The organism is Rubripirellula reticaptiva, assembly GCF_007860175.1.
Lineage (GTDB): Bacteria > Planctomycetota > Planctomycetia > Pirellulales > Pirellulaceae > Rubripirellula > Rubripirellula reticaptiva.
Map to the genome: position 1 here is coordinate 807401 of NZ_SJPX01000001.1, position 115343 is coordinate 922743.

General features: G+C 55.3%; 86 protein-coding genes and 1 tRNA gene (2 of these 87 running past the window's edge). 52 read left to right on the forward strand and 35 right to left on the reverse strand.

Annotated elements, in window-relative coordinates; all coding sequences use genetic code 11:
- From Poly59_RS03050 to Poly59_RS03065, 4 genes are all read left to right on the forward strand, one after another.
- Window positions 1-1259, forward strand: partial view of a hypothetical protein gene (locus Poly59_RS03050; protein ID WP_146532571.1) — the 3' portion only. It extends 82 nt beyond the left edge of the window; only the last 1259 of its 1341 coding nucleotides appear in the window; its start codon lies off the left edge, out of view; the stop codon is at window positions 1257-1259.
- Window positions 1256-2410 carry a hypothetical protein gene (locus Poly59_RS03055; RefSeq protein ID WP_146532572.1) on the forward strand — a complete coding sequence of 385 codons (1155 nt, stop codon included), beginning with the start codon at window positions 1256-1258 and terminating at the stop codon, window positions 2408-2410. Before Poly59_RS03050 ends, Poly59_RS03055 begins: the two co-directional genes overlap by 4 nt.
- Window positions 2411-2577: 167 nt before the next feature.
- The gene (locus Poly59_RS03060; RefSeq protein WP_186775985.1) at window positions 2578-3165 is read left to right on the forward strand and encodes an RNA polymerase sigma factor; all 588 of its coding nucleotides are present in this window, start codon (window positions 2578-2580) and stop codon (window positions 3163-3165) included.
- A 135-nt stretch (window positions 3166-3300) separates the two neighbouring features.
- A complete protein-coding gene (locus Poly59_RS03065; RefSeq protein ID WP_146532574.1) occupies window positions 3301-5841 on the forward strand; it encodes a serine/threonine protein kinase in 2541 nt (846 codons plus the stop codon).
- 18 nt (window positions 5842-5859) lie between these two features.
- Here the strand turns inward: Poly59_RS03065 and Poly59_RS03070 are convergent, their stop codons facing one another.
- Window positions 5860-11898 (reverse strand): alpha-2-macroglobulin family protein, encoded by a 6039-nt coding sequence (locus tag Poly59_RS03070; RefSeq protein ID WP_146532575.1) that lies wholly within the window; start codon window positions 11896-11898, stop codon window positions 5860-5862.
- A 255-nt stretch (window positions 11899-12153) separates the two neighbouring features.
- On the opposite strand from Poly59_RS03070, the gene Poly59_RS03075 reads away from it, so the two are divergent.
- From Poly59_RS03075 to Poly59_RS03110, 9 genes are all read left to right on the forward strand, one after another.
- Complete coding sequence (locus Poly59_RS03075) at window positions 12154-12939, forward strand: phosphatidylinositol-specific phospholipase C/glycerophosphodiester phosphodiesterase family protein (RefSeq protein ID WP_146533225.1); 786 nt, start codon at window positions 12154-12156, stop codon at window positions 12937-12939.
- A 56-nt stretch (window positions 12940-12995) separates the two neighbouring features.
- A complete protein-coding gene (locus tag Poly59_RS03080) occupies window positions 12996-13544 on the forward strand; it encodes a PH domain-containing protein (RefSeq protein ID WP_146532576.1) in 549 nt (182 codons plus the stop codon).
- A 47-nt stretch (window positions 13545-13591) separates the two neighbouring features.
- Entirely contained in the window at window positions 13592-13951 is a 360-nt protein-coding gene (locus Poly59_RS03085) for a hypothetical protein (RefSeq protein ID WP_186775987.1), read from the forward strand.
- 358 nt (window positions 13952-14309) lie between these two features.
- Window positions 14310-14459, forward strand: coding sequence for a hypothetical protein (locus Poly59_RS29220; RefSeq protein WP_186775988.1), 150 nt, complete (start codon window positions 14310-14312; stop codon window positions 14457-14459).
- Window positions 14460-14710: 251 nt separating this feature from the next.
- Window positions 14711-15400, forward strand: a complete 690-nt coding sequence (locus tag Poly59_RS03090; RefSeq protein WP_146532578.1) for an alpha/beta hydrolase — start codon at window positions 14711-14713, stop codon at window positions 15398-15400.
- Between the two features lie 655 nt (window positions 15401-16055).
- Window positions 16056-16141 (forward strand) — tRNA-Leu (locus Poly59_RS03095).
- A gap of 440 nt (window positions 16142-16581) precedes the next feature.
- Complete coding sequence (locus Poly59_RS03100; protein ID WP_246151335.1) at window positions 16582-17205, forward strand: sigma-70 family RNA polymerase sigma factor; 624 nt, start codon at window positions 16582-16584, stop codon at window positions 17203-17205.
- Entirely contained in the window at window positions 17205-19532 is a 2328-nt protein-coding gene (locus tag Poly59_RS03105; RefSeq protein WP_146532579.1) for a serine/threonine protein kinase, read from the forward strand. The genes Poly59_RS03100 and Poly59_RS03105 overlap by 1 nt, the downstream gene beginning before the upstream one ends.
- Before the next feature lie 210 nt (window positions 19533-19742).
- The gene (locus Poly59_RS03110) at window positions 19743-21347 is read left to right on the forward strand and encodes a TolC family protein (protein ID WP_146532580.1); all 1605 of its coding nucleotides are present in this window, start codon (window positions 19743-19745) and stop codon (window positions 21345-21347) included.
- Window positions 21348-21367: 20 nt separating this feature from the next.
- Here the strand turns inward: Poly59_RS03110 and Poly59_RS03115 are convergent, their stop codons facing one another.
- From Poly59_RS03115 to Poly59_RS03125, 3 genes are all read right to left on the reverse strand, one after another.
- Window positions 21368-23038 carry an FAD-dependent oxidoreductase gene (locus Poly59_RS03115; RefSeq protein ID WP_146532581.1) on the reverse strand — a complete coding sequence of 557 codons (1671 nt, stop codon included), beginning with the start codon at window positions 23036-23038 and terminating at the stop codon, window positions 21368-21370.
- A gap of 66 nt (window positions 23039-23104) precedes the next feature.
- Entirely contained in the window at window positions 23105-23653 is a 549-nt protein-coding gene (locus Poly59_RS03120; RefSeq protein ID WP_146533227.1) for a rhodanese-like domain-containing protein, read from the reverse strand.
- A 213-nt stretch (window positions 23654-23866) separates the two neighbouring features.
- Window positions 23867-25384 (reverse strand): type II secretion system protein GspD, encoded by a 1518-nt coding sequence (locus Poly59_RS03125; RefSeq protein WP_186775989.1) that lies wholly within the window; start codon window positions 25382-25384, stop codon window positions 23867-23869.
- 352 nt (window positions 25385-25736) lie between these two features.
- Here Poly59_RS03125 and Poly59_RS03130 point away from each other — a divergent pair, with 352 nt between their 5' ends.
- Together Poly59_RS03130 and Poly59_RS03135 are read left to right on the forward strand one after the other, a co-directional pair.
- Window positions 25737-27848, forward strand: coding sequence for an FAD-dependent oxidoreductase (locus tag Poly59_RS03130; protein WP_246151336.1), 2112 nt, complete (start codon window positions 25737-25739; stop codon window positions 27846-27848).
- Between the two features lie 164 nt (window positions 27849-28012).
- On the forward strand, window positions 28013-29452 hold the full coding sequence (locus Poly59_RS03135) for a Gfo/Idh/MocA family protein (protein WP_146532583.1): 1440 nt from the start codon (window positions 28013-28015) through the stop codon (window positions 29450-29452).
- 114 nt (window positions 29453-29566) lie between these two features.
- Here the strand turns inward: Poly59_RS03135 and Poly59_RS03140 are convergent, their stop codons facing one another.
- From Poly59_RS03140 to Poly59_RS03155, 4 genes are all read right to left on the reverse strand, one after another.
- The gene (locus Poly59_RS03140) at window positions 29567-31105 is read right to left on the reverse strand and encodes a hypothetical protein (RefSeq protein WP_146532584.1); all 1539 of its coding nucleotides are present in this window, start codon (window positions 31103-31105) and stop codon (window positions 29567-29569) included.
- A 176-nt stretch (window positions 31106-31281) separates the two neighbouring features.
- On the reverse strand, window positions 31282-32322 hold the full coding sequence (locus Poly59_RS03145) for an agmatine deiminase family protein (RefSeq protein ID WP_146532585.1): 1041 nt from the start codon (window positions 32320-32322) through the stop codon (window positions 31282-31284).
- Window positions 32323-32394: 72 nt separating this feature from the next.
- Window positions 32395-33255, reverse strand: coding sequence for a carboxylesterase family protein (locus tag Poly59_RS03150; protein WP_146532586.1), 861 nt, complete (start codon window positions 33253-33255; stop codon window positions 32395-32397).
- A complete protein-coding gene (locus Poly59_RS03155; protein ID WP_146532587.1) occupies window positions 33252-33542 on the reverse strand; it encodes a hypothetical protein in 291 nt (96 codons plus the stop codon). The genes Poly59_RS03150 and Poly59_RS03155 overlap by 4 nt, the downstream gene beginning before the upstream one ends.
- A gap of 232 nt (window positions 33543-33774) precedes the next feature.
- Between Poly59_RS03155 and hpf the strand changes: the two genes are divergently transcribed.
- From hpf to Poly59_RS03200, 9 genes are all read left to right on the forward strand, one after another.
- Window positions 33775-34197, forward strand: coding sequence for a ribosome hibernation-promoting factor, HPF/YfiA family (hpf, locus tag Poly59_RS03160; RefSeq protein WP_246151337.1), 423 nt, complete (start codon window positions 33775-33777; stop codon window positions 34195-34197).
- A 134-nt stretch (window positions 34198-34331) separates the two neighbouring features.
- Window positions 34332-34811 (forward strand): PTS sugar transporter subunit IIA, encoded by a 480-nt coding sequence (locus Poly59_RS03165; RefSeq protein WP_146532588.1) that lies wholly within the window; start codon window positions 34332-34334, stop codon window positions 34809-34811.
- Window positions 34811-35101: an HPr family phosphocarrier protein gene (locus tag Poly59_RS03170; RefSeq protein WP_146532589.1), complete on the forward strand. Its 291-nt coding sequence runs from the start codon at window positions 34811-34813 to the stop codon at window positions 35099-35101. Before Poly59_RS03165 ends, Poly59_RS03170 begins: the two co-directional genes overlap by 1 nt.
- A gap of 229 nt (window positions 35102-35330) precedes the next feature.
- Entirely contained in the window at window positions 35331-37076 is a 1746-nt protein-coding gene (gene ptsP, locus Poly59_RS03175; RefSeq protein ID WP_146532590.1) for a phosphoenolpyruvate--protein phosphotransferase, read from the forward strand.
- Between the two features lie 27 nt (window positions 37077-37103).
- On the forward strand, window positions 37104-38039 hold the full coding sequence (locus Poly59_RS03180) for a TIGR03936 family radical SAM-associated protein (RefSeq protein ID WP_246151338.1): 936 nt from the start codon (window positions 37104-37106) through the stop codon (window positions 38037-38039).
- Between the two features lie 2 nt (window positions 38040-38041).
- Window positions 38042-39646, forward strand: coding sequence for an Rne/Rng family ribonuclease (locus tag Poly59_RS03185; RefSeq protein WP_146532591.1), 1605 nt, complete (start codon window positions 38042-38044; stop codon window positions 39644-39646).
- A gap of 109 nt (window positions 39647-39755) precedes the next feature.
- Complete coding sequence (locus Poly59_RS03190) at window positions 39756-40478, forward strand: pyridoxine 5'-phosphate synthase (protein WP_146532592.1); 723 nt, start codon at window positions 39756-39758, stop codon at window positions 40476-40478.
- 72 nt (window positions 40479-40550) lie between these two features.
- On the forward strand, window positions 40551-41504 hold the full coding sequence (locus Poly59_RS03195; protein WP_146532593.1) for a cytochrome c: 954 nt from the start codon (window positions 40551-40553) through the stop codon (window positions 41502-41504).
- Between the two features lie 66 nt (window positions 41505-41570).
- Window positions 41571-42401: an ABC transporter permease gene (locus Poly59_RS03200; protein ID WP_186775990.1), complete on the forward strand. Its 831-nt coding sequence runs from the start codon at window positions 41571-41573 to the stop codon at window positions 42399-42401.
- Window positions 42402-42457: 56 nt separating this feature from the next.
- On the opposite strand, the gene Poly59_RS03205 is transcribed toward Poly59_RS03200, so the two are convergent.
- Window positions 42458-43192 carry a hypothetical protein gene (locus tag Poly59_RS03205; RefSeq protein ID WP_146532595.1) on the reverse strand — a complete coding sequence of 245 codons (735 nt, stop codon included), beginning with the start codon at window positions 43190-43192 and terminating at the stop codon, window positions 42458-42460.
- A 256-nt stretch (window positions 43193-43448) separates the two neighbouring features.
- A complete protein-coding gene (locus tag Poly59_RS03210; RefSeq protein WP_146532596.1) occupies window positions 43449-47108 on the reverse strand; it encodes a secretin N-terminal domain-containing protein in 3660 nt (1219 codons plus the stop codon).
- A gap of 244 nt (window positions 47109-47352) precedes the next feature.
- Between Poly59_RS03210 and Poly59_RS03215 the strand changes: the two genes are divergently transcribed.
- Window positions 47353-48714 (forward strand): BBP7 family outer membrane beta-barrel protein, encoded by a 1362-nt coding sequence (locus Poly59_RS03215; protein WP_146532597.1) that lies wholly within the window; start codon window positions 47353-47355, stop codon window positions 48712-48714.
- A 219-nt stretch (window positions 48715-48933) separates the two neighbouring features.
- On the forward strand, window positions 48934-54660 hold the full coding sequence (locus Poly59_RS03220) for a DUF11 domain-containing protein (protein WP_146532598.1): 5727 nt from the start codon (window positions 48934-48936) through the stop codon (window positions 54658-54660).
- Window positions 54661-54686: 26 nt separating this feature from the next.
- On the opposite strand, the gene Poly59_RS03225 is transcribed toward Poly59_RS03220, so the two are convergent.
- Entirely contained in the window at window positions 54687-55829 is a 1143-nt protein-coding gene (locus tag Poly59_RS03225; protein ID WP_146532599.1) for a GGDEF domain-containing protein, read from the reverse strand.
- Window positions 55830-56129: 300 nt separating this feature from the next.
- Between Poly59_RS03225 and Poly59_RS03230 the strand changes: the two genes are divergently transcribed.
- From Poly59_RS03230 to Poly59_RS03245, 4 genes are read left to right on the forward strand one after another with little or no spacing between them, the layout of a single operon-like run.
- Complete coding sequence (locus Poly59_RS03230) at window positions 56130-56576, forward strand: response regulator (RefSeq protein WP_146532600.1); 447 nt, start codon at window positions 56130-56132, stop codon at window positions 56574-56576.
- A complete protein-coding gene (locus tag Poly59_RS03235) occupies window positions 56573-58324 on the forward strand; it encodes a GspE/PulE family protein (protein ID WP_146532601.1) in 1752 nt (583 codons plus the stop codon). Before Poly59_RS03230 ends, Poly59_RS03235 begins: the two co-directional genes overlap by 4 nt.
- Before the next feature lie 41 nt (window positions 58325-58365).
- Window positions 58366-59526 (forward strand): type II secretion system F family protein, encoded by a 1161-nt coding sequence (locus tag Poly59_RS03240; protein WP_146532602.1) that lies wholly within the window; start codon window positions 58366-58368, stop codon window positions 59524-59526.
- On the forward strand, window positions 59526-59855 hold the full coding sequence (locus Poly59_RS03245; protein ID WP_146532603.1) for a type II secretion system protein: 330 nt from the start codon (window positions 59526-59528) through the stop codon (window positions 59853-59855). The genes Poly59_RS03240 and Poly59_RS03245 overlap by 1 nt, the downstream gene beginning before the upstream one ends.
- Window positions 59856-59891: 36 nt before the next feature.
- On the opposite strand, the gene Poly59_RS03250 is transcribed toward Poly59_RS03245, so the two are convergent.
- The 3 genes from Poly59_RS03250 to Poly59_RS03260 all read right to left on the reverse strand — a co-directional run bounded on the left by Poly59_RS03250 (window position 59892) and on the right by Poly59_RS03260 (window position 63731).
- Window positions 59892-60929 carry an arginine N-succinyltransferase gene (locus Poly59_RS03250; RefSeq protein WP_146532604.1) on the reverse strand — a complete coding sequence of 346 codons (1038 nt, stop codon included), beginning with the start codon at window positions 60927-60929 and terminating at the stop codon, window positions 59892-59894.
- Window positions 60930-60959: 30 nt separating this feature from the next.
- On the reverse strand, window positions 60960-62372 hold the full coding sequence (locus Poly59_RS03255) for an aminotransferase class III-fold pyridoxal phosphate-dependent enzyme (RefSeq protein ID WP_246151339.1): 1413 nt from the start codon (window positions 62370-62372) through the stop codon (window positions 60960-60962).
- A 120-nt stretch (window positions 62373-62492) separates the two neighbouring features.
- The gene (locus Poly59_RS03260; RefSeq protein WP_146532605.1) at window positions 62493-63731 is read right to left on the reverse strand and encodes a hydrolase; all 1239 of its coding nucleotides are present in this window, start codon (window positions 63729-63731) and stop codon (window positions 62493-62495) included.
- Window positions 63732-63870: 139 nt separating this feature from the next.
- Between Poly59_RS03260 and Poly59_RS03265 the strand changes: the two genes are divergently transcribed.
- Together Poly59_RS03265 and Poly59_RS03270 are read left to right on the forward strand one after the other, a co-directional pair.
- Window positions 63871-65439: a glycosyltransferase family 87 protein gene (locus Poly59_RS03265; protein WP_246151340.1), complete on the forward strand. Its 1569-nt coding sequence runs from the start codon at window positions 63871-63873 to the stop codon at window positions 65437-65439.
- 153 nt (window positions 65440-65592) lie between these two features.
- On the forward strand, window positions 65593-67587 hold the full coding sequence (locus tag Poly59_RS03270) for a MutS family DNA mismatch repair protein (RefSeq protein WP_146532606.1): 1995 nt from the start codon (window positions 65593-65595) through the stop codon (window positions 67585-67587).
- Window positions 67588-67638: 51 nt separating this feature from the next.
- Here the strand turns inward: Poly59_RS03270 and Poly59_RS03275 are convergent, their stop codons facing one another.
- The 4 genes from Poly59_RS03275 to Poly59_RS03290 form a co-directional block, all read right to left on the reverse strand.
- Window positions 67639-68697 (reverse strand): LOG family protein, encoded by a 1059-nt coding sequence (locus Poly59_RS03275; RefSeq protein ID WP_146532607.1) that lies wholly within the window; start codon window positions 68695-68697, stop codon window positions 67639-67641.
- A gap of 52 nt (window positions 68698-68749) precedes the next feature.
- Entirely contained in the window at window positions 68750-70141 is a 1392-nt protein-coding gene (locus Poly59_RS03280) for a Na+/H+ antiporter NhaA (RefSeq protein ID WP_146532608.1), read from the reverse strand.
- A gap of 276 nt (window positions 70142-70417) precedes the next feature.
- A complete protein-coding gene (locus tag Poly59_RS03285) occupies window positions 70418-71899 on the reverse strand; it encodes a GMC family oxidoreductase (protein WP_186775992.1) in 1482 nt (493 codons plus the stop codon).
- A 28-nt stretch (window positions 71900-71927) separates the two neighbouring features.
- Window positions 71928-72626 carry a low molecular weight phosphatase family protein gene (locus Poly59_RS03290; RefSeq protein ID WP_246151341.1) on the reverse strand — a complete coding sequence of 233 codons (699 nt, stop codon included), beginning with the start codon at window positions 72624-72626 and terminating at the stop codon, window positions 71928-71930.
- 214 nt (window positions 72627-72840) lie between these two features.
- On the opposite strand from Poly59_RS03290, the gene Poly59_RS03295 reads away from it, so the two are divergent.
- Window positions 72841-74058 (forward strand): amino acid aminotransferase, encoded by a 1218-nt coding sequence (locus Poly59_RS03295; RefSeq protein WP_146532610.1) that lies wholly within the window; start codon window positions 72841-72843, stop codon window positions 74056-74058.
- 265 nt (window positions 74059-74323) lie between these two features.
- Here Poly59_RS03295 and Poly59_RS03300 read toward each other — a convergent pair whose 3' ends face one another.
- Window positions 74324-75919: an ATP-binding response regulator gene (locus tag Poly59_RS03300; RefSeq protein WP_146532611.1), complete on the reverse strand. Its 1596-nt coding sequence runs from the start codon at window positions 75917-75919 to the stop codon at window positions 74324-74326.
- Complete coding sequence (locus Poly59_RS03305; RefSeq protein ID WP_146532612.1) at window positions 75916-76749, reverse strand: response regulator; 834 nt, start codon at window positions 76747-76749, stop codon at window positions 75916-75918. Before Poly59_RS03305 ends, Poly59_RS03300 begins: the two co-directional genes overlap by 4 nt.
- Window positions 76750-77325: 576 nt before the next feature.
- On the opposite strand from Poly59_RS03305, the gene Poly59_RS30580 reads away from it, so the two are divergent.
- From Poly59_RS30580 to Poly59_RS03315, 3 genes are all read left to right on the forward strand, one after another.
- Window positions 77326-77478 (forward strand): transposase, encoded by a 153-nt coding sequence (locus tag Poly59_RS30580; protein ID WP_186775993.1) that lies wholly within the window; start codon window positions 77326-77328, stop codon window positions 77476-77478.
- A gap of 37 nt (window positions 77479-77515) precedes the next feature.
- Complete coding sequence (locus Poly59_RS03310) at window positions 77516-77920, forward strand: IS3 family transposase (protein ID WP_146532613.1); 405 nt, start codon at window positions 77516-77518, stop codon at window positions 77918-77920.
- 72 nt (window positions 77921-77992) lie between these two features.
- Window positions 77993-78343 (forward strand): integrase core domain-containing protein, encoded by a 351-nt coding sequence (locus Poly59_RS03315; protein ID WP_146532614.1) that lies wholly within the window; start codon window positions 77993-77995, stop codon window positions 78341-78343.
- Between the two features lie 278 nt (window positions 78344-78621).
- Here the strand turns inward: Poly59_RS03315 and Poly59_RS03320 are convergent, their stop codons facing one another.
- From Poly59_RS03320 to ribA, 3 genes are all read right to left on the reverse strand, one after another.
- Window positions 78622-79728 carry an HD domain-containing protein gene (locus tag Poly59_RS03320; protein WP_315852560.1) on the reverse strand — a complete coding sequence of 369 codons (1107 nt, stop codon included), beginning with the start codon at window positions 79726-79728 and terminating at the stop codon, window positions 78622-78624.
- 172 nt (window positions 79729-79900) lie between these two features.
- Entirely contained in the window at window positions 79901-80845 is a 945-nt protein-coding gene (locus Poly59_RS03325) for a hypothetical protein (protein ID WP_146532616.1), read from the reverse strand.
- Window positions 80846-81132: 287 nt separating this feature from the next.
- On the reverse strand, window positions 81133-82359 hold the full coding sequence (ribA, locus tag Poly59_RS03330) for a GTP cyclohydrolase II (RefSeq protein ID WP_315852561.1): 1227 nt from the start codon (window positions 82357-82359) through the stop codon (window positions 81133-81135).
- Between the two features lie 190 nt (window positions 82360-82549).
- Between ribA and Poly59_RS03335 the strand changes: the two genes are divergently transcribed.
- The gene (locus Poly59_RS03335; RefSeq protein ID WP_186775994.1) at window positions 82550-83464 is read left to right on the forward strand and encodes an alpha/beta hydrolase; all 915 of its coding nucleotides are present in this window, start codon (window positions 82550-82552) and stop codon (window positions 83462-83464) included.
- A gap of 42 nt (window positions 83465-83506) precedes the next feature.
- Here the strand turns inward: Poly59_RS03335 and ilvB are convergent, their stop codons facing one another.
- A complete protein-coding gene (gene ilvB / locus Poly59_RS03340) occupies window positions 83507-85282 on the reverse strand; it encodes a biosynthetic-type acetolactate synthase large subunit (protein WP_146532618.1) in 1776 nt (591 codons plus the stop codon).
- Window positions 85283-85511: 229 nt separating this feature from the next.
- On the opposite strand from ilvB, the gene Poly59_RS03345 reads away from it, so the two are divergent.
- Together Poly59_RS03345 and Poly59_RS03350 are read left to right on the forward strand one after the other, a co-directional pair.
- Window positions 85512-85901 (forward strand): fluoride efflux transporter FluC, encoded by a 390-nt coding sequence (locus Poly59_RS03345; RefSeq protein ID WP_146532619.1) that lies wholly within the window; start codon window positions 85512-85514, stop codon window positions 85899-85901.
- Window positions 85898-88609 (forward strand): YCF48-related protein, encoded by a 2712-nt coding sequence (locus tag Poly59_RS03350; protein ID WP_186775995.1) that lies wholly within the window; start codon window positions 85898-85900, stop codon window positions 88607-88609. Before Poly59_RS03345 ends, Poly59_RS03350 begins: the two co-directional genes overlap by 4 nt.
- Here the strand turns inward: Poly59_RS03350 and Poly59_RS03355 are convergent.
- From Poly59_RS03355 to Poly59_RS03365, 3 genes are all read right to left on the reverse strand, one after another.
- Complete coding sequence (locus Poly59_RS03355; RefSeq protein WP_146532621.1) at window positions 88549-89505, reverse strand: hypothetical protein; 957 nt, start codon at window positions 89503-89505, stop codon at window positions 88549-88551. The genes Poly59_RS03350 and Poly59_RS03355 overlap by 61 nt on opposite strands.
- Window positions 89506-89584: 79 nt before the next feature.
- Window positions 89585-91117, reverse strand: a complete 1533-nt coding sequence (locus Poly59_RS03360; RefSeq protein WP_146532622.1) for a sulfatase family protein — start codon at window positions 91115-91117, stop codon at window positions 89585-89587.
- A 63-nt stretch (window positions 91118-91180) separates the two neighbouring features.
- Complete coding sequence (locus Poly59_RS03365; protein ID WP_246151343.1) at window positions 91181-92209, reverse strand: aminoglycoside phosphotransferase family protein; 1029 nt, start codon at window positions 92207-92209, stop codon at window positions 91181-91183.
- 82 nt (window positions 92210-92291) lie between these two features.
- Between Poly59_RS03365 and Poly59_RS03370 the strand changes: the two genes are divergently transcribed.
- From Poly59_RS03370 to Poly59_RS03385, 4 genes are all read left to right on the forward strand, one after another.
- Window positions 92292-93848, forward strand: a complete 1557-nt coding sequence (locus tag Poly59_RS03370; protein ID WP_186775996.1) for a DUF1549 domain-containing protein — start codon at window positions 92292-92294, stop codon at window positions 93846-93848.
- Window positions 93849-93897: 49 nt separating this feature from the next.
- Window positions 93898-95217: a DUF1501 domain-containing protein gene (locus Poly59_RS03375; RefSeq protein ID WP_146532625.1), complete on the forward strand. Its 1320-nt coding sequence runs from the start codon at window positions 93898-93900 to the stop codon at window positions 95215-95217.
- 2 nt (window positions 95218-95219) lie between these two features.
- Window positions 95220-96866, forward strand: coding sequence for a hypothetical protein (locus tag Poly59_RS03380; RefSeq protein ID WP_146532626.1), 1647 nt, complete (start codon window positions 95220-95222; stop codon window positions 96864-96866).
- Between the two features lie 173 nt (window positions 96867-97039).
- Window positions 97040-97627, forward strand: coding sequence for a hypothetical protein (locus tag Poly59_RS03385; protein ID WP_246151344.1), 588 nt, complete (start codon window positions 97040-97042; stop codon window positions 97625-97627).
- A gap of 33 nt (window positions 97628-97660) precedes the next feature.
- Here the strand turns inward: Poly59_RS03385 and Poly59_RS03390 are convergent, their stop codons facing one another.
- Entirely contained in the window at window positions 97661-98635 is a 975-nt protein-coding gene (locus Poly59_RS03390) for an NAD-dependent epimerase/dehydratase family protein (protein ID WP_146532627.1), read from the reverse strand.
- Window positions 98636-98729: 94 nt separating this feature from the next.
- Entirely contained in the window at window positions 98730-99509 is a 780-nt protein-coding gene (locus tag Poly59_RS03395; RefSeq protein ID WP_146532628.1) for an NRDE family protein, read from the reverse strand.
- 420 nt (window positions 99510-99929) lie between these two features.
- Here Poly59_RS03395 and Poly59_RS03400 point away from each other — a divergent pair, with 420 nt between their 5' ends.
- The gene (locus Poly59_RS03400; RefSeq protein WP_146532629.1) at window positions 99930-100193 is read left to right on the forward strand and encodes a FliM/FliN family flagellar motor C-terminal domain-containing protein; all 264 of its coding nucleotides are present in this window, start codon (window positions 99930-99932) and stop codon (window positions 100191-100193) included.
- A gap of 3 nt (window positions 100194-100196) precedes the next feature.
- On the opposite strand, the gene Poly59_RS03405 is transcribed toward Poly59_RS03400, so the two are convergent.
- The gene (locus tag Poly59_RS03405) at window positions 100197-100877 is read right to left on the reverse strand and encodes a DUF3299 domain-containing protein (RefSeq protein WP_146532630.1); all 681 of its coding nucleotides are present in this window, start codon (window positions 100875-100877) and stop codon (window positions 100197-100199) included.
- A 32-nt stretch (window positions 100878-100909) separates the two neighbouring features.
- On the reverse strand, window positions 100910-102397 hold the full coding sequence (locus Poly59_RS03410; RefSeq protein ID WP_246151345.1) for a hypothetical protein: 1488 nt from the start codon (window positions 102395-102397) through the stop codon (window positions 100910-100912).
- A gap of 326 nt (window positions 102398-102723) precedes the next feature.
- On the opposite strand from Poly59_RS03410, the gene Poly59_RS03415 reads away from it, so the two are divergent.
- From Poly59_RS03415 to Poly59_RS03430, 4 genes are all read left to right on the forward strand, one after another.
- Window positions 102724-103047, forward strand: a complete 324-nt coding sequence (locus Poly59_RS03415) for a calmodulin-binding protein (protein WP_146532631.1) — start codon at window positions 102724-102726, stop codon at window positions 103045-103047.
- Window positions 103048-103071: 24 nt separating this feature from the next.
- Window positions 103072-104547 (forward strand): AAA-type ATPase lid domain-containing protein, encoded by a 1476-nt coding sequence (locus Poly59_RS03420; protein ID WP_146532632.1) that lies wholly within the window; start codon window positions 103072-103074, stop codon window positions 104545-104547.
- Window positions 104544-105011, forward strand: coding sequence for a hypothetical protein (locus Poly59_RS03425; protein ID WP_146532633.1), 468 nt, complete (start codon window positions 104544-104546; stop codon window positions 105009-105011). The genes Poly59_RS03420 and Poly59_RS03425 overlap by 4 nt, the downstream gene beginning before the upstream one ends.
- A 119-nt stretch (window positions 105012-105130) precedes the next feature.
- The gene (locus tag Poly59_RS03430; RefSeq protein ID WP_146532634.1) at window positions 105131-106207 is read left to right on the forward strand and encodes an Mrp/NBP35 family ATP-binding protein; all 1077 of its coding nucleotides are present in this window, start codon (window positions 105131-105133) and stop codon (window positions 106205-106207) included.
- 348 nt (window positions 106208-106555) lie between these two features.
- On the opposite strand, the gene Poly59_RS29235 is transcribed toward Poly59_RS03430, so the two are convergent.
- Both Poly59_RS29235 and Poly59_RS03440 read right to left on the reverse strand, forming a co-directional pair.
- On the reverse strand, window positions 106556-106837 hold the full coding sequence (locus tag Poly59_RS29235; protein ID WP_186775997.1) for a hypothetical protein: 282 nt from the start codon (window positions 106835-106837) through the stop codon (window positions 106556-106558).
- Between the two features lie 387 nt (window positions 106838-107224).
- On the reverse strand, window positions 107225-108016 hold the full coding sequence (locus Poly59_RS03440) for a site-2 protease family protein (RefSeq protein ID WP_146532636.1): 792 nt from the start codon (window positions 108014-108016) through the stop codon (window positions 107225-107227).
- Window positions 108017-108232: 216 nt separating this feature from the next.
- Between Poly59_RS03440 and Poly59_RS03445 the strand changes: the two genes are divergently transcribed.
- Window positions 108233-110389 (forward strand): VIT and vWA domain-containing protein, encoded by a 2157-nt coding sequence (locus Poly59_RS03445; RefSeq protein WP_146532637.1) that lies wholly within the window; start codon window positions 108233-108235, stop codon window positions 110387-110389.
- Window positions 110390-110416: 27 nt separating this feature from the next.
- A complete protein-coding gene (gene rrtA / locus Poly59_RS03450; protein WP_146532638.1) occupies window positions 110417-111061 on the forward strand; it encodes a rhombosortase in 645 nt (214 codons plus the stop codon).
- A 77-nt stretch (window positions 111062-111138) separates the two neighbouring features.
- Here the strand turns inward: rrtA and Poly59_RS03455 are convergent, their stop codons facing one another.
- Window positions 111139-112047 (reverse strand): N-acetylglucosamine-6-phosphate deacetylase, encoded by a 909-nt coding sequence (locus Poly59_RS03455; protein WP_146532639.1) that lies wholly within the window; start codon window positions 112045-112047, stop codon window positions 111139-111141.
- Complete coding sequence (locus tag Poly59_RS03460; protein WP_246151346.1) at window positions 112044-112808, reverse strand: glucosamine-6-phosphate deaminase; 765 nt, start codon at window positions 112806-112808, stop codon at window positions 112044-112046. Before Poly59_RS03460 ends, Poly59_RS03455 begins: the two co-directional genes overlap by 4 nt.
- A gap of 45 nt (window positions 112809-112853) precedes the next feature.
- Between Poly59_RS03460 and Poly59_RS03465 the strand changes: the two genes are divergently transcribed.
- The gene (locus tag Poly59_RS03465) at window positions 112854-115079 is read left to right on the forward strand and encodes a glucuronyl esterase domain-containing protein (protein WP_146532640.1); all 2226 of its coding nucleotides are present in this window, start codon (window positions 112854-112856) and stop codon (window positions 115077-115079) included.
- A 74-nt stretch (window positions 115080-115153) separates the two neighbouring features.
- Window positions 115154-115343 carry the beginning of a PVC-type heme-binding CxxCH protein gene (locus Poly59_RS03470; RefSeq protein WP_146532641.1) on the forward strand. 2897 nt of this gene lie beyond the right edge of the window, so 190 of the gene's 3087 nt are visible here — the first part of the coding sequence; it begins with the start codon at window positions 115154-115156; its stop codon lies beyond the right edge, outside the window.

Here is a 115343-nt window from a genome sequence, read left to right on the forward strand (position 1 = left end):
CCGTTGTTCTGATCGTGGTGCAGTTCACTTTTCCACCTGTCGATCGATTTCACGAAGACGAAGTCTACTGGGTTGGATCGGCATACTACTATGACTTGGCCTTCGTCGAGCGCGACTTTGGACACAAAGATTGGCAATTACTGCCCGCACGCGAAAACCCGGCATTAGGAAAGTATTTGATCGGGGCAACCCTGCACGCCACCGGACGACGGATTGCGACCCCAGATATCCTCGGTTCGTTCTATCTGATGTTCGCTAATATGCCGGGTGCATGGGGAACCAACGAAGCCTTCGAAAAGCGTCGCCAAGTTGCCATTCGCGTCGACCCAACCATTGCTGAACAAGTACTGCGTGGCGAACAACTGCCCATCGAAGACTCAGACTTACGAACGGTTCGTCGTCTGATGTGTCTGATCGGTATCTTGGCTGCTATCGGAATCATAGTGATCGGCTGGCAATGCGATCGTGTCATCAGCGGCCTCGTTGCTTCGACGCTGTTTGCCGTGCACCCGATCGTCGTCGACGCTTACTCACATGCCATGATCGATATCGTGGCGGTCTGCTTTTCGATTTGGTTTATCATCGGGTTGATCGCACTGGTGGATGCAAAAAACCGGTCAATCAGCCGCCTATCACTGGTAGGTGCTGCGACCACAGCGGCACTCACTTTGGCATGCGGTTCGAAGATGAATTCGTTGGTGGTAGTCGGCGTTGCTGGTTTGGTCGTGATTGGACTAGCCGTGCCATGGAAGTGGCCTGATCCGCAAACGCGATGGAAAAGTGCGCTAGCAATTTTCGCAACCTGCTCGCTCGCGGCGATTCTGTGCATCGTGTCAAATCCATCGCTCTATCACGATACCGTCGACGGCGTCATGGCGCTGTCAAACGAACACAGGCTGACCGCCGACATTCAAGAACAAATTCTGGGCGGACGACTTCATGATGTCGGCTCACGTGTCAGCGCCGTGGCAACGCTGGTTTGTGGCAGCCGTTTTGCAATGCTCGTTCTGATCGCTTTACTGGGCAATCAGATCAGGCTGATCCTGTGGCATGGTCCGAATGACCGAGGCTGGACATTGATGCTGATCGCACTTTGGTGGCTGGTCGCTTTTGTCATGTTGATTTCTTGGATACCCTTTGCATGGGATCGATACGCTCTGCCAATGGTCGCCCCTAGCGTATTGATAGTGGGTATCTCGATCGAACACTTGGTTCATTTTATTTTATCGCAACGAACGCCAGGCAAATCGTCTCCATGAACACTCTTGTCGAAGGTCGTTATTGGGTTCTGAAGAGCTGGTTATTCGTGGTCGCCATGGCGGGCTTATTCAGTTGCTCGCCAGCAGTGATTTTTTACCTTCCCTCCTCGTTGCCACCCGCCTATCAACTGAAGTCAGTCTCTCCTCTCGCTGATACAGCACCGCTAACGACCCCAGATGATCCAGGCGAACGAAGTCACGGCGCGAAACTGACGCCACGTTTGACCGGTTCGATTCTGCTGTTTGCAAGTACGAAGCTAGGTTTCCATCCCTACATCCCCGCGACGCTGGGTGGGCTGATTTATCTGCTTGGTGGAATCACGGTGGCCTATCGATTGACGGACGACCGCGTCACCGCAATTGCGATGGGCACATTGTTGGCGGGACTCTATGCATCAAACGCGTGTTTTTCAATGAACTTTGCACCCAAACCGTTCGATGGTGTAGCCCTCGGTATGATCGCGCTGACGATCATGATGATGGACCGACCATGGTTGCTGGGGCTGGCGGCTTTTTTGGCAATTTGGTCCGACGAACGGGCGATTGTTTCGCTCGGTTTGATTGGATTGTTGATTCTGGCGGTTAACCAATTCGACTGGGCAAAAAGCGTTCGTCGCTGGGGAGTCTTACTTGTGGCGTTGATCGCTTATGCGATTAGTCGCTCGACCATATCCGCATCCATGAATTGGACCTCCGCAGACACATCGATGTTGGGCGAAAATCTGGTTGGCTCGCTGACGCTTGCTCAAATGGCCGCCTGGTCGTGTTTCGAGGGCGGTTGGATCGCAATCTTGTTAGCGATTTGGGCAGGCTATCGATCAGGCAATTGGATGCGGGCCGGATTGATCACTGCTGCGGCTGTGGCTTCGATCGCATCCTGTTTGATCGTGCTCGACATCACGCGTGCTTCTGCGTTCGCCTTTCCGCTGATCTTCGTCGCGCTCGTTTGTCTCACAAAAGACAACGTGGTAACCGAAAAGACGACAATCGATTCGGTCAACGCCGAACGCTTCGGGACGATTCGACATGCGACCATTCTTAGTGCTGCGGTCTCGATCATCGCAGCCAACTTCGAAATCATTGCCTGGACTGCGGTAGTTCCCTTGCCGTCCACGCTGATGTCACTGTTTTCACTACTTGTAACCGTGTGACCGTGTTTTCTTCCTGGACGCCAATGCATTAGTCTAAACGGCATCTGTCAGCGGACGTTCGGCGGTCGATGAATTAAGATAAGAGGTTGTGCGGTGCCAATTGCTGCCCCCCTACGATCGATAAACCGCATGGCAATACCTGCTCGACTCTCACCCCACGACCTAGCTTGAATGCTCTGATCGAACCATCGACGCCACATTCGCTGCTGGTTGCCGCACGGCAAGGGAACCCCGATGCTTGGAGTCGCTTTGTGCACTTGTATGGACCACTGGTCTATCGCTGGATCCGTCGCTCGGGATTGCAGTCCAGTGATGCAGCCGACGTGACTCAGGATGTGTTGATGTCGGTGTCCAAAGATCTAGCCAACTTTGATCCCTCGCGCGCCGACGCAAAATTCCGGGGCTGGCTTTGGACCATCACGCGACGACGGATCGCTGATTCTCGCCGCAACCGGCCACAGGAGCATGAGCTTGGATCGGCTGCCGAGCAGTTGGCTCTCCCCGAGCAACTTGATGAACCACCGACGGATGCAAATTTAGATCGCCACACTTTGCTGACCCAAGCGGTCGCGATCTACCGTGACCGCTTCGATCATAAAACATGGCAAGCGTTCTGGGCCACCGTCGTGGACGGCCGAAATCCCGACGAAGTAGCCGAGTCTTTGGGCGTAACCCGGTGGACCGTTTATAAGGCACGAGCACGGATTTTGCAGAGACTGCGCACCGAACTTGCCGGTTTGATCGACGAAGTTTGAGCCGAATTCTTTGCTTTGCTGACGATACGTTAGGCGCGAAGATGTAAATACCGAAATAATTCCGCTGGTGTGTCCAATCGTTCTCGAAGGACTTGATAGACAGAATTCGTTTTCACCATTGCCGGAGACCAAGACATGATTGCCACTGCAAGCCTGGAACATCCGTCCGATCAAGAACTCGTTGACTTTGGATTTGGCCGAGTTCCGGCCGATCGATTTGAGCAACTGCTAGGACATATCGAAGCCTGCGATCGTTGCCAAAACCAAATCAATTCGCCCGCCAGCGACGATTCATTCGGTGCCATCCTGTCCCGCAGCAACGTTCCGGAACCCGATCCAGTCGTGGCCGAACCGGACTGCCAAGCGGCAATCTTTCACGCCGCCGGGTCACCCGTCATGCGACTTGACAGCGTCATGCCGCCCATCGAAACATTGGGACCGTACCGGCTGATCCGGCCACTCGGTCGAGGTGGCATGGGGGCCGTCTATTTGGCTCAGCATCAGCGGCTAAAGAAAACGTGCGCGATCAAATTGCTGCCCCGCGGACGCGGCTTCGATTCGGTGTGGGTCAACCGATTCGAACGCGAAACACAAGCGGTCGCGGCTCTATCGCATCCCGGCATCGTGACCGCGACCGACGCCGGCGACCAACAAGGTTGGCACTATTTGGTGATGGAGTACCTGGACGGCCTGGATTTGTCTGCGATCATCCGCCGGATCGGGCCCATAGATATCGCACCGGCTTGCGCGATCATGCGAGACGTCTGCTCGGCTCTTTCCGCCGTTCACGACGCAGGTTTGGTTCACCGTGACATCAAACCATCCAACATCATGTTGACGTGCGGTGGCGACGTAAAGCTCTTGGATCTGGGATTGGTCCTCGATCAAAGCAAGCCAATCGCCGACATGCGATTGACAACGGTGGGCCACGTGATCGGAACTCTTGCTTTCGCTGCCCCCGAACAGTTGACCGATAGTGAAGCTGTCGACGGACGGGCCGATTTGTATGGTGTCGGTGCTACGCTGTTTCAATTAATTAGCGGACAAACCGCCCACGATTGGCAGCGTGGTATCGCGCCACTGGTTTTGGAAAAGTCAACGCGTCCAGCCAAACCCATCCGAGAAATCCGTGCGGATGTTCCGGTCGAACTTGCTGACTTGGTCGCTGACCTGTTGCAGCGTGACCCGAACCAGCGGCCGAATTCGGCCAGCGAAGTCGCCGATCGATTGCAAACCTTTGCGCCGACTTCGTCACTCAAATCGATCATCAACAAGGCCATAGGAGCTGCCGATCCCGATCCGATGTTGACGCAGTCCCTGCCCTCGCTAGCTCCATCCCTATCCAGTGATCCGCCTCGCCAGCGTCATTGGCTGCGATGGCTTGCCGCTGGCGCCGGGGCCGCTGCGATTCTAGCCACCGTGATCATCACGATTGAATCTGGACGATCAACCGTCCGCATCGAAACCGAAGACTCGAGCGTCAACGTTCAAGTGGCCGAACTCGATTCCAATCTACTGACTGCACCTGAGAAACTGTTCAAGGGAAAACCGCTTTCGTACTGGACTGAACTGTTGGTGATCGAACGTGACGTCGACACGCTTGGCGACGCCATCAACGCTGTCGTCAGTTTGGCTGATGCGGACGACGTTGATGCAGCCGAAGCGATCCTGGTTTCTGCCCGACGATTCGGTGGATGGAGTTCAAGTGGTGACACATCGGATCCATCGCAGTGGTACATGACTCAGTTCAACGCTAACGTTGGCCGGATCATGCCCGACCCAGGCATCGCGGCGATCACCCGCGAACTTTCCAATGGCAACGAACAAAGCCGATCGGCATGTTTGTGGTCGATCACGCGTTTCAAGTACGGCGAGTGGGCGGCGAACCCCGAAAACCGTGACACAGCACTCAAGCTTCACCAAACTCTCTGCTCCATTGTCAGCAGTGACCAACTCTCCGATATGAGCCTTCAATACGCGAAAGAGATCAGTCTGAAGATCGCGATTTCGACGAACCTGCCACTCGAAGATGAACCCGGCCTGCGCGAGGACATTCGTGATGGGATCGCTAAGTCACGCGAATTTCGCATTCTAAAAGATCGATTGAACGAACCGTGGCTCGATGAGTTCGCCGATTTCCCAAATACCAACGTGATCAGTTTGGATCAATTCGTCGCTGCACATCGCTTGGGAATCACGTTGCCAACGATCCTGGAAGCGAGAATGTCGCTGGATTTTGATTCGCACGATCAAGTTCAGCGCAACGATTGGTTCGTCCGGAATCTAGAACAAGATCCAGAGGCTTTCGCCGATGAAGCGGTACTGTTTCTGCATACCGCGGTTGGACCGGGGTGGGAATACGCCAAGCCGGATCCGGCGACGACCATTCACCAGAACGAGTCACTGTGGATTGAAACTCTTCCCACGATTGCCGCCCAAACAACCCGCCCCGACATTCTGATAAAAGAATTGCATTCGGTGATCAGATCGCAGCCCTACCTCGAGCGGATACGCGCCGGCATCGACGATGAAATGACCAAGGTCATCGTCAGCACGTTGGAAAAACTTGAACCACGCGTTCAAGCACTCTTCCGCGAAACACCATCGCTCGATCCCACGAGCGATACGTTCACAAACCCAACGAAACCAGCGCCCGGTGGCGGCGGAATGTTTTGAATGTTGCAAAACGGAGAATCACTTCACCACAATTGGCAAACTCTCGCTGTGTGTGTCGAACTCCGGCGCGTACATGCACTGGATGTTTGCGAACCCGGTTTGATATTCGCCTCGCAACTGGACTCGCGTTGAATATTCGAACACGTACATTCCCTTGGGCAGGTAATCGATAAAGAAGTGACTGGCAGTGTCTCGAGTTGATTCATAGTACCCAAGACCGTCCTGAAACTTGTATCGCGATAACACGTTGACCGGTTCGGTGCCGCTGCCGCGATAGTCCTTCAAGTGCAGGTATTCCATATCACGATCCGATTGCAGCACGATTCGCACAACCAGCTCGTCGCCCACGCCGACTGGGCCATCGACTGCGACCAAGGTCGGCCCGTCATTCGTGTTCTTTTTGACGTAAAGCTGTTTGGTCAACTTCAGCGGTGTGCCCGCGTGCGGCGTCACTTTGGCAATGTCTTCGAAATACTGCCAATGAACACTGCCCCACGCGACACCATCATCGACCTTCGTCACGGTAATTTCGCCTAACTCTGGCGATACCTGTGGCCCGACAAATCGTTGTTCATAAAATCCAGTTCCAGCTTCGACAGCAGACGGCTTTACTGTTTTGCCGCCCATCGAAAGTGTGACCAGCGAATCGGATGCGAGCGTGTCGCTGCCACGAAGCAGCAACGAATACACGGCGTCTGCGGTTGCCTTGGTCGTCGTCCAATTCTGAGTTTGTTTCTGTTTCAAGAGCCACACTTTGCAGTCTTCGACTGCCTTGGCATCGTCCATCACTTCGTCAAACGCTTCGATCATCATCGCTTGCGTCTCGATCGGCGCTGCGTGCCACCACCAACCATTCTCAGTGTCTCGCCAGAACATTCCCATCTCGTCGCTACTAACCGATCGCTCTTTGATCGACTTCATAACCCCTTCGGCCGCTGCGGTTTGTCCCAGTCGCTTCATCGCGACGGCGACGTGAGCTTGCGATTGCCGACTAGCAAGACCTAACCAGAACGTTTGGGCTTGCGACATCCAATAATCGAATGCGATCTGGTGCTGGGGGGCGATCGGATGTTCCTTGATGAAGAAACTGCGCCCGTACAGATACAGTGCAATCGTCGATGACAAATGATCCTTTGAACGATCGGATGCCATAATTTTGTCGTATCGCTGGGTCATCCACGCATCCAGCCGATCAAGCGATTTCACAGCGATTGAAACATCAACATCGATACCGAGATGACGCATCCGGCCGAATCCGGTCGCGATGTACAAGGTGATGTACTCGTTTGCCCCGCCACCGGGGAACCACGACCACATGCCGTCTTCACGCTGAAGATCCGACAACTGCATCATTGCTCGCGACATCTCGTTATCCAGCCGATTGGCATCAAACAAGATTCCGACGTTACGGCGAGCCTGACTTTCGGAATCCGATTGCCGTACCCATGGTGTTTCCGCAAGCAAGATCGACTTCAGGTCTTCGTTTTGCGCCAGTGGGCTATCCAGTGCCGGTGTCGCTCGCCACTGCTCAAAGACCCGTTGGATCTTGGGATCACTGCTGGCGATATGCCGTGCGACCGCATTGGCGTACAAGCGGTTGAACGTCTGCTCGCTGCACTGGTGGGGATATTCCATCAAGTACGGCAGCGCCATCACGGCGTACCATGACGGATTCGACACCATTTGCGCCGTCACCGATTGATGCCCAATCGAATCCGACGTACCTGACTTCATCAGCTTTTCAAACTCGAATGACTTCGATTGTTTCCCTCGAATTGGCAGCGTGATCGACTCGGTCACCAAGACTCGCCGCGACAGCACCGGCAGGTACCCTTCTTCACCATCCGACAGTCGCCCCGTCGATCCAATGGCTTTGAAAGTCAAAACGCCAAGCCCGTCGGCAACCTTGATCCGCCAGGCAACGGTTTGTGACTGACCAGCCGGGATTTCGAACGGTTTATCGACATCCACGTTTGACAGTTTGTCGTCAACGGAATTGCCTGTGCGAGCATCAGCAAACGTCAAGCGGAGCGATCCGGCTTGGCGGGTCGGCGATTGATTGACCACCTTGACCGTAAACTCGATTTCATCGCCCTCGCGAACAAAACGGGGCGGGTTGGGAACCACCATCAAGTCCTTAGCCGTGACGACGGTGTCAGCAAGCGATCCGCTGCGAAGATCAGAATCATGCGAAAAGCTCATAAACTTCCACTTCGTCAGAGCCTCTGGCATCGTGAACTCCATCCGCACCGAACCATCCGTCCCGGCAATCAATTGGGGAAAGAAGAACGCCGTTTCGTTCAAGTTCGTGCGAACCGAAACGTTGTCAAAGTCGGCCTTCGCAACCGCGTCCGCCGCGGGCGGCGAATCTTCACCCGATGCGGCACCAGCCGGCGCAGCCGCGAACGCGGCGGATTCGTTGGCACCGTCCATCATCATTGACGATGCCATCGGCGCGGCCATCGCATCGTCCATGACTCCCAGCCCCATCGCTCCCTTTCGCATCATCTGGCCACGAGCAAATCGGCCGCCGAACATGGGCCGAGCCAACTGATCCGGCAACCTTGGGTAGACCAATGACTCGTCTTGATGATCAACTCGCCAACCGTTGAAGATCGCTTGCAAGTACTTTGGCGTATTGGCGAACGACGGCGACACTTGCGTGTATTCCCGACGGAACACATTGAAGCGATCCAGCCATTGATGCGGCAGAAACGCATCCAGCGACGCGTCATAAAGCGTTGCCACCATCTCGGCAGCAACCAGTTTGGCGTCAGGGCCCTCGACCACGGCCGTCCATGTCTCTTTCGCGCCGGGTTTCAGTTTCGAAACAAAGTGTTCCCACCGCACCGTTAGGTTCTTGTTCGACCATGGCACCTCGACCGTTCGTTGTTCAAGATGCGCCCTGTTTTCGCGAACCATCGTTACGCGAACCGTGAATCCGCCACGCATCGATTCCTTAACCGGCTGCCGAATTTCAACTTGAGTCGAATTCGCGTCCGTCCAAAAACTTTGATCGATCTTTCCACGATGTCCGATCTCGATGAACGCACGAGCCGATGGATAGCCACTGCCCCAAATGACCGAGTAACTTTGACCAGGCTCAACTGAATTTTTCTCTGCCGTTAACAAAAACGGCACCTTCAGTTCCAACTTTTTGGCATCCGGATCAAGCACACGAATGGGCAATTCCGCACGAACCGCCTTGCCGGACATATCGGTCGTTTCCAAAACCGCACGATAGAGTCCCGCCGTCAGATCAACGCTAACGTCGACCGAACCGGAACCGTCAGTGGCAAATTCCTGCTGCGAAACAACATCATCCAGCGGCCATGAATCAGGGTTCGTCCAATCGGGATCCGGCTTTTCACCATCGCTCGGCCCAGCGAATTCAGGGCGACGATACTGCTGAAACAAACGCGGCCGCGACACCTTGGCTGGCGATTTCAACCGATAAACTTTCAACGTCCCACTGGCAGCGCGTGCTTGGCCGTCAAGTGATTCAGTACGAATCGCGATCTCGGTCGGCGACTCATCCGTCAACCAATCGTCGGTCGTCATCGACGCCGAAAGCGATGTGTATCCGACACGAACCGAGCGCTGATCCGAACGAGTTTCGCCGCTAGGATCAGTCACGTCGGCATAGACCATGTAGTCAAACGACGGCTGCGAGTCTTCGGCAACTGACAGGTCCGGTTTCGCGACGAACGGAACTTCAAATCGACCCAAGCCGTCTGTCGTCGTAATGCCATGATCAATTTCTTGGCTGGCACCTTGAACCGGGGGCATCCACCAACATGACCTCAGCCACCACACCGGATATCGGACACTTCGAACGACTCGCCACGACACACTTGCCCCATCGATCGCAGCACCGGTGTAAGCAGTTGCTTCGCCTGCCACGACAACGCTGCCACCTAGCTTGACGTCCGCCTTGGGTGAGGCAAGTTCGACCTGAAACTTGGGTCGCTTGTATTCTTCGACCGTGACCGCAGTCTGCCCCGATGGCACTCCTTGGACCGCCAAAGTCATCCGCCCCATCAACCGATCACGAGGTGCGGTAACGCTCGCAGTGAAACTGCCATAGTCGTTCGTCCGCAGATTCAGCGATTCAATCGCTTTACCGTTTGGATCCGAAAACACCACCGCGACGTTCTCTCGCGACATCGTTTCGTAGCGATTGCTCGTTGGATCCGACAGTAAACAAATGCCCTTGAACTGAATCGTTTGACCAGGTCGATAGATCGAGCGATCGGTGAAGAAAATCGTCTGACGAACCGTCGTGTTTTGTTTCCTCGGTGCATACAAGTGATAGGAGCTTTCAGTGGACAAAGTCTGATCTTTATGAGACGCGTGCAAAACAATCTGCCGCTGGTTTCGCCCCGTGAAACGGAACATCCCATTCGCGTCGGTCCGCACGGCAGTCATCGGGCCGCGGCGCTGCGTATTCTGCTCCATCGCCCACCCCTCGACCTTGGCACCGACGATCGGTTCGCCTGATCGAGCATCTAGCACGAACCCGTCAAGCAAACTCTCGCCCCCGTGGTTGCGAACCACGATCGACAGATCGCTGACCCAAACTTCGCAAATCGAAAGCTGATTTTGCTCTAGGCCAAAGTTCGCATCGTGACTGACGATCAAATAGTACGAACCCGGCTTATCAATTTTCGGCGGCGAAAGAGTCTCAACATGCTCTTGATAGTCATCGGTCACCGGCAGATCGACCGACCATGACGCGACGGGTGGCTTCGCCAACAACTCAGATCGCTTACCAGTCTCGATCTGTTCGACCCGCCATCGACTACTGTTTGCAAAATCACGAAAGTCGAACTCAACCAAACGAAAATGGACTTGCGTAACGTTTCGATAACGAACCTCGACAACAGGATTGTCGTCAACATCGCTCGTCGTTTGATTTGACCAATTCCAAACTCGCTCGGTGACCGCGCTTGACGAAGGCGCTTCGATCGACTGAATCAGGTTGTAACAAGCTCGGCCGCCAACCGAATCAGGAAAACGACTTAGGCCATCTGCCGCGATCGAATGAGCCTGGACCAAATCGCCCGCTTCCCGAAGCGACTCCGCTAACCGGTGCAGCACCCGGGCCGCGATCGGGCTAACCCCACACTCACTAGCGCAGCGCCGTAGCGATACTTGAAATCGCTCGCGTTTGGAATCGCCAAAGGCAAAGTTCTCGCCAAACTTCAACCGCAGAAAGTCGGCATCGAAGAATGCCGACCGATCAGAATCGCCCTGGTGAAACTGCAGCAATGACTGGAACAACTTCACCGCATTGAGCGTCAACGACTCGTCATCGGTGGTTTCCGGCAACCAAGCTATGAATGCATTAGCATCGCCAAAGATCGGCGACTCGCTCGAGATTTCGAACGAGTCTTTTTTCGCTGCACCTGCTTGTTCCCCCGATGCGTAAAATTCGATTGCATTGTGAGCAATCACATCGTAGAGCGTCGGACGCAGCTCGGTTGCAGACTCGGTCCCATCAAGCAATCCGCGATAGTCGGCTACCGAAGTCGACTTCAATAGCGAATCCGAAGACAGAGCGACTTGAAATTGCTCGCGAATTTTGTTCAAAATGCGAGGCAAATCCCATGTCGTAAAATCCTCGCCCACAGTTTCCATCGCAGAATCGCTGGTTTGCGTTCGCTGCAAAAAACGCCAACGGTTCTGTTGAAAGTAATGCCAATACCAATTCGCTAGCACCGCTTCCATCACGGGCTTCATCGGTTCGGGCACTTGATCAATCTCGGCCCTCAGACGCTTGATTCGTTCTTCCGGCAAACCGCCCTGAATCTCGGCCTCGAGTGCCACTTTCCAGCACACCGCTTTGATTGCAACGTCATACTTCTTGTTGGCTTGCGCATCGCGAAGAATTGGTACCAATTGCTCAACTGCCGTCTTGGGCAAGCCTTTTTCGATCGCAGCATCAACGGATTTCCATGGCACGTCAGCCGTCTCCTGAGCAAGTGAAACACGCCCGATTGATAGCCACATCAACGCGACCATCAATCCAACGATCGAAGAAACAAGAACACGCACGCGCCGATGACCAATCACAGTAGAATCCTTTGAGCAAGCCAGTGAACTTCTACTTGCATTGTCCCCCGAGTGCTTCACAGTTACACCGGGGCAGGCCACTAAATTACAATTTTACTGAAAGCCTTTCACCACCACACCGTGATTGGCAAGGTTACCGAGAACGACATGACACTCCCAATCAAATCAGTGCAGTCCCATCGCTCGCTGCAATTTTCCGAGACAGCCTTTTCCAACTGGCTTTACTGTGCTGCTGCCATGATCACCCTACTTGGCTGTACTGAACTGAATCCCGTCGGGGCTGCCGAGACAGCACCCAGTGTCGTGCCGCTCAAGCAAGCTCACGCACACAACGACTACCTGCACGAGCGACCACTGTTGGACGCTCTCGACCACGGATTCTGTAGTGTCGAGGCGGACATCTTCCTGGTCGACGGCGAGTTGCTGGTAGCTCACTCGCGAGCGGAATTGGCAAAGTCGAGGACGCTAAAAAAACTCTACCTTGATCCACTAAGCGAAAGAGTGAAACAAAACGGTGGACGTGTTTACCGAGGTGGCCCAGTCATCACCCTATTGATTGACTTCAAAAATGAGGGCACAGCCACCTACCACGCGTTAGACAATCTGCTCGGCGAGTATCCGGATGTGTTTTCCGTCACCAAAGGCGGCGAGCGAACAGAGAAAGCCGTGAATGTCGTCATCAGTGGCGACCGGCCGTTCGCAACCGTCGAGGCTGACATGGAACGTTTTGCTGGACTGGATGGGCGGCTATCCGACTTGGACAGCGATATGCCGGTCTACTTGATGCCAATGATCAGTGATCGCTGGGGCAGCCATTTCAAATGGCAAGGCAAAGGGGAAATGACGACCGAAGAAAAGCAAAAGCTTGACACGATTGTCAAACAAGCTCACGCGAAAGGCCGCATCCTTCGGTTCTGGGCGATTCCCGACAACCCGACCAGCTGGAAAGCGTTGCAAGAAGCTGGCGTTGACCTGATCAACACGGACAATCTGGATGGGCTTAGCAAGACACTGAAAGAGTGATTCGCCCTCGCACTAATCCGATACACCATCGAGAAAAATGGGAAAGACCACAGACGATGAGCGAAGAAAACAGCATCCGAACGGCTCAGTTCAACCCGAAGGTTTGTACCTATTGGTTGCTTTCTGGGGCCGTTGCGATGATTGCGACCATTGTTGGAATTCCCCTTCTGTTGCTCTGGTTCCCGATTGGGTTGGTGGTTACGAAACGCTACTTGGACAAGATGGAATGCGTGCTGACCGACAAAGCACTGAAGGTCAAAAAAGGCATCCTTGTCCGAGTCGAGAAAACGATCCCGCTTGAAAAAATCACGGACATGGGAATGGTCCAAGGACCGATCATGCGTCTGTTCGACCTCCACACACTTACGGTCGAAACGGCAGGCCAATCCGGACAAGGTTCCTTGGTCTCGCTGACAGGTATCGTCGATGCAAAACAGTTTCGCGAAGCTGTCTTGAACCAACGAGATACGGTTTCGTCTCGCTCGTCTCGTCCAGCTCTCGAGGCAGTGAGTCAGGATCCGAGTGATGCAAATTCGTTGCTCGCGGAAATCCGCGACTCGCTGCTTCGTATCGAATCGACGCTACAACAAAAACACGACCGATAGCAACGCAGCGAACAAAAGGCTCCGGTCTCCTCTCTTTTTGCAACTGATTGGCTGAGTTGAATCCGTACAAGCCACCACACTCCAGCGATGGCACCGCGACACCTCAAGGCAGTCGATCGACATGGTTATTGCTGCTTGCGAGTGGGCTTGGGATCGCATGCTCGACGCTTGCCATGATGATCATTGCTGAAACATTGGAGATGAGCGCTCGCCAGCGATACTGGACCCCCGAACTTACCAAGGGTATGACAGCCGCAGCCGCGATACTCACTTTTAGCGTCGGCTGGGGATGCTCGGCACTGCTCTACTGGATGAGAAAAACGAGGACTGCAACGATCGTCAACCTTGGCACCGCAGCATCCGTTGGCCTGTTCCTGGTGCTCGCAAAACTCGGCGTCATCCTCTGACGCGGCGACTAGAAAAGCGAACGAGTAAATCGAACGAACGAGAGTGGAATCTCCTGTATTGAATCTTGCTAAAGATATCGAAGCTTTAAGTCGACAGCGACGACGTGAAAACATTCGACTTTGGACTGATCGTGCCCCGGGAACGATTGACAAACAGGGGTACATCATAGGCATCTGGTACACCGATTCGCCGTGGATGCCGGATACGTTGTTGGCTTGCCCGTGCTGGTTTGAGTCTTGCACAAGACGAAGCGTCAAGGTGTTCGCAGGCGATTCGCGTGGACGGGTTTCCTAGTCTTTGCACTGCTGATTGTTGGATACGCACACATTGCATTTCTAGACGAAGTTGCCGCCAGTCGTGGCGATTGGTATTTCGATGTGTCTGCTCGTTGCCACAGTTGTTCCTGCCCTTTTAAAGCGAGAAACGATCGACTGGTGGAGTGCGTTGACGCTGATTCCGGTTATCACGGTGTGGTGCGTCGGAATCACCATGAAGTACTTGGCTTAGCCAACCGACAGATAGCCAACCAATCTGGCGAAACCCAGGAATCTCGGGCAGACTCGCCAACTTACGTTTGGTGGTGGGAATGGCAAAGCCTTGGCACCAAAGAGTAAACTGACACCGAGCGGCCAAGCTCGTCCTTAGGCTGCCCTCGGTGACTTCAACCGTATAGCAAGGCACTTTCCATTTTGACTCGGTCGATAACAAAGCGCGCCCTACGGTTATTTGCCATTGCAATTGCTCCGTACATCGCAATCGTGACGGTTGTCTTTTTTTACCAACGGTCGCTGATCTTCTTTCCATCACATCTCGATGTGGCCACGCGTTTAACCCCATGGACAGACGCTGATCGCACGATCGGCTATTGCCGCGAAGTCGACGACGCGCGCACCATTTGGTTGATGACGCATGGAAACGCGGGCCAGGCTGCCGATCGAGACTACGCTCTCAGCCGAATGTCGGACCAAGACTCTTTTTACGTCGTTGAATATCCAGGGTACGGCGCGCGTGATGGGAAACCTTGCCTTGAATCATTCAACCAGGCGACAGCCGAGGCATATCGCATTTTACGGTCGCGATATCCCAACACACCGATCTGTGTCCTCGGCGAATCGATTGGCAGTGGGCCTGCTTGCTCACTTGCAAGACAAGAGACTCCGCCAGACAAAATCGTCTTGGTGGTTCCCTTTGATTCGCTGCTAAGCGTGGCCTCGAAGCGGTTCTACTTTCTTCCCGTACGTCCGCTACTGCTCGACAACTGGGACAATGCGGCGGCACTGAGGAATTACGCTGGACCGGTCGATATTTTCGGCGCCATCGGCGACAAGATCATTCCCATTGAACATGCCAAAACGTTGGCCGATCAAATTCCCAGTGCTCGCTTGATACGATTTTCAGGCGGTCACAACGATTGGTCTTACAGCAGAGACGTCGAGATCAAGCAATAAGATCCAAATCACACAAAACAAACCAACCGATGCCTCCGAGTGTCTGTTCTCAATTTCATTGCCCGCCATCGGTGCACTGAACCATGTCGATCAAATAATAAAAAACACAAGAGACTCAGCTTGGAATTGTGCTTGGGATTGTTGTCATCGCGGGTTTTGCTTGGACCGTCGTCAATTTGCGGCTTGGCATCAAGTCCGCCTACTACGAATGGGGCGTCACTTGCATCATCGCCTCCTAAGCCGAAGATCACAACGGAGTTGGTCCGGTGGAATGGGACGATCTGGCCGGTAGCGATACTTCCGCGATGGTGAGCGTCCACACGGTTCGTTAGACGGTGAATATGCAGACCAACGACGCTGCCGTGCTGAGAGTGAGAATTAGTAAGGTCGGGCGATCAAGGCAGCCCATCGACAGTGCTGACATCCTCGATCGCTACGCCGTGCCGAACAAAGTACGGCAACAATTGGGCCTCAAAGGGAGACATCCGAGCCGAACAATGACGTACAGTTTTGACGTTTATCGTGGATACCCGCCCAGAGACGATCACGTTAGAATGGCGTCTGATGAGCGTTGGACATTCAAAAAAGTCCCGCCAGCGACCCCGACGCCAATCGGGGATCGCCGGAAACATCAAAAAACCGTAATTTACGGCATGCCCTGGTGGTGGAATTGGCAGACACAGCAGATTTAAAATCTGCCGGGCGGTTACGCCCTTGCGGGTTCGAGTCCCGCCCTGGGTACTGGTAAGGGTTTTGCTTGGTGGTCGCCAGCGCTTAAAACCCCGTTCTTGACGGTCTTTGGACCGTCGCCGATTCCGGCTGATTGCTTCTGAACGCCATGGGGCACTTCTGCTGCAGCCCTGGTCGGCGGCTGTGATTTTCTTGACTGCTTGATGATGAAGTCGTGAAGCTACTGGGCGACTGGGTTATCGTCGCCGAATATGGTGGCCGCGGTATGATGTCGATTCTTGGTCTGCGAAGCGCAGCAATGTGGTCCCAAACCAAGCGATTACGGAGTCTCTTCAAAAATCGACTTTCCCGGTGGCGGAATTTGCGGTTGGTGGCAACTTTGTTTTTAAGGGGGTGCTGCGAATGGCGAATTTTGCGGCTACACGATTTTTTTCGACGTGAATCCTGTCAAAATGGATCATCGGGTTCCCCTAACTTACTTCGAATGAACTGTGTCGAACGCATCAACCCCAGACCGTGAATCGATCGAACAATTGTTGGCGTCAGCTCGCGATGGTAACGCCGACGCGCTTGGCGAATTGTTGCTGAGCTATCGCAAATACTTGGTGTTCCTGGCGCGGACGGGGCTACACAATCACATGCAAGGTAAAGCCGATCCATCGGATCTGGCGCAAGAGGTTTGTTTAGCGGCACATGGCAGCATCGAAGAATTTCGTGGTGAATCGGCAGAAGAGTTTGCAGGTTGGTTGCGTGGAATTCTGTCGAACATTTTGTCGATGCATGTCCGCCGATATCTGGGGACTCAAAAGCGAGATCCGCGGATGGAACAGAGTCTGAATCAAAGTCTGGCGAGCGCATCGGGCTTCCTGCATTCAAAAATCGCAGGTGACGTGACGTCGCCGAGCCAACATTTCGCACGTAACGAAGCGTTCTTACAACTTGCCGAAGCTCTGGAGTCGCTGCCGGCGGACTACCGACAAGTGATCACGCTTCGTCATGTCGAAGGACTTCCGTTCGCAGAGGTTGCACAAATGATGGAACGCAGTGTCAACAGCGTTGAAAAACTTTGGGTACGTGGCTTGGCAAAATTGAAAACGACCATGGGAGGATCCTAATGCCCAACGATGACTTGACGGAAGACTCACCAGTCACGCCGCAATCCGACGGCGAGGACGATAAAGTTGTCATCGCCGTCAAGCGTTACATGAGGATGCTGGACCACGGCAACGCGCCATCGCTGGACGAGTACCTATCCAAGCACGCGGATATCGCGGGCGAACTTCGGCCATCGCTTGAAGGGTTAGCGATGATCCATGCGATGGGCCCGCCCAAACCAGCCGCGATGGTCGTGCCAGATGCCGAATTCACGGCCAAGCCAATCGGCGATTTTCAAATCGTCGGCGAATTAGGACGCGGCGGCATGGGAGTCGTTTACGAGGCGATTCAGTTGTCGCTGGGGCGACGGGTGGCGCTGAAAGTATTGCCGTTTGCCAGCGGGCTGGACGAAGTTCGGTTGCAGCGGTTTCGCAACGAAGCCCATGCCGCGGCAGCGCTTCACCACACCAACATCGTGCCCGTGTATGCGGTCGGAAGCGACCGTGGTGTGCACTATTATGCGATGCAGTTGATCGACGGCAAGACGCTGGCAGATTTGATTGGGAATGTTCGCGATTCGAACTCGCCAAATCACAACCCGAGTGAAAAAACCAGCGTGAAGACCAACGTCGCGGACGCCAGTGAAACGGTGACGGGACGCCAGATCGAGTCAACGGCATTGAACACGAATGCGGATCGGCGACGTTACTTTCATTCGATGGTGCGAATGGCTGTCCAAGCCGCGCACGCACTGGACCATGCACACGGATATGGTGTCATCCACCGTGACATCAAACCGGCGAACTTGTTGCTGGATTCGGTCGGCAAACTGTGGGTCACCGACTTTGGCCTTGCCCAAGTTCAAGACACAACTTCATCGCTGACTCGTACAGGCGACCCGATGGGAACGCTGCGATACATGAGCCCTGAACAAGCGTCGGGGAACCGCGCGGTACTGGATCATCGCACCGACATTTATTCGTTGGGCGTAACGCTGTACGAAATGCTGACGTTGCAACCGGCGATTCGCGGCGATGGCTATCGCGAAATGTTGAACGAGATTGCCGATCAAGAACCTTTGTCGCCAAGATCGATCGAGGCCTCACTGCCCCTTGAATTGGATACGATCGTTCGCAAAGCGATCGCGAAACTGCCCGCCGAACGCTATGCGACTGCAGGCGACTTTGCGGATGACCTGCAAAGTTGGCTCGATGACAAACCGATCAAAGCCAAACCGCCAACGACTTTAGAACGAGTCGCAAAATGGCGCCGACGCAACAACGGAGTCGTTGCGGTTGCCAGCGGATTGTTACTGATTTCGACATTGTCATTGTCAGCAACAACATTGATCATTTGGCGAGAACAACAAGCTACGCGAGGCGCACTCGATCGTGAGACTGAACAGCGACGACTGGCCGAACAAAGTTTCCTGCAGGCTCGGTCTGCCGTGGACACGTTTAGCAGTTTGAGCGAAAGCGAACTCGCGTATCGGCCAGACTTGCAAGATCTTCGCCGCAGCTTTTTGGAGACGTCGCTTGAATTCTATCGTGACTTCATGGACGTTCGATCCGACGACCAAGCATTGGCAAGTGAATTGGAAGCGACCTCGGACCGAGTGTCTAAAATGGTTAACGAACTGACGATTTTGGACAACGTTTCGCTGTTGATGCACCTGGGTGACCGTGCGGTGCAGACCGAACTGGCGATGGATCCTGCGAAGGCGGAAGTGATTGAAAATGCGATCGACGAATTTTACTCGCAACGTCAATCGATGGTGAATCAGTACCTGGGCGGACTGAGCACTGGCAACGACGAGATGACTGACTTGTTGACCGAGTTCGATGTTTCTGTATCCGGATATCTCAGCAAAGACCAGCTGACACGATTGCGACAGATTGCTCGGCAAAGGCGATTGCCGTTCACGTTCAAAACATCGGAAGTCGTCGCGGCTCTTGAGTTGTCACGCCAGCAGCGAATCGACATCAACCGAATCATCAACCAGACTCGGCCCAACCGCGGCAACGGTCCACTCGGTATCGATGATCCATCACGTGGGCGTGACGGCGGACGACGTGGCCCCCCTGATCATGATCCATCGCGCCGGTTTGGGATGGGCCAAGGCGGCCCACCACTGGGTGGATTCGGCGGGGGCGACGGACCACCGCCGGATGAATTCGGTGATGGCGATGGACCACCGCGCCGGTTTGATCGCGAAGAACGCCGGCCGCCCTATGACATGTGGCGATCGGCGGTGACTTTAAACACGGTGAACCACATCATGGACATTCTGACGCCGGAACAGAAACAGAAATGGGACGAACTGATTGGCAAACCATTCACGGGCTAGCGTTTGACCGAGCCCCGGCGAGTCGGTTGTACCGATTGCACGGATTCACCGGCGTTTGGACGCATCGATTTTGGCAATTGCCGGTCATCGCATCACCCTAAACCGCGGTCTTTGCCGATGCACACGAGCATGGGCAACGGTGCCGATTCATTGTGCATGGATGTGCAAAAGGATTGACAACCAGCAAACGTGTTTCAAAGACAGGATGTCATGAAAACCCTCTCGATCGCTTCGCAGCTACTCATCACCTTTGCCGTTAGCGGGTGTGCGACCATCGGCGGCACTCCGACCGGATCGACCATTTCCCCAATTACGCCGGTCGCTCAGGCCACCCCGATCGCGGCTAGCCCAGCCCCAGCGGTCTCGGACTCTGCCGCAACAGAACGAACACCAACCGCCAGTGGCGTGTCGCTTGTCGGCTACAACGCAGACGCGAATGTGGCGCCGAGCTATTCAGACGCGACGGTGTCCAGCAGTGATATCGCAATCGACACGATAGATCTAGAACCCGTGGTGATCCCGTCGGACGAATCGGAAACGATGTCCATCCCGACGCCCGATCAGGCTGCGGTACCGATCGCTGCCGAAGCCCAATTTGGATCGAGCTACACACTCGCCGAGGTTGAACAGGCTGCGATTTCGAATAATCCAGCGTTGTCGGCTGCTAGCGCGACGCTTAGCAAAGCGGCAGGCCTGCGCAGCCAAGTCGGCGTCCGCCCCAATCCGACGCTCGGTTACTTTGGACAGCAGATCGCCGATCGAAACACCGACCAACACGGATTGTTCATCGAGCAAGAATTTGTTCGCGGCAACAAGCTAGCGCTCAACCGCGAAGTACTGGCACATACCACGTCGGCACAACGCAACGAGATCGAAACCCAACGTTATCGCATTCTGACCGATGTGCGAGTGCGTTTTTACGAAACTCTTGCGGCCCAAAAACAGCTCGATGCAACGCTCGAGTTTGCAAAGCTGGCCGAGCGAGGCGTCGAAGTCGCGATCGAACGTCAGAACGCCGAAGAAGGCACTCTGATCGAAGTCTTGCAGTCGAAGACGTTACTAAGCGAGGTGACTTTGGCCAGCGAACAGTTGGCGATCAACTACCGCGCCGCATGGCAAGACTTGGCCGCAATCGCAGGCCTCTCGTCATTGGCACCTTCACGATTGGTCGCCGAACTCGACACGCAATCCCACTCGCCGTCTTGGGACGCCGCCTATGGCGAAATCATTGCGACCAGCCCCGAACTTGCGGTCGCCAATGCACTGGTGTGTGAGAAGTCAGCACTGCTAAAACGTCAACAAGTGCAGATGATCCCCAATGTCACCGCACAGTTTGGAGCCGGGTACGACAATGGGACCGACTCGGGGATGATCAACCTACAAGTGTCGGCGCCTATTCCCGTCTGGAACAAGAACAGCGGCAACATTTCAGCAGCTTACGCAGACTACACCCGTGCAATCGAAAACGTGAAGCGGATCGAACAGTCGATCAAGTCACGCCTCGCTCGCGTGGCTCAAGAATATGACGCTTCGATCGCAACGGTGCTGAAGTACGACCAAGAGATCATTCCGCAAGCGAGGAAGAGCTTGGATCTTTCCGAAGAAGCCTACCGGGCCGGCGAACTGGACTTTTTGCAAGTGTTGATTGTCCGCCGCAGTTACTACGAATCATCGATCCGGTTGATCGCTGCCCGCGGCAAACTGGCGCAAGCCAGTGCAAACGTGGACGGCTTGCTGTTAACCGACGGGCTGGACGCACCAATGGACTACACCGATGGTGACGGCATCCGCGGAGCATCGTTTGGCGGACAATAAGCTCTCAGTGATGCTGCGATTCAACAAGCAATTGAATCGTCCACATTCCTGCTTTCAGATGACCGGCACCAACTGAGATAGCCGCCACTGAGATTCGACACATCGAACCCGTTTTGCATCAGCACGCGGGTTGCCAAATATCCACGTTGACCGACTTTGCAGTAGGCGATGATTTTCTGGTCGCGTGGCAACTCGTCAAGTCGATCGCGAAGCTCTTCGATCGAGATATTCGTCGCGCCGGCGATATGACCATCCGCGAACTCCGCCGCCGATCGAACATCCAACACAAACGCGTTGCTTGGCAATCCGGATTCGAGAACGGTTTCATGCACGATCGGTTGGTCACCTCGCACGACACCCGACGCCACAAACCCGGCCATGTTGACGGCATCTTTGGCGTGACCGTACTGAGGTGCATAGCATAACTCGACCTCTTCTAAGTCATATACTGTCATGTCGCCCTGGATCGCCATCGCGATCACATCGATGCGTTTGTCGACGCCATTGGTGCCAATGCACTGGGCACCCAGCACTCGCCCAGTGGTTGGATCAAACAACAACTTCAACGTCATCTGCTTCGCACCGGGATAGTATCCGGCGTGATCGGTCGGGTGGATGTAGACCGATTCAAATTCAGTTTCGCTGCGCCGCAACAGCTTTTCACTCTGGCCGGTCATCGCGGCTGTCATTCCAAATACGCCGACCACCGCGGTACCTTGCGTCCCACGAAACGTCGATGACCGACCAAAGATATGATCGGCGGCGATGCGTCCTTGGCGGTTTGCCGGTCCGGCTAGTGGAATTTGCACGGGTTGCTTGGTGACAAAGTCGACTACCTGGGCAACATCACCAACAGCGTAAATATCAGGGTCGCAGGTCAACATATTTTCGCTAGTCACAATGCCACCGCGATCACCACAGGTAATCGATGCGTCGACTGCAAGTTTATTTTCCGGACGCACGCCGATGCAGACTACGGCGAAATCAGCGTCGATGACCGCGCCAGACTTCAATTGGATTTGCAGCCCTGAATCGGATTCGACGAAACCGGCGGCGGCGTCTTGCAGGCGCAGGTTGACGCCTTGTGCTTGCAAGTGGTCTTCGATCGGAGCCATCATTTCGTGGTCCCAGGGCGGAAGCACTTGATCGGCTAATTCGACGATCGTCACTTCGATACCACGACGGTGCAGATTTTCGGCGACTTCGATCCCGATAAAACCGGCACCCACAATGACTGCATGCTTGGCGTCTGAGGTTGCCAACGAGTGCATTCGATCGGCATCCTTCAAATCCCGCAGCTCTAACACTAGCGACGAGTCGATGCCGGGGATCGGTGGTCGCAGTGGCGATGCGCCAGTCGCGATGATTAATTTGTCGTACGATTCACTGTAGGTTTTGTCGGATTCCAGATCGTGCACCGTGACTTCCTTTGCCGCACGATCGATCGACTTTACCTCACATCGCACGCGAACATCCAAACGATGGCGAGTACGAAGCATCGCGATAGGTGCAACGAGCAACTTTTCGCGAGACTGGATCTCGCCGCCAACGTAGTACGGCAATCCGCAGTTGGCGAACGAAGGGTATGCACCTCGTTCAAGTACGATGATTTCGGCGTCGTCCGACAAACGCCTCGCTCGCGCTGCCGCTGATGCCCCGCCCGCAACTCCACCGATAATGACGATTTTCATCGCTTCGTTTTCCTAAGTTGTTGATTCTCGTGAACGCTTTGCTGCCACTGAATTTTGAAACGTGATCTACCCAACCTGGCAAGCGCCTGCATCGCCAACCTTGTTCCAAGGCATCTTGGCCAACATCATTCCCATTCCACAGGTGTCCGTGATTCCGGCGAACATCAATCCCGCGCCGATGAATGCCGAAAGCCCAACGAAAGCAGGATGCACAAAGTATCCAAGCATGGCGCCAACGAGCGTAAGTAGCCCCGCCAAAATTCGGACTTGACGTTCCAAGGATACCGCCTTCTTTCCTCGCTGGATTGGCAATCCCGCCTGTGCCCAGGCTGATGTACCACCATCAACTGACACAACGTTCATGAATCCAGCGTCAATGCACTTCTGGGCAGCCTTTGCGGACCGGCCACCGCTTTTGCAAATCAGATAGAGCGGTTCATTGGCACGGTCACCGCGCGACTGCAACAGTTCTGCAGGGACCAAGCCATCGAGTGGTACGTTCAACGCGCCATCAGCGTGAAGTTCGCGAAACTCCACCGGCGTGCGGACATCAATGAGGTCGATGGGCGAGTTACGCATCTTGCCGGCGAGTTGTCGAACGTCAATCGTTTGCATGGAAATGCCATTATTCAAGAAGAGTGGTTCGTCACAGCGGGTCCAATTGCCCCGACTGAACATGTCGTTATATCGGAACGTGACGACATAGCAACAGGGACATCTTCGGCGTTTCGCGGTAAAGGCATCTGCGTCACGTGCTTATACGAAAGGATCGGACAAAGCAGAGTGCCGAACGAAACAGGCTGGCAGCCTGTGCGACAGAAGGGAGAGCTATTGCTCGATGACGACCGAAGAAAAGCGACCGTCAATCAGTTCGGTGCTTTCATAGAATGGCGCAGCCTGTTGCAGATCCATGACTTCCTGCTGGCGCGGGCCGACACCGTCATGAATCACATGCGCAACGAGTGCGACGATGACTTCGGTGCGTCGCGTTTCGTCAGCTTTGCGCCGAAACAAAGCTCCTAACATCGGCACCCTGCCCAACCACGGCACGAAAGAACGCGATTTCAGGCTCTCTTCGCGAATCAGTCCGCCGATCACGACACCGCCGCCGTCGGGGATCATGATGGTCGTCTGAACCTCGGTGGTTTCTTCTTCGGGAAAACCACTTTGCAGAATCTTACCGCCCGAGACTTTGGGCAGCACCGTCATCAACACGTTGCCATCATCCGTGATGACGGGCAGAACGGTCAGCACCACCCCGACGTCCAAAAACTCGACCGACTGAACCGTCGTTGTTTGAGTGGTAGTCGACACCGAATAAGGAAGACGCTGACCGATTTGGATCTTGGCTTCCTGTTGATTGACGACTGACAACTTCGGCGACGCAAGAGTCCGCGAGTTCGTGCATTCTTCGATCAACTCAATCAGGCTGGTCATGTCTTTGCCCTTCACGCTGAGCGCGACGGACGGTCCCGAATCGGTCGATCCTGTGAAACCAGAACCCTTCAATTCGATATTGCTATTCTCAATTCTTGCCAACGACTGCAAGTCGACACCGTGCCGTTGATCGTTCGTCAGTGTGACTTGCAGCACATGCGCTTCGATCAGGACTTGCTTGGGCGGCACATCAATTTGTGCAATGTACGATGCAATGCGCTGGTGGCTCGCAGCGGTATCTTCGACGACCAAGATTTCTCGCGTTCGCAGATGATCAGTCGGATCGGACTCGGTCACGAAGGCATTGCCCACTTGTGACAGCAGACTGTTGGCGACACCTTCGACGTCGTTGGCGGCAACATAATCGAGCGGATAGACCTGCAGGTAACGCCCTTGGACTCGCGGATCCATTCCCTCGTTGGGAGCGCCGGTCACGTACAGTAAGTTTCCAACACGGTGCCAAGAAAAACCGGCCACGCCCAAGATCGCATCCAGAACTTCATCCAACGTGGCGCCGCGAATGCTGACCGTCACCGGTCCCTCAACATCGGGCGCAAGGACCAAGTTGAAATGGTGGTGGTCTGCGATCATTCGCAGCACCGCCGACAACTCGGCTCTGGTTGCCACCAACGTGACTTGGTCATCCGCCGTCGACAAATCCACGCCGTCGACTGGCTCGGGAGCATCAATCGGAATCAGTTCATCTGTTTGGAAGTCCTGCGCCAACTGGACTTCTCCGGCAACCTGCAGCACAGCGTCCGACTCTATCGCCATATCCAACCAATCAAGCGTCTTCTTCTGACCGGTGAACGGTGATTTGAGACCTTGTTGCCTTAAAAGCTGGTGGTTCAATGCCAACGAAACCGTCTCGTCCTGAACCGAGCCAAAGGCGCCTTCTGGGATCGGCATCCGAATCAGCTTGCTGTTTTTCGGCTCATCAGCGACCGCAACGGCGCAGCAGACGACGCAAAGCATCGTTGCGAAGCAGTCTCGGATTGCTTGAATCGACCGCATATCCCGCCAAACTTTGAATCGTGCACCTTTACCGGACCGGAAGAATCCGACTCACCATCATCTTGGTTATCGGCAGCGACTATGCACCAGTCGCGACAAAGTTGAGCGGCAATTTGGCAATTGAGTTTCACGCGTGCTAATCTGGGCGTCCCGCACGGCGAGACCCTGTACGATCGCCTGAGATCTAGCCTGAACAGATCACACCTGAACACTCACACCTATACCGTCCCCACCGAAAATCTGCCTTATGAATCCTATGCAGTATCCCAGCAACCAATGCGCCATCTTTGCCGCCTGTCTGATGGCCATTGCGATTGGCCTCTGCCCGTCGTTTTGCATCGGCGAAGATCACCCGCCCTATGACGTTGTCATCTATGGCGGAACGAGCGCAGCGATCACGACGGCTGTTCAAACGGTGCGAATGGGCAAGACAGCGATCATCGTGTGTCCCGAAACCCACTTGGGCGGTTTGACCTCGGGCGGATTGGGATGGACCGACACGGGCAAGAAAGACGCCATCGGTGGTCTAAGCCGACAATTTTATCATCGGGTTTGGAAACACTACCAACGCCCGGAAGCTTGGAAACAGCAATCGCAATCTGAATTCGGTGACCGCAACCAAAGTCCGCCCGGCCCGGCGGGCGACGGTTCAACGATGTGGGTGTTTGAACCGCACGTCGCCGAACAAATTTTCGAAGACTGGATAGCCGAATACTCCATTCCTGTCCAACGGAATCAGTGGCTTGATCGAAGCGATGCAGGCGTGACGAAAAAAGAAGGCCGCATCGAATCGTTTCGAACCACCGACGGGCGAACGTATCGTGGCAAGATGTTCGTCGACGCGACGTATGAAGGCGACTTGATGGCAGCCGCCGGTGTCGAATTTCACGTCGGACGCGAATCGAACGCGACTTACAACGAAACGTACAACGGAATCCAAACTGGAGTACTGCATCATGCACACTACTTTAAAGAAGCGACCGATCCGTACGTCGTTCCTGGCGATCCCAACAGTGGATTACTGCCGCGAATCCAAGCGGCTCCACCGGGTAAGCGAGGTGATGGCGATGATCGAATTCAAGCCTACTGCTTCCGCATGTGCTTGACGAACATTGCCGAAAACCGAATTCCGTTACCCAAACCAGACGGCTACGACGCGTCTCAATATGAATTGCTGCTGCGTGTCTTTGACAATGGCTGGCGAGATCAATTCAATAAATTTGATCCGATGCCCAACCACAAAACGGACACCAACAATCATGGTCCGTTTAGCACCGACAACATCGGCATGAACTATGACTACCCGAACGCCGATTACGATCGACGGAAAGCAATCATTGCCGAGCACGAGCAATATCAAAAGGGACTGATGTACTTCATGGCGAACGACCCTCGCGTTCCCGACGAGGTTCGCGAGCCGGTTGCGAAATGGGGGCTGCCCAAAGACGAATTCCGCGACACGGGTGGATGGCCACACCAACTTTACGTTCGCGAAGCACGACGCATGATTGGCGACTACGTGATGACCGAACACGACTGCTTGGATCGCGTCGACACACCCTCTTCGGTCGGCATGGGTTCGTACACCCTCGATTCCCACAACGTCCAACGCTACGTCACGCCAGACGGTCACGTGCAAAACGAGGGTGACATTGGTGTCAAAACACCGCGTCCTTACGAAATCGCCTACGGTTCGATTGTTCCTAAGAAATCACAGTGCGAAAATCTGTTGGTTCCCGTTTGTGTTTCATCCAGCCATATCGCGTTCGGATCGATCCGTATGGAACCGGTCTTCATGGTCTTGGGCCAGTCGGCTGCCACAGCGGCATGCCTTTCGATCGATCAAGCCAAAGCCATTCAAGACTTGGATTACGACTCGCTACAAACCCAGCTAGTCGAAGACGGGCAAGTGCTAAAACTAGACTCAGTCTATCGCAACAATTCAAAGAAGATCGATGGCACCGTCATCGACGACACGTCGGCCGTTTTCACCGGCGACTGGAATCTATCAGATGTCAATTCTCCGTTTGTAGACAGCGGATATCACCACAACCAAGACGACCGAGACACGGCAAAGTCTGCCACATTCAAGGCAGATTTAAAGCCCGGCCGTTATGAAGTGCGTTTGTCTTATCCACCGAACAACAATCGCGCATCCAACGTGCCAGTCACCGTCACTCACTTGGGCGGCACCACAAAATCAACCGTCAATCAACGCGAAAAACCACCGATCAAGGGCCTCTTCCACAAACTGGGAATTTACGATTTTGGCGACAGCGGCTTGGTTCGAATTGAAACCGATCATGCAGACGGCTACGTCGTCGTCGATGCGGTGCAGTTTCTGCCAGTTGGCGAATAAATTTCGGCCAGAAAAGCCAATTCAGCGCCTGCACGGCCAGGCGTCATCAGCGACAATGAAAGCCCCCAACGGGTTTTCCGATTGAGTTACTTAGGCACTGTCGGCCCCCACTCACTCCATCACCCTCTACACCTTCTTTCACACCATCCTTGGAATTTTTCGATATGACCCGCTTGAATCGTCGTCACTTCCTCGCCACCTCGGTCGCCGCTGGCACCGCCACAGCTTTGTCACCTCGCGTTTCCCGCGCGGCCAATGCCACCAGCGAAATCAACATCGGATTCATCAGTTGCGGTAGCCGTGCAGGCCAATTGATGGGCAGCTTTGACAAGATTGACGGAGTCAACATCGCCGCTTTGTGCGATGTCGACGAATCTCGTTTGGGAGCTGCGAAAAAACGCTTTCCCAAAGCCAAGACTTACACCGATTTACGTGAACTGATTGCATCCGATGGCATCGATGCCGTCGTGGTTGCAACCTGCAATCACTGGCACTGCTTGGCAGCCATCTGGGCGATGGAAGCGGGCAAGGACGTTTACGTCGAAAAGCCTCTCTCGCATTCACAGTGGGAAGGCCGACAAACCGTTGCGGCAGCTCGCAAGTACAACCGAATTTGCCAAATCGGAACGCAACAACGATCCGATCCGATGCAAGCCGAAATCAAAAAGTTCTTACACGAAGAAAAAGCTCTTGGTGAAATTCAAGCAGCCCGAGTGAATCGCTATGGCATCCGTGGGCCAATCGGAAAGCGGGATACGCCGCTCGAAATCGACAAGAGCGTAGCTTATGACCTGTGGCTTGGCCCAGCTCAAGATCAACCGATCTATCGTGACAATCTGCAATACGATTGGCACTGGGATTGGAACACCGGCAGTGGTGAGATGGGCAACTGGGGCGTTCACGTTTTGGATGACGTTCGCAACACGGTCTTCCAAGATTCGGTCGCATTGCCGAAACAGATTCTCGGCGGCGGCGGGCGGATTGCGTACAACGATGCAGGCCAAACCCCCAACGTTCACTTCGCATACTTTGACACTGGTGCGATTCCGGTTGTGATCGGACTGTCAAATCTGCCAGCGGCTCCGGGCAGCAAGAAGAGCCCGGCGCAACCAGGGCCACCAAGCGGCTATGTCGCATACTGCGAAGGCGGTCGCTACGAAGGCCAGCGAGGTCGTGGCACTGCTTTCGACAAAGACGGCAAAAAGATTCGTTCGTTCAGCGGCAACGGCGACGACAAACACCAAGCCAACTTCATCGAGGCCGTTCGCACCCAGGACCGATCGATCTTGAATGCGGAAATCGAAGTCGGAAATGACAGTACCGGTTGGTGCAATTTGGCCAACATCGCGTTCCGCGCCGGCGAAGCGGCAAGTGGCGATCGTGTTGGACAAGTTGATCTTACCCAGTGGGAAACCCTGATCGGTGAAATGAAAGATCACCTGAAAGCCTATGAATTGACGATGAACAGTGACCAAGTCCACATCAGCCCGATGTTGACGATGGACACCAAGACGGAACAGTTCACCGGCGAAGGTAGCGAAGCGGCTAACAAGCTGCTTCGCCGCGAGTATCGCAAGGGCTACGAAGTCCCGGAAATCGTTTAGCACGACGCGCGAATCGATCCCCCCCATTCCCAGGTCGCACCGGTGGCCTGGGAGCCTGGGAGCCTGGGAGCCTGGTTTCAGGTCATTCTCAATAGCCAGCAAGCCGCAAACTTGTCACTTTGTTGATGTGGCCCATTCCGACACGGCTTTCAGTTTTGGTGACGCACTGGGATCGTCATCGGCATACTGAGTCAGCCCCCAACTACCATACTTGGACCAAGACCCGGTCGACGAAAACAGACACATCAGTGAGCCACCGTTTTCCGACCAGGCCTCAAGATATTTACGATACAAAACGCCCATTTGCTGGTCGGCGTTGACATCATGAAGCAGCTTGGTCAGGGCATCGTTGTTCATCGCCGGACCGATGCCAACAAAGTGTTGGCCAGCTTCGTAAGCAACCAATGCCAAGCCGTTCTTTTTGGCAACCAGTAAATTGTCCTGGATGTGACGAATCGTTTCGGGCAAGATTTCATCATTCGCTTTCTTGAAGATTCCTTCGACGCCAAGCGTCAGGATCTCGGCAACCTTTTCGGGCTGAACGTTCATGCCCATGTAGGGTGCAATCGCAAGCGCGTCGGCAGAACCATCTTTCATCGCCGCTTCGACGATCTTACCTGCGACGTAGGCGTTCGCCGATTGAGATGGCAACGTGCGGATCAAGCGGTCCGTGCCGCCGAACACGTCTTCGAAAATCTTGAAGACTTCGATTGAACGTTTGCCGGTGTAGCTCCAACCGGCTTCCCACGGTTTATCGCCAAGCTTCAGCTCGACACCGCGCTGTTGAACGTATTGGCACTGCATGAATTGGCCGTTCCAAACTTCGTTGGAATACTCGACAATCACACACGCGTCTTTGTCCAGCGAGTCGTTGATGACCATTGCCATGTGACGAACCGCTTCATCGGTTGCTAAGTGAGGCACGCAAACCCAAGGCGTTTGACGGGTGCGGTTGGCAAAGTCACAGATCACTTCTAGCGGCAATCCTCGCTCTGTCCAGTTCGCATCTTCCATCGACGGAAAGTCATCTGCGTTCTTGATGGTCGAGTTGTTGGTATGTTGCCAGTCCATGCTGCGGAAAGCTTTCATCGACGACCACAGCTTCATGAATCCAGGACGCCATGGATTGTCTTGGTAGGTATCCAGGAAACCGGGCATGATCAATCGAATGTTGCGGACATGATTTTCGGGATCGATACGGCGAACACGAACCCAGATCGGACCGCGACTTGCGTCGACCATGACGCTGTAGTTGCCGGCACTATTTCGCTTGGTAACTTTTCCTGCACCGCCGATTTCAATTTCACCCTCACCGTCATAGATCAACGTGTAGACACCACTTGGATAGTGGCCACCTTCAATGTTGCAGACGGGTGTTTCGACCCACGAACCGGGCTGAAGCTTCGTGACATAACCGTGGGGATCCAGTTCCAACTCGGGGCCCTTGCCCCAGGCTGCACCCTCGGTTTGCGAGATCCATTTCCGCGACGTGCGAAAGACATCAACCAACGGCAATTCCGACGAATAATCGACCGGCGACGTAAAGTTGATCCCGGCGGCCGGCTGCTTCAAGAGCGCGTCGCGATCAGCGGCCAAAGCCCATGAGGCGACAAGCAAAAACAAACCAGCAAGACATCCACGCAAACACAACATCGCATCACTTCAAAATACGGGGAGCGAATTCAGTGCCTTGAACTATAGCCTGACGGTTTCACCGATGGATAGGATCCGGACTGGAACCCAGGCAAATGCCGGGGCCGGTCAACGTGTACCGAGCAACGAAATTCGGACGCACGGAGTTGCTGCAATACCAGACTTTGAGCCTGAATTTACGACCTGTGTGCCGCAGGCTGTTCGCGACTTGCACAGTGCAACGCCCCCAGACCCCAAACTAAGTTTCGGCAATCGACCGGCTCGGGACAAACGCCGGACACCTCGCCAAGAATCGCGATCGCCTGGCCATCGGTTCCAGCGCCAAAGGTGGGCACCAACAAACGATCAGGCCCTAATCGCAGAAAATTACAATAGCTCTCGGGCACCCGCTGTCCGCCGATTTTGCGTTCGGGCGGAATCGGCAATCGATGAACATTCACTCGTGGTTTGGTCGCGTCAGCCCACAGGTGCAGTTGCCGAAAGTTTTCTTCTAACCCGGGATAGTTCGGGTCGTCTTCATCGTCAGCAACCGCGACGACGACATTTTTCGTGTCAACGAAGCGAGCGAGTTGGTCAATGTGCCCGTCGGTATCGTCGCCGATGAGACCGCCACCATCCAACCAGACAATTTCAGTGACCCCCAGTCGCCGGTGCAGTTCTTGCGAAACCTGAGCTTTCGTCCAGTTCGGATTTCGCGTGTCGGTGATCAAGCACTCGGGCGTCGTCAACAGCCGGCCGCGACCATCGAATTCCAATGCACCGCCTTCGACACACAGAGGGCTGGACTGGACCGCAATCTTTTCATGAGCAGCGATCAGTTTGGCGGCCGCATCGTCCGCGTCCCAGGGCGGATACTTGCCGCCCCAAGCATTGTATTTCCAGTCGACCGCATGGATCCGTCCATCGCTTTGATTGGCGACAAACGTCGGGCCGTAGTCGCGGACCCAAGCATCATTGGTCGCGACATCAACAATGTCGACATTGGCGATTGACCCGACCCATTTTTCACATGACTTAGCGACATCACCGCCAGCCAAAATCCGGACGGGCGTCGACTCGGCAATCAGGCGAACCCAGTCGGCATAGAAGCCAGGGATGGCGTCGAACAGTCCGGGCCAAGTGTCCAGTGAGTGCGGCCATGCGAGCCAGACACATTCGATCGGTTCCCATTCGGCCGGAACTCGTAAGTCAGACAATTGAAGCGACGAACTTGGCATGGTGGGAATGTGCCAGAGAGAGTGCGGACGCGGGAAATTTCGCAGGCCGACCAACCATCAACACGCACACGATCAGCGTTTGGAAGTCTGCTTGGACTGGGAAAATAGCCACTCGAAAACATCGTCACGCGAGTACGTCTGAGTCCAACTGTCGTGTCCGACACCCGGATATTCGGTAAAGCGTAGTTCGGGGTGATGTCCGCCTAGAGTGAGCGCTGCGATCATCTCGCGACCGCGTCCGATTGGCACCACCTTGTCGGCTTGCCCGTGGAAACCCCAGATCGGAATGCCGGCGTAATCTTGGGCCCACGTAGGGTCGCCACCGCCACACACTTCGAGCATCGCAGCGAAGCGGTTTGGTTTCGTGGCCGCCGCGAACCAGGTTCCCTGACCGCCCATCGACAAACCAGTGACGTAGACGCGATCAGGATCGACAGACTCGTTCGCGATCAAGTGATCGACCAGTTCGAGCGCCACTTTCATGGGTGTCGAAGGGGCGCGAGCGAACTCGCCACGACCAGAGGTAAGATCCCACGGCGACTCGACCCACCGAGAGCCCACAGGGCACTGGGGAAAGACGACGAAGGCAGGAAATTGATCACGCCGATCGCGACGGGCGAACTCTTTCGCGCCATGTTTTAACTGGACCTGGTTGTCATCACCTCGTTCGCCGGCGCCGTGCAGGAACAGCACTAGCGGATACTTGGTGGCGACGCTAGCCGCTGGATCCCGCTTGGCGGTTGGTTCTTGCAGCGGTTTGGGGACGAGCATTCGGTACGGCAAACCATTGAAGACTCCACTGGTGAAATCCTCAACCTTTGCCGCCGGTGAATCGCCCCAGGTGAATCGCCCCATCAACATCCCGCCCATCAGAGCAAAGGAAAGTGGCCAAATGCCCAGCAAAAAACCGATGCGTCTAACTGCCGTATTCACTCCAGCTTGATCTCTTCTTTGACCTTCTGGATGAAGTGAGGCGACTTGCCACCCTTGCTGAGCTCTTCGGCTCGCTGTTGAGCCTCTTTTCGCTGGTCAAATTCGAAGACCGCAACGCGTTTCAGGTTCTGGCTGAAGACGCCCCAATAAAGCCTCAATCGAACGTCAGCAGCGGCTTTTTTCGTCCGCTTAGACGACTTTTTCTTAGCTTTTTGATCGGTGATGAGCTTTTCGGCAGCTTCGGCCTCGGCGGCTTTTGCCTTGCGACTGACGACCTTGCGGGCCATGGATCAAGCGGGGGGTTCGAGGAAAGCGGATCCACAGAAATGGAATCGGAAGCTGCCAAGTTTAACACGATGCCACCAATATTGTCATGGGGCGTCAGCTATACACGCAGATAAGTCGAAAGGATCGCTATTCTTGAGCGACGATGTCGCTTATGCTTTGGGATAGTTAGGCAGAAGTTTCGTGGGCCGGGCACAGATGTTCGAATCGACGACGTCGGCGCTGATGGAAACCATGATTCCAGATCCAATTTGTTGCGATGGAAACTCATGGCCGAAACTTCCCGTTCACATCACTGAGAGAAAGAGTGGCAACATGCAGGTCAACGTTTCGGCGCGTCATGGTAATTTGCAACCCGGAGACCAACCGTTGGTCGTCGAAAAGGTTGAAAAACTCCGTCGTTTATACGATCGAATCAACGCCATCGAAGTGACGATCGACCTGAAGCAACTCGACAAGCCTAGCGTCGAGATCAAAGTTTCGGCCGAGCACGCAGAAGACTGCGTGGCGACCGCTGAAAGCACAACCGTGATCGCAGCACTTGATGCGGTCATTCCAAAGGTTGAGCAGCAGCTACGCCGACTGAAAGAAAAAAAGACCGGCCACCGAGCCACCGGAATCAAACACATCGACCCGGTCGTCGCTGACGAAGATTGAGCGTCGACTACCGCATCGGAACATTTGACTTTCGCGGCATGAGATCACCGACAATGATCTTCGCAGGCGGCGGTCATTACGTGTGATGCGGAATACCTCACAACCAAGAATTCCAGACGAGGAATCGCAACCCAATGAAGTTCGCAGATTTTATTACGACGAAGGCCATTCGGGCCGAACTAACGTCGTTGACCAAAGAGACCGTGATCGAAGAACTGGTTCAAGCGTTGCTTGATGCCGGTGAAATCAACGCGGACCAGCGCGACGACATCATTTCGTCAATCATGAAGCGTGAAGAACTCGGCAGCACCGGCATCGGCCGCGGCGTCGCCGTTCCTCACACCAAACACCCCAGCGTTCAAAAGCTGGTTGGAACCGTTGGCGTTAGCGAAAGCGGCGTTGACTTTGATTCGCTCGACGGCGAACGTGTTCAGTTGTTCTTTCTGCTGATCAGCCCGCCCGAACGCCCAGGCGACCACCTGCGCGCTCTCGAAAATATCTCGCGACAACTTCGGGACGATACGTTTTGCCGCTTCTTGAAGCAAAGCAAGACGCCCGAGGATATTCAACAACTACTGCAAGAAGCCGACGACAATCAATTTGTGTCTGGCTAATGAGCACCGACGCCTCCCTGACCCGAACCGTGGTCGTCCGAAACGCCGAAGGCTTGCATGCACGCCCGGCGGACTTATTGGTCCGAATGGCCAGCAAGTATCAGGCAGAAATCCGGATCGGGAAAAACAGTGAATGGGTTGATTGTAAAAGCATTTTGTCGCTTTTGACACTCGGTGCTGCGCAGGGGACCGAGCTTTCGGTCACTGCCGACGGCATCGATGCGGCTGATGCAATCGACTCAATCACCGCCCTCTTCGAGGCGGGCTTTGACGATACCAGCGAGAAGTAAAGGATCGAATCTGCCGTCAACTCGTAAAACCGAGTCGCTGGCCGCCCTCCCCACCTCCCCGCTGCCCCATCCCACAACTTATCAAACCGAACAATTTGATGGATCGCGTCACGAAAGTGGTGCTGCTGGAGCGGCCCCCAACGCATACCGATTTCTCGTCCGTAGCGGTTCGGCCGCTACAACACGAGAGAGATCGCGATGCGCGTGAGTCTCGATCTGTCCCACGACGATGGTCGAACTGCAAGGCATCCCTGTCTCGCCAGGAGTCGCTATCGGTCCGGCGCTAGTGCTGGATGCGGATGGTTATCAAATTCCTCGCTCTGTAGTCCCCGCCGATCAGGCGGACCAGGAGTACGCGCGCCTGCAGTCAGCCGTCGACGCAGTCTCGGCACGTCTTGAAACCAGCCGCTTGGAAACAGCTGCGGTTGCTGGTGAACACACCGGCGACATCTTTGCCGCGCAATTGCAAATGCTGCATGATCCGCGACTGCACGCGGAACTGCGTCGCCGGATCAACACGGAATACCTGACGGCTGCGTATTCGGTCAATCGCGTGCTGCACAACTATGCAGCGGCGTTGCGGCAGTTATCCAATCCGTTTCTAGCGGATCGTGCCGAAGATGTGCTGGACATCGAAAAGCAACTTTTGCGTGAACTCGGCGCTGTCAAGCGCGGGCCGATGTCTGATTTGAGCGAGCCCGTGATCGTGCTGTCACATGTGCTAACGCCAAGCGAAACAGCCAATCTGGATCGCCGGTACGTTCGCGGTTTTGCGACCGAAACCGGTGGCGCGGGCGGCCATACGGCCATCGTTGCCAAAGGATTGGAATTGCCAGCCGTCGTCGGCATCGGACCGTTTTTGGACAGCGTCGGTGCGGGCGACCAAGTCATTGTCGATGGTGATCGCGGCCGAGTGATCATCAACCCCGATGCGACGACGCTAAAACACTATGAACAGCGAATCAAGCAACGCAACTCGCTCAGCGCAAGGCTAGCCGAGCTTCGCGACTTGCCCGCTGAAACGGCCGATGGCGTCCGCATTCGATTGAATGCGAACATCGAGTTCCCGCATGAAACGAGCGCGGCGATCGAGCGCGGTGCCGATGGCATCGGTTTGTACCGGACCGAGTTTCTGTATTTGTCCAGCGAACAGGAACCCAGCGAAGAAGATCACTACCAAGCGTACAGCCAAGTGGTTCGCGAAATGTGCGGGCGTCCTGTCGTGATTCGCACGCTTGATCTGGGTGCCGATAAGATGGGCCATCGTCCACTTGTCGAACAAGAACACAATCCGTTTTTGGGGCTGCGCAGTATCCGTTTGTCGCTGCGAAATTTGGACTTGTTCCGACCACAATTGCGTGCTGTCTTGCGAGCCGCCGTTCACGGCGATGTTCGCGTCATGTTTCCGCTGATCACGACCATCGCTGAACTTCGCCAAGCTCGAATGCTGTTGAACCTGGTGGCCGAAGACTTGAAGGACGAAGGCATTCCCTACCGCGGCGACATCCCCGTCGGCATGATGGTCGAAGTTCCGGCAGCTGTCGTGATGCTGGAAAACTTCGTTCGCGAAGTTGACTTCCTTTCGATCGGTACGAACGATTTGGCCCAGTACACCTTGGCCGTCGACCGCAGCAACGAATACGTCGCCGATCTGTACCAATCCAGCGACCCAGCTGTACTGCGTTTGATCGCCCGATGCGTCGAAGTCGCTGACAACGCACACACGTCGCTGGCGGTTTGCGGAGAGATGAGCAGCATGCCAGCGAGAGCTCTGCTGCTGCTAGGGATGGGCGTGCGAAACTTAAGCGTCCCACCGTCCAGTTTGCCACGAGTCAAAAAGGCAATCCGCAGCGTGTCGATCAATCAGTGCCAAGAAATTGCGGCGCGGGTGATGAAACTCGAAGCGGCGCGAGACGTTGACATGTACCTGCTAGATCGACTGGGTGATCTGGTACCCGAGTTGGTTGTGACCTAATCCACCTTTTCCATTACTACTGCTTTTGTGACTGCTAAATCCAACACCGACGAGCCACGCACAAGCGATCCTAACGGATCGGCGGCATCGGCATCGGTGGTCCAATCGTCACTAGCTGCACTGCGAATTCGTTACCGAATCCGTTTTGCAAAAACCGGTCTGTTGCGATGGATCGGTCACCAGGATCTGGTTCGATTGTGGGAGCGGATGGCGCGCCGAGCCGACTTAAAACTGTCGATGACCGAAGGCTTCACACCGAAACCGCGATTCGTTTTTCCATCGGCGATGGCACTCGGAATGGAAGGATTGAATGAAGTCATCGAGATTGAACTTGCCAACTCGATCACTCCTGCTGAGCTGATGGATCGATTGGTCAGTGACAATCAACCGGGGATGTCGATCGTTTCGGTCAAGCGCCTTCCCGAGGGTTTCGGCAAAGCCCAACTGGCGCGCACGGACTATCGAATCTCGAGCCCCTGCTTTTCCAGTTCCAACCCTTCAAGTCGTAGTCATTCAAATCTTGATGGCTCAAACGAGCAACCAACCAACTCGCCAGTTGATTGGAACCAGATCGGCGAATCGATCCAGCGGTTGCTTGCGTCCGAGTCCGTTTCAATCCAGCGCAAAAAGAAAACGGTGAACTTGCAAGTCGCCCAGCAGATCCACGAATTGCGGATCGATGTAGAAGACAACGAATCCGAACGCAACTCGATCGTTCTGTCGCTGATCGCCACCAACGCCGCGTCGTTACGTCCCGATGACGTTCTAGAACTGCTTGGCCTTGATGACTGGATCGATCGCGGCGCCACGATCACACGAACCAACGTCCATTTGGACAACGAATTTGAAACCGACGATCTCGACGAGATCGCAATCCATACACAATCACCGCCGGCGTCCATGCGATTGACGCAATCTATGCAATCGCATCAAGCCAGCCCAACACCCGTAAGAGGTGCTTAACGATGAAAAAAGAAATGCTGATCAATGTGCTGCAACCGGAAGAATGCCGCATTGCTGTGCTGGAGAACGACCGACTGGAAGAGCTTTACATGGAACGCAAGAGCGTAGAAGCTTTTGCCGGAAACATTTACCGTGGCAAAATCGTCAATTTGGAACCCAGCATTCAAGCTGCGTTTGTGGACTTCGGTGTCGGTCGCAACGGATTCCTGCACATCAGCGATGTCGAGCCTCAGTATTTTCGCCAAGGCGGATACGATCCGGCCGAGGTAATGCGAGAATCGGACGAGATGGCCGAAGCCGCCGCCAAACGGGCACGTGACACGGGGCACGGATCCAAGCACGCCTTCAAAGGTGGACGACCGCGAAACAAACCACCGATCCAAGAAATCTTTCGCCGCGGCGACGAGGTCCTGGTGCAAGTGATCAAGGAAGGCATCGGCACAAAAGGCCCTACCCTTAGTACTTACATTTCGATCCCCGGTCGTTACTTGGTCTTGATGCCCTCGCTCGCACGCGTCGGGGTCAGCCGCAAGATCGAAGACGAAGACGATCGCAAGCGACTGAAGCGTTGCTTGCTTGCGCTCAATCCACCCAAGGGACTCGGGTTCATCGTTCGCACAGCCGGCGCGGGTCGCAAAGAAAACGAACTTGAAAATGACCTCGAGTACCTGCTACGGCTTTGGAAATCGATCGTCAAACGCATCGCGGACACCAAAGAACCCGGTGTCATCTATGAAGAAAGCGATCTGATCATCCGAACGATTCGGGACATCTACAGCGACGACATCGACCAAATTTTGGTCGACGAAAAAGAGTCTTATGAAAAGGCTCGCGACTTCCTCAACATGTGCATGCCGCGAGTCGTCGACCGATTGAAGTACTACGACAGCGACGTTCCACTGTTCCACAAGTACAAGCTGGAACAAGAAATCGTGAAGATCAACACTCGCCAAGTTCAATTGAAAGACGGTGGCTCGATCGTTATCGACCCCACCGAAGCCTTGGTTGCGATCGACGTCAACAGCGGCAATTTCCGCGGCAATGATTCAGCCGAAGAAAACGCATTCCGCTTGAACATGGCCGCCGCCAAAGAGATCGCACGTCAACTGCGACTGCGTGACTTGGGTGGCGTGATCGTCAACGACTTCATCGACATGCGAAAGGAAAGCCATCGACGCAAGTTGGAACGAACCCTTCGTGATGCAATGGCGAATGACCGCGCCCGAACAAAGATTTTGCGGACGAGCCCATTCGGTTTGATCGAGATGACGCGTCAACGGATTCGTCCGAGCTTGAAACGTAGCATCTACAACGACTGTCCGTGTTGCGAAGGCCGTGGTTTGGTCAAGACAGCGGAAAGCATGTCGATCGAGGTAATCCGAACGTTGGCGCTGGCAGCAAAGAACACGCACATCGAACGAGTGACGATCCGAGTCAACGATCATGTCGCAGCACACCTGAACAACCGCAAACGTCGGGACGTGATGTTGTTGGAAGACACTGGGAAAATGTCAGTTCAAATCCTGGGCAGCGAAGCGCTGTACCCAGAACACCTTGAACTCGATTGCCGCGATAAGAACGGCGAACGAGTCGAAATCGATAGCTAAGGGAATAGGTATTCGGTCTTCGGTGATAGGCATTAGGAAACTTGTCGATCACCCAAGACCAATGTGCTTTCCTAAAATTTGAATCCTAACACCTAAACCCCACTGCCCCATGATTGAACTTGGCGTCAACATTGACCATATCGCGACGGTACGTCAGGCGCGGCGGACATACGAACCCGATCCGGTGATTGCTGCGGCGCTCGCCGAACAGGGCGGCGCTGACGGGATCACGTTTCATTTGCGTGAAGACCGACGTCACATCCAAGACCGCGACGTCGAGTTGCTCAAGCGAACCGTGACGGTCAAAACAAACATGGAATTGGCGTGTGCCGACGAAGTCGTCGACATTTGTTGTCGGACTCAGCCGGACTGGGGCTTGTTGGTTCCCGAAAGCCGCCAAGAAGTCACGACCGAAGGTGGTTTGGACGTCGCCGGCGATTCGGGCCGAGTCAAATCGGCGGTACAGCGATTGAAGGATGCCGGCATCCTGGTGAGTTTGTTCATTGATCCCGATATGGATCAAATTCGTGCGGCGTCCGAGCTTGGAGTCGATGCAGTTGAACTGCACACCGGGCCGTATGCGATTGCTCGTCGCGATGACCAAAAACGTGAACTCGATCGACTCGCTAGCGCCGGCGAAGCGGTCACGACCGGGGGCATGCGTTTGCATGCCGGACATGGGCTGAACTACACCAATGTTCGGAATGTCGCCCAAATCCCTGACATGATCGAACTGAATATCGGCCACTCGATCGTCAGCCGCGCGGTCATGGTCGGCATGAAAGAAGCCGTCGCGGAAATGCGGCGGATTTTGGATTTATACGCGCCGTAAAGTAAACTTGAACGACCCGCGGCACACTACATCAAGCCGTCTTCAAACCGACGCGAACCTTCACGAGCACTCATGTCGCGACACTCATCGATTATCGGTATTTCGATCGCCGGATGCGTCGTCGCCGGTTCGTTGGTTTGGGGCGACGACAATCCACGCGGTGAGCGTCGTGCACCGGCGCCCAAAGTTTCCACCGAGCAGCTTCGAGGGATCTTCTTTGACGACCTAGACGAGGCGATCCGCGGCCAGCGTCCTTCGTTGTCTTCACTTCGCAAGGCGAGCGAAGCGAAAGCCAACGAGCCGACTAAAACTCAACAGCCCGATCAATCATCAGCGGACTCGTGGGCCGGCTTGATTTCGCCGGTTTCGTTAGAAGATGAAATCAAGCGAGTGCGTTTGCATTTCGATTCTATCATCACGACCCCCGGTGCATTCAATAGCGGCGGATACCAGGACGCTCGTTTGGACCTGTCGGTTTTGGCGATGCTATTCGCGGTGATCCAGCAACACAGCGGTGATGTACGATGGAAAGACGAAGCCGGTGCGGCCCGCGACTTGTTGGCTCGAACTGCATTCAACTGCAAAGCCGGATCGACCCAGGTCTATAACGAAGCCAAGCTGAGAAAAGCGGACTTGCAAGACTTGGTCTCGGGCACAGGGCTAGCTTCTCGCGAGGCCGAACCGGAAAACGTTTGGTCCGAAATTGCTGACCGATCACCGTTGATGGAGTACGCCGAGCGATTGGTCGACTCGCTGGAAGGAAACAGCCGCGACGCAGCCTCGATTGAATCGAACATCGATGCAGTCAAACGCGACGCCGAACTGATCGCAATGTTAGGCGAAGTGCTGACGAAGGAAGGCATGGACGAAGCAGACGACGACGATTACGTAAAACTCAGCCGCAACATGACCGCCGATTCAAAGAAAGTCGTCGCGGCGATCGAACGGGCCGATTTCGAAGGGGCTCGCGCCGGGGTCAGCCAGATCCGTGGACGCTGCGACGCTTGTCACGAGCAGTATCGATAAGGTCTCGATTGGGAAGTAGAATGATGGTCAACCGACGGTTTCCCAACTCTCCTTCGTTCGTTCAATATGCCGATTCAAGTCAAATGCCAGTGCGGTAAAGCACTTAAAATCCCCGATACCATGGCTGGGAAAGCCGTCAAGTGTCCGGGGTGTGCGACCGTTCTTCGCGTTCCGGGTGGTGCAGCCCCGACCGGCCAGAAGGCAGCCGGTGGCCAGCAAGTCCCTGGCGGTCAACGAGCTGCAGCTGGCAAACCGGCATCTCCGGCTCCCACCGCCGTCAAGCCTGGCCGCATGGACGACCTGTTTGACGAAGAAGGGTTTTCCGCTCACGTTGCCCAGGTTTGCCCGGCGTGTCGCGCCGAAATGGCGGCTGGGTCAGTGTTTTGCACCAAGTGCGGTTATCACAAAGAGTCCGGCGTACGAATGGAGTCTCACAAGACCGCTGGCGTCGATATCAGCCATGGAACGCTAGCGCTTGAAAAAGCAAAAGCCGACATGATCAAAGCCAAGAAGCTTGACGACGCCGTCTTAGCTGGCGCCGGTATGCCGTGGTGGATGCTGGCGCTAGTGTTGTTCATGTTGATGAGCGGTCTTTGTATCGCCGTTCTTGCGGTCAATGCGTCTCGTCGCGTGGACGAAACGATCACCTTCAATCCAATGGGCACGTTCTTGATCTTGTCAGGCTCGGCATTCACGACCTTTGGAGTCGGTGCCTTCGGCATGATCGTCATCCACGCGTTCAAACAGCAAATGTCGAAAGGGTTCCTTGCGATCTTGCCACCCTACACGATCTATTACGTGTTCAAGAATCCACGCGAAACGTGGAAGTACTTGCTCGGATGCATCGTGCTGCTAGGCATTGGCATCTCGCTAATTGTCGCGGGTGGAAACGCTTAGCAACAACAACACTGTCAAAATTTCATTGCCAATGTCCTCAACGATGGCCAAAGCTATTACTGCGATGGCATCGTTGCGCTAGCTGGCCGGATCGTTGTTCCGATCGAACGCTTCATCGAGGGAATGTCGACCGAAGGCGTGTTGCCACCGGTCGCAATCATCCGTGACGGTGATCCGATTTCCGAAGGAACATTCAGGCCCGGCACTCCGGTGCGTCCGATGGGAACCTGCCGCCGCGCGATTGTTGTGGTGGTCAGTCCCGACTTGGGCGCGTTGCCGTCCGCTGCGTCTCGGAATTGCCGATACTGAGGCGACAAACTTGCCAGTTCTTGCTCAGCCGTCTTTGCCGTTTTCACACCCGGCAACTGAACCGTCGCAGGAATTCCCTGAATGGTATGTCCTTCGGCGGTCTTGAATGAAGCCACCAATGACACGCGTCGCTGGGCACCACCAATTGCGTCCCAAGGAATCCACACGCTGTACGAAGCACCAAGGTCCGTTTGGCTGAAGTGACGCTTAAATTGTTCGGGCGTGAATTCGAAACGCTTTGCGTCCTTTTCAGCGGCTTCCACGGTGTCGTCAAACCCGTGCACGACCAACGTCCCATCGACGGGCACAGGACGTGATTTTTCATCATAGAAGAACACACGACCGCCAAAGCCACGTGTTGGCGTTCGTCCGGTTTGGACCAACGTATCCGGCGCCCAAGTCGCGGCCATCTTGACCGGATTAGGGTACGGATCCGGAGTCTTGTCTGACTTGTCGCCTACAAAAGGCAAACGATCAAACATCGACTTGCTCGCCTTGCTCGTTTTGTCGGATTTTTTTTGGAACGTCGAACAACCAACCGAGCTGACCGAGATCATCAAGGCGATTGATGTAGCGAAATGTCGTCGTGATATACGCATCACAGAGTCCGTTTATGATGGGGTCAAAATAGAGGCTTCGCACGACGGTGTCCGTCGTGATTGCCGGTTGCGAAAGCCGTGCTACCTAAAGACGGGCAAATCATTGCCCGTCCATATTGATTGATCGCTGCGGGGCAAATCAATCGCTTCCTAACATTCCACTTTGGCCGAAACCAATCCGATTAGGCCGAGGACGATTCGCTGCACCAGAGTCTTGCGACTTCGTATTCTGAGCACGCGTCACCTCATCGATCCAACTAACTTGGTTGGCACCGCCCGGCAGGAACTGGCTGGATGCCTGAGGCACGCTACCGTCTTGCGGTGCTGGCAAACTTGGCATGGCCGGTGCTACAGGTGCGGCAGGTGTCGGAAAGTTGCCGCCCGGTTGAACATAGGGTTCGGTGTAGATCGGCGTCTGCATGCGAGGTGCTTCGTTGACCGGTGACGAGAATCCCTGGTTAGGCATTCCCTGACCTTGCAGTTCCATCACACTGTTCGCATCAATTGTCGTTGAGTCATAGTAGGGCGACGAACCATCAACTGGATACGAATCTTGGATGATGACTTGGTCGATGGTCGGCTGCAGGTCGGGATAGATCACGGCACCTGTTGCTGGTCCCCATAATCCATAGCCACCGCTTAGTCCGACGTCACCATGGGCTTCGACGACGTCGGCCAAACACCAACTCATCCGGCTGGTTTCAGTTTGCTTGACGTATTCGAGATCTTCTTCGCCGGTGACCAGCATCGGTGTCATGACGACGAGGGTTTCCTTGCGACTTTCGATTTCTTGCTCGTACTTAAAGAAGTACCCAAGCAATGGAATATCGGCCAAGTAAGGCACTCGACGACTAAACTGCGACCGGCTCTTTTGGATCAAGCCGCCGAACACCACTGTCTGCCCACTGTAGGCCGCGACGACCGACTGGGCAGTTGTCCGAATGATGTCGTCGATGATGACCACAGATCCGTCACCTGCCGGAATTGGCGTTCCGTTGACTCCGTCGCGTGCCGAACGTGTGGCATCGACTTCCATGACGATCAATCCGTCGCTGCCAACGCGTGGTCGAATCCGCAGAATCAAGCCGACTTCAATGTCTTCGGTCGATACCAACGAACCGCTGACGTTTTGAGTCACGTCACGGATCCGAGCGATTTGGCGACCGACTTGTACGTAGCCTTCGGTGTTGTCAACGGTCATAATTTGAGGCCGACTGATGATTTGCAGTCGGTCCGCATCTTGCAGTGTGCGAAGCAACAAGCTGACCGAATCGCTAGCCGCACTCAACACAAAGCCACCGTATCCGAGCGCCGAGTTGGATGTGCCGACACCAAAGCTCGACACACCACGACTTGCGACGGTTCCCTTATTAACCTGGTTTAGGTTAGGTTGGCCCGATGCGTTAAAGTTGAACCCTGGCACGCTGGCAATTCCAAGGGCATCCGAGGCAACACCACGGTCATAGACCAACGAATCTTGCAGACCGACTTCACCACCGATTTCAAACGCATCGTCGAGCGACACTTCGGCAATCAGCACCTTGATCAGCACCATAGGTGGCCGACGATCCAGTCGATCGATCATACGACGGACGTCTTCGTAAAGCCGCGGTGACACGCTCAACAGGACGCTGTTGGTAACCGGTTCCGCAACCACAATTAAATCGCGATCAGGCAAGTCATAAGGACCAAGCCCTTGTTGAAACTGCTGGATCGAGTTGACCGATTGAGTCCGTTGTTGAACGTAGCTCGTCAATGCGGTTGCCACGTCAGCGGCCGCTTGGTGACGCAACCAAATCACTTCGGTAATACGTTCGGCAAAGCCTTCGCTGTCCAAACGCAATAGGATGCTTTCGACGACATCCAAGTCGTTGGACGAACCGCTCGCGATAATCGCATTGGTCCGTTGATCGGTGCTAAATCGCAGCGGCACCAACGAGTTGTCACCACCTGCACTGGTCGGTGGAAGACCGCCAAGATTACCGGCACCAACACTGGTTCCGCTGGTCGCAGCGTCATCACCAAACAAGTCTTGTAGCGCGGTCGTCAACTTCACAGCGTCACCATTTTCGATGGTGAATACTTTTACAAGTGACTCGACGCCAGGAGCCCGGTCGAGCTGACGAATCAATTCGCCGATCAACGACATACTGGCAGCCGGTGCACGAACAACGATCGAGTTGGCTCCGGTATCGGCCGTGATCACGGTCCCGGCAAGGATACCCGAGTCGAGAAGCTGATTGTTCTCAGAATCGATACTGACGATCGAAAGTGTAGTTGATGGACGAGTGATATTGTCGTCGGTTCCGCCTTCGCCCTCGCCATTGATCGCAGACTGCAGCACGGGTGCTAGATCTTCGGCAACGGCATTGGACAATGGGAATATCTTGATCTGGCTTTGTGCCGTGATTTGATGGACATCCAAGTCATTGACCAAGCGGGTGACTTCTTCCAAATCACGCGGCGCGGCACTGACGATCAACGAATTGGTTCGGTAGTCGGCCAGCACGCGGACCCTTGGCCCCAGTGCAGGACGCAAATCGTCACCGGCACCCGGACGATCCGCAAAGAACGCCTGGATCGATTGCTCGGCGTCGACTGCTGACGCATGCTGTAATCGAAACACTCGCAAGCGACTCGATTCAGCAACTGGCGTATCGATCTTGGCGATCAATTCCTTCAAGCTCTTGATCGCTTCGGTGCGGCCGATCAGCAACAGTGCGTTCGGCGAGTCCAACGAAGTGATGCTGACTTCGCCTTGGCGAGCCGACAAAACATCCGTGTAAAGTTGTTGCAACAGCGCGGCGACGGCATTGCTATCGGCGTGCAGCAGTTGAGCGACTTCGATATCTGGCTTGGTGACTTCGCTTTGATCTTCGATTTGCTTGATCACGTCCATGACACGCTGGACGTCCCGTTTAGCACCACGAATGATGATCGTTCCAAGTTCCGGAACAAACTGAATTTGGGTGTCGCCGATCACACCGGCGCCGCCTTCGTCGGACGGCATATCGGCGGGAACGTCTGCCGTCGCGGCGCCTTGGCCGTCACCGATTTGACCGCCCGCAGGTTGTTGGAAAACGGCGTTGCGAAACGGCGACAAATTGCCAACCTGTGCCGCAGCCATCGTTTGCCCGGGCCGACTTTCTAAGTCCTTCAGCAATCGAATCGCACGTTGCACCGGCGCGGGCTCTGCATTTTTGAGCCGCAGCACGCTGGTCGTATCATCTGTTCCGCTGCGACCTTGGTCCAAAGTCGTGATCATCTTTTCCCAACCAGGAATCGACGGCGTCGGGGCGATGACGGTGACCGAGTTGTTACGACGATCGACTTCGACTGTCGTTCCACCGATCGGAACAGCCACCAATTGGAAGGCAGCCCGTTCACCGTTGCGACTGGTCGTAACCGAAAGTGGCGTGTCGGACAGATTTTGCAGGTCGTCTTCAAATTCACGCCATGTGATTTGCTTGAGGGCAACGCTAAGCGGCGATCGTCCTTCAAGCGACGTGCTCGCTTGAACGTGTGATGCCAACATCGACTGCACTTCGCGTGCAATGTTTTGCTGCATGCCTTCGGGGGCCATCACGACAAGCTGCTTGTTCTTCTCGTCGGGAGCAATACGAACGCCGGGGATCTCACGAAACTGAAGACTCAGTTTCGTTGCGATCGACTTGGCGTGCTCCGCAGGAACAGCCAGCTTCCGCAATTGAGGACTGCCGGCTTGCTGGGCCGAAACCGCAGGCACAAAACAGACTGCGATGACAGCAACCGAAAAGTAGAAAGCTATGAAGCGGCGCATTCGCGACCACCCTTATACCGAGAGTAATTCGGACTCAAACACGGGCCTCCGTAGAGCGCTCACCCGCTTATCCGGAGTGATCGTCCAATGCGGCACAATCCCTACAGCCAAAATGGCTGGTAAGGTCCGATGAATCGGTTTTCGTCTTGACGCGAGGGCACGGTATTGGCGACCGTCCGGTTCAAACGTCGAGATTCTTGAACGAAAGTCGGCGAAATTGCAAGAAAGTCAGAGGAGAATCCGCTTGAGTCCTCGTCAATCCATTGTCGCCGCTGTTTTGTTCATGAGCGCCATCGCGCTTATGGCGACGCATGCCTTGGCACAGTCGAACTATCCGAGTCTTGGCCCCGGCCCGGTTGTCGTAAACAACTCGTACGCGCCGGCTGGGTATGGTGGTGGCGATCCCTATGCCAGCAACCTAGCTCAGGCCGGTGGATGGTTCTCCAACGGGATTCCGACACTCGGAAACGGTTTCGGTGGGAACGGCGGTTTAGGCAATATCATGCCAGGCCCAATGACCATCGCTGACCGGTTGTGGGTGCGAGCGGACTACTTGCATTGGTGGACCGAAGGCATGAATGTGCCTTCATTGGTGACAACCAGCCCAAGTAGCACGCCCCAAACTCGCGCCGGCGTTCTCGGACAGCCGGGTACGAGTACTTTGTTCGGTGGCGGTGAAATCAACAATGATTCAGCAAGCGGGATTCGACTTCGCTCGGGTTTTTGGCTGACACCGCAGGGAACGGTCGCGATCGAAGGCGAGTTCTTTCAGCTCTTGGGGGACCAAAATGACGGATTTCGAGCATCCGGCAATGGCAGTCAGATCTTGGCACGACCGTTCTTTGACATCAGCCGTGGATTTGAAACGGCTCAATTGATCTCGTTCCCCAATTCGGTTTCGGGTTCGGTCGGCGTGACATCCAACAGTGACTTCAAGTCATTCTTGATCAACGGCCGAGCCGGGCTGTGTCCGATTGGAATTTGCAACGCGAACGGCGAATCCGACCGCATCGATTGGATCGTGGGCTACCGGTATCTGAGGTTGGATGACAGCCTTGGATTCACCGAGAACCTAACGTCTACTCTTACTAGCGCGCCGGGCACGATCGCGATCAACGAAAGGTTCCGAACCCAAAACGAATTCAATGGCTTGCAACTAGGCGTCGTCCACCAAGCGAACTTCAAACGCGCTTGGCTCGAATCCCTACTGCGTGTCGCGGTCGGCAATAACAGCCAATCCATCGATATCCGCGGTAACACGGCAATCACCGAAAACGGCGTTACTGAAAACTACGCCGGCGGCTTGTATGCCCAACGCACCAACATTGGCAAGTTCGAACGCGACGAGTTCACCATGATCCCCGAAGTCGGCTTTACGCTGGGCATTCGCGTGACCGATTGGTTAGACGCGACCGCAGGCTACACGATGGTGTACTTCCCCAACGTCGTCCGCGCCGGCGACCAAATCGACACCGACGTGAACAGCAATCTGCTGCCACCCGAAGGCACGCCCGCGGTCACCGACGGCCTGCGTCCCCTGTTTACCCCCGTCGAAAACCAATATTGGGCGCACGGTCTGAACCTCGGTGCTGAACTGCGGTTCTAACCGAACAACTGTGCTCAAAGTGATCAACAAATAAATCTACTCATGGACCTATGCAACGCTGTCGTCCATGAATCACGCGGCGCAAAATCGCCAAAAAACTCTTCCCGTTCCCCCTTTCCCTCCTAGGGTGCTTGTTTTACCGAGCCAGTTGTGACAAACCAATGAGTCTTGAGCCGCGTTTCTGCGGCGTTCAACAAGGCTTTTTGGGAAAAACCGGTCATGAAACGGCGTTTACGGCTGCTTCGCGAGTCTCTCTTTCGTCAAATCTGTTCAACAAGCCACGCGTCCAGCGCTCGGTTCCGTCCGAGAATCGAATCGCTCGAGGATCGTCGTCTGTTGGTTGCTGCGACGGATTTGGCGGACATCACCGGGCGAGTGTTCGATGACTTTTCCGGCAACGGGTTCGATGTAGGCGAGGAAGTGGCCAGCGTCTCACTTTCCGTTTACCGCGACGACGGCGACGGATTGTTCGAACCTGGAACAGGCGACACGGAAGTCAAAACGGCGACGACCGATGCCAACGGCGACTACACCTTCACGCGGCTGACCGCAGGCAACTATTTCGTTCTGCAGCCCGCGCAAACCGTTTCGGGGCACACACTTCAGCGATCGGTTTCGACACTGATCACAATCACCGACGACGACGTCAAAGGTCGGATCACGACCAACATCGATTCGTTTGACCAAACCGCCCAAGAAGCTAGAGACGAGACAAGCGGTGATGGTCCCGTCATTGTGATTGCCGCGACACCCGTCACCGAAGCCATCGGGGGCGAGCGAGAATTGATCGTAGAAAAGACCAGCGTCAATGGCGCGGTCCAACTGAGCGTCGATGATCCACTGTTGCCCAATCAGTTAAGCTTTGATTCAGTGGCGACAGGCCAAGGTCCGCGGCGGGTCGTTTGGGACGGACCAGACAATGACGCCACGTTGATCGACGACAATGGACTAAGCGGCGTCAACTTGGCCGCCAGCGCGGCGGGTGTTCAGCTTCAAATTCGCGCCGACTTGGCTGGCGGAACAGCGACGCTGCGGATCTACAGCAACGACAATGTGGCCGGAACCGCCACGCGGTTCAGCACCACAACGCTGCCAATCCCAGCCACATCGGGCGGATTTCTGTCGGCCGAGTTCATTCCGTTTTCTCAGTTCACTGCCGCAGCCGGTGGCGGCGCCGACTTTACAAACGTCGGCGCGATCGAATTGGAAATCAACGGAGCAGCCGACGTCAACGGAGCAGCCGAGGTTATAGGTGCAGTCGGCACGGTCATCAAGACAGCGCCTGACTTTGCCAACTTTGAACAAGCCGATTTGAGTCTGACAAAAACCGTCGATGATGCGACGCCAAACTTAAATCAGGAAGTCATCTACACCATCACCGTCAATAATGCTGGTCCTGCGACCGCAACCGGCGTGGTCGTGACCGACGTGTTGCCGACCGGCGTCACGTTCGTCCGATCATCGACGGCAACTGGCAGCTACAACGATACCAATGGTATTTGGACCGTCGGATCCATCGTCGCCGGAACGCCTGTCACTCTAGCCATCACTGGTCAAGTCACCAGCGTCGGCCCGAAAACCAACACAGCGCAAATTACCGCATCGGATGTTTTTGATCCTGACAGCACGCCCAACAACAACATCGACGCAGAAGACGACCAAGCATCGGTTGCGGTATCAGCCGAAACGATCGACCTGTCGCTAACCAAGACGGTCAGCAACGCGTCACCCAACGTCGGTGACACAATTACCTTCACAGTCGAAGTGACCAACGCCGGTCCCAGCACAGCCACGGGCGTTTCGATTCGCGACGTGCTGCCAGCCGGACTGACGCTGGCGACGGCCACTCCCCAGCGTGGAAACTACAACACGACGAGCGGCATTTGGACGATCCCTAGCATTGCCAACAACGAAACCTTGACGCTGACGCTATCCGCAGTCGTTAACCAAACCGGTTCAGTCACCAACACGGCCGAAGTCACTGCCGCCGACCAAACCGACATCGACAGCGCGCCGGACAACAACGTCGCCACCGAAGACGATCAGGCGTCCGTCGCGATCACGACACCGGTTGCTGACTTAAGTCTGACCAAGACTGTTGATAACGCCCGCCCCAACGTCAATGACGAAGTCCTGTTCACCGTCGCCGTCACGAACGTCGGGCCCGACACGGCAACGGGCGTCGTGGTCACCGATCTGTTGCCTGCCGGATTGACGGTGATCAGTTCAACCGTGAATGCTGGCACCTACGTTGACGCCACCGGTCGATGGACGATTGGCAATGTTGCGATCGGCGAGACGCCAACGCTGACCATCCGCGCCCAGGTGAACTCGTTTGCGGCCACAACCAACACTGCGGAAATCACTGCGGTCGATCAGTTCGACCCCGACAGTTCGCCTGGAAATAACATCGCCACCGAAGACGACCAAGCATCCGTCACCGTCGATCCGCCATCGATCGACTTGGCGCTGACCAAGACGATCGACGTGCAACGGCCCAACATTGGCGATGAAGTCGTTTATACCGTCACGATTACCAACTCCGGCGACGACCAGGCCACCGGCGTGATTGTACGAGATGCGTTGCCTGCTGGTCTGACATTGATCAGTGCGATCGAGAGCAGCGGCATTTACACTCCCGCCAACGGCAACTGGACGATCGCGACGCTCGACCGGAACGCGCCGGCAACGTTGACGTTGCGAGCTCGTGTGGATGCCGTCGCCGCAACCAACACGGCGGAAGTGATCGCAGCCAACGAGTTTGATGCCGACAGCACGCCGGGCAACAATGTGCCCACCGAAGACGACCAAGCCTCGGTGGCGTTCACGTTGGCGAGCGCGGACCTGTCACTGACCAAAACCGTCAATAACTCATCACCAAACGTCGGCGAGAATGTCACGTTCACGGTTGCCGTCGCCAACGCAGGCCCCGACACCGCAACCGGCGTGCAAATCCGTGACAGCCTGCCAACCGGAACCACCTTTGTTTCGTCAATCCCGAGCACTGGCAACTACGACCAAGCGACAGGCATTTGGACAATCCCGTCGATCGCACTGGGAACATCAGAAACATTGACGATCACGGCAACGACCAACACAAACAGCTTGACGACCAACACCGCAGAAGTCATTGCTTCGGATCAAGTCGACCCCGACTCGACACCCGCCAACGGCGCCCCGCAAGAAGACGACATCGCGTCAGCGTCAATCCAAGGGCAACAAATCGATCTCTCGTTGACCCAAACGATCAGCAATTCGACTCCGAACGTTGGTGATGAAGTCTCGTTCGTGATCACAGTTTCAAACGCCGGTCCGAACGATGCGACAGGAGTGAACGTGACAGACCGCTTGCCGGCCGGGTTAACATTCCTTCGTGCGACGCCAAGCCAAGGAAGTTTCAATACGACCAATCGAGTTTGGACCGTCGGAACAGTCAACACGACGGTATCGCCAACGATCGAGCTTTTTGCGCGAGTCGACCAAGTCCTGACCAATGCGATCAACGTTGCTGAAATTACGTCGGCAGATCAGCCCGACACCGACTCGACGCCTGCCAATGACGCCGCAACTGAAGACGACCAAGCGTCGGTTTCGTTCAGCACACCAGTCGCTGACTTATCGCTGACCAAGACGGTCAGCAACGATTCGCCCAACGTCGGCGACGTCATCACGTTCCAGATCCAAGTCACCAACGACGGACCGCAAGCGGCCAGCGGTGTGGAAGTCACCGACTTGCTGCCAAACGGGTTGCAGTTCAACTCGACGACTCTTAGCGCAGGCAGCTATGACTCCACGACTGGAATCTGGACAATTGGCCAAATCCCAATTGGGGGCACCGTCACGCTAAGCATCAACGCGTCGGTCACGACTCAGGGCATCAAGACCAACACCGCGCGTATTACCGCGGCAGGACAGTTTGATCCCGACTCGACACCAGGCAACAACGTCGAAACCGAAGACGACCAGGCCTCCGTCACCGTCACGCCGCCAGTCGTTGACCTTTCGCTGGAAAAAACCGTTTCCGAAAGCCGCCCACGACTCGGCGACGCCGTGACCTTCACCATCACAACACGCAACGGCGGTCCGTCCGACGCAACCGGCGTGGTCGTGACAGACTTGCTTCCCGACGGATTCACATTCGTCGACAGCACTCCGTCGAGGGGCAATTACAACGCCGCCACCGGGCGGTGGAACGTCGGCGACTTGGCATCGGGCAGCGTAGCGACGCTGCAACTAGTCGCCACCGTCAACCGATTTGACACATTGGCCAACGTGGCCGAAATCACCGCCGCCGGCCAGTTCGATTCTGACAGTACCCCTGATAACAACATCGACACGGAAGACGATTATGCCGCGGTATCCATCACACCGGCCAGCGCCGATCTATCGCTGACTAAGTCAGTCGATACCGCAGCCCCGAATGTTGGTGACGTTGTGACGTTCACTTTAACACTTGCCAATGCAGGCCCCGATACAACCACCGGAGTCACCGTTCGCGACGTCTTGCCAGCCGGACTGACGCTCGTTTCGTCGACGCCGAGCGCCGGGAACTATAACTCGGCGACTGGAATCTGGTCCGTCGACTCGATCGCCTCCGGCGCAGACGCTCGTTTAGAAATCCGAGCGACCGTCGTGGCACAAACCGAACGAACCAACTCGGCTGAAATCATCACCAGCAATCAATTCGATCCCGACAGCACGCCTGGCAATGGCGTGGCCGGCGAAGACGATCAAGCCAGCGTCACGTTGACACCACAATTGGTAGACTTGGCACTTACCAAAACGATCAGCGATTCGACGCCCAACATTGGCGACTCGATCGCCTACACGCTGACTCTTTCCAACGATGGGCCAACCGATGCGACTGGCGTTGCAGTCACTGACCGAATCCTTGAAGGACTCGTGTTCGAAAACTTTGTCGCTAGCCAGGGCAGTTACAACTCGGCAAGTGGTGTTTGGAACGTCGGTTCGGTTGCGACCGGCGTAACGCCAACTCTGATCATCAACGCGACGGTTGGCAATACACTTGGTGTGACCAACACGGCCGAAATCACTGCTGCCGACCAAGTCGACCGTGACAGCACGCCGGGCAATCAAATAGCGGGTGAAGACGACCAAGCCAGCACGACCTTCACAACGCAAATCGCCGATCTATCGCTGACAAAAACTGTCAACAATGCGTCACCAACCCAAGATGAAGTGATTAGCTTTGTTTTGACGCTGACAAATGCAGGGCCGAACATCGCAACCAACGCCAGTGTCCTTGATTTGTTGCCGACCGGATTGACCTTTGTTTCGGCCAATCCATCGGCGGGAACCTATGATTCAGTCACTGGCACGTGGGAAGTCCCAAGCTTGCCGTCCGGTTCGGCCGTCACGCTGCAAATCGACGCCCGCGCTACCTCACCGATGCCGCAAACCAACGTTGCCGAAGTGACCTCGGTTCGGCAGTTTGACCCCGACAGCACGCCGGGCAATGGGATCGACGGCGAAGACGACATCGCTCGCGTGCAGGTCACGCCCGTCGTCATCGACTTGGAAGTTCGCGCAACCGTCGACAACGAAGAACCCGTCGAGGGCGACGAAATTGTACTGTCGTTTTTCACCGACAACACAGGCAATACCGTGGCAACAGGTGTGGTCACGTCGGTTGTCATTCCCGATGGGCTTTCAATCGTCTCGGCAACGCCAAGTACCGGCACCTATGACGCCGCCACCGGCCGATGGGAAATTGGTTCGGTGGGCGTCGGACAAACCGCATCGCTTGTCGTTCGGGCCATCGTCGACACGCGTGGATTCAAGACTATTCCTGTTAGCGTGATCCAGGCGGACCAGTTCGACATCGATAGCACCCCTGGCAACGACGTGGCCAGCGAAGACGATCAAATCGAACTGATCATCCGCGGACCTCGATTACTGTCGAAACGTTTGTTCTTGGCGCGATAGCAAAGTTCAGACACACGTGGCCGTCATTACGATTCGAACGCGATCACTTGATTGCGTCCTCCGTCCTTGGCTCGATACAGACACTCGTCAGCCTGCGCAATCAGGGCCTGAGGTGAAGCGGCACCATAGCACGACTCGGACACACCGATGCTGGCGGTCAAACGTAGCTCAGGCACTGCGGCCAATTGAACGGCTTCGATAGACGACCGCACCTGTTCGGCTTGCTCGATCGCCGCTTCGATACTTGTGTCGGGCATCACAATACAGAATTCTTCGCCTCCGTAACGGCAAACCAATGTTGGTGGCGAAAATTGGTCGTTCAAGATACTGGCCACTTGACGCAGCACCTCGTCACCGACGGGATGCCCGAAGGTATCGTTCACGTTCTTGAAATGGTCGTTGTCGATCATCAAGCATGATACCGCCTGACCGGTCGACTGCATCGTTTTCCAAATTTCGTCAAAGGCTTCCGAAAAAGCTCGGCGATTCAAGCACCCCGTCAACGCGTCTTTCGAAGCCAGAATCTGCAGTTCACGATTCCTGTTGCTGATCTCATCACGGCTGGTTCGAAGCATCGCGAGCGAATGTTCGCGTTGAGCCCGATACTCTTCCGATGCCGTGACATCACGAAACGTGGACAGTGCACCGCGGGTCTTTCGGTCCTCGCCCGACACGGGAGACGCGTTGACTGAAAAGAATCTCATTTTGCCATCGTGACGTTTGAATCGTAGCAGTTGCTCGATCTGAGGCTCGTGGTGCTCGATCGCCCGCATCCACGGATAGTTCTTATCGCCTGCGATCGCACTGCAATCCCACGCCAACGAACCAGGTCGACGTCCAATCAAATGTTCTTGGTCGATCCCCACCATTCGGCTGAACGATTCATTGGCCAAAACAATTCGGTCACGTTCGTCGATAACAAGCAGTCCTTCGGACAGCGTATCGAGTGCCTCGCGAATTCGATCGGGAACGACTTGCGCGACTTCGAAACTGCGCATCACGCCAAGAATAAAGACCCAGTAAACCGCGACACCAGAAACAGTAAAGAATGCCACCATTCGTAGTGGCCGCTCAAACAGATCGAGCCACAGACCAGCCAAGACCAGACTGAGTCCGATGCAAACGATGGCAACTGCCAGCCTTAGCGACGCGAAAAGGGCTTTGAACAATTTTGAAACCAATCCGGCGATTTTGGCTGTTGTACCGAAAACTCTAGGTACTGAAGTGTGCGTTATCAACTGCGCCGGCGGTGTCCGATCTACTGAACTAGGCTGCGCGACGGTGGCGATCCGCGCCGGCAACACCGTTTGTTCCGGCAACAACGATTATGCCGAGGCGATGTGCCACTTGATCGGTAAATTTGCGACGGTTCTGACCTGGTTTGAGTCTACGGATCCGCTTTGCAAGCTCGCATCGTGACCTACAGTTCAGTACTGACATTATCGTCTTCACCGCCAAAGGTGCCCCACATGTTCAATTCATCCGGAATCAAACTGCTATTGGTCTTGGCCGAACCGGTCTTGGCGGATCTGACGTCATTCCGTCTCGAATTGCTGGGCTACCAAGTTGAAACGGTCGCAACCGGATCGGAAGCCAATGCGTCGATCAGCATCGCGACACCAGATCTGATCATCATTGATACACAGCTACGAGACGGTGACGGACTGGAGTGGATCGCTCGTGCGCGCAATGACCAAACGATCGCCAATACGCCAGTTTTGGTCATCTCTCTTGACACAAGTTTAGAAACGGTCGAGCGAGCTCATCATGCAAGCGCACAGGATTACCTGATCAGCCCCTTCGATCCGACCGTGATGGAAGAAAAGATTGAGCAGTTGTTGGCAACTCGGTTCGCAAACACCGGACGCAAACAAGCCAAAAACCAAGCCACGAAGCCTCAAGGATTGAAGCGATGAAGCGACTCGGTGATGTGCTTATCGAACAGGGAACGCTGACCGCCGAACAAATGGAAGCGGCGTTCACCTCGAAACCTCGCGGTGCCATGATTGGCGACTGGTTAGTCCACGAGCGGCTACTGTCGACGGCAGAACTTGGGCATGCGCTGGCCGAACAGTTTGAAGTTCCCTATATCGACATCGATCCATCAAACGTCAACCCGCAAATCGCGAGACTGATCCCCGAGGACTTCGCACGAACTCAGCAAGCTGGCGCCATCGATATCAAGGGCAAAACGATGACCTTGGCGATGGTCGCGCCCGATGACATCGAAACGATCGCCGAAGTCGAACTGATGACCGGATATCAAATCCACCCCATTGTCGCGATGGCAGATGACATCGTTGCTTTGATCAGCCGAGTGTACGACGATCGCAGCGTGGCTCGGCAAACGATTGTCGACCTGAAGTTGACGGAACTGCAAGAAACAGTTTCTGATGCCAGCGACGGCGGCACATCGATCATGCTTGCCGAACAAGAAGATGCACCCGTGGTCCGATTGGTTCAAGCCATCCTGTCCGGTGCAGTCACAGCCGGTGCCAGCGACGTGCACCTTGAACCCTACAAGCCGGAAATGCGAGTGCGATATCGCGTTGACGGTGAACTGCAACAAGTGATGACGATCCCCAATCACATCGAAGACTCTGTCATCAGCCGGATCAAAGTCATGGCAGATATGGATACTACGGAAAATCGCCGTCCTCAAGACGGACACCTGAATGTTTTTGAAAACGGCAAACGAGTCGGTTTTCGAGTCAGCGGAATCCCGACCGTTGACGGCCAAAAGCTCGTCCTCCGGTTGCTCGACGAAGGTGGCAAAACCTTCCAATTGGACAACATTGGGATGATGCGCCGCGACTATGAAATGTTGCGAGAAATGATCGACAAACCACACGGCATGTTCGTGGTGACCGGGCCAACAGGCAGTGGCAAAAGCACTACGTTGTATGCTGCGCTTCAGTACCTAAACCGAGTCGATCGCAATATCGTCACGGTCGAGGACCCAGTGGAGTTTCGATTGCCGGGCATCAACCAAGTGCAAAGCGACAACGAGTTCGGCATGGGCTTTGCAAACGCTCTTAAGTTCATCATGCGACAAGACCCCGACGTGATCATGTTGGGTGAAATCCGCGACTCGGAAACGGCAACAACTGCGATCCAAGCGGCCCTAACCGGTCACCTACTGATCAGCACGCTGCACACCAATGACGCCGTCGGTGCCGTCCAGCGACTAAGTGATTTGGGCGTCGACAATTTCAAGATCGCCGGATCGCTACTTGGCAGTGTCGCGCAGCGGTTGCTCCGATGCGTTTGCGACAATTGCAAAGTCGCCGTGCCGGCAAACTCAAAATTACTAGATGCGATCGACCCTGATCGCGAGGTCCCGCGTGACGCCAAGTTTTATCGCGGTGAAGGTTGCAAAAAGTGTCTTGGAAGTGGTTTTTCGGGTCGAATTCCGATCTTTGAAATCATGCCCATTACACCGGAAATCACGATGGCGATCGAGGCCGGCGTGCCTCACTCGAAACTGCATCAATTGGCGATCGAAGCGGGAATGGTAGAGCTATCTCGCGCAGGGCTGGAACAAGCACTCGCCGGTCGCACGTCGATCGAAGAGGTTTACTTCAAGACAAGCGGCGATCGCCGCACGACGGACTCGACAAGTGTTGCCAATGGACGGCGTGACAACGATATGACTGCTGGTTAATCAGCCCGTCGCCTCAAACGATCCACCGCAAGACGAAAACGATGTACGCCAAGTCCACTTCTTATGCATCCCAAAATACCGCCCAGTCCGCTGGCGGCATCTTTGGATTTTTGCGCAAGCTGAATTCGATTCAGGTCGGTCCAAAAACGACAGGTGATGCGACGCGGGTTCCACCCGCGGCGCTTGCGGATTTATTGCGGATGATCCTGATGTTGCTCGAAAATGGGCTATCGCTACCAAAGGCACTTTCGTCGTTGGCAGCCGACCGATCGACTCGCAAATATCGTCATGTGCTAACCAAACTGCGTATGACGATTGAAGCTGGCGATTTGCTAAGCACCGGCATGGAACGCTATCCACGAACATTCAACAAAATGCAGATTCAACAGATTCGCATCGGCGAACGAAGTGGCTCGCTCGAAAAAGCACTTGCACGAGTTTGCGAACAGATGGAGCGGAAGGTTGCTTTGAAAAAACGCATCATCAAAAAGGTGAGCTATCCGATTCTGATTTCGATGGCTGGCGCGGGACTGATGATCTTTATGTGTGTCGTTGTGGTGCCTGAATTTGAAACGGTCTACAGCAGTAGTGGTGTCGACTTGCCGGTCGTAACTCAAGTCGTGACCGCGATGAGCCGCACAGTGCTGAACTACTATTGGGTTGTGTTTCCCGCCGTTGCCGCAGTCGTCGCGATATGGATGTTCATGCGGTCGCGACCGAAACTGTCTCGCATGATGGACAACTCTTTCCTCTACCTACCGTTCATCGGACCATGGCTACGCGACATCGCAGTTCTGCAATTTAGTGAAGGCATTTCGTCCATGGTCGAGTGTGGATACACACCAGTTGACGCCGTCCAAATTGCCGTCGACTGCATTGGTAATCGTGAAGTCAAAGCTGCTGGCGAACAGATCCGACAAAGCGTTCAACGCGGCGAAAAGCTGAGTTCGGAACTAGAAAAGAACGAACGATTCTTTCCCGCGACACTTTGCCAACTGATCGGTGTCGGCGAGCAATCCGGCAACTTTCCCAAGGCCATGCAAGGCACATGCGAACACCTTCGTGAACGATTGGAAACACGGATCGACGCGACCGTCGGTTTGCTGGAACCGATGTTGACGATCGGACTTGCTATCGCAATTGGCGGCATCGTGCTTTCGATTTACACACCCATGTTCCATATGTTTGAGGTGCTCGAATAATGCCTAGATTCAATAACAATCGCCGAGCGTTCTCGTTGATCGAAATTCTGGCAGCGGTCATGATCGCTGCCACGGTCGCTACGATCGCGGTCACCCAGTTTCGAACACCGGGTGATACCGCGCACTGGCGAAGCTGCCAGTTGAGCCGCCAAACCGTTCAAAACGAAGCCAACCGTTACATCGACATTACCGGGTCACTACCGTCGTCGGATCTTCGACAATTGTCGTCATCACAGTACTGGGACGGCCCGCTGCCAACATGCCCGGTTACCGGTACCGCCTTCACACTGGATCGTTCCGGCAACATCAATTGCAAGTCGCATCCCTAAACGAACAAGCACGCGATGAACATCGCGATGCCAAACTTAGGGACGGGCTGCCATGATCCAGCACATCGAATCGGGTTCGATGCCGAGTGCATTGGCGTCGGGTGCAAGGACGTCGACTTGATTGCCCTGTACCGCAACACGGGTTAGGACACTGGCGAAGCCGCCTTGCTTGCTGGCCAAGATGACCTCTTGGGCTGTCGTGTCCAGCGTATCCAGTATTCGGCCGACAGACATTTCACCACAGCGACGGACCGCCTCGATTCGATTGGTCTCGCACTGGATCACCGGCCCGGCGTCGAAGATGTCGACCAAATCCGTTTCGTGGAAACCTTCCGCCTTCAACATTTTGAGCGCCGGCTGCGTCTCGTCGTGAACCTGCCCTAGGCCATTGCGAATCTCGGGGGGTAATAGATCCAGATAGATCGGATGCTGTGGCATCATCTCTTCGATAAAGTCTTTCGACATCGTCGACATGGCATCCGCAGTCGCAAACTCGACCGGAATGAATCGGCCGGTCACAGCATCCCAGAACGGAACGCTGCCATCGGATGACGCACGGCCTCGCATTTCAGCAATCACGGAATCGGCGAAACGGTGAGGCTGCATCGCGATCAACATGAATCGAGCGAGCGAAAGCCATCGGCCCCGTCCGCCACCGCGAAATCGGCTGCGCAGGAACAGGCTGCCAATTTCGGTGGGTCCGTCGTGAGTACGATACAACGACAGACGCTCGCGATGATGACGCACACCAAGTTGGTCGCTGTGATGATCGGAAACGATCCGCTGATAGGCATAGAACGGTTGGTGACCGCCGGTCTTGGTGTAGATCGTGGACGTACCGATAATCTCACCTACTTCGTTATCGATCACATTGGAATCATCGACCATCACCAACACGAACGGTTCGTCTCGCGTTGACGCTCCGATGCGACTCATTGCAAACACCGACTGCTCGATTCGATCGAGCAGTTGCTCACCATTCAACTGCAGCGACGTCAGACCTCGCGTCGCCGATCGGACCAACTTTAAGAGATCGTCGAAGTCATCAATACGAACGGCGCGTACCATCATCATCGCGATACTCTCCCAGAGAAGCGTGAACGCCTAACCCAGCTTCTTTGCAAACGCTTCGAGCGACTTGTCGAGCAATCCGATCGCCGCATCGATGTGATCGTGAGTCGTCGTGACCGGCGGAGGCAAAAACCGGATACGCGTGGGATCGCCACCACAAAGAAAACAGAGCAGGCCGAGATCAAACATCGTATCCATCAACAGTTTCGCTTGGTCGTAACTGCCATCGCCGGGCGTGAAGGCAATCATCATGCCTTCGCCGAATGGACCATTTACCAACTTGGGATACTTCTGGTGAAGCTTTTCCAGTGCGGCGGCAAAATAAGCGTGGCGAGTCATATTCTTGCCCGTTTTGCCAAAGCATCCTTCCGCATCTAGCAATTCCAAGATTTTTATGCCGGACGCGATCGACGAAGATGCCCCTGTGAACGTTTGGCTTAGCAGAGGCCCCTTGGGCACAAAGTCTTTTCCGTAAAGCGTCGCACACACCTGCGTGATCTTGCCGAGCGTGACGATGTCAGCAAATTCGTCCAAACCGTAATGCTGGAAAGCGAAGGGCATCGAGGTGCGCGAGAAGGATTGAACTTCATCAAAGATGATCGGAACGCCGGCATCGCGAAGCGGCTTGGAAATCGCAGCGAAAAATTCGTGGCTGCCCGGATAATATCCGCCTTCCCCAGCGACCGGTTCGGCCCAAAAAGCTGCATAACGACCGGGATGACGTTTGAGCAATCGATGGAGTTCATCGACGGCCCATTTTTGGCTTCGCTTGGGATTGGCTTGATCGCGAAACGGCAAGTAGTCGACGTTCACGACCAGCGGCAATCCCATACGGTACTTTGCCTTGTCCGTCAAAGCAGCCATCGCTAGCGATCGACCGGCAAATGCATTGTCAAACGCGATCACTCGATCGGCCGGCGAGTTGTGATGCATCGCAATCTTCAGCGCGTTTTCGTTCGCCATCGCGCCACTTGTCGAAAGCAAACAGTGATCCATGCGAGCGCCATTCTTTTTGGCTAACTCGATCAACCGTTCGCTCATCTTGATGCTTGGCGGATGCTGTTGCAGGTTCCCCTGCATGACCGTGTCTTCTAGAGCGCCGTCGATGGCCGCGTCGATCATGGCCGGATGGCTATGCCCACAACCATGCACGCCGATGCCGCCGATGAAGTCCATCTTAATGCTGCCGTCGGCCAACTCGACCATCGGGCCGTTACCCAAGCCTGACGAAAGATACGGTAAGAAAGGCGGACCACCACGGGTCGCCCCCAATCGTTCAAGCAATGCTTGATACGACGTCACCAGTGCCGGATCAGGATCCTTGGGCGCGGTCATCGTGGCGGAGTGGTCGGCAACAGCTTCGGCGATCAAGCGACGGGCTTCGGCGATTCGCGGGTCCGCTCGCAGCGATTCTGCATTCAACGACTTTTTGACCGATGATTCCACGACAACTGACTCCGGGACCGACAACGATGGGGATTGAAAAGAACGATTCGCGATTCACAACGCAGGAACATAGTAACGCTTGCGGCCGAAAAGGTTCAGGCGCCGCCGATTTCGTGGCTATCACGTTTCCTGACTAGCGTGTTCTTGACCAGCGAAGCTGGCAATCAGGGCGGCAACCGTCAACGCGGCCGGTGCGATCGAGTCGACTTCGCAGAACTCGGTCGGACTGTGCAGCCCATCGCCAGAAACGCCCATTGTGTCGACATTTTTCAGTCCCCAGGCGGCCAGCTTTGATCCATCACAAGCACCGCCCGTATCGGACCAGCGAACTGACCGTCCCGCAAACTTCGCGGCTTGTTCGACGGCCTGCTGCATTTCTCGACCGACGGCGTCGACACGCTTTGGTGGCGAGTGAAATTCACCCTGCAAGGCGACGCGAAAATCGTCCTGGCAAAACTGCTGTGCCAGGTCCGTTAGCGACTGCTGCACCCGCACCATCGCATCGGCGTCGGTGACTCGCACGTTCAACTGAACTGCCGCATGGTCGGGCACACGATTTAGCGGGCCGCCGCCGGTGATGCGACCGACATTGACCAGAACTCCAACGTCTGGATCGTGCAAAGATGTGATTTCGGGGACTAGCTTGGCCAAATGAACGATTGCGTTTCGACCGTCTTGCGGATTGCGACCTGCGTGAGCCGATCGGCCGCGGACGACAAACACAAAGTTGCCGGATCCTTTGCGATTAGCGACCAGCGACCGGTCCGGCAACGTCGGTTCGAAGACAAGTGCTTGATCAAACTGACCAACCATCGCGTGAATGGCTTCGCTCGATGCGGTGGTGCCAATTTCTTCGTCCGGATTCAACAAAATTGAGACGCCAACGCCATCTGCCAAGCCGAACTTCAAAACCGCTTCCATTGCCAGCTTGATGACCGCGATGCCGCCCTTGGCATCGGCCGTTCCGGGCCCCACCAGACGGTTCCCCATCCGCACACATCGATTGGGCTCGATGCCTGGGGGATAGACGGTATCATAGTGAATCATCATCAAGATTCGTCGCTTGGAAGACACATTGTGGTGCCAGACCAACAGTGGGCCTGTCGGTTTGCGAAGCAATTCTTCGGAATCTCCGATCAGTTTCAATTCGGGCAGTTCAACGGAATCGAACTGGACTCCGACTCGACCAAAGTCTTCGATCAGCATCGCAGCCATTGATCGCAGGCTGGTCGAGTCCATGGACCACGAATTTTGATCGCACCAGCGAACCAATTCGGCGACCGACGACTCGGTTCGCCCGCCAATCCACTGGGCCGCTGCGTTGATTCGTTCGGTAAGCTTGGCGGACGACGATTCCACAAGATTGGACTTTCAAAAAGACGATTTGCCATAAAAACGGCGAACCAGCCCAGGCTGGGCCGCGAACGGCATGGTTCTCTTCACCGCAAGATCCGTTATTCTGCTAAGCTTCGAGATTGGAGATTCATCGAGTAATTTTATGGGCGAAATACTGCTCTATTACAGACGGCCCGACCCGACGACTTGGGTTTACTTGTCGTCGTTCTTGGCCATTGGATTGTACTTCGTTTTCCATCGGTTCTGGAGCATCCGGAATCTCGACATTCTGCTGATCATCTTGTTGGCCCCTGGATTGTTGATCGTCCACGAGGGATACCGGCGACAATTGGTTCAGTCCGAGGCGATAGTGCGGTCGGAGTCTAGCGGAGAAGTCCCAGAGAAGCCTAAATCGGACATCAGTCCAGTAAAGTCGCTAGCGTCATCGCTGCCGATTTTCGCGTTGTTCCAGATCGACACCGATCCTGTGGCCGATGCGGCTGAAACGCAGAATACGGCTGAAGCAGAAAATTCTGCTGAAACACTCGATGCACCCGACCAGACGCCGGTGGCCGAGCCGATTCCGCTAGGTCCACGGGACATCCAACGATGGGGATTCATCTACCTGTTCATCGTCGAAGCGTTTCTGCTGCTGCGGTTGATGCTGGATCCGTTGATGGTTCGACGGCCACTGCTTGACCCCAACCTGACCAGTGGCGGATTGACCTTTATCGGAATTTCGTTGTTCATTTTCATGATGGCGAATGTCGTGACGAGCGATTCACGGATCCAGGTCACTCAGGGGCCAGCCCTTGGACCGGGCTATGCGATGATGAACATGTTGCCAGCGATTCCGACGCGTCCGATCAGTGACGAGATCGGCGGCGCCTCGTTGCAAGAGATGCCGACGGCGACAGATACGTCAAACTCGCAGTCTCGATTGGCGACCGTTGCCAAGGCACTCGCTATAGCTGCCCATTTGGCGATCGTGACGGGAATCGTATTGATCGGCAATCGTCACTTTGCCAACATTCGCGCCGGCGTTGGCTGCGCGACGCTGTACCTGATGCTGCCTTACACCGCTCAAATGACCGGCCGTGTTGACCATGCTTTGCCAGCCGCGCTTTTATTATGGGCGGTGCTGTCGTATCGACGTCCGTTAGTCGCCGGCATCTTCCTTGGACTCGCCGGGGGTTTGGTGTATTACCCGCTGTTCTTGCTGCCGCTTTGGTTTAGTTTCTACTGGCAACGGGGCGCTCGGCAATTTGCAATCGGTGTGGTTGGAATGTTGGCGTTGCTGATGATCGCGCTTTCGTTCGACGACACGGCATCGCTGACCGAACATTTTCGGCGGATGTTTGGGCTGCTCAATCCGAACCGCGATTCGATTGGGCTTCGTGGATTTTGGAGTCTGGGCCCCGAACCGATTTGGCGACTGCCTGTGATTGTTGCGTTCGTCATCCTGTGCGCGTTCTTCGCAGCGTGGCCGGCTCAAAAGAATTTGGGCACCCTGATCAGCGGATCGGCCGCGGTGATGGTGGCGTCTCAGTTCTGGCATGGCTATGGCGGCGGACTCTACATCGCATGGTTCCTGCCGCTATTGCTGCTGGCCGTCTTTCGTCCCAATCTGCAGGACCGCATCGCGACCAAGGTAGTGATAACGGGCAAACGATCGATGGGCGGAAAATCCAATTTAGCCATCGCAGGTTTCGCCGCTGGAACTCAGTCCTGAACTCAGCTTTAAACTCGGTCTTGAACTCTGGCTTGAATTGGGCCACGGAACTCGCGGGCCTCGCCGCCTGAGACTTTGCCGCCCGCGTTTCCTGGATCCGATAACCATTAGCGCCGTGCACTCACCAGTGCCAAAATATCCATCGAGAATGCCTTGAACGAATCCGTCCCCGCCCCTGAATCGGCTCCCGACCTTGACCCGCACGACGCCAGCGATGCGGTCGCGCGGTACCAATCACAACTAGAAACCATCAACGCCAAAAGCAACGAGTTGGTGGCCAAGGATCGGTTGATTGGTAAGTTCCGAGTCGTGTTGTTCTTTGCCGCGATCGTGTTTTGGGTCGTTGGCTATTCAAGCGACAACTTGTCAGGTGCCGTCTATTTGGGATGGTTTATGTTGTTGGCATTCTTTGTTGCCGCAACACTGAATGAACCGATCCGTGATTCGATCGACGAACTGAAACGACACCGCAGTGTGTTCGAACGACTGATCGCAAGACTGCAGCGAAACTGGGACACGTTGGCAACGAAACGACTGACCCGCCAACTGGCGTCGATCGAATTGGCCGGCCATCGCCGCGAAGTGGCAGGCGACTTGGACCTGCTCGGCCGAGCCTCGCTGTTCCATCTCGTTTCGATGGCTGCGACCACGCCTGGAATCAAGACGCTCGCCCATTGGTTGTCCGGCCCCGCCGTTGCGAAAGTTGCGATCGAGCGAGCCGCAGCCGTCGATGCGCTCGCCCCGATGCGTGAACAGCGACTGCGTTTCTATACGTTGGCTCGCGAAGTCGGCGACAGCACGGGCGACCCCGAGCATTTTACCGAATGGGCCACGGGCGATGCATGGTTGAAGCACCGCGGTTGGCTGTCGACATGGGCAAAACTATCGGTGGTAATCGCCTGCCTGCTATTTGCTGGCGTGGTGCTGGGCAGCATACTTTCAATCTCGGCCATTGTTTTCAAAGCTTCCTTGGTCGGCTTGGTCGCGTTGATCATCGTCAATCTGTTGATCACAACGATGGTGCTGGGGCCTGCCCACCAGATCTTTTCCATTGCGATGGCTAACCGACGGATGGTCAGCGATTACGAAGAGATCTTTTCAGCCGCCGATTGGCTGCCAACGTCAAATACAAAGACAAGTACAAAAACGTCGGACGCCAAAACATCCGAAACGGATGGTGTCCTGACTCGAATCCGATCCAGCATGGTCGACGGCGACCGCTGTGCCGTCGAAGGCATGCGAGCGTTGCAGCGAGTCGCAAAAGCAGGCGCACTGCGTCAGTCCGCAGGCACTTTTTTGCTGTACCTGCCACTACAAGCGTTCGGGTTGTGGGACGTATGGGTTCTAAAACGTCTCGAAGACTGGCAAGCGACGTATCGCGATCAAGTCGCGGGCTGGTTCGATGCACTTGGCGAATTGGAGACGCTCGTTTCCATCGCTGCACTTCGCGATGAATACCCAACTTGGGCCAAGGCAACTTGGATCACAGACCCCGACAAAGCCACGGTCAAAGCAACCGCAATCGGCCATCCACTGCTGCCCGACGGATCACGAGTTCGCAATAACGTCCAAGTCGGTCCTCCGGGAACACTGTTGTTGGTCACCGGCAGCAACATGTCGGGCAAAAGCACGATGCTTCGCAGTGTCGGATTGAGCGTTTCGCTAGCTGGCATTGGGGCACCGGTGTGTGCCGAAAGTTTCGAAACGGCGTCGGTGGAATTGGCAACCAGCATTCGCGTCAGTGATGATGTCAGCGAAGGAGTTTCGTTCTACATGGCGGAACTGAAACGACTAAAAAGCGTGGTGGACTTGGCTCGGCAAATGGCAAAAAATCACGACAGAGTCTGCTTGTTCTTGCTTGATGAAATTCTGCAAGGCACGAACAGTCGCGAACGTCAAATCGCGGTGGTGCAAGTATTACGACACCTAATGGATTCCAAAGCCATCGGCGCAATCACGACGCACGACTTGGAACTGGCGGATGAACCCGAGTTGCAATCGATCGCAACCACCGTCCACTTCCGGGAAACGATTCGCCCAGACGCCGAAGGCAACGAACAGATGACGTTTGATTACCAAATGCGACAAGGTGTTTCGCCGACCACCAACGCGCTGCGTTTGTTAGAAATGGTCGGGCTGGGGAAATAGTACTCAATTTGCCATCGTCGCCGGAGAGCGGAAACCAACATCACCATTCGCTTAGCGATTGACGAAATTAATCAGTGCGCGCAACCGACCAAGGGACCGGCGGTTGAAGTGGAACACCAATCGCGGCATCTCGGCCAAATCGGGTTCGCCACTTTCCTCGGGCAAAGCTCCGCGCTGTTGAAACGAGCCGTCGACGATGATGTCTTCAAACTTGGCTTGAATCTGTCCCATGTGTTCGTCCGACAAACGTCGTTTCAAACGCATGACGACCTGATCGCCCACGTACCGCATGCTGTGATAAACGCGATAAAAACCTAAGACCTCTTCGATCGCTTCGTCGACCGAATTGGTGATCTTGTACAGATTGACGTCGGCGGGACTGATCATTCCATTGCCAAGCAATTGCTTGCGAATGAATTCCCCCAAGTCCTTCCAATAGCTTCCGCCGGGATGGTCCACCAAGACCAACGGAATCATGGTTTGCTTGCCGGTCTGCATCAGCGTGATCGTTTCGAACGCTTCATCGATCGTGCCAAAGCCGCCCGGCATACAAATCACCGCACTGCACTCTTTGACGAACATCAACTTGCGAGTGAAGAAGTACTTCATCGTTACCAGTTTTGCATCGCCTTCGATGTAAGGATTGGCTCCCTGTTCGAAGGGCAACATGATGTTCAAACCCATCGATGCTTCGCGACCGGCACCACGATGACCAGCTTCCATGATGCCACCGCCAGCCCCCGTAATCACCATCCAACCGTGGCCGGCAAATCGCCGACCGATTTCCACAGCGGCTTGATACTCGGGATGCTCGGGCAACGTCCGAGCGGAACCGAAGATCGTCACTTTGCGGCGCCGACGGTAGGGACGAAAGACCGTGAAAGCGTAACGCAGCTCGCGCAACGTCCGTGACAAAATCTTCAAATCGCCTCTTGCGGTCTTGTCCTTTTCCAAACGGTCGACTGTGTGTCGCATGACCCGAAACAGGTCCTGCGAATCGTCGCTTGAAATCGGATCGTCAGCCGGTTGAGGCCGCTTATGCTCGTCCTCGCCAATCGCTTCTTTGGGAAGCGATCTCGAAATATCGACTGGCTGTTCGTCCTGATCCATGAAACTTCGGGGGCAAAGGGAAAGGGTTGTCTGACTCTACTATGGCGGTCAATTATGCGCTGAGCGCTGTGACCGTATCCGCATCAGAGTCTTCATTTTCAGTTTCGGCCGTCACGCTGACTGGAACGATTCCAAACGCTCGCCCCATCACCACCGCAATCGGTGCCGCAGCAAAGCTTAACAGAGCACCCATCTTGACCGAATCCTGGATTGCACCGGGAACCGTAAATGCAGCCACTGAAACAAACAAGGCGACGGTGAATCCTAGCCCTGCGACCATGCCCAGAGTCACCACGTGCCGATAATCCATGCCGGCAGGCTTTTCAAGTTTTAGGCCCTTTTCAGCAAACAACGTCATCAATGTGATGCCCACAGGCTTGCCAACCAACAGTCCGGCCAAAACCAACCAAGTACCTGTCCCCAAGCTGCTCATCACGACACCGGCATTTGCCAGCCCGAAAAGTCCCAGGAAAAACTCGACTGGCAACTTCCAAAAATGCTCGAATTCGTTCAACGTATCGTGGCGGTCAAGTTCCTCTCGGGCAAAGATCCCCAAGTCCGTATGAGCGTGGGGAAGCAATGGAATGATCGGAACTAAACCCAAGGCAGGGTGAATGTTTGCTTGATAAAAACTGAACCAACAAACCGCCCCCGGGCCCAACAGGTAAGCCCAGTGGCTGTGTACTTTTGATCGACGCAGCAACATCGCCCCGCACATGGCAACCACAGTCAACATCAACCATTGCGGCACGATCGGAGCCTGAGGATAGAAGATCGCTAGAATCATCAATCCGGCTGCATCATCGGCGATTGCCAACAGCAACAAGAACGCGATCGCAGGGTGCCCGGCACCAAAGATCACTCTCGCGATCAAGTAACTGAACGCGATGTCGGTTGCACAAGGCACCGCCCACCCGTTGCCCAAACTAGCAGTAGACCCGGTAAGGTACGTACCAACCATATAAACCAGCGCTGGTCCAAGTACGCCACCAACAGTCGCCAGCAGTGGCGTTGCCGCTTTTCGTGGCTCGTTCAGTGATCCACCCGGCAACAAAGATTCCCAAACTTCTTTAGCGGCGATTGCAAAGAACAAAGCCATCAGGATGTCGTTGATGATGAAGTGAAACGAAAGCCCGTGAGTTGCTTGAGAAACAATACCCTGCGGACCTGCGTCCGAATGGCCGGCCGCTTGATCAGCAGAGTGAGGTGCAACTGCCGAAACAAGTGACACATCAGCAGCATGGTCGGCCGACACATTAGCAACATCAACGTGCCCACTCCAAATCGATGTCACGTCGAAGTGAACAAAGTCATGATACGAATGGCTACCAGTTTGGTGAGCCACATTCGCCCAAATCAGGGCAGCCAAAGCTCCGGCAATCAGCAAAAATGAATTATCAATTAACTTGCGGACAATTCCGCGTTTTTTGGTGTGACTCGACATCGAACAGGTTGCCCCTTAAACGCTTTCAAAAGCATCTCGATTCCCCCAATGAGAACCAAATGCATGCTTTCGAAAACCTTGGTCACACCCAAAGGCCGCGGTAGAAGCATCCCAAACAACGAATCAGGAATATGGCAAACCGCACCAATTATGCAGATTGCAACGCCGATGCCGCCCATCACATCGCCGGAATCAAACCTGTAAGTTTGAGAAAACAGCTCACGCCGCAACCCCCGTCGTAAGAATGCGTTGCAACGCTCGGTCGACGCTATCAGCCTATCCTGCGATCGACTCAGCCGCCAAAATTGCCCACGTCATCACCGCTGCAGTCGGATTCCCACTTGGCAAATCAGGCAGTGCCGAAGCATCAGCGACCCAAAGCCCCCCAGTTCCGCGAACTCGGAAGTCAGCGTCCACCGGTGTATCGATTTGATCGCCGTACCGACACGACCCGACCGGGTGGTACAACGTTTGTGAAAAGCGTGCGATCGACTGCTTGATCGATCGTTCATCAATTCGCCGGTTGCCGGGAATCACCTCTTTGGTGATGCACTGCGCAAGCGACGATTGGCCAACCAACTTTCGAATGTCATTGACGGCGCTGACCAACCGATCACCATCACTTGCGTCGGAGAGATAGTTTGGGTGAATCGTCGGTTGCGAACGCGCGTCACGCGAAGGAATTGTAATTTGACCGCTCGATTTCGAACGAGTCAGATTAATCGCCAGCGTCATCATCGGTGCGACACTGTCGGCCGGAAACGTCAAGTAATGCGTCGGCGTAACATGCACTTGAAACTCGCCACCCCGAAAAAGCCCACCGCTCTCGGCGAGGTTTGAAACAACTGGCCCCGTGCCCATCACTTGCCAGCGTGCAACATCCCGGGCCGAAGGATTTAGCCGAAAGGTATCTTTGAAATTGGTTTCAAAGATCACCGGCATCACCAAGTGATCCTTTAACTTGTGTCCAACCATCGGTCGATCCACGCGAACGTCGATTCCGTGGCGTGAGAGTTCGCTAGCGTCACCGATACCGCTGCGCATCAGTATCGTTGGCGTTGCAATTGATCCGGCACACAGGATGACTCCGCAACGACTGGTTAGTTCGCTCGGTGATCCGTCTTTGATGATCGAGACACCGACGGCCCGGTCGCCTTTGAACAAGACTCGATCAACGGTAGCGCGAACGACGTCTGTGTTCTTCAACATGGGTGCCCAATCCAGTCGCCGACCGTTGCGATTGATTCGCTGGTAAATCATTGGCGAGGCATCGGGAAGAGTCTCGGCGACGGACAGAAACCGTCGTGACGCTTCACTGATCCAGCAAGGTGATTCGGGACACACGATCGACTCGGCGACTTGATATGCATCTCGCCACTGTCGTATCGATCGACGGCCACCGCTTGCCGATTCCCAACAGGCGAAGTCCACTTCGGTCGGCGGGAACCAAATCATCGCGTTGATTCGCGCGCTGCCGCCGATACCTCGGCCGCGCGGCCACACAATCTTACGACCGGCCAGATGCTCGCTCGGTTCGGTCGACAAATTCCAATCGTCGCCGGACCCCAACAACGTTAACCAACGTGATGGACGTTGCTGATCGATCGGCGGCGGCGAATCGGAATCGGGCGATACACAGGGTTCGATGATCGTGACGCGGCGTCCCGGCTGCGAACCCGTTTGCTGCGAACCCAATTGACGGGCGAGTGTGCATCCTGCAACACCGGCACCGACGATGATCCAATCAGTTCGATTCATTGCTACAGCCAATGCCGATTCAAGACAGTCACGACAACAACGAAAACGCGTACAGCATTTCTCGGGCGACCTGGGCACATCGCTCGTCGTAAGTATCCGATTCCTGAGGTGTGCCGTCCGATTCTTTGGGATCAACATACTTGATCACCAATCGCGTGGCGGCACCACGAACGACCGGGCAATTAGCATCCGCGTCACTGCAAACCATCACCGCACAGTATCCAGCACTTGGATTTGGCGACTGATCATAGACTTTTGAAAAGCAAACGATCGGGGATGCAGCATGGCTGTATCGAACGTCGTACCGCGGATTGGGCACGTCGCTCGCTGCGGTGGCCACATCAAATCCGGCTCGGCCCAAGGCAGCGACGATACGCACATTCATTGCGGTGGCTTCTGTACCGCCCGAAAACGTGTTGACGCCTTCGATTCCTCGGTCCGCCGCCGCAACCGTCGCCCAAATTTGAGCCAGATGGCTGCGGCGAGAATTATGCGTACAGATGAAGTGTAAATTGACTTGACCGCCCGCCGCGATCGCATCGCGAACTTGGTCGGCCAACTCTGCCAACTCGGATCGCCGTGAAACAGGAATCTGATCAAATTCAGACTGCCGCTGCTTTGTGTAGTCAGCAAGTGGTTCATTTAATTTCACAGGTTCGCTCGCTATCAAATTTGTGGAAACCGCCACCGATATCGCCAATATCCAAACCAAGGGGTAGAAACGCATGATGGAACTCGTCGTCGATAGAGACATGGGTAGTAGACTGTCTTGGAAGCGTTTTAACAGCAGCCGGACGCCTCGCCCATGGAACCTAGCGAGCGATGGGGCCAGTGCCTCGGCTTTGCATCTAACCGGCGGGTCCAATAGCCGAATCAGCCAACTTTGACTACGATTCGCAGTTCCACCGTTCGTCTTTAAATCCTATTTATTTAAAAGTTCGATGACCGAATCCTCGAAAATTCCGCCACGTTTTTCTGTTGTCGCAACCGCCCCCCCCGATTCAATCCTGGGGTTGAACGAAGCCTTTGCGGCCGACACGAACCCGGAAAAGATGAACCTCAGCGTCGGCGTCTACAAAGACGTATCGGGGCAAACGCCGGTGCTGCGCTGTGTCAAAGCGGCTGAGCAACGATTGGTTGATGGTGAAAAGACGAAAGGCTACCTGCCGATCGATGGCCAAGCCGACTACCGTACGCACGTCCGAAAATTGGTTTTTGGCGACACGATCGACGCATCCCGAATCGCAGTGCTGCAGACGCCCGGCGGAACCGGCGCGCTACGCGAATCGGCTGCGTTTCTTAGCAGCCAGATCCCGGGTGCGCGAGTCTGGATTTCAAACCCGACCTGGGCTAACCACCAAGCCATCTTCGCCTCCGAAAATGTCCCCTACGATTCGTATCGATACCTAGCCGCCGACAAGAAGTCTTTTGACGTCGACGGCATGATCGACGACCTAACCACCAAGACCCGCCCGGGCGATGCAGTTTTGCTGCACGCCTGTTGCCACAATCCGACCGGCGTCGACCCAACCGCCGAGCAATGGAACATGATCGCGGCGCTGTTATCGGAAAAGCAACTGCTGCCGATCATCGACTTTGCCTACCAAGGTTTCGGTCACGGGCTCGATGAAGACGCGGTCGCCATCCGTGCGATCACGAATGTATGCGACGAAGCAATCGTGTGCAGTTCATTTTCAAAGAACTTCGGCTTGTACAGTGAACGAGTCGGTGCGGTGTCGGTCGTTTCGGCTGATAGTGCAACGTCGGCGGCCGTCCAAAGTCAATTGAAAGCACTTGTCCGCAGCAACTACAGCAACCCGCCTCGCCACGGCGCGGCGATCGTGGCGACCATCTTGGACGATGCTGATCTGACACAAATGTGGCATGCCGAATTGACTGAAATGCGAACGCGAATTCGTCAACTGCGTTCACAGTTTGTCGAAACCATGAAGACAACCGGCGCGGGACACGACTTCAGTTTCTTGCTCGATCAAAACGGAATGTTCTCGTTCAGCGGACTCAACCCGATGCAAGTCGACGAACTTCGCCAGAAATACAGTATCTACATCGTCGGCAGCGGCCGAATCAACGTCGCCGGAATGAGCGAAGATCGCATGGACCATCTATGCAAAGTGGTCGCCGCCGTGATCGAAGGCTAGAGCTGCACGTTGTCCAAATGAGGCAACAAGGTCCGACGGCGATCTACAACATGGGCAACTGCCACACGCTTCGAATCATAGTTTCGCTTATGACCAACTTCATTCTCGCACTAGAAACCTAGACAAGCGTCGAACTCCCAGCAGAGAACGGCAACTGCTTTATCTTGTGTGATGACCATGGAGTAACATTTCACTCGAAAGGCACGCTCGCATCGTGCCAGACTATGTTTTTGGCCATGCGCACCTCCGGGCCTTCACAGTAGGATTAGTTAACCGCTTGTGAAACTTGGCGTCGTCCCATTTCAAGATCGCGGACAAAATTTAACAGCTCATCGAACGCGACTGGCTTTACCAAGTGCAGATCAAACCCCGCTTGCGATGCGAGTTCTCGGTCTTGCTTACTCCCCCAGCCCGTCAGTGCAATCAGCTTAACGTGGGTGAAATGCTGGGAGCGACGCAGTTGACGAGCCGCTTCATAGCCGTCCATCCCAGGCAATCCAATGTCCATAACAATGACGGACGGACGGAATCTCAATGCTTGGTTGATTGCCTCAACTCCATCAGCCGCAAGCTCGACTTGATAACCGGATGACTCGAAAAGATCGCGTAACATCTTGGCGGCATCTTGGTTGTCATCCACTAAGAGCAACTTGTTAGGTTGGTCAATCGATACTATACCGCTGCAACCGGTGTTTAAATCAAGAGTACCAAGTCGATTGATGTCCGACGTGTCAAGATTCGTTTCGACTAGTGGATTGGGATGCAAGGGAAGCTGGACCGTAAACGTGCTGCCCAGTCCCGGCCCCCGGCTTTCGACTGACAGATTGCCGTGGTGCAGCTCAATCAATCGCTTTGCGATCGTCAAACCAACGCCCAACCCGCCATATTCGCGAGTCCGGCTGGTGTCGACTTGAACGAAAGGTTCAAAGATTCGCTCGGCATACTCAGCGGCAAGACCTATTCCGGAATCCTTAATTGTAACGTGCGCAAATCCGTTGCATTGGTCTACGAACAAGCAGACATGCCCTGATGCAGGAGTATACTTCGACGCATTTCCCAGCAGATTTGCTGTCAACTGTGCTAAGCGAACGCGATCGCCGTCGACCCATACTGGCGAGTCTGGAATGACTGATTGAAATCGCTGCGACTTCTCTGCAAACGCCCCTTCGATCATCTCCACGGCGTCGCGTATGGAATCGCGCAGATCAAGTTGTTCGACCAGAAGCTCAATGTGTCCGCGACAGAAACGAGACACTTCTAGCAGGTCGTCGGTGATCCGAATCAAATGCTCAGTCTGACGACTTACCACCTCACGCACCCGCCGTACCGTCTCAGTTGATCCCTCACTTCGTTCTAACAACGCCATGCTTGAAAGAATGGGTGCCAATGGGTTTCGCAGTTCGTGTGCCAGCAACGCCAGAAACTCGTCTTTACGCTTGTCCGCTAGTTGAAGATCAGTTCCTAAACGAACATTTTCCGTTGCTCGATTTTCGGCCAAGCGACGTTGCCGCTCAGCACGGTCAAAAAGCAAAACAGCGACGCAGTTGACAATTACATAAATGGTCAATTGAACCAGTTCGGGAACACCTTCGATCAAAAGGCTACTGGCAGGAGGAATAAAGAACTGAGCTGCCGACAGAGTGCCAAGCACAATTGCCAACACAGCGGGGCCAGAGCCTGACACCCAGGCAGTCAGCAGAACGCTCAAGTAAAAAAGACTGAACGGGCATTCTTCGTTCAACCAAGGTTGCAATAACGAACGAAACCAAATGACGATCGCAGTACTGAATATGGCGATTGAATAGCGTCCAATATTGAACGTCCAATTTCGAATGCCGCGTTGCAATACCTCGTCGTTCAAGGCTGCACCTTGCACGCATCCGATGGAAGAGTCCGTTGATGAGTGCCGAGCTGATCGGTCGAACAATCTTCGCGAATTGCGTCCACCAACTGCCGAACATCGACAGGCTTGGAAAACCAGCGATCCCAGCCACGTCCGACTGGCTCATTGTCCAGGTTGCGGCGGGAGCCTGTCACCGCATAGACCATCAGTTGGCTGAGCATCACGTCGTGGCGAATGTATTGCAATGTTTCGATGCCATTGCCGAAGGGCATGTCGATGTCCATCAACACCACATCAGGTAGGCCACAACCGTGTCGCAATTGGCTGAGGGCTTCGGCCCCGTCGCGAGCGACGTAGACGACGAACCCATGCGACGCCAGCAGATACGTCATCAAGCCGCGTTCGTTCTCAGAGTCTTCCACCACTAGAACGCGCAGCTGACGAAACGCCGTCGCCCCTGTTTTATCCTGGCAAGTATCAGGAGACGAAATCTCGTAGTTCGCGACGTCGAGCTTATCGAGGAGCGAACCGATCAGCCTTTTTGCGTCAACATCATCGCCCCGTCGCAACTGCAACTGAACAGCATCCACAAGAAGTTGCAGAGTGTTTAACTGGTTACGTCGGCGATGCTCCTCTTCTCCCCATTCTGAATCGCTCGTTAAGAGAGAATCAAATTCAGAATTTGGTTGCACCTCAACGTCCACCACTTCAGAACGTTTGACTTTGATATCAGTGGGAGCTTCAATCCCTATTTTAACAATGCGCCCTCGCACCTGAAGGATGCTGAGCGTGATGTCCAAACCGGGGAACGTAATTTGTTGCTGCGCACGTCGAGATAGAACCAGCATGGCCAGATTTCCTCCGTTGAAAATACCAATGGTTTGCTAACGCCAAGAACACTTGTTGCATCAAGGAAACAAGTTTCGTTTGGACACAAATATTCGAGTCGTATCCAGCCCTAGCTGCCAGCGGCGTCTTCATCGACATCTCGGCAGCACCCAAGACGGTAACACGTTTTCTTCAACGCTCACCGACCTGAAACACTGGCAAAGTTTTATGACTGCGTAACAACCCGGTCAAGCGGCTTTCGAACTTCCCGTTTGCGGTGGGTACATGCCTGCGGTTTCAGCAAGCTAGCAATACTTATTCAAGAATGGATTGAAAGCCGAGATTCTGCAGTAAGCTGGAGAGCCGAAGGATGAATGGATAGCAAACGGAATGGCGTGCTCCTCCAAACTTGATTCATGAGTTATGAGAGTGCACTAGCCAATGTTGGCCGAAGGAGACTCTTGATGACGAAGATGCGAAAACGACGAAAGCCTGAGCAGATAGTGAAGGCGTTGGCAGAAGGCGAAGCGATGCTCGCCGCTGGAAAATCATCCGCTGAGGTCTACTAGAAGCTCGGTGCTGCTGAGTCGGCATGAATGAGATGGAAGAAGCAGTTCGGCGGGATGAAGTCTGATGAGGCGAAGCGACTTCGAGAACTTGAAATCGAGAATCGCCGACTCGAAGCGCTACTTGCTGAAGCCGAATTGGACAGGCGAATTCCGAAGGTGGCTGCTGAGGGAAACTTCTAAGCCCGGCTCGTTGACGTGCTGCGATCCAAAAAGTTGAGTGGAGTCGCAACGTCGGGCGTGCAGCACTCTCGGCCAGCCTTCGAGCTCTCAGCGATACCAAGCGAGTCCGAAAGAAGACAAGCAGCGATTGGTTGCTCGAATCCTTGAGTTGGTCGGTGAGTTTCCTCGATACGGCTATCGCATGTTCACGCGACTGCTTCGGAAGGAAGGATGGAAAGTGAATTTCAAACGAATCTATCGACTCTGGAAACGTGAAGGCTTGAAAGTGCCGGTAAAGAAAGCGAAGAAACGACAGATCGGAAATCCTGACGGCGGCATCACCCGGAGCAAGGCCGAGCATCCCAATCATGTTTGGTCGATCGACTTCATCTTCGATCGAACCGAGAATGGGCGTCCGTTGAAGGCCCTGTCGGTGATCGACGAGTTCACTCGCGAGTCATAGCCCTGAAAGTTCATCGGCGTTTCACCGGTGACAACCTTGTGTCGGTGCTGAGCAACCTATTCACCATTCGCGGTGTCCCTTTCGTTCATTCGCAGTGACAATGGCCCCGAGTTCATCTGCAAGTCGTTGCGCGAGTTTCTCGGATTCATCGAAGTCGGAGCTTCGTACATCGAGCTCGCGAGACGCTGGCAAAATGGATTCGTGGAGAGCTTCCACGGCCGCCTGCGTGACCAATGCCTCGCCTGCGAACTGTTCTTTGGACTTTATAAAGCCAGGGCAGTGATCGGACGCTGGCGTCAAATGTACAACCACCGGCGTCCGCATAGCGAGCTCGGTGGTCTTACCCCGGCGGAGTTTGTCCTGGGAATAAAAGATTGGGTCAGCACACGGATCGCGTTTTTCAAGTCGTCGCGAAAGCTTTGACCGATAAAACATGTTAAACAGAGCCGCGCAGCCGACGCGACGGGTCACTCGGCGGTTCTATCGCGTGGCTTGCCTGTGGCGAGTTTGATTCAACTCCGCCAAGCTAGTGGGAGCGTTTCAAAGCGACGATTGCAGGCCGGCCCGAACCGATCCGTGCTAAAAAATGGCGACATACAAGGGGCATAACTCAACTCGAGTCTATGTGCAATGGGCTCGGCTTGGTTCGCGTGTGCGTCTCAAGAAACCACCCCCTTTCCTTACCCAAGCACTCGTTCGAATCAGCCGAACATGTCTTCGAGTTGTTCGATGTAGTCGAGAGCTTCTTCCAACGACGATGTCTCGGCGCCGGCAACTCGACCGGCGACGTCACAATCGTTTAGCCGCATCAGATCATCGAACCAAGGGTGCTCGGCCAAACGTCGCCGCCGACGTGCACCCAGCGAGTGATCGCGGATTTTGTGCGCGTCCATGTGGTGATGGATCAACCACTCAGTCCGCTCGGAAACGAATCCATCGAGTGCTTCCAAACCCGCAGCAACGTGATCGCCGGGATCGATCGCCTTGCCGACATCGTGCAACAGGGCAGCCAATAAAAAGTCCTCGTCATAGGCGGCTTCGTCTTTGGCAAGGTCGTAGACCTGCAAGCTGTGATGAAGCACGTCGCCTTCGGGATGAAACCTTGGATTCTCGCGAACATTCTCAAGCGGCATCAGCAACGCCAAGAAAACGGTCCAACGATCGGGACGAGTATCCATGTCGTTGAGGTTCGCTTGCAGTTGATCCGGATCGACACCGTGCTCGATTTGGATCCGTTTTTCCAGTTCGCCCGTCAAAGCATGTTCGATCGGCTTGCCGGTAATCGAGCTGCGAAATCGAAACCCCAACAGCGATGTCGAATAGACCGTCAACTCAATCGGATACTCATCGCGGATGTGAATGTGCGTGAAAACCCGCGACTGGCCAACTTTCACGACCCGCTTTCGCTCGACCGTATACGCCCCACCGAGTGCATCGACTCGCATCGCAATCGTGTCGGGATGATTGGTGAACACGTGGATGTCGATGTCAGAACCTTCACGGATTCCGCCCGTCCAAACGCTGCCGATCAACTTGGGATGAAATTCTTCAAGCCGTTTCATCCACCACAACGCTCGCAGTCGCATCGACCTGAGCTGGTTTGCCGGACGCGAGCCCTCGTGTAGCCGAGCCAGGATTTGGACCTGTTCACGGATCTCCGCATTGCTGGGCAAGTCCGCCGGTTTGACCCAGCCCCGGACCATCGCCCGCGCGGCCTTTTGTTTGGCTTGATAGTATTCCGTGACGTCACGGGAGTGCATCAAACGCGCTGCCTGCCAAGCGATTTGGCGGCGAAGTTTAGAAGACATCAACAGAGTTCGGCGACGCGAACCCGAAAACGCGAGTAACAAAGTGATTGGTTACTCGCAACGATAGGCACGTTTGGCAATCAAGGCAACTAAAAAAACAAACTTCGATCGACCCGACAAACATCAATCTCCGTGATTGGCAAAGACCAAGATAAGCGGAGGCAACAACGTCCTAAGCTGCTCGAACGACCATGCCCATCGGCAAACCGGTAACTTCCAAGCGGGAATTGGCAATAAAATCGCGAGCAGATTTTTGCAAGAAATCGATTTTTTGTTTTGAGCGTTCAACCTTGATACGCCAATGCTCTTGGCTGGTATGCGTGCCAAGCATGCCGACGAGATCCGATGTGTTCGAACAAGTAATCAGGTAGCATCCCATTAACGGCGAAGCTTGAAAAATCCGGGCGTCCAGAATTTTCTGTTGCAAACAAACCCGCCCCGCTTTGCGTTCTGCAAAATCCAGACCTAGTGAAACTAGCTTCTGTATCAGTTGAAATACTTTGCCAATGCCGCCAGCGAGCATCCCACCGTCGAGCGGAAGCGTCATCAGCCCACCGGCAATCTGTGCGGTGCTGCGCAGCATTCCTACGCCTGAGCTAACAAGCAGGCCATTGATCATCCGTGTGACACCTTGCGCGGCCGCCTGGGCATCACCGCGGGATATCTCCGCTACTGCCTTCGCGGCGCGGTAGCGCTCCATCACAGTCTTGCGGAATTGGTTGATACTCGAGAACAAATCTTTGACAGAACTGAAAATGCCATAAATGGGTGCCAAGCTGCTAACGACATCTTCCAGCAAGGGAAACACACCCTTCACTTCGCTGTACGCGAAGCCCAATGCCGACTCGAACATTTCCTCAACTTTAGATTTGGCATTTTCGTGGGGACGAAGGTTCTGCCCCGTGCTCGACTCGACGATAGCGAGCGCGTCATCACCTAACGCCGCGGCCGTCTCCTCGCCAACCCTTCCCTTGAAATTAATCTCTGCATTCTGAAACATTCTTCTCAAGTTCTGCTCACGATTCTTTTCAATCGTTTGCATCAACTCCTGAAAACTTCCGGGAGCAGGCTTTTGCTGCGGATGACTGGGACGCAAGTGCTGAAAATGCTCAATCATGCGACGATTCGCTGCCCGGCCCACATACACCAACGACAAACGTCGTCCTCGCGCGAGAACGACGAAAATTATGATCGAACGAATCCCGTGGGTCGTGCGGATCGCGATCTCCTTTTTGAAGATCGGCGGATCGTAAACATGGATTGACGTTGTTCTCGAAATCTTGCGAAATCAAGAGAGGCTCGAACCCGAGGTAGTCCGGGCTGTATGGCACTAAAGAGAGACGCATCAACGATCGGCGCATGGACCGTTAGCACCACTTCGAGCGAGACGATTCCAACCGGTGGTTACCGGCCCGGTAACTTGTGCCCCATCTTGTCACGTTTCGTGTCCAAGTACTTTTGATTGTACTCGTTGACGTCGGACACGATCGGGACCTGGTCGACGACTCGCAAGTCGAAGCCGCGCAGATTGAAGGCTTCGGTCTTTTTGGGATTGTTGGTTAGCAAACGGACTTCGCTCAAACCGAGATCCTTCAAGATTTGCAAACCGATACCGTAGTCTCGCATGTCGGCTTTGAAGCCGAGCGCGTGATTCGCTTCGACTGTGTCCATGCCTTTGTCTTGCAATGCGTACGCGCGAATTTTCTGGGCAAGTCCGATGCCTCGGCCTTCTTGCGGCAAGTAAATCAGGGCTCCACGGCCCTCGCTTGAAATCATTTTCAGCGCCATATGCAGTTGGTCGCCACAATCACAGCGCAGCGACGAAATCAAATCGCCCGTAAAGCAACTGCTGTGCATTCGAACCAGCGCCGGAACGCCTTCGGTCGACAAGTCACCGAACACCAGCGCGATCGGTTCTTGGGCTTCGTAGTCGACACCGTAGACGACGATCTTGAAATTACCGTACTTCGTTGGCAGTTCGGCTTCGGCGTTTCGAGTGATCAACTTCTCGCTGACTCGGCGATGCGCAATCAGTTGCTCAATGCTAATGATTTTCAGGTTGTGTTTCTTTGCGATCGCAAACAACCCCTCGCGCGTCGCGCGGTCGCCCGAGTCGTCCAGGATTTCGCACAATGCCGCCACGGGCGCAAGGCCAGCCATCCGGGCCAAATCCATCGCCGCTTCGGTGTGACCGGCTCGACGCAACACGCCACCCTGTTTCGCCAGCAACGGGTACACGTGACCCGGACGGACGAAATCGTCGACTTTGCAGTCAGAGGATGCAAGCGCTCGAATCGTCTCAGCCCGTTCGCCAGCCGTGATGCCAGTCTTGGCAGTGCGAATATCGATCGGTGTCATGAACGCCGTCTTGAGCGGTGCATCATTTTGGGCAACGACCGGGCTGAGTTCCAGTTTCTTGGCCACATCGGGCAAGATCGAAACACATAATTGCCCGCGGCCGGACAACATAAAATTGATTGCTTGCGGAGTCGCCTTTTCAGCGGCACAGATGTAGTCGCCTTCGTTCTCGCGATCTTCGGCATCGACGACAATCACAATCTCGCCAGCACGGATGGCCTCGACGGCTTCGGGAACGGTATTGAGTTCGGGCAACATAGTGGCTTTCGGCATTGGAGATCTCGGTCGCGACTGCAATGATTTTGGCAGCGGTCGACGACAACGTATTATACGTCACCAGCCCATCCGTCCTACCGCCCGTCTCGAATTGGTTTCGCCGCCCATGCAACGTTTCCCAATAATACCGACGATTGGAATGCCGACGATTAGAATACCGACGTTGCGAAGACAGTGGATACGAAGATTGACAACTCGCCGCGCCGTGATCGCTTGTCTGTCACTGATCGTTGCTACGGCGGCCATGGGTGATGGCACGGCGACGACAGATCAAGAGAGCTCTGAGATCCGAATCACTGCGAATCAGCGATACAGTGACAGCGAGGGAAGAGCCGGGCTGTGTGACGTCTTTTCCCCGGCCGGTCCGCCACCACCGACCGGTTACCCGGCCGTCATCGTGGTCCACGGAGGCGGCTGGATCAGCGGCGACAAATGGACCGTCGCCGGATACAGTCGAATGTTGGCCGAACGAGGTTTCGTGGTCATCAGCATCAACTATCGGTTGGCGCCGACGTTCAAATTTCCATCGCAAGTCGACGATGTCCGCTCGGCCATGCTGTGGACCAAATCACACGCGGAAGAGTGGTCCGTCGACCTGAACCGATTGGGGGCATTCGGATATTCGGCGGGCGGGCATCTGACGGCCTTAGTGGCGTCCCTTGCCGATGAACCCATCGACGCACAGGCTGCCGCAAGCGATTGGTCCAAATCGGATCCACGCTGGACTCAGTTGCCAAAGATCAACGCAATTTGCGTCGGTGGCCCGCCATGCGACTTTCGCGCGTTGCCGATCGACAATCAAACGCTGGCGTACTTTCTGGGAGGATCACGACGCGAGAAACCGAGCGTCTACGAAGCTGCATCGCCGTCGGCTCATACGTCCAAAGCCGACCCGGTCACTCAAATCATTCATGGCGACTCGGATTCGATCGTACCGATCAGTGGCAGCAAAGAATTCCACGCCGCTCAGGTTGCCGCCGGTGTCGACAGCCGCATGCAAGTGATGCCGCAACAGGGTCACATGATGACGTTCATGAACCCCAAGACCAGTACAATCGTGGTCGAATTCTTCAACGAAGTGCTGATGCCAAAATCGCAGTAACGGAAACCTCGCAAGCGAGGCTTCCGAACGGCAACGTACCACCTACTCCAAGATCATGTCGTCGACCGTTTGACCACCTGGGATCATCGGCAGCACGTGCTCTTGGTACGGAACTTGGACATCCAACAGATATGGTCCCTTGTGCGCGATCATTTCGCGAATGGCACCTTCGAGATCGGCTTTCTTTCGCACCGTGGCCGCACCACATCCGTAGCCTTGAGCGATCTTGACGAAGTCCGGGTAGCGGTCTTCGGCATACTGGTAACGGTCGGCGCTACTCTTGCCCTTGGCCTCTTCGTGATGAATTGGGCCAAGGTAAGTGTGAGCACGGTTTCGTTCCATGAATCGGTCTTCCCACTGTACGACCATTCCGAGGTGCTGGTTGTTGAGCAAGAACACCTTCACAGGCAACTCTTCACAGAAACATGTCGCCAATTCCTGGATGTTCATCTGGAAACTGCCGTCACCGTCGATGTCGATCGAAAGTGCGCCGGGGTGTGCTGCTTGGACACCCATCGCCGACGGCAAGCCAAAGCCCATGGTGCCCAAACCGCTGCTGGACATCCACGTGCGTGGCTTGCGAAACTTAAAGAACTGTGCTGCCCACATTTGGTGTTGGCCCACACCGACGCTGACATAGGTTTCCATGTCGGCGGTGATGTCGCTGAGCGTCTTGATCGCGTGCTGCTGCAAGATGCCGTCGAACTTTTCGTCGTATTTGAACGGATGCTTCGCCTTCAATTCGACACAGTGCTTTTGCCAATCGGTGATTTCTGGCTTTTGAACAATCTTGTTCAGTTCCGTCAGGACTTGCTTCACATCACCACGAACGGGAATGTGAGCGGCCTTGTTTTTGTTCAGTTCCGATGCATCGATGTCGACGTGAATGATCTTTGCGTCTTTCGCAAATGCTTCGACCTTGCCAGTCACGCGGTCATCAAATCGAACGCCAAGGGCGATCAACAAATCGCAATCGCGAACCGCATAGTTGGCATAGGCGGCACCGTGCATGCCCAACCAATCCAATGAGTGTTCGTGCTCGGGCGGAACGGCACCGATGCCCATCAACGTGGTGACCGTTGGGATGCCGCTCTTGGTGATGAACTCACGAAGTTCTTCGCTAGCACTGCCGATGATGACACCGCCACCAGCGTAGATCACTGGGCGACGTGCCAACTTGATCGCAGCGGCAATCTGACGAATCGTTTCGGTGGGAACGGTCGGTGGCGCCGCGTGATAACCGGGCAGTTCCATCGGCGGATCCATGTCGATGCCCGTCAGGTCGCCCAACTGGATGTCCTTGGGCATGTCGATCAGAACCGGCCCGGGGCGACCGCTTTGACAGATGTGAAACGCTTCCTTCATGATCCGCGGCAAGTCGCTGAGCTTTGTCACCAAATAATGATGCTTGGTGATGCCGCGACAAATCTCGGCCATTGGGGTTTCTTGGAATGCATCGCTACCGATCGCCTTGGTCGGGACCTGGCCGGTGATGCACAGCATTGGAATGCTATCAAGCTTTGCGTCTGCAATCGCGGTGACCAAGTTGGTTGCACCGGGACCGCTGGTCGCCATCACGACACCGACTTTGCCGGTACTGCGCGAGTAACCTTGCGCGGCGAACGCACCGCCTTGCTCGTGACGAGGCAAAATAGTGCGGATGGAACTGCCGTAACGGGTAAGTGCTTGGTGCAACGGCATGCTGCATCCGCCCGGATAGGCGAAAAGTACGTCGACGCCGTGATCTACCAACGATTTGACCAAGACATCGGCACCGGTCATCACTTGGGGCTCTGTGGCGGCTTTCGCAGTACTCATGTGCTCTTTGAACTGAAAATGCAGGATAGGGGTGATTCAGGAATACGGCTGGGACGCTCCCAGCTCGCATCAAGTTCGGGCCGAAATCGGAACTCAGGCCGATAAACGGATGTTCGGAACATCATCCGCCAAAAAACTGACGTTTACGTAGCTCGCCGAAACTCCGAACCTAGCTCGCTAACGTAAGTTCGTGCCGGTACTTAGGCAATGGTTAAAACGGCGGGCATCGATGACAACTTGGACCAATTTGATAGCAATCGCCGGGGGAGGAGCCCTCGGTTCGGTCAGTCGCTATTTCATCACTTTAGTCGCAATTGCGATCCCAGGTGGATCATCAATGTTGGGCACCACGATCGCCAATGTGATCGGATGTGCCGCATTAGGCGGACTGATCGAATACAGCGCTGGCGAAGCGATCCTGGACGAGCGGCTTCGATTGGCACTTCAAGTCGGATTTCTGGGTAGTTTAACCACCTTCTCGACGTTTTCGTCCGAGTCAGCGTCGTTGGCGATGGACCAGCGATGGTTACTGACGGGACTATATTTAGCCGCCAACATGGTGCTGGGCTGGGCTGTTTTGATCGGTGCCGCAGCCGTCGTCAAAGGATGGAACGCATGAAGAACATGACCCTCGGCAATCAGTCCTGTGCTACCCACAGTTTTTTTTGCGTTCTGGTGGCGGTTGGCCTCCTAAACCTCGCAACAGTCACAAAAGCCAAGGCGGATTTGCCCGAGTCCCCCCCTGGGTATGCGGAAACCGAGACGCTGCGTGCCGACGCCACCCTGCGTTCGATCGCCTTCCAAGATGCCAGTCACGGGATAGCCGTCGGTGATCGCGGTATGATCGTCACCACCGACGATGGCGGAAAATCGTGGATTCCACGTTCAAGCGGCATCGGGTGCCGGATCGACGATGTGGTCTGGACAGGGCCCGGCCGAGCGGTCGCGGTCGGCGGTGCCTACGACGCGATCACTCGCATCAGCCGAGCGGTGGTACTAGTCACAAACGACAACGGCCAACGCTGGCTGCGAGGCGACGACCGTGAACTTCCGCGACTCAAATCAGTCACGGTCAACGAAGACGGAACGTTGACGGCGGATGGCGATTGGTCCCATCCATCGCTGACTCGTCAATTTGAAAGCCGAAATGCGGGACGTACGTGGACCGGCGTTGGCGATCCCGAATTGATGCGTCCCACCCCGCCACAACGACCGACCGGGTCATCCGAATTTCTGGCGTGGGCCCAAGCAACCTCCACCGCTGTCGCGATCCGGGATGCTTGCCAAGTCGGCTCCTCGTCGGTGTGCGCCGTCGGCGACCACGGCACGATCTTGATCAGCGAAGACAACGGAACCACTTGGACGACCCGGCGAGGCAAGGATCGTCGCACCGCCGTCTTGATGATCGCTCGCACCGCCGAATCGGTCGCGTGGTCGATCCTAGGCAGCGAGTCGCTAGAGTCTCGCCATCGCACCTCGGTGCTGATCGATGACTTGGGCGCGAACAACAACGACGACGCCGACCCGATCGACTTAGCCAATCAGTTTTCCGTCACGCTCGGTGCCAGCGGTGCCGACCGATTCAGAACCGTCGGGGAAGATCCCAACGAAGCCGCGCTGCGATGGATTGCCGTGATGCGGCCCGCCGTCGTGTTGATCGACGAGACCTTGTCGACCGATACGAAGCAGGCTTTCTTTCAAGCGGCGACCGCCGCCGGCGTCCAACGCGTCGCTCACTACAGCACGACGTTGTCGCAGTCCACAACCCTGCATTCCGGCGCGCTACTTCCCAAAACCGGCGTCCTAGCCAGCGATTTGGCCAGTGACGCGATGCACCTGGTTGCGCCGGAGCACACCGATATTGATTCGCTTTCGCTAACCTTTGTTTATGACGCTGACCCATCGCATCGAACTGGCGAATCCACGGCATCCGGTTTATCGCTCCATTCGGGGCGAATGCTATCGCCGCGATCATCACCTGCATCTCGCCGACAGCTGCAGATCATTCAAGCTCGAATGAAACAATCTCATCGAATTACTCAATTGCTTGATACCCAAGGGTCGCGCGAACCGTTCGAGAAGTCGTTGGCTTCGGTACTCGACCAAACCGCCAAAGAAGACCAGTTCCGATTGGCGTGGTCCATTTTGGCGAAAACGAAAACGACCGAGTCAGCGAGCATCCAGACGCACAAAGCGGTGCTCGACGAAATTTCGCGTCGGTTCGCTGACCAATCGGCTGGAAAATGGGCCAAGCTACGCCTGCAATCAATCAATCATAGCACCGAATGGCGGCGTCTAAATTCAATCTTGCAAGCCAGCAACGTGTCGTTGGCAAGTGCGACCGTACCTGCCACGCGATCCGTGGCCGTGTCACCATTCCAGTCAGGACCGCAACAAAACAATGCACCCGAGAACTACTTTACGGACTCGACGTTCCTAGATCCGTCGATGCCTGGCCAAGTCCAACAGGTCTCGGCGATCGCACCGGTCGTAGTGCCTCGTCCCGACTTGATCGAGTACACCGGCGCGACCAGAGCCAAAGCCGCCGCCGAAGTGGATCTGACCTGGGAATTCCATCCCTCGGTGCTGTTGGGAATGGAAGCATCAAGACGACGAGGCGACGACTCTTCGCTGCAGGCCATCACTTCATCGCACAGCCCGAATGCATCTCACGACATGAGCGAACAACCTGCCAGCCTCCGTCAATTGTCCGAATCACGCGGCAATCCTTGGGCCGGACTGCTGCGTTCTCGTGGTTCCCAAGTCATCCACGCGCACCACACGCCCAAACCGCCGCATCTCGACGGTGTCCTTGACGATGCCTGTTGGCAACTCAATCAAGCGTCAACCGACACTCCGCTGCGAATGTCCTACGACGACGACTACATCTACGCTGCCTTTGTTTGCCCTTCGTCATCAATCAACCGCGATGACTTTGATCGCGATCGTGCGACGCCGCGTGACAACGACTTATCCAAGACCGATCGGATGCGAATTTGTCTTGATGTCGACAAAGACCTGTTCACGTCGATGCAATTTCAATCCAGCGTCGCCCGCCGCACCCATGACTCGATCGATGGCAACGCGGCGTGGCAACCGACGTGGTACCTGGACGTGAAGGAAGCGAAAGGACTTGATGGAAACAGCACGACAACTTTCGAGATCGCGATCCTGCGGCGCGACATCATTGATCTGCCAATCCAAGCAGATTCGCCGTGGGGCGAAACCAGTTGGTTCGTCTCGGCGATGATTCTGCCCGGCAAATCTCAATCGTCGACGCCGACCATGCCAAATCCATCGGATTGGATGCGAGTCGTGTTCAAATAACCAAGACCGGCTAATTCACTCTCGTCACGATTACTGAATCGGTACGTAAACGCACCAAAGACGTCGCCGACGTCGGATTCACTGTGACAAGCTTGGCACTGAGCCTTGATTCGGATTGCACCCACCATCCGGATTTGGTCACCTTGGTCCTGAACAACGATCTCGTCTTCGCCGCTGTAACGAAGCACCCCAACAGCGTCTTGTTCGAACGAATCGAGTGACCGAAAAGGCGTGTTGTCGGACAGTTCTTGCATCCGCTGGATCTTGTCGTCAATCAAATAAACACGGTCGTTATGAATACTAAGCAATTGAATTTCGTCCAGCGTCCAGCGGTCGCTCGCGTCCACGATCTCAGGCGTCAGAAAGCGAAAACCGAACGTATGCGGTGTGTTTTTCCTCGTCTGCGGACGTGCCTTCTGGGTCGGACCAGGACTTTGGTTCGGTGACAGGAATGAATCACGCTTGGTCCCCAGCGATCCCCACAATCCATAGGGCCCCGTGTCGCCGTCTCCGACCTTGTTGTTCGCAGACTCAGGATCCTTCTCAACAATACTGTCGGTGACGAATTTCACCGCACCCGAGTCCATCAGGACGTGGGCACCGCCGCGACTTCGGCCGAAGCCAGGGGCGTTGGCAAATTTCTGTGAAGTTTGGCGATGAAATGAATCCAGCGACGATCGGATCGACGGTTCGAGCGGCCCGCGAATTTTAGCGACGTCGAACTGCCCCCACTCAGCGGGCGGATCAGTGTTGCTGCTTTCGTCGGCATTTTCATCGGCAGAAGTAGTCTTCGGCGAATATTCGAGCGGGCTGACCGGTTCCCGAGACGAGAAGAACGCGATCACCAATTCGATCAATGCCAGCGAGAAGATGACCAAGAAAGAGAAACGACGCATCACGAATCCTCGCGTGGAATGGGCGTCAATCGCGCAGCCACCACCCAGACGATGATGGCTGCGTTGCTTGCAGACCCGACTAGCGACTACGGCCAGCTTCGATCACCGACGTCAGCCGTTGCTTCATTTTCTTAGCGACTTCTGGGTTTTGACCAATGACGTTTTTTTGCTCGGCAATGTCGGCATCGAGATCGAAAAGTTGAAACTCGGGAACGTTGCGACTTTCTAATCGCAGCTTCGAGTTCTTCGACTTCTTGGAACCATTTCGAATTAGCTTCCAATGACCTTCGCGCAGCCCGTAGTTTCCGGCTTGCCCATTGTCTTGTTGCACCAAGTAATCGCGACCTTCTGCGTCGGGGGAACCGAGTAGCGCGCCCGACACGTCAAGGCTGTCCAAGCAACCATCGTCCGGCAACGTCGCACCAGCAAGCGAGGCAAAGCTGGACGCAAAGTCGATCGTGCAGACCATTTCATCGCTTACGCCGGCCGGAATTTTCCCCAACCAACGAGTGATCATCGGCGTGCGCGTGCCGCCTTCGTAAACGTTGTACTTGCCGCCTTGGTACGGTCCAGCAGGATGGTGATCGCCATTCTTTTCAACGGCGTCATCTTTGTAGCCGTCATCCAAGACCGGTCCGTTATCGCTGCAAAAAACGACCAACGTGTTTTCGGCAATTTTCAGTTCGTCCAAGGTGTCGAGCAACTCACCAACACACCAATCCAGTTCGATGATCGCGTCACCGCGTGGTCCCAAGCCGCTCTTACCCACAAACCGTTCGTGCACAGCGCGAGGCACGTGCAAGTCGTGCGACGAAAAGAACAGAAAGAATGGTGACTTTTGATTGGCTTCGATCCAAGTCTTTGATTCCGAGACCCAGCGATCACACAAATCTTGGTCGCGAAAACGTGCAGCATGTCCGCCGGTGTAAAAACCAATGCGGCTGATGCCGTTGTGAATCGTTTGGTTGTGACCGTGCGACCAATCCATGGTCAATTCATCGCGGTGGGTGATCCCGGTTGGATGGTCAGGTGACGGAGCTTTGTCGCCCACCCATAGCGGGTCAGCCGGATCAAGATTCAGAACGCGGTGGTCTTCGACGAACACCTGTGGCACTCGATCATTGGTAGTCGGCAACAGGAAACAATGGTCAAAACCGATCTCCAACGGCCCCGGTTTCAGATCGCCATTCCAGTTGGGTTTGGGGTCGCCTAATCCAAGGTGCCACTTGCCAATCACCGCGGTCTTGTACCCTGCACTTTTAAGCACCGATGCAACCGTTGGCATACCCGCGGGGATCAATGCTGGACTGTTTGGTGGCGCAATTCCGGTGCCCTTTTCGCGAAACGCATAGGTGCCGGTCAGAAACGAATACCTTGTAGGCGTGCATGTCGATGCGGAACAGTAACCACTGGTGAACCGTTGTCCTTCGGCCGCCATCCGATCAATGTTTGGCGTCGAAAAGCTCGTCGCGCCGTTACAGGAAACATCGCCATACCCAAGATCGTCCGCCATGATGACGATGATGTTGGGCTGGGCACCGCCCGAAGGGTCAGCAGCACTGGCGAATGATGCCGTGCAGAAAAGGGCGAGAATAAGAAGCGAGCGAATCATGGGCACAGGTCGGGGCAAAGGGGGGTACGCAAATCAACAGGTAAGTCAAACGATTGTAACTGGTCACAACGACCGAGACGATCGAATTTGTTCAACGACTCGGGCGGCCACATCATGGCTGTACCGAGTCAATTTCGAGTGGCCTGGGCACCACCCCAGCATGAACCGAGTGAAGTCGGCCCAAGCGACCGGGTACATCGATCGCCATTCAGATTCAAGTTCGCGGCCAATGGTTCCGTCAGTCTTTCCGACGATTTTAGCACGACGACTGTGGAAGGCTTCAAAATAGGTGTCCAACAACAACGATTCATCACGCTCGCACTGAGAATCGTCCTGGCAGCTTCCTAAGAAGTAGGCGACGTCTTTCATTCCGCATCCGCCACCGACGTATTGAAAATCAACGGCTGCGATTGCCGATCCGTCCGCCGAAAAACAGAAATTGGCAACCTTCGCGTCGCCGTGAACCAGCGTTTGAAAGCGACAACCGTTCAGAGCCGAATCGATGTCGGCGGCGAAGCGTTTCAGATCACACGTTCCCATCGCAGCCAACTCATCGGGGCGAGTTTCGAGATGCCAATACGTTCCCCTTTTCCACAACCCGGTCGGCGAAACTCCTAAGAACGTTGCATGAAAATTCGCCAAGTATCGCAGCCCCATCGTCACACCGCTTCGATTCAACGAACCTCGACGCAGCGGATAACCAGCCGCATCAAGGTCTTCCAGGACGAACATGATCTGGCCGTCGCCTGAGGTTGTCCCATAGCAATGAGGAACCCGAACGTCACCGTCACAGCGAGCAGCAAAGTCACGGTACCAATGCAGTTCGACTTCGTACGATCGCAGTTTCCGCTGATGCGATTGATCGCCGTCCCAACCTCGTGGGTGATCGGACTTGCTGGGCGGCCGAACGTGTTTGACGATCACGGACTCGGCTGCACTGCCCACTAAGTGTACGCGGTAGATCTGCCCATAACCGCTCCACAGCGACTGCACGATCGACGCATCGAACACCGACGATGCACCCGTTACCTGACGGATAAATTCGTGAACGTCATCGGGAAGTTCTATCATGGATGTTTGATTCGATTTCATGAAGCCAGTCGATGATTTCGAGACTGGCAGTCGGCCACTCGGTTACAATCTAGGATGCCGAAACTCTTCGTTAGGATCGCTCATGCTTGCTCGTCACTTGATATTGCTGTTCGCATCGCTCGCGGTGAGCCACGGTGTCAGCGTGGCGACCGACAATGCTGAGGCCGAAAACGTCGAGCCGACGGTTTCGCAAACGATCGACCGCATGTTAGCTGAATCATGGGAATCCGATTCGATCAAGGCAACGCCCCTCAGCGACGACTCTGAGTTTCTTCGCCGCGTTTGGCTGGACTTGGCCGGCGTCGCACCGCCGGTTTGGGAAGTTCGAAATTTCTTAAGCGATGACGACCCGAGCAAACGCCGCGCAAAACGAATCGAGCTGATTGATCGGTTGCTGCAATCACCACGGCACGCCGTTCACATGGCTTCGCGTTGGACTGATGCGATGCTGCCATCGTCGTCGCAAACCGATCCGGCCCAACGATCCAGCGTCGCGTCGTTGCAGGAATGGCTACGACTTCAGTTTCTCGCGAACACGCCCTACGACCACTTGGTGGGTAAGTTCTTGACGGCGGGCGGCGCCGGTGATTCAGGGCCAGCGATCTTTTATACGTCAAATTCGCTTCAGCCAGAAAAACTTGCGGCCGCTACGTCGCGCATCTTCATGGGGATCCAAATCCAGTGTGCCCAGTGCCATGACCATCCGATGGATCGCTGGACGCAAGAAGACTTCTGGGCCTATGCGGCGTTCTTTGCGCAGTTGAGTTCGTCTCAATCGGGGATGAACCAGCAAGCGATCTTGGAAGACCGCCCCGGCGGCGAAGTACGTCTGCCGGACACCGACACGATCGTCTCGCCTCGTTACCCGGGGGTGGCGTCGAAACCCGAGCGTGACCCCGCCGATAACCGGCGGCGACAATTGACGATCTGGCTGGCTTCGCGAGACAACCCGTACTTTGCTCGTGCGGCCGTCAACCGCGTTTGGGGGCATCTATTCGGACAAGGAATCGTGGATCCCGTTGATGCGATGGACGCTGCGAACAGACCATCGCACCCGAGACTGCTGGACTACTTGGCCGATCAATTTACGGCGCATCGTTTCGATCTGCGTTGGCTTTACCGAACATTGGCGATCACCGATGCTTATGGCCATACCAGCCGACTTGTCGGCGATGCCGCGCCACCGCCCTCGTCGTTTGCCGCCATGCCCGTGAAAACGTTGTCGGCGGCACAGTTCTACGACAGCATGGCCCAGAACGTTTTTCACCGAACCGACGATGCACTCGCCATCAATCGTGATCAGTTTCTGACTCGGATGAGCTTCCCTGGGTCATCGTCACGCGACTATCCCCTTGGCATGGTCCAAGTCCTGGCACTGCTTAACGGTGACGCGACGACCCTGGCAACAGACGCTAGCCAAAGCGGATTGATGGCGGCCGTTGAGGCACCGTTTTTTGATGATTCATCGATCGTCGAAACGATTTTCATGGCTACCGTTTCGCGTCGGCCAACCAAAACGGAGACCGCCATGTTTGTAAAACACCTGACGGAACCGGATTCGCCCAATGAAAAGCACCAGGCGATCAGCGACTTGGTTTGGGTGCTGATCAACTCGGCTGAATCGGCAATGTGCCCGTGATGAAATCTTCGTTTCGCGGTCCGATCAAACGACAATTCAGAGCACTCTCATGAATCCAAATCTTATGATCAGTCGTCGACACTGGCTAAAGTCAGCGAGCGCAAGCGTCGCGACGGTAGCTTCGAGCGGCTGGCTACCGACGTTATCCGCGGCGACGGAGGTGGCCGGACGCGAGCGAAAGCACTGCATTTTGCTGTGGATGTCGGGCGGTCCTAGCCAGATCGACACGTTCGATATGAAACCGAAGCACGGCAACGGCGGCTCGATCAAGGAAGTCTCGACAAGCGTTCCCGGCATCAGATTCAGCGAACATTTACCGCGTTTGGCCAAACACGCCGATTCGCTGGCCATCCTGCGAGGCGTCAGCACGAAGGAAGGCGACCACCAACGTGGTGCGACGCTGATGCGAACCGGCTTCATGACGGGCGCACCTGTGAATTACCCGTCGATCGGATGTTCGCTATCGAAGGCGTTGGTGTCGGATTTCGGCTCGGACGGTACTTTACCCGCCTACGTCACGATCGCGCCGGGACCACTGGGACGCGAGTCGATTCGGCCCGGATTCTTGGGCCCTAAGTATGCAGCAACTGCCGTCGAAGCCAGCGGCGTCGACGCCCAAGCGTTTGCCCAGTTGCGAGTCGACTTCTTGGATCGAGCCGGCAACATCACATCCAAACGTATGGAGACGCGGCTCAAACTGTGGCGTTCGATGCAGCAGGACTATTTGCAGTCACGGCCGAGCGATAACGTGATCGCCCACGACACCGTCTATCGCTCGGCAATCGAAATGATGAACAGCGATGCAAAGTCAGCGTTTGATCTGTCGAGCGAATCCAACGAGGTTCGCGAAAAGTATGGCCGTGGTAGTTTCGGGCAAGGTTGTTTGATGGCGAGACGGCTGATTGAGCGAGGCGCACCGCTGGTCGAAGTCACGCTTGGCGACGGGCTAGGCTGGGACACTCACGCCGACAACTTCGCCGCGGTCGGCCGTCTTTGCGAGCAACTCGACCGAGGCTGGGCGACCTTGATGGACGAACTACGCGACCGCGATTTACTGGAACGGACAACGATCCTGTGGGCGGGCGAGTTCGGGCGTACACCCCAGATCAACAACATGGGTGGACGCGACCATTACCCACAAGCGTTCACATGCGTGTTGGCGGGCGGTGGCGTTGCAGGTGGCCAAGCGTATGGCGAGACCAGCAAAGATGGCCGCGAAGTCGTTGACGGAAAGATGGACCAAAAGGATCTACTGTCGACACTTTGCGGCGCACTTGGTGTCAATCCATCCACAGAGAACATCGCCGAGGGCGGCCGCCCGATCGCTATCGCCGACGGACAAGTGATCGACAAGGTGGTTCGATCTTGATCGTGCATCGCAAAGGAAATCGAACACGCGACGGCATCTCGCCCGCCACGTTAGCGATTGGTGCTCTGTTCGCATCGACTTGGCTCGGTTGCAGCAGAACGCCAGCCTCCGTTGCCAAGAGTCCCGAAAAAACGGTGGTCGCTGATTCATTTACACCCGCTGCGACTGAACTTGACGATTCCGAAGACGTGCCGACGGACAACGATGCAACGTCGATGACCGAAGCTCTGCCTGTGGCTGAATTGGCAACTACCGAAGCTACGGAAACAATTGCGGAAGAAGCTGCCACGATTGAAGAGGGCCCTCCGAGCGATCATCGGATATGGCTGCCGACTTCAGCGGGTCCGATCGTGATCGACGTCGACATTCGCATCGACGATTTGCCGCTTGCCGAATCCTTTAATAGATGGATCGATACCGTACTCAGCGAAATTTATCGTGCCGAGGATTCCCTACCTACATGGGATTCGTTTCTGGATCATGTCCAGTCTTCGCCGGAAAGGTTTAGCGACTCGGTCGCGCGATCGGCCGATTCACCCAACGATGTGATTCGCCGATACGATTTGAACCGGAACGGAACCGTCGAAAACAAAGAAGCTGCAAAGTTCCTGTTCCAAGCTTCCCAGTTCGCGTCGCCCTTTCGGGTGTTTGGCACGATGGCGATGCGGCATGTCAATCGAAATCGTTCGCCGATATGGATGCTAATCAAGGATGACCCAGCGGGCGGAGCAACAAAACTTGCACCGACGTTTGATCGAAACGGTGATGCTCGTATCGACCTAAACGAAGTCGCCGGCGATCGAATCGGTGAATCACAAGTCCGGAACATCGCGACTCGTTCCGCATGGGATCGCCGACAATCCCACCGGCGTGGTGACGTTGCAATGGACTTGGACGGGCACATTGATTGGTCATCGCTAAGTTATGCAATCGATCGCGATACCGTGAAAACCGTTTGGCCGAACTCACTCGACTTGCACCACCAACTCGATACGGATGCCAGTGGCACCATCGATGCTGAGGAAGCAGAAGGCTTAAAAACCGTTGCAGCACACCTTCGCATCATGGTCGAAATCTTGAACCCAAATGGTGCACCGGAAATCAAGGTTATCAACCGCGACCCGTCGATCGAATCGATGTTGGTTACTACCGACCATCCGGCCCGAGTGATCATCGATGGCCCGAAACTGCGTCTGATCATCGAAGGGGTCGGCCCACCGACTCCCCAACCGATGGCGAATGTTTGGAAGCATCAAGTTCGCGCGCGCGCCGCTGAGGTTCCCGACGCGGTGTTTGCGTGGCTTGATGCCGACAACAATCGGCGACTATCGCAACGCGAGGTCGCTGCCCTTAAGTCCAGAATGAGATCGATCGATTCGGTTCAAGCAATTCCCGACACAGTGATCGTGCAAATTGGACGCGGCGATCCCAGCCAGGACGATCTGCTGTTCTCGCTTGCTCGGCCGATCAGTGGTGGCGGGGCCGACAATTTGGCGGACGATAGACCGGCTTGGGCCGTCGGAATGGACGCGAATCGCGATGGTGACGTGTCCGAGCTGGAATTCATGGGCCCGATCGAGCAATTTCGAAGATGGGACCGAAACGGTGACAAGTTCCTCGATTCCGACGAAATCGCCAGCGGCAGGTGAACAAAAGAACCGCTGCGTCCGGCAAAAAACCCGCAACCTGCCTAAGAAACTTATCCGTTGGGGTTTTCCAAGCTGGCCGGAGCCCGATAATACGGCGCGACGAAAAACTCTCATCTCAGATTCTCATCCGCGCGATAAACCGCTCGGTTTTTCAAAATCCGGAGACTTCGACCATGCGGCGTTTGCCCCTTTCGATGTGTTTCGCGTTCACACTCACAGCCTTTGCACTGTCGTTGCCCACCCCGATTGCCAATGCGGTCGGAAGCACTGTGTCCGACGGTTTGAAGCAAGGCGATCCGATCGGCGCTTTCCGCGTCACCAAGATCGGCGGCGCTACTGACGACGATGTCGAACCAGGCGACTTCCTGTGCTATCGATGTCGATACGGATCTAGCCCGATGGTGATGGTGTTCGCTCGCAAGGCTGGCCCCAAGTCGATCGAACTGGCCACGAAACTCGACTCGGCAATCGGCCAGCACGCCTCATCCAAACTGCGTGGACTGTTCACGTTCATTGGCGAGGATGCGGCAAATCTTAAAAAGGTCGCCACCACTTTTGCTGAACAGTCGGGCGTTGTTCACGTTCCGGTCGTGATCGCCGAAGACACTCAAAACGGCCCGATCGACTATCGCATTGCCGAAGATGCGGACATCACGATCGTTATCGCGCAGGACTCGCAGGTCTTCACCAGCCACGTCTTCGATGCGGACGCCATCGACGTCACCCAAGTGATCGGTGACGTCGAAAAAATGCTGCAGTAGCATCCGCCTGCTGCTCGCCTAGCTGGCGGTTAATTAGCTAGCGATGCTGCGGTAGTACTCGATGCTATTGGCTAGGCCCTGAGCCATCGACATGTCGGGTTCGAAGTGCAATCGATTTCGAGCTTCCGACACATCAGCCAGCGAATCGCGAATGTCACCAACGCGAGCCGGTTCGTGGATCGGCTTGATCTCTCGCCCCAGAATCCCACTGAGCGTGGTCAAAAGCTCTAGCAACGTCGTTCGTTCACCTCGGGCAACGTTGAACGTTCTGCCGGCGATTCCCGGAACGGTAGCGGCCAACAGGTTGGCCTTGGCAACGTCGGTCACGTAAACAAAGTCTCGCGACTGTTCGCCATTGCCGTAGATCGTTGGCGGCTTGCCCGACAAAATCATCGAAACGAATCGTGGGATGACGGCGCTGTATTCGCTTTGCGGATCTTGGCGAGGGCCAAAGACGTTGAAATAGCGCAGGATCACGGTTTCGACGTCGAACCCGTTGTTGAATGCTTTGCAGTACGCTTCGGCTGACAACTTTGCCGCGGCGTACGGTGACAGCGGTGCAATCGAATCAGATTCACGCTTGGACACAAACGTTGAATCGCCATAGGCCGCACTGGTCGACGCCAAAACCAATCGTTTGACGTTTGACGCCGCCGCGGCGCGTAGCAGTTCGACGGTACTGGTCGCACACCAAGCGTGACACAAGTCGGGTTCTCGCATGCTGCGCGGAACGCTGGCCATGGCGGCCTCGTGGAAGATAAAGTCGATCCCGTCGACGGACTTCTTGACGACCGAAGCATCCGAAGCGTCACCCTCGACGACTTCGACGTTCTTGTCATCCTTGACGTGATCAAGGTTGTGCCGGAAACCGGTGCTAAAGTTGTCGAGCACTCGAACCATTGCCCCGCGTGCGCGCAACGAATCGATCAGATGCGAACCGATGAAACCAGCGCCGCCGGTAACAAGACAGCGGGCGCCCGAGAGAGTATTCAAGTATTGATCAACCATCGACAACGTGTTTGTGTGAGATTCAGGTGGCAAAAAATAGGCCGGAGTTTAAAACCCGGCCTATCGTAGTGAATCTCTGAACATCGTCGTAGGTCTAACTGGTCGCTTTTGCTTTCGTGCGAGCTTCGCGAAGACCACGGCTGAGGATGTCACGCAGCATCGGCGAATAATCTTCGTACTTCGCTTTGTCCGGTGCACCGCTCGAGAACTGATAGATCGCATCGCGCGGCTTCACACCCAACGCGATCAACGTGCTGCTGACCGTTGCGTAATCACCGTTGCGAACCACCATGCTGGGCCGGCCAGGACCGACAGGAGCACGAGCGAACACTTTGCTAGCAACCGCCAAAAACTTCACTGGCGAGTCAAGCGTTTGCAGAGTCAGCAGTCTGCGAGCCATTTGCACGCGTTGATCATCGGGATCGTTCAAGTTGCGCGAACCGATGATGTTCAGTCCATCTTGCAGTTCGACGACGTCTTGACGCTCGTCGGCGTGGATCGCGTAACCATTCTTGGCATCGGCGATGATGATGTTGCAGCCTTCGTAACGAGTTTTGGCGAACTCGGTTTCGGCTTTTTCGATCGCCCGTGTGGCCGATCCACAGCGTAGCAGGTCCAACGCTAGCGAACCACGCGAACGTTGCCCGAACAGGGGCATCGAGGTCGCACGATTGCAAAGGCCGACAAATAACCCGTTCTGGTTAACGCCCAACCAAGTGCCGCCGGCCTTTTGGTCGATTCCACAAAGAACCCGTGGTTTACCGGATTGGATCGAAGGCGATAAACTCGGCCTATCGACGTACTCTTCACGGTTTGCAGCTACCAAAATCGGACTTTCGGGGACCAATCGGTACTGAACAGCCAGTAAGCACATCTCGCAGCTTTCTATTTCAAAGATCAGTGGTTTGGTAAATGCCGTCACCAGCTTTGTGGAAGTGGCGATTGTGCCGAATTGCTTCCCAGCCGATGGGGACCAATGTATCTAGCGAGACCCCTCGCCCACACCCCCTGGCGGGGGGAATGGTGCAAAAATTCAGCATCCTGGCCCGATTTTTGATGCTTCCCAAGACCTTCTGGGCAATCTTTGGCGGTCAGCGAGACGATACATAGTCTGTGCGGCTGCAATTGAGACGGTCGGTTGCGGCTGGATGTTCGGCTAGCTGGGCGAAATCTTGGCACCAAATCGCGGGTTCCGAATGCCGCCACCCACGAACACTTCTAACGGCGGGCCCACAGACAGCCCCGGAACCGTTGATCGCATCCTTATATCACTCCCAGGTTCGTTCGAAAGACAATGATCGATCTGCAAAGCAAGTATTCCAAGTCCGTCTTGGCGATCAAAACGCCGGTCAACGTGACGCTGGCCCGCCAAATGGTCCCACTGGAACGGATCGTGAACCTGGTGCCGGGGTCAATGCTGACTTTCGACGCCCATTGTGACGAACCGCTGACGTTGGAAGCCGGTGGAATTCCGATCGCGACAGGCGAAACGGTCAAAATTGGCGACAAGTTCGGATTGCGAGTTCGCGAGATCCTGACCGCTCAGAAATCGGACTGAGACCTATTTGACCTGATCGACTCGCATTCGATAGAAAACGTTATTGTCGAAATCGGTTACCTGCTGAGCCGACGGCGTGACCAGAAATTTGCCGGCTAGCTTCTTCTTTGTCAGGCCCGCCTTGGTCGATTGGCCGCCACCGAGCGTGATTTCAATCATGTCACTGCTCTTGGGTTGCCCGCCAAAACAGCACGTTCCCAGGTCAGGAACCAAAATGAAGTGCTTCAGCAGCCCGCTGCCCGATGATGGGTGGATGTACCCTTTCAGAAAAACGTCTTGGTTGTGGATCGCGATGGCTTTTTCAGTCGGACGATCGGGACCGTCGCTGTCCTGCTGTAAGTCGTAGAACTGAACCCGTGTGTAGCCCTCGGGAACTTCCGTCAGGTAAATGTACGTGTGCATTGCCGAGCCACCGACCAATAGCAGTGCGTTCAACATCAGCCCCGTCATCGCTAGACCCTTTCCACTGAATTCGTCGGGAAAACGGCTGATCGAACGCAGCGACACCAACGCGGCAGCCATCCCGACCACACTGAGCCCCAGAAGCGGCAAGAACGCCGCCAGCAACCCTGGAGCCGCGAATATGGCCAAAATGGTCGACACGATGGCCGAACGACTTATCGCGCGATAGGGAAAGTCGGAGGTTTCATCTACGACCGAAGACATTTGAAGTTCAGCAGACATGTCTCGAGGAAACCCTTTGTTTCTTAAAGCGTCTAAACGCTATCTTTTCGCACCGAATCAGCACCGCCAGAAAGCAGCAGCAACTGAGCGATCACCACGGTCGAGATCGCCATCAGAAGTACGGACGCCAATCGCCAAGGGTTCAACGGAACCACAGCCGCGGTAACGGGCCGGATCGCCGCTGCAACCGGAACTACCGCAGCAATGGGGCCTGATCCGATTGCCAGCGGGGCGACGGATTGATCCATCGCGAATTTTTGGCGGGATGGCCGTTCCACGGACGTACCGTCGCCTGTGGTGTCACGAGCCGGCACGGGAATCGAAAAAAACGTGTTGGCCCGTTTGACGCTTTCCGGGTCGACTTCTTCTAGTTTTTCGAGTGCCTCTTTTGCGGCTGGCAACGGGCAAGCTCGCAAATAGTTGACGACCGGAACGCGAACCCAGTTGTTGTCGGGATCAGCGTTGATGAACAGATTTTTCAGCCGCTCAACTTGGCTCCAATCGCTCCACCGAGCCAGGTCGGGGATCACCAAGTCAGCCAAATCGGTTCGTTCGAGCACGTGATGCAGCGATTCGACGAGTGCACTTCGCTGAATCACGTCGCCCTCGGTGCCGTGAAAGCGAACCGCCATGATGGCCGCATAAGTATCGGCATAGGGTGCGCTCTTGTTGTTCAAAAACAGTTCATCAACCAAGGGCAAACCTTTTTCGCCACCCAGCGTCAAATAGCAAGCGATCAAAGCGTCCAAACCGCCTCGAGTGCTCTTTTGCGTGCTGCGAAGCATCTCTTCCAGCATCGGCAAATCCTTCTCATTACCGCACGCGCCCAACATCGTTAGGAACAACCGTTTACGGTCAGTCGAGGTTTCCGTGTCACTGATCCATTTGACCAGTTGGTCGTGATCCATTTCTGGGGCTAGTTCTTTGACGACCGAGTAAGGCGTGATCGCAAACTCGTCGTAAGCGTCCCGGGCCAACATCGACTCGTCGTCTTGCAAGAAATCGTAGTAGTATCGCAGCCGCTTGATCGGTTCTTCCTCAGCCATCTTGGCAACGGTTTTGACGTACTTTTCAGCTCGTTCGTTGACCGGCAAGCAGGACCACTGCAAATTCGGTGGATCGACGCCGGACAACATGAACCGTCGTCCGATCGACACGTCGCCGTAATAGATTGCCCTGACTTCGCTGCCGGCAGTGACGTGATCGTTGCCTTTTAGAACGATGTCGACTTTCATGGACACTTCGCCGGTGTCTTTATCGCGAGTCAGGTCGCTTTGGGACGCCGTAGCGATCACAACAGCGTCCATCGCGGCCATTTCTTGCCGGATCGTTTGTGAAACTGCGTTGCAAAACGGGCACGCGATCAATCGCGGGCTCAACATCGGCCCCGCCACTAGCCACGCGGAAATCGCAACCGTAAAAACGAACCGCAGGGCCCGAAGCCCCCGTGGCCGCTGGTTGATTCGCGCTCGATTCGATGGGTGGGCCAGTTTGGCAGTTCGGCGAAATGATGAAAACATTCGGGGGCATCCAATTTCGGACGGTCAAAATTACGACAGCAAGAACGGCCGTCTGGGTTAATCATAGGTGCCAATGGCTCGGGTTGAGAAGTCTGTTCTGTAAAATCCGAGCATGATCGGCTCAACCGATCGTGCCGAGCGTGCCGATAGTGACGGTAAGCCGGGTTTTGGTTGGTGGAGCGTCTGTAGGACGTTGGACCAAAACTGGGGCTGGTGAACTGCAAGACAGATCACGCGAGAACAAAAACTAGCTCAAACTGCACCAGCAAGAAATCACCGCAGTCGTGGCCCTGCCGCGTCCGCACGTCTCGAGGGGGGACGCCCTGATGCTTCGTCATCTTTTGATCGCCGCCGCGCTTCTATGCGGCATTGTTGCAACCGCCGACAACGCCTTGGCTGACCAACGGGCCTATGGCCAAAACTGGGGTGGGCAGGCGGATACGCGCGACTGGAACCGCTTCTATCACTACCCGTACGTGTACTACCCCCAGAACTTCTACGGGCAGGAGTACTTCCGCAGCAGTGATGACATGTACCATCGCTATCCGCAGGAAATGCGAATCCCCGTTTACAATAAGAAATGGCACAACGCTTACCCAAGCAACCGCCGTTTTCACAGCGGTCACCAGTTCATCCTGGACGTGTTCTAGGTCGCTGACCGTTTGGCAATCGCTATGTTCACCGGCACCAAAATTCGCATCCTCGGTCGACTACTCGACGCGTCGGATGCGCCGGTGTGGGTGATCGGCAGCGATGGAACGTTGGTGTACTTGTCTGGTGGCGCAGCCGACTGGCTCCGGCGCGATGTCGGGCCGTTGTTGGGCCGGCGCTGTATCGCCGGCGCAGCCATTTCGAACGATCCGCTCGACCGTATCGCGGCATCACTGTCGCCGCCGCCCGGGTTTGCTGCGCGAGGCACCGCGTCACTGCGGATCCAATTGCCCGCCGTCATCGATGGCGACAACAGTCTAGCACCGCGACGTCCACCGATCGAAGTTCGCTTTGTTCGTATCGGCACCGGTCTGGACGCGATGACCATCGCAATCGGTGGCTCGTTTGATGATCGTGTCGTTGATCCCGAACTGAAAGACGCCGTAGCGCTGCGCGAACGTCTGGATCGTTGGCGGCGCCGGCACGCCGCCATCACCACGATCGCGACGGCTGGCACATCGACAGGTGCCCGGCGATTGCGGCGACGATTGCAAGTTGCAGCAGCAACCCGCACCGACATTGGTTTCTTTGGTCCGTCCGGATCGTCCGCCGAAACGATTGCCTCGCGCATTCATCAACTCGCTGCGCCCGGCGAACCGATTGTGGTCGTGGACGGTTCGCTGATGGATCCGGAGTTATTGGACGCGACGTTGATTCCGCTGATCAATCGTTTATCGGACTCGGCATCGGCCATGGGCACCGCACTAGTACGAAGTCTCGACGAGATGCCGCTGGACGCGCAAAGCCGACTCGCGGAATTGCATTCGACCTATGGCGGACGACTTCGGCTGATCGCTTTGTGTGGCGATCTGAGTAGCGATCGTCCAACTGTCGTTCGCGACGACGATGCGCTAGCGATCGACGTCGATCCGATGATGTCTCTACAGTTCGATCACACAGCGACTCGTTCGATTAGCTTGCGATTGGTTGAGATCCTAAGCGCGTTGTCAGTCGTCATCGAACCACTTTCCAAACGCATCGAAGACGTGCCATTGTTGGCCACTGCGATTCTGGATTCTCGTCGCGCTGCTGGCGAAGGATCGGCTGAACGAATCAGCCGCGCGGCGCTGGACAGCCTGGTCATCTACCCGTGGCCAAACAACTACGACGAACTGGATGCGGCCATTCGCCAAGCCATCCGCGCCGCAACCGGCAACTCAATCGCACCCGAGCATCTGCCGCTGGCCATTCGCACTTACCGACCCGGCGGACAAGCTGCTGCGATCAAAGCGATGACGGTCTCGCTTGATGATGCCGTCTCGCGATACGAGACGCGGTTAATCAACGAAGCCGTGGAAGCAGCGGACGGCAATCGCGCCGAAGCCGCACGACGACTGGGAATCAGCCGAGCACGTTTGCTGCGCAAGTTGGACGACAAACCCGAAGGAAAATCGGATGATCAAGCCGATTCCAAATCAAAATCACCGAGATCATCATGAGCCAGCGGTCGGTCCTTTCCCAACCGCTATCCGCGGCGACCGATCGTCGCCATGTTTGTCCATGGATCGTGGTCGAGCGTGCTCTGCCCACCGATGATCGCGTTCGGCCCGGCCGCTGGTTCACCGCATCGCGCCAGTTCGTACCGGCAATGGTCGATCCGCCGCTGATGATGTCCATTGTCACGATCTCACCATTTGAAGCCGACAATATCCGCGCACACTTGGCGGGATACCGTCGCGGCGTCGTCGTTTGGGACGTCGATCGCGACAATCTGGTCGCGGTATGCGACCGAATCAACGCCCTAGCGATCGCAATGCCAGCGGTCGCTCAAATCGCAGCGGCACCTGACCTTTCGGACGGTCATTGTTTGGTGCTGTCGGAGTTTCGGGTGGCAGCGACGATCCGCCATCCCGAAGATTTGCCCGGGATGACACGTTTCGTCGGTCGCTATTTTGCCGTGTAACGATTTTGCCGTTTATCTGGCGGACGCCCGCAGACTGCCCCCATTAACACGACTGGCCAAGCACCTAGACTGAGAGGCGACCATTTCATGCCTGCCTCCCAACCACCAAGCGCTTCGCCATGAGCAATCTCTCCGTCGACTCCGTCCGCGCCGCCATCGAAAGTCATCCCGATCCTGAATCGGGTCGCCCCATCGGTTCGATGGACCAGATTCAAGACATCACGGTCGACGGCAACGCAACCGTCGTCACGATCGGCCTAACATCCCACTCGGCACCGATCGCCGATGAAGTCGCCGAAGCGATAGAAAGCAAAATCGTCGCTGCGATTCCTGGTACCGAAGTCCAAATCAAAATCGTCGATCACAAGCGACCGCCCGCTCGGCTCGGTCAAATTGGTTTACGTTGCAAGAGCGTCATCGCCGTAGGCAGTGGCAAGGGTGGCGTCGGCAAGAGCACCGTCGCCGCATCGTTGGCCCTGACGCTGCGGCGGATGGGATGCAAAGTCGGCTTGATGGACGCCGATGTTTATGGCCCCAGCATTCCCCACCTGCTTGGCCTTTCCGGCCGACCGGCCATCACCGAATCAAAACGCATCGAACCGATCAAACTGGGCGACATGCCGGTGATGTCGATGGGATTCTTGATCGAACCCGACCAAGCGGTGATTTGGCGTGGCCCGATGCTGCACGGATCGATCAATCAGTTCCTTGGCGAGACCGACTGGGGTGATTTGGACTACTTGATCATCGACATGCCGCCGGGCACCGGTGACATCGCACTGACGCTCTCCCAGGCCCTGCCACTGGCCGGCAGCGTCGTCGTCTGCACTCCCCAAGAAGTCGCGCTGCTGGACGCGGTCAAGGCAATCAGCATGTTCCGTAAGGTCAACATTCCGATCTTGGGCATGGTCGAAAACATGAGCGGGTTCTTGTGCCCGGATTGCGGGAAGACGTACGACATTTTCGGCAGCGGTGGTGCCCGCACCAAAGCGGAAGAGCTTGGCGTGGCCTACCTAGGTGGTTTGCCCATCGACATCACGCTTCGCAAAGCCGGTGACGAAGGACGCTTGGCTGACGTCATCAACAGCGACGAAAAAGCCCGCGCCCCATTCGATGCGATTGCCAAGTCGGTCGTCCGCAATTTGGCCGCCAAAGCCGCTGCGGCCCCTCCGAAAGCCAGCCTGCCAACGCTGTAGCAACAACAAACGCATCGTCACCAGCGTTTCGATGCGCATCAGCCATACGCCACCGCCCGATCGCCTCGGATCTCGGGCTGCTTGCTCCGTTTTTTCCATCGCGACCTGCTCGCGGTTGCCCTGGCGTCTGTCGCGACGACCAAACCGGCTGGCAAGATACGCAAAATAGGAGACTTTGGCGTGTGTTTGATCGGGCAGCACATCATTCAACAACGCGATTCGGTGCAGGCGTTCGGCGGCCGTTCGCTACCGAATTCAACGAAAAAAGCCGCACCAGAACTGAATCTGACACGGCTTTGAGTGCATTCCACGTGGCCTTGATGACAAGGCCCGGCAGTGGTGCGATTATTAGCGACGCTTTTTGGTTGCTTTCTTCTTAGTTGCTTTCTTCTTTGCAACCTTCTTCTTAGCAACTTTCTTCTTAGCAGCCTTCTTCTTGGTTGCTTTCTTCTTCGTAGCCTTCTTCGCTACTTTCTTCTTGGTTGCTTTCTTCTTCGTCGCCTTCTTCTTGGTGGCGCGCTTTACGGCCTTCTTCTTCGTTGCTTTCTTCTTGGTTGCCTTCTTCTTCGTTGCGCGCTTTACAGCTTTCTTCTTGGTCGCTTTCTTCTTCGTTGCTTTTTTCTTAGCCATGTGCTTTTCTCCGCTGAGAAAGAAGCGTTGATGAGTCTTTGTGACTTCGAAAACAAGTTCTCGAAGTCAACGGCCACGGCCCATCAAACGCCAGGTGTGATTGAACTTCAAAGCCATGGTGTCCAACACCGCAGAGGCCTTTTGTTTCAACCGTTAAAAACTGCGCGTAACTTTACGCGCTTCTCAAGATTCCGCAACATCTTTTTTGAGAAAAAGTGGTTGCACAACAATTTTTTTTTGTTATCGCGAGACGAAATCATCGCTCAGTTGTCGCGAACAATCGCGCGTTCGCTTCAACAATTCGTCACCGTCGAAGACATGTTCAGCGCACTTCTTCGAGTCAAAAAATGCAGCGCGCTGACAGGCTGTGATCGCGACGCAAATGTGTCATCTGCCTGCGAGTTGCAACTGCTGATAATTCGAAATGCCGAACATGATGAACATGATCGCCAAGTACTGATCTCCATTAGAAAACCCGTACAAAACGATCAATCCCGATACAATCACGCTAATCCAAAGCGCTGTCTGACGACTTCCGCCACGCAGATCAACGATCGAACTTGTGATGTTGCCACCATCAAGCGGCAACACCGGGATCAAGTTCAAGATCGCCCAAAAGATGCTCGGAAACAAAAAGAAATCGACCAATGCGTATAACCCGACGCTCTGCGTCAACAGCGGCTCACCTTGGTCGGCGCCGATGGCATTTTGCAGGACATTGGGAAACTGAAAAATTGTTTGGAATTGGTCCAAGCGATACCCCAAAAACTTCACCAAGACGATCAAAATCGCTGCCGACACTAGCTGCGCAAACGGACCTGCGAACGAAATCCAAATGCTCTGCAGTGATCCCAAGTTTCCGTACGACCGACCGCCACGTGGAATCGCGAGACCGCCAAAGTGATAAAGCACGACCGATGATTCGATTCCGTACTGCCGATACGCCAGCGCATGGCCGAGCTCGTGAATCAAAATCGACACAAACACGCACAACGTCCAACCCAACAACAATGGCACCACGCCGGGGCTGAGTTGCCGCAGCATCATGTCCAATCCTTGGACAAAGTTGTACCCAATGATGATCGACATCAACCAAAATCCCCACGCGATTCGCACGGGAAAGCCCAGCAATTGAAACCGCAAATCGTACGGTGAGTGACTCGGTTCTTGCAGCAGCATCAGTGTCGCTAGGTGGGAGTTCGAAAGTTATCGGCACATTCTAACAATCAGCTCGTCATTGTGGGTTCTGCGCCTTTTCACTGGCGATTGTTCAACTAGCACCCATTCGACTGAACGATCGATATTCGTGCGCAGCGCTCTCTTGCATGCAGGCTCTGGACGGTTAGCCGGCAACGTTTTGCCGACGTTCCCCCCAACATTGTCCGGAGATTCACCATGTCCCAATCCCAGCGGCTCACCGTGGCGGCCGCCTTTGCTGCGGCCACTTTGCTCGCGATCGGCTCGCAAGTTTCTCCCGCCAGTGCGGCCGGCCTGTTGGTCGCCGACGGTGGGTTCGGCGGCGTCTTGGAAATCCAGTCTCAAGATGTTCGCGTCACGATCAATAACTCGATCGCGGTAACTCAAGTCGATCAGGTCTTCTTGAATACAGAAAACCGACAAGTCGAAGCCCTCTACACCTTTCCGGTTCCCCGCGAAGCCAGCGTGTCGAACTTCAGCATGTGGATCGGCGGCAAAGAAATGATCGGTGAAGTCGTCGAAAAGCAGCGTGCTCGCGAAATCTACAACAGCTACAAACAGAAACGTCGAGACCCTGGTCTGTTGGAACAGGTCGATTTCAAGCAGTTTGAAATGCGAATCTTTCCCATTGCGCCAGGCGCTGAACAACGGGTTCGGATCGAGTACTACCAAGAACTCGACATCGACCACGACTGGGCAACCTACGTCTATCCGCTGGCGACTAACGTCAACGGCAAACCCCTCGACACCAAGGTTCGTGGACGATTCTCGATGAACGTCGACTTGAAAAGCGAAGTCCCTATCGAAGAACTGCGCAGCGAATCTCATACGGAAGATTTCGTTGTCGTTTCGCATCAAGCGGACTACGCCCAAGCCGCCATGGAGTTGACCGAAGGCGACTTGTCACGCGACATCGTCATGGCCGTTCAAACCAAACGCGCACGAACGGGGTTGGATGTGGTCACTAGCCACCCCAAGGGCGAGGACGGGTACTTCATGATGACGTTGACGCCGGGCGAAGACCTTAGCGCATCCGTCGAACCGATGGACTATGTGTTTCTGTTGGATGTTTCCGGCAGCATGGCTCGCGATGACAAGTTGGCGATCAGCCGCAACAGTGTGATGGCGTTCATCGATTCGCTCGGTGCCGAAGACCGTTTTGACTGCCTAGCGTTCAACTTGGCGCCAACGCCACTGTTTCAAAAGATGGAAACGCCGACGCAAGATAATCTTAAAAAGGCTCGCGACTTCTTCGCCGACCAACGCGCCCGCGGCGGCACCGTACTGCAACCCGCATTGTCGGCTGCCTATGCCTACCGCGACGACGATCGACCGCTCAATGTGGTACTGCTTAGCGACGGCATGACGGAGCTCGGCGAGCAAGCCGAATTGTTGCGTTTGATTAGCAGCCGACCGGCCGGCGTACGTGTGTTCTGCATCGGCGTTGGCAACGAAGTGAACCGGCCGCTGCTGGAACAAATAGCAACCGGTGCCGGAGGACTGGCAGCATTCGTTTCGACCGAAGACAGTTTTGGCCGGCAAGCGAAACTGATGCGACAAAAACTCGTTCGCCCAGCGATCGAAAACCTCAGCCTTTCCTTCGATGGTGGCCGGATCACGGACGTTGAACCAACCGCCGCCGGCGACTTGTTCTACGGCACCCCCTTAAGAATGTACGGGCGTTACGGCGACGCGGCAGCGGTGACGGTCACCCTGCGAGGCCAGGTGCAAGGCGCTCCCTGGGAACAAACCGTCGACATGAAGTTGCCAGCCGACGGCGACAATGTCGATGGCAACAGCGAAATCGAACGGATGTGGGCACAGAAACGCGTCGCCCGATTGATGGCCGCCGAGCGAACCGGGGGTGCCTCGATGCGAGACGAGATCGTCCGTCTGTGCGAAGGCTACTCGATCGTTTCGCCGCACGCGTCAATGTTGGTATTGGAAAACGACGCAGAATTCAAACGATGGAAGATCGAACAACGAAACGCCATCCGTATCACTCGCGACCGATCGTCTCGCCAAGCCGTTCAAGCGAAGCTGACACAACTGAGAAACCGTGTCAATGACAGCTTTGAACTTGATCGTTCGCAAAAATTGGTGTCGACCAAAGCCAACACGCCCGCCGTGTCCCCTCAAAACCGATCAGCAGCAACACCATCGCCGTCGGCACCGCCCAGGAAGAACGACCAGAACAACAACCGCGGTGTCGACCTGGACTTTGGATTCAGTTCGGGTGGTGGTGGCGGCGGCGGAGCGATTGAACCATTCACCGCGCTGATCGCCCTGGGTTCAGCCGGTGTCGCTGCCTTGTCCCGGCGCCGCACGAATTCTCGCCGCCGCAAATCTGCTTAAGCAAAAAAACTTGCCGAGGAACCCACCATGAAAACGCCCACCACCATCGTCGTCGCGATCGCCGCCATCGCGACGTTTGCATCACCTTCGCTGGCGACACTCTGCCAAGTCGACTTCGACTTGATCGGCGACGGTCAGTGGTGGCGAATTCTGACGGGGCACTTCACACACTTCGACGGTTCACATCTGTTCTGGGACCTGCTGATGTTTGGTGTCCTAGGCGCGGTTTGCGAATGCAGACACCGTCGGTTCTTTCCCTTCGCCATGGCCTTCATGGCTGCAGGGATCACCGCGTCGATTGCGGTCTGGTGTGACGGCATCGACGTCTATCGTGGGCTCAGCGGAATCGACACCGGACTGTTCGTCTGGTTCGTCATCGACCAATGCCGGGCAAGCTGGATGGCCAATGACAAAAAGTCAGCCGCACTTTGGCTAGTTCCGGCAATCGGATTGGTAGGAAAATCAATCTTTGAAGCGCAAACCGGCCAAACCGTATTCGTCGACTCATCAACCTTCACACCACTGGTCCAGTCCCACTTAGCCGGCGCCGCAATCGGCGTGGTCTGTGCATCAGCCCATTATCGAATCCCGATCCAACGGCTAAGCGCGTTCCAAAACGGTTGGTTCAGTACCAAGCATAGCCGTGCGACCAGCAGTGCTCGCGGCGTATGAACCCGAACGGCAAGAGACGTGGCAATACCAACGTGCTGTTGGATTTCAGATCGATAAAGCAACGCTACCGCACTTCATCAACCGAGTAACGTGATTGGGTTTTGACGCGTCCATCGATCGATTTGCTCGGGATTTGCGCCAACTCGATCTAGCAAGATCTTCGCCATTGTTGGCATCGTTGTCGCGCATCCTGCAAAGTGCCTTCGATCGGCGGCCCAGGCTGCGCCATCCGAATCCACGTGAACCGTTTGATCGCCTAGCGTGTATTGCCCAGGACCGAGACCGGCCGCGCCGATCGCATCGGTGACAATGATCACTCGGTCATCAGGGATGCATTGCAAATAGTTCCGCAGTGCAAAATCGGGTACGTGGTGGCCATCGGCAATCAACGAAACCGAAACACGATCACTGCGAGCGAGCACTCGCTGGATGATGTTGTCGTGACGCGGCAACATCGCCGGACAACCGTTGCCTAAATGCGTATACAGCGTTAACCCCGAATCGATCGCCGCGTCAAGCTGATCGCCCGACGCGTCCGAGTGACCACCGGCCACCACGATTCCTTGTTCGGTTAAATGGCGAGTTACCACTGCGTTCAAATCCATCTCGGGGGCCAACGTCAGCAGCCGAACGTGACCGCCTCCAGCCTCCACCAAGCGACTCGCTGTCTCGACGTCAGCTTTCATGACAGCATCCTTCGGATGCGCACCGACATATCCATCGACCGGGCTGATGAACGGACCCTCGACATGAATCCCAGCGATCACTGCCGACACTTCGGAAAACGAATCAATAGCGACCGCGATCCGTCGGATTCGCGAACGCATTGCTTCGATCGGCGCTGTAATGATGGTGGCGAGAATTTTGTCGACACCGTCCGCTTTCAAACGCACGCAAACGTCAACGATCGCTTCATCGCTGATTTCATCGGCATTGAGGTCGACACCCGCGTATCCATTGACTTGCAGATCAACGAAGCCCGTCATGCCGACCGTTCCAGTGTCTTCACAGTTTCAGGCGAAAGCTTGGCCGCCGATGCTTCGTCGATAATCAGCAGCGTTTGATCGTGGCTTTTCAAGATGCTTGCTGGTACGGCAGGTGTGATCGGGCCCTCAATCGTCGCCGCAACGGCGACCGACTTTTGAGAATCCGGAACGCTGCAATAGATTTTGATCGACTTCAAAATCTGCTTCACTGACATGCTGATCGCGTGCGTGGGGACATCATCCAGCTGTGCAAACCACCCTTCACCAACCTGCTGCATGCGACAAGGACGATCCAGTTCGACGAGCAAGTAGGGATCCGCCGTTTCAAAGTCCGCGGGCGGATCGTTGAAGGCAAGATGTCCGTTCTCGCCGATTCCGACCAACGCGACGTCGATTCGCGATTCGCTGATCAACCGGCTGGCTCGCTGAATGGTTTCGGCGGGATCTTGGTCGCCGTATAGGTACTGAAAGTCGGCAAGCGGGACGCGATCAACGAAACGTTCCTTCAAGTAACGGCAAAACGACGCAGGGTGTTCCGCGGACAAACCAACGTACTCGTCCAAATGAAAACCGTTGACAAGTGACCAGTCCACGCCATCGGCTTTGACAAGGTTCTCCAAAACTTCGAACTGTGATGCACCCGTCGCGACAATCAAGTTTGCATGACCATGCTGCTGGATGGCATTTCGCAAATCTTCGGCGGCTCGGTCAGCCACCAGTCGCCCCATGGCATTTCGGTCAGCGGTTAAGATCGTTTGCATGGGTTATTAGTGGGTAGGTCGAACAATGTCGTGTGAGAACAAATAATGTTGAGACGAAGTTTAATCGTTTTCGTATTCGGATGCTGCTTGGTATCGATCAGCGGCGCGCAGGCCGACGATGCCGTCAAACAATCAGCGTCCGATGCCGAGATTCGTGTTCTGGCGGCTGACCAGCGACCCGACGACGCGCGAATCGGCGAGCTGAAGACGCTCAATGGGCACTTCCCATTCCACGTGCCCGCCGATCCTGCCGCTTGGCACGCTCGCGCCGAATCACTGCGTCGTCGGGTCTTGGTCGCCTGTGGTCTTTGGCCGATGCCTGCAAAGACGCCGCTGAATGCAAAGATCTTTGACAAAGTTCTGCGTGACGGTTTTTCGATTGAGAAAGTTGCTTTCGAAAGTCTGCCGGGGCACTACGTCACCGGCCTGCTGTTTCGGCCCACCGATCCCAAAGAGTCAACCGATGAAACGACCACTCAAACCAAACGTCCTGGTGTTTTATCGCCGCACGGCCACGGTGGACGCAACCAAGCGTTCACCGATCAAGAACTGGCGAACCAGATCGCGACCGGCGGCGAACACTTTGCTTGGTCCGGGCGAACTCCGAAACTTGCCAGATGTGCACAACTTGCCCGCATGGGATGCGTAACGTTCATCTTCGACATGCTCGGATATGGCGATTCCGTGCAAATTCCTTTCGAGATCGCTCACCGTCACGCAGGCGCTAGGCCCGAGGAAACGGCCGGCAATCCAGATGGATGGATCTTCTATAGCCCCGAAGCCGATCTACGACTGCAATCGATCATGAGTCTGCAGAGCTGGAACGCAATTCGCGCACTCGATTTTTTGGAATCTCTGCCTGACGTGGACGCCGATCGGCTGGCGGTCACCGGTGGCAGCGGCGGCGGCACGCAATCGATTTTGCTCGGTGCGATTGACCAGCGAATCAAGGTCTCGTTCCCCAACGGCATGGTGTCGACCTCGATGCAGGGTGGCTGCTACTGCGAAAATTGCAACCTACTGCGGATTGGCACGGGCAACGTTGAATTGGCGGCGTTGTTCGCGCCACGACCGCAGGCGATGACGGCCGCCGATGACTGGACATCCGACATGATGAACGATGGCTATCCGGAACTGAAATGGTTGTACGCGATGATCGGCAACGAATCCGATGTGCATTGTCGTCCGATGCTGAACTTCAAGCACAATTATAACTACGTCACCCGCGCGACGATGTACCAGTGGATGAATCGCCATCTAAAGCTTGGCCTTGAAGAACCCATCATTGAACAGGACTTCAAACCCTTCGACGAATCAGAAATCACCGTTTGGGGTGACCAACATTCGGCGCCCGCCGAAACCGGCATCCCTCATGAACGTTCGGTGTGTGGTTGGTTCGATGATCAAGCGAATCAAGTATTGGCTTTAGACAAACCCATGACCGAACAAGACATCGATCAATTTCGCCAAGTTGTCGGCGGAGCTTGGCAAACCATGATGGGCGCTGATGTCGCTCCCGAAACTACGTACCGCGAAGTGGCATCGCAATCAACAAAACACCGAAAATGGACTCTTGGACTGGTCCGCGCCACCGCACTAGGCAGTGAATTGCCACTCGTCACGGTGATGCGTGCAGAGGGCCCCGATGCTTCGAAAGGAATCGTGGTTTGGACGGCTAGCGGCGGCAAAAACTCTGTCTGGAAAGACGCCGGATCACCCGGCACACCGCTGTACCGAGTCATCCAAGCCGGCTTCACCGTGATGCTGCCCGATTTGATCGGACAGGGTGAATTCCTGGACGGTAGCGATGCATCAAACACACAGCGAGTCATCGACGACCCTCGCTCTTATTCTGCTTTCACGTTCGGATACAACCCAACGCTAGTTGCCTCACGTTGCCAGGACCTGCTAACGCTTGCTGCCCACGCCCATTCCCTGAAACCGACGCGAGTCACGTTGATTGCCACCAAGGGCACGGCGGCTTGGGCCGCGCCCGCCGCCGCGATTGCTGGACCGTCGATTAATCACGCAGTCATCGATACCGACGGTTTTCGGTTTGCATCGGTCACCAACTATCGTGATCCCAATTTTGTGCCGGGATCGGTAAAGTACGGTGACCTACCAGCAATTTTGGCGCTTCGTGCCCCCCACTCACTGCACTTCCTTGGTGAAACGCCGTTACCCCGCCTGGTCGCCGATGCGTTCAAGTTCTCCGCCTCGCCCCAGAAGGATTCCAAGGTGAATGACGAAATCAATTCGTTGATGGATTGAGAGTAGAATGAACGTCTTCGCAATCAGAATCTCCGGATTGGCATTGGCCACGGATCCCACCTTTTGAGTTCTTCATGAACACCCCAGTCGCTTTGCTTCGCGCCCTCGTGATTCTATTCGTTGCCGGTCACACCATCGCCGCAGCCGATTTCCCGGAACTGTTCAATAGCGAACCGATCTCGGACGAAACTTTGATGCCAGCGGATGAAGCAGCAGCAAATTTTCAATTGCCCGAGGGCTTTCGCGCCAGCGTCTTTGCAAGCG

What these genes read in the sequence shown, in the direction of transcription:
- Poly59_RS03055 (WP_146532572.1), top strand. Translation starts at nt 1,256, where the DNA reads ATGAACACTCTTGTCGAAGGTCGTTATTGGGTTCTGAAGAGCTGGTTA.
- Poly59_RS03065 (WP_146532574.1), top strand. Translation starts at nt 3,301, where the DNA reads ATGATTGCCACTGCAAGCCTGGAACATCCGTCCGATCAAGAACTCGTT.
- Poly59_RS03075 (WP_146533225.1), top strand. Translation starts at nt 12,154, where the DNA reads ATGATCACCCTACTTGGCTGTACTGAACTGAATCCCGTCGGGGCTGCC.
- Poly59_RS03080 (WP_146532576.1), top strand. Translation starts at nt 12,996, where the DNA reads ATGAGCGAAGAAAACAGCATCCGAACGGCTCAGTTCAACCCGAAGGTT.
- Poly59_RS03105 (WP_146532579.1), top strand. Translation starts at nt 17,205, where the DNA reads ATGCCCAACGATGACTTGACGGAAGACTCACCAGTCACGCCGCAATCC.
- Poly59_RS03110 (WP_146532580.1), top strand. Translation starts at nt 19,743, where the DNA reads ATGAAAACCCTCTCGATCGCTTCGCAGCTACTCATCACCTTTGCCGTT.
- Poly59_RS03115 (WP_146532581.1), bottom strand. Translation starts at nt 23,038, where the DNA reads ATGAAAATCGTCATTATCGGTGGAGTTGCGGGCGGGGCATCAGCGGCA.
- Poly59_RS03120 (WP_146533227.1), bottom strand. Translation starts at nt 23,653, where the DNA reads ATGCAAACGATTGACGTTCGACAACTCGCCGGCAAGATGCGTAACTCG.
- Poly59_RS03125 (WP_186775989.1), bottom strand. Translation starts at nt 25,384, where the DNA reads ATGCCGATCCCAGAAGGCGCCTTTGGCTCGGTTCAGGACGAGACGGTT.
- Poly59_RS03130 (WP_246151336.1), top strand. Translation starts at nt 25,737, where the DNA reads ATGAATCCTATGCAGTATCCCAGCAACCAATGCGCCATCTTTGCCGCC.
- Poly59_RS03135 (WP_146532583.1), top strand. Translation starts at nt 28,013, where the DNA reads ATGACCCGCTTGAATCGTCGTCACTTCCTCGCCACCTCGGTCGCCGCT.
- Poly59_RS03140 (WP_146532584.1), bottom strand. Translation starts at nt 31,105, where the DNA reads ATGTTGTGTTTGCGTGGATGTCTTGCTGGTTTGTTTTTGCTTGTCGCC.
- Poly59_RS03145 (WP_146532585.1), bottom strand. Translation starts at nt 32,322, where the DNA reads ATGCCAAGTTCGTCGCTTCAATTGTCTGACTTACGAGTTCCGGCCGAA.
- Poly59_RS03155 (WP_146532587.1), bottom strand. Translation starts at nt 33,542, where the DNA reads ATGGCCCGCAAGGTCGTCAGTCGCAAGGCAAAAGCCGCCGAGGCCGAA.
- hpf (WP_246151337.1), top strand. Translation starts at nt 33,775, where the DNA reads ATGATTCCAGATCCAATTTGTTGCGATGGAAACTCATGGCCGAAACTT.
- Poly59_RS03165 (WP_146532588.1), top strand. Translation starts at nt 34,332, where the DNA reads ATGAAGTTCGCAGATTTTATTACGACGAAGGCCATTCGGGCCGAACTA.
- Poly59_RS03170 (WP_146532589.1), top strand. Translation starts at nt 34,811, where the DNA reads ATGAGCACCGACGCCTCCCTGACCCGAACCGTGGTCGTCCGAAACGCC.
- ptsP (WP_146532590.1), top strand. Translation starts at nt 35,331, where the DNA reads ATGGTCGAACTGCAAGGCATCCCTGTCTCGCCAGGAGTCGCTATCGGT.
- Poly59_RS03185 (WP_146532591.1), top strand. Translation starts at nt 38,042, where the DNA reads ATGAAAAAAGAAATGCTGATCAATGTGCTGCAACCGGAAGAATGCCGC.
- Poly59_RS03190 (WP_146532592.1), top strand. Translation starts at nt 39,756, where the DNA reads ATGATTGAACTTGGCGTCAACATTGACCATATCGCGACGGTACGTCAG.
- Poly59_RS03195 (WP_146532593.1), top strand. Translation starts at nt 40,551, where the DNA reads ATGTCGCGACACTCATCGATTATCGGTATTTCGATCGCCGGATGCGTC.
- Poly59_RS03200 (WP_186775990.1), top strand. Translation starts at nt 41,571, where the DNA reads ATGCCGATTCAAGTCAAATGCCAGTGCGGTAAAGCACTTAAAATCCCC.
- Poly59_RS03205 (WP_146532595.1), bottom strand. Translation starts at nt 43,192, where the DNA reads ATGTTTGATCGTTTGCCTTTTGTAGGCGACAAGTCAGACAAGACTCCG.
- Poly59_RS03210 (WP_146532596.1), bottom strand. Translation starts at nt 47,108, where the DNA reads ATGCGCCGCTTCATAGCTTTCTACTTTTCGGTTGCTGTCATCGCAGTC.
- Poly59_RS03220 (WP_146532598.1), top strand. Translation starts at nt 48,934, where the DNA reads ATGAAACGGCGTTTACGGCTGCTTCGCGAGTCTCTCTTTCGTCAAATC.
- Poly59_RS03230 (WP_146532600.1), top strand. Translation starts at nt 56,130, where the DNA reads ATGTTCAATTCATCCGGAATCAAACTGCTATTGGTCTTGGCCGAACCG.
- Poly59_RS03235 (WP_146532601.1), top strand. Translation starts at nt 56,573, where the DNA reads ATGAAGCGACTCGGTGATGTGCTTATCGAACAGGGAACGCTGACCGCC.
- Poly59_RS03240 (WP_146532602.1), top strand. Translation starts at nt 58,366, where the DNA reads ATGTACGCCAAGTCCACTTCTTATGCATCCCAAAATACCGCCCAGTCC.
- Poly59_RS03245 (WP_146532603.1), top strand. Translation starts at nt 59,526, where the DNA reads ATGCCTAGATTCAATAACAATCGCCGAGCGTTCTCGTTGATCGAAATT.
- Poly59_RS03250 (WP_146532604.1), bottom strand. Translation starts at nt 60,929, where the DNA reads ATGATGATGGTACGCGCCGTTCGTATTGATGACTTCGACGATCTCTTA.
- Poly59_RS03265 (WP_246151340.1), top strand. Translation starts at nt 63,871, where the DNA reads ATGGGCGAAATACTGCTCTATTACAGACGGCCCGACCCGACGACTTGG.
- Poly59_RS03275 (WP_146532607.1), bottom strand. Translation starts at nt 68,697, where the DNA reads ATGGATCAGGACGAACAGCCAGTCGATATTTCGAGATCGCTTCCCAAA.
- Poly59_RS03280 (WP_146532608.1), bottom strand. Translation starts at nt 70,141, where the DNA reads ATGTCGAGTCACACCAAAAAACGCGGAATTGTCCGCAAGTTAATTGAT.
- Poly59_RS03285 (WP_186775992.1), bottom strand. Translation starts at nt 71,899, where the DNA reads ATGAATCGAACTGATTGGATCATCGTCGGTGCCGGTGTTGCAGGATGC.
- Poly59_RS03290 (WP_246151341.1), bottom strand. Translation starts at nt 72,626, where the DNA reads ATGCGTTTCTACCCCTTGGTTTGGATATTGGCGATATCGGTGGCGGTT.
- Poly59_RS03295 (WP_146532610.1), top strand. Translation starts at nt 72,841, where the DNA reads ATGACCGAATCCTCGAAAATTCCGCCACGTTTTTCTGTTGTCGCAACC.
- Poly59_RS03305 (WP_146532612.1), bottom strand. Translation starts at nt 76,749, where the DNA reads ATGCTGGTTCTATCTCGACGTGCGCAGCAACAAATTACGTTCCCCGGT.
- Poly59_RS30580 (WP_186775993.1), top strand. Translation starts at nt 77,326, where the DNA reads ATGAGATGGAAGAAGCAGTTCGGCGGGATGAAGTCTGATGAGGCGAAG.
- Poly59_RS03320 (WP_315852560.1), bottom strand. Translation starts at nt 79,728, where the DNA reads ATGTCTTCTAAACTTCGCCGCCAAATCGCTTGGCAGGCAGCGCGTTTG.
- Poly59_RS03325 (WP_146532616.1), bottom strand. Translation starts at nt 80,845, where the DNA reads ATGATTGAGCATTTTCAGCACTTGCGTCCCAGTCATCCGCAGCAAAAG.
- ribA (WP_315852561.1), bottom strand. Translation starts at nt 82,359, where the DNA reads ATGCCGAAAGCCACTATGTTGCCCGAACTCAATACCGTTCCCGAAGCC.
- ilvB (WP_146532618.1), bottom strand. Translation starts at nt 85,282, where the DNA reads ATGAGTACTGCGAAAGCCGCCACAGAGCCCCAAGTGATGACCGGTGCC.
- Poly59_RS03345 (WP_146532619.1), top strand. Translation starts at nt 85,512, where the DNA reads ATGACAACTTGGACCAATTTGATAGCAATCGCCGGGGGAGGAGCCCTC.
- Poly59_RS03350 (WP_186775995.1), top strand. Translation starts at nt 85,898, where the DNA reads ATGAAGAACATGACCCTCGGCAATCAGTCCTGTGCTACCCACAGTTTT.
- Poly59_RS03355 (WP_146532621.1), bottom strand. Translation starts at nt 89,505, where the DNA reads ATGCGTCGTTTCTCTTTCTTGGTCATCTTCTCGCTGGCATTGATCGAA.
- Poly59_RS03360 (WP_146532622.1), bottom strand. Translation starts at nt 91,117, where the DNA reads ATGATTCGCTCGCTTCTTATTCTCGCCCTTTTCTGCACGGCATCATTC.
- Poly59_RS03365 (WP_246151343.1), bottom strand. Translation starts at nt 92,209, where the DNA reads ATGAAATCGAATCAAACATCCATGATAGAACTTCCCGATGACGTTCAC.
- Poly59_RS03370 (WP_186775996.1), top strand. Translation starts at nt 92,292, where the DNA reads ATGCTTGCTCGTCACTTGATATTGCTGTTCGCATCGCTCGCGGTGAGC.
- Poly59_RS03375 (WP_146532625.1), top strand. Translation starts at nt 93,898, where the DNA reads ATGAATCCAAATCTTATGATCAGTCGTCGACACTGGCTAAAGTCAGCG.
- Poly59_RS03385 (WP_246151344.1), top strand. Translation starts at nt 97,040, where the DNA reads ATGCGGCGTTTGCCCCTTTCGATGTGTTTCGCGTTCACACTCACAGCC.
- Poly59_RS03390 (WP_146532627.1), bottom strand. Translation starts at nt 98,635, where the DNA reads ATGGTTGATCAATACTTGAATACTCTCTCGGGCGCCCGCTGTCTTGTT.
- Poly59_RS03395 (WP_146532628.1), bottom strand. Translation starts at nt 99,509, where the DNA reads ATGTGCTTACTGGCTGTTCAGTACCGATTGGTCCCCGAAAGTCCGATT.
- Poly59_RS03400 (WP_146532629.1), top strand. Translation starts at nt 99,930, where the DNA reads ATGATCGATCTGCAAAGCAAGTATTCCAAGTCCGTCTTGGCGATCAAA.
- Poly59_RS03405 (WP_146532630.1), bottom strand. Translation starts at nt 100,877, where the DNA reads ATGTCTGCTGAACTTCAAATGTCTTCGGTCGTAGATGAAACCTCCGAC.
- Poly59_RS03410 (WP_246151345.1), bottom strand. Translation starts at nt 102,397, where the DNA reads ATGTTTTCATCATTTCGCCGAACTGCCAAACTGGCCCACCCATCGAAT.
- Poly59_RS03415 (WP_146532631.1), top strand. Translation starts at nt 102,724, where the DNA reads ATGCTTCGTCATCTTTTGATCGCCGCCGCGCTTCTATGCGGCATTGTT.
- Poly59_RS03420 (WP_146532632.1), top strand. Translation starts at nt 103,072, where the DNA reads ATGTTCACCGGCACCAAAATTCGCATCCTCGGTCGACTACTCGACGCG.
- Poly59_RS03425 (WP_146532633.1), top strand. Translation starts at nt 104,544, where the DNA reads ATGAGCCAGCGGTCGGTCCTTTCCCAACCGCTATCCGCGGCGACCGAT.
- Poly59_RS03430 (WP_146532634.1), top strand. Translation starts at nt 105,131, where the DNA reads ATGAGCAATCTCTCCGTCGACTCCGTCCGCGCCGCCATCGAAAGTCAT.
- Poly59_RS29235 (WP_186775997.1), bottom strand. Translation starts at nt 106,837, where the DNA reads ATGGCTAAGAAAAAAGCAACGAAGAAGAAAGCGACCAAGAAGAAAGCT.
- Poly59_RS03440 (WP_146532636.1), bottom strand. Translation starts at nt 108,016, where the DNA reads ATGCTGCTGCAAGAACCGAGTCACTCACCGTACGATTTGCGGTTTCAA.
- Poly59_RS03445 (WP_146532637.1), top strand. Translation starts at nt 108,233, where the DNA reads ATGTCCCAATCCCAGCGGCTCACCGTGGCGGCCGCCTTTGCTGCGGCC.
- rrtA (WP_146532638.1), top strand. Translation starts at nt 110,417, where the DNA reads ATGAAAACGCCCACCACCATCGTCGTCGCGATCGCCGCCATCGCGACG.
- Poly59_RS03455 (WP_146532639.1), bottom strand. Translation starts at nt 112,047, where the DNA reads ATGACGGGCTTCGTTGATCTGCAAGTCAATGGATACGCGGGTGTCGAC.
- Poly59_RS03460 (WP_246151346.1), bottom strand. Translation starts at nt 112,808, where the DNA reads ATGCAAACGATCTTAACCGCTGACCGAAATGCCATGGGGCGACTGGTG.
- Poly59_RS03465 (WP_146532640.1), top strand. Translation starts at nt 112,854, where the DNA reads ATGTTGAGACGAAGTTTAATCGTTTTCGTATTCGGATGCTGCTTGGTA.